The organism is Pigmentibacter sp. JX0631, from assembly GCF_029873255.1.
Lineage (GTDB): Bacteria > Bdellovibrionota_B > Oligoflexia > Silvanigrellales > Silvanigrellaceae > Silvanigrella.
Map to the genome: position 1 here is coordinate 1 of NZ_CP123622.1, position 115,343 is coordinate 115,343.

Consider the following 115,343-nt stretch of genomic DNA (forward strand, 5'->3'; position numbering starts at 1 on the left):
CAATTCTTTGACCCTTGACAAAAACACAAAAAGACCAAGGTTACAGTTAAGTGAAAGCAACTGGAAATTGCTTTTTAACTCTATTATTTTAGAACTCCAATCTAAACAAGGGAGTAAATATATGGCTTATCAATTTACACACCGAGCCCAATCAGCCATTAATGATGCGCATACAGTTGCTAAACAAAATGGCAACCCAGAATTAACTCCAGCCCATATTTTAAGCGCTATTTTTAATGAAAATGAAGAAATTGTGAAAATGCTTTGCCAAAATCTTGGATTAAAAGTAACTCAAATTTCATCAGAATTAAAAAAAATAGTTGATACACTCCCAAAAGTGTCTGGTGGTAGTGAGCCAACCAGTGGGCCATTTTTATCTTCTTATCTTGAAACGGCAGATAAAATTAGAAAAGAAATACAAGATGAATATATTTCGATTGAACATTTTGTCATAGCTGCGCCTACTTGTAAGCAGCCAACTGTGGCAAATTTATTCAATCGTTATAATCTTGATACCAACACTCTCCAGAAATCTATTTTAGCTATAAGAGGCAATAATAAAGTGACTGATCAATCTCCAGAAAACAAATTAGGTGTTTTAGAAAAATATGCTCGTGATCTTACAAAGTTAGCTGAGGAAAACAAACTTGATCCCGTCATCGGTAGAGATAGTGAAGTCCGTAGAGTAATCCAAATTTTATCGCGAAGGACGAAAAACAATCCTATTTTAATTGGCGAACCAGGAGTAGGAAAAACAGCAATTGCTGAGGGATTAGCGCAACGTATAATCCGCGGCGATGTACCTGAAACTTTGAAAAATAGAAAACTTCTGAGCCTCGATATCGCTGGCATGGTGGCTGGAGCTAAGTTCAGAGGAGAATTTGAAGAACGATTAAAAGCAGTTCTCAAGGCTGTTCAAGATGCTGCAGGAAAAATCATTCTTTTTATTGATGAAATTCACACCATGGTAAAAGCTGGTGGTGGTGAAGGTTCTATGGATGCTGGAAATATGTTAAAGCCTGCTTTAGCTAGAGGAGAATTACGCTGTATAGGCGCTACTACATTAGAAGAATACAGAATTATAGAAAAAGACACTGCTTTAGAACGCCGCTTTCAACCTGTAATCGTAAATCCACCTAGTGTTGAAGATACGATCACAATTTTGCGTGGATTGAAAGAAAGATATGAAATCCACCATGGAATACGTATTAAAGACAATGCTTTGATTGCAGCTGCAACTTTATCTGATCGCTATATTACTGATAGGTTTCTTCCAGATAAAGCAATTGATTTAATTGATGAAGCGTCCAGTAGATTAAAAATTCAATTAGATAGCGTACCTGAAAAAATTGACACCATCGAAAGAAAAATTGCTCAATATAAAATAGAATTAGTAGCCTTATCAAAAGAAACAGATTATCAGGCCATAGGCCGGAAAACCGATATTGAAAACCAATTGCGCGAACTTGAAAATGAAGCAAAATTAATGCGTAATAAATGGCAACTTGCCAAAGGCAGCGTTAATGAAATAAATAAATTAAAGAAAGATCTAGAACAAGCTAGAGTAAAAATGGAAGAGTACGAGCGCCGCACAGATTATGCTCGGGCCAGTGAAATAAAATTTGGTGAAATGCCAAAATTGCAAGAACGTCTACGTGCTTTAACCCAATCTTCATCACAATCACCAAATGAAGAAAAACATGATGAAAATTCAGTTTTCTTAAAAGAAGAAGTCGATGCTGAAGATATTGCAACAGTGGTTTCTACTTGGACAGGGATTCCTGTTAATAAATTATTCGCCGCTGAAAGACAAAGACTTTTAAAACTAGAAAACGAGCTTAGAGATAGTGTAGTTGGGCAAGATCATGCACTCCAAGCAGTTGCTAATGCTATTCGTTTAACCCGTAGCGGACTAAAAGATCCTAACAAACCAATGGGTTCATTTCTATTTTTAGGTCCAACAGGAGTAGGAAAAACAGAAACTGCAAAAGCCCTCGCAAAAAGTTTATTTGATACAGAAAAGTCTATGATACGGATAGATATGTCTGAATATATGGAACAACATTCTGTTTCTCGTTTGATAGGAGCTCCTCCTGGCTACGTTGGTTTTGAAGATGGAGGACAATTAACAGAAGCTGTGCGCAGAAAACCTTATACAGTTGTTCTTTTTGATGAAATTGAAAAAGCACATCCAAAAGTTCTGAATGTATTATTGCAAATGCTAGATGATGGTAGGTTAACCGACGGACAAGGTAGAACTATTAATTTCCAAAATTGTATCGTAATCATGACAAGTAACATTGGAGCGCACCGAATATTGGAAGCACCAGAAGATGCTCGAAACAGCGAACAACTAAAGAAACTTGTTATGGAAGAAGTCTTAACGCATATGCGTCCCGAGTTATTAAATAGAATAGATGAAACAGTTATATTTAATGCTTTAAGAGAAGATGTTATTGAAAAAATTGTCAGTATCCAAGTCTCTAAATTAGCTCAAAGATTAATGCAACAGCAACATATGGCACTTGAAGTAAACCCAGAAGTAATTTCATCTATTGCAACAGAAGGCTGGGACGTTAATTTTGGTGCACGTCCTTTAAAAAGAGCTTTGCAAGACTTGGTCGAAGTTCCCTTATCTATGGAGCTTTTAGAAGGCAAATTTAATGAAGGAGATACCATTATTGTAAAAGAAGATTCAAAAAAGAATATTTCTTTTAGCAAAAAATAAATTTATTTCCATATAATTGCATTTTTTATAAAAAAAGTCCTAGAAGAAATTTTTAGGACTTTTTTTTCTTCAAGCTCTCATATTTTTTTCTATATTAAAAAAAGAATAGTAACAGTTTTCGTTTCTTTAATAATGTAACAAAATAAAATTTTTCTATTCCTATAACTTTTTGTTTGTATTCTATTTCTTTTGCCTATATAATGTCAAAAACAATATTAGAGGTTGGACATGCAAAAAAATAAAGTTACTTTGTATTCATTGTCTTCTATTTTAATTCTATTTCTAATTAGTTGCGGAAAAAAAGATAACACTCATTCTGAAACTACAACTGAATATACTTATCCAGGTTTAGTTGTTTTGAAAGAAGAAAATAATAAGCATAATTATTTAAATGATTATGAAAATTATACACCACTATATTTGGAAAAAAATTCAGATAAAACAAAAAAATTAGCAAGTAATGTAATTAAAGAAATAAGTGGTTTAAGCTTTGCCAGCAATTACGTTTTAGTTGCAAAAACCAACAATGGACCAAAATTTTATGTTTATAATGAAAAACCAAGTAATGAAATGCTAAATAAACACTTAGAGTTACTTGTTAGTGATAAAGATTTTCAAAATAAAAACATAAAAAATGTAAAATCTACTTTAACAAATGCAACTGTTAATATTACTTTAGTCAGACGAAATATCCAATGTCCTATGCTTATGTTTTTTGATGAAGAAGAGTTAAAAGATTATTGCATAAATAATGCTTTTCTAGAATTAAATTATAAAGTAGATCTATCAGGCTCAAAAATTACAATGAAAGAAGATCCAAAAACTGGTCAATTAATTAAAACTGAAAATGCAAAATATTTAATGGTTTCTGTTTCACCAGATGAAGAAGGTGGAACAGGTTGGCACTTAGCGGATGACATTAATCAAGGATTTAATAGAAGCGAATTTTTAAGAAGTAAACGGGATTTTGTTGGCCCATATGCAAATAAATATAACTTTTGGGTAAATGAAATTACTTCAACAAATGATGTTAAATTAGTGAAAACATTTCCACAAAATACAAATCCAGGCTCAACAGTTACCCAAAGTCATGGAACAACAATCGGACTTTCAGGAAATATTGTTGGCGGCGTTATGAATCATAATCCCAATGCTAATGTTTCACTAGGAGCATCAATACAAATATCAAATTTAAGAAATGTTTCTTACAATACATATGAATACACCATAGAAAATATAAGCTATAATAATAAAGCAAAATGGATGTGGGATTCAAAAGTGAATGATAAAATTTGCGACTATTTAACCAGAAAAGATTTTAATACTTGCCATTTTACTGAAGCAGCTTGGCAAAAAAGTTGGTCTGCAAATAGGGGCAAGTTTTCAGCTATTAGTCATAAATCATTTACCCCTTCATTTCAAGCAGTTTTTAAAACAAGTAAACAAAATCAAGGAAATTCAATTTTTGAGTTAGGGACTAATGTCGAAGCAGGGGTTATATTAGGAAGGAAATTAAGCTTTGCTTTATTTCATTACATAAATATAAAAACAAATAATTTTACAACACCAAATATTACTGAACAAATTTCTGTCGATTGGAGTTCTCCTTATTTTGCTTCAGAATTAAATTTTCGCCTTCAAAATACAAAGGAGCTTTATTCTAGCAAGTGTTTGCTCGTAGATAATAATAAAAATGTTGTACACAGTGAATGCGTTAATAGTCGAGCACAAGTGTGGGGTTATGACAACGATGAAAAACAATTTAAAACAAGATTATTTAATGAAAGCTGTCTTAATTTAGACCAAATGGGGTATTTAACTGTAAATACATGTAATATTAATTTTAATCAAAAATGGGTACTAAATGATCAAGGTCATATTCAATTAAGTAGTGATAAAAGTAAAGTCATTGGACTTGATTCATTTAATAAAGTAAGAATAGTCGATATAAATTCTGATAAAAAAATACACCTAGAAGCTTATAGTGCTGTTTTATAATTCTCAGAATTTTTCATAAATAGCAGAGATTTTAGCACTTGTTCATTTAAAATATCGAAAGTATCTAATATTTTTAAATGCGTTTTAGCTTTATTTATTTGAAATATTTTTCTAATATCAAAATTATCAATTAAAATACTATCACATTGATTTAAACTTAGATAAGCTAAAATATTATTAAAAACCCTATTAACATGAGCATTTATTCCAGATTGTTTTGAACAAATTATAACTTCATTAATCATCTCTAAAAGATTGTCATTACAAAAATATTGTACATTTAAACCATCTAATTGATCTTGAAAAACTTTGTTTTCAAAACTATTTCCTGTAGAAATTATTGCCACCTTTTTTAATGAACTATTTTTTATAACATTAACGCTTTCAATAACTGAGAAATAAAAATCCAGTTTAGCATTTGAATTACTTAAAAATAGATCTTTAAAAACAAACATTTCACTAGAAGGTATAATTAAATGATAAACATTTATTAAACGAAAGTCATTTAAACATTTAATTATTTCTTTTCTTATTTCACTTTCTTCAAATTTTAAATAATTTTCAGCAACAGAATGCAAAATAATATTAATTTTATTTTTTAATCCTTCTTTACTTTTTTTCTTATTATAAAATTCAAAAAAATTTTCTAAATACTGCAATGAAAAATTAGAACCAGTTAGTGATAGTATTCCCAAATATAAGGTCTCTTCCATAAAAACTCCTAATTCAAATACCAACGAAAAGAAATTGGTAAAATCTGCAGTTGATAAACACTTGAACCAATATTTCCACCAACCATATCTACAGAATATGTATAAACAAAATTAACTGATGGAGTATATGCTAAGTGTTTATTAACAAAGGTCGCATATAGTAAATTAGTTAAAAAATTTATTCCATTTTTTTTAGAAGTGGTTGTTGTATATCCATTAACAGTTCCTTGATTTAAATAATAGTAATAAGATAGTCTAAACAAAATTTCTAAAGAACTTTCATCACTAAAATTTGGAAATAAATATAAATAAGGTCCTAGCAATAAATTATTTTCAACTGTTTCTTTTAAATTTGAGTTGTTCCCTAAAGTTTTTTGACTATAGTTGATGCTAGAGTATAAACCAAATTCTGCTTTAGAAAACTCCTTACCGATATACATCCCTCCTTCAGTTGAAGAATTAAAAGGGTTTATCAGAATATTTGGACGAAAATTTAAATGTTTAGTTTTAAAGCAAATTTCTAGCCCTGGTCGTGCAGTTAGTATTTGATTATTCATTCCTGATTTATTTGAATCTTCCGAATTAATAAAGCTATAATCATAAAAAAAAATATCTGTTTGGACAAAATTACAAGTTTCAGGCTTTTCATTAGATTCCGAGAATGCATTACTATTGAAGGATATAAAAAAAACTAAAAATATAAATTTTAACATAATTTGCCTATAAATATTATTTTACTCTCCAAAAAAAACTTAAATGTAGATTTTTTTAATTGTCTCATATATGAGTATATAAAAGCAATCCCATTTGCCATGGGATTTCTCAATAAAATTAGGTGCTAATTCCCAAAATGAAGGAGTCCATTTCTATGGAAACTATCCGAACTATTAAATCTCAGAATAAGAAATTTACTTTTTCCTTTGAAGAAATTGTTTCGGATTATCGACTTGCAGTAAGAAGCAGATATGCTAGTTTAACAGGCAGAAAAGAAGTATTAACTGGCAAAGCTAGTTTTGGAATATTTGGCGATGGCATAGAGCTTCCACAAATAGCAGCAAGTAAAGCTTTTGCTAAAGGAGATTTTAGAACAGGCTACTATAGAGATCAAACATTTGAAATGGCACTTGGGAATGTTTCTGTAACTCAATTTTTTTCACAACTTTATGCTGACCCTGATATTAGTAACGAACCACATTCTGGTGGACGACAAATGAACTCCCATTTTGGTATTCGTTTACTTGATGAAAACGGTTTCTTTAAAAATCAACTTGAAAATAAAAACTCTATCTCTGACATTTCTCCTACAGCAGGACAAATGAGTCGAATGCTTGGTTTAGCTTATGCGTCTAAACTTTATCGAAATGAAAAAGTATTGCATTCAGAAGGACATCATTACTCAAATCAAGGAAACGAAATTGTTTTTGGAACGATTGGTGATGCATCAACTTCAGAAGGAATTTTTTTCGAAACAATGAATGCTGCAGGAGTTTTACAAATTCCATTGTTAATGTCTGTATGGGATAATGGATTTGGAATTTCAGTTCCAAGACATTTACAAACAGTAAATAATTCTATCTCACAAGCTCTTTCAGGATTTCAAAATAGCCAAGACAACAAAGGCATCTCAATTTATCAAGTAGAAGCTTGGAATTATGTTGATCTCTGCGAAACATATCTTACAGCAGCTGAGCACGTTAGAAAAAATCATAAACCCGCATTAGTGCACGTAATAGAAGTAACCCAACCGCAAGGTCATTCAACAAGCGGAAGTCATGAAAGATATAAATCTAAAGAAAGATTAGATTGGGAAAAAGAATACTGCTGCATTAAAAAATTTAGGGAATGGATAATTGCCAAAAATATTTCAACAGAAAACGAGCTAAATTTAATTGATGAAGAAGAAAAAATATACGTTGAAAAATGCCGTTCTGAAGCATGGGAATTATTAATAAATCCAATAAAAAAAGAATTAAAATCAGCTTTGCATTATTTAAATTTAGTTTTAAGCAATACACAAAATTCTGAATCCATAAAACAGTGCATATATAATTTAGAAAATACTGTTTCTTTAAATAGAAGAGTCATTCATTCAAATTTATTTAAAGCTATTATCAATATACGCAATGAAGAATCTTCAGAAAAAAATCAACTTATCCAATTTTTTAACGAGTTTTCAAGAAAATATAATTATATTTATGAAAGCAAATTATACAGTGATTCTAAGCATTCTCCTTTAAATATCAAAAAAATTGATCCCATTTATTCTCCACAAGGAGAAACCGTTGATGGTAGAATTGTCCTGCAGAAATGTTTTGAACAACAATTTTTAAACAATCCTAAATTTTTTGTACTTGGCGAAGATGTAGGCAAATTAGGAGATGTTAACTTAGTATTTGAAGGATTAAATGCAAAATTTGGTGATTTAAGAGTAACTGATACCGGTATTCGAGAAGCCTCTATTCTAGGCCAGGGTATAGGAGCAGCTATCAGAGGTTTAAGACCATTAGTTGACATCCAGTATCTTGATTATTTTTTATATTGCCTACAAACAGCTTCAGACGATCTCTCTACTTTACTTTATAGAACAGCTGGTGGACAAAAATCACCCGTTATCATTCGCACAAAAGGGCACAGGCTCGAAGGAATTTGGCACACAGGTTCACCTATGGGGACTATTTTAAATTCAATTAGAGGAATGTATTTATGCGTTCCAAGAAATATGACTCAAGCAGCAGGAATGTATAATACTTTACTTCAATCTGATAATCCTGCTTTAGTAATCGAGGTACTAAACTCTTATCGTCTAAAAGAAAAAATTCCTGATAATATTGGTTCCTTTACTGTTCCTTTAGGTCATCCAGAAATCATAAAAAATGGAGAGCATATTACAATTGTAACCTATGGTGCTTGTTGTAAACTCGCAATGGAAGCTGCTAGTGATTTAGAAAAAATGAATATTTCTGTTGAAATTATCGATATTCAAACATTATTGCCTTTTGATTTAACAAATACAATTTTACATTCTATTAAGAAAACCAATGCTGTTTTATTTTTAGATGAAGATGTTCCAGGGGGAGCATCTGCATATATGATGCAACAGTCTATTGAACGAGATAAGGCTTTCCACTTTTTAGATTGCATGCCTAGAACATTATCTGCAAAAGATAATAGGGGAGCTTATGGGCGCGATGGCGATTTTTATTGCAAACCTCAAACCGAGCATATTATCGAAATTTGTTATCAAATTATGCAAGAAAGATCCCCCAAAAAATTCCATGATTTTTATAATCAAGAAGTAAGACGTCAAGGTGCAATATCAGCTGAAAATTCCTTAAAATTGACTCATAATACAACGCTAGATAATTTTTAAAGTATAAAAGTATAAAAATATAAATATGTAGGCTAAAAATCATAGTACTTAGTTATGGAACTCTGATTAAGTTTACATTATTTCCTTTAGAAGATAAGTTTATTTTGCTATTTTTTTTAAAAACTAAAATTTTTAAAATTTATAATAAAAAAATATTAGAAGGAAATACTCAGATGAAAAAAATTGCACTTGCTAAAGTAATTTCTACCTCGTTTTTAATAATTAGTAACACATCCTATGGTAACAATAATTTAATGAATCATAAAAATATGGATTCCAATTTATTTTTAGTTTCTAAAAACAGTGAAAATGGAAAAAATGGCGAAAATGGTAAAAATGGAAAAAATGGAAAAAACGGTAAAAATGGCGAAAATGGAAAAAACGGTGGAAACGGTGGAAATGGTGGAAACGGTGGAAATGGTGGAAATGGTGGAAATGGTGGAAACGGTGGAAATGGCGGAAATGGTGGAAATGGTGGAAATGGCGGAAATGGCGGAAATGGCGGAAATGGCGGAAATGGCGGAAATGGCGGAAATGGCGGAAATGGCGGAAATGGCGGATAATAAATTTATTAAGGGACATAGCACTAAGATATTCTGAATATGTTTCTATCCCCCATTTGAAGTTGTCACTTTTTATAATGGATAATTGAAAATACTTTAATAATAGTCTCAATAATTGGAAAAAGTATAATTATTTTAATAAAAATATAGTCCTAAATCTCTACTATGGTATAAAAACAAGAGCAAATTATTACAAAAAATAAAATAAGCGTATAAAAAATAGATAAAAAGATCTAGCAAATTTTTTATGTGAGTAACTTTTTTTTAAAGTCAATTCATCTTTCTTTTTTCTTCAAAGAAAATAATTTTTGATTTTTTATTTGACAATATATTTTATTTATACCCAAAATAAGAATCAAGCAATAAAAAAAACCGAGAGGCCAAATAATGTAGCCAATTGTAATTATTAAACTAAAAGCTATACCCCCTAAATCACTATTACTCATATTATTGAATAAAAAACCAGAGAAAATTATTGCGAAAAATAAAATTGGTATATAAATACTTAATTTAAAAATTGATAAAAAAGAAATAACAAATTTTTTAATATGAGTTACTTTCTTTATTTTAAAAGTCAATTCATCCTTCTTTTCTACTTCAAGAAAAATCAATTCTTTTTGCTTGTTTATTTCAGAAAATATTCTTTTTTTATAGCCAAAATAAGAATCTAGCAACCAAAAAAACAGCGGTAAGAATACAATTAATAATTTGTAATATAATGCATTTTTAGATATATTTTCTGATAATTCAATATATAATAAAATAATTTTAATAGAAAAAATTACTGCAATAAGTTTTATAAAAAAAGTATTTGTAACAATTAGTTTCATTATTTTAAGTGTTTTTCTAATCATTTTTAATAACCTATAATTTGTTAGAGAATAGTTAAGAAGTACTATCAACGCAAAATACTATCAACGCAAAATACTATCAACGCAAAATACTATCAACGCAAAATACTATCAACGCAAAATACTTTCCACATTTTTTAGAAAAAGATATGGAAAATGTAAAATAATTTTAATAATATTCTTTGTTGTATGAGGAGTAATTGGCACCCATTTTTCTAAATTTTACCTGGCAAATAAGACACACCTGATTTTTCTTCCGCAATTGGTTTATTAAGGATAATTTTTTTTCCAGCCGTTTTTCCATCGGAATAAAAATCAGAATAAACACTTCCACTACCTGATGATTTTGTGCTCAATTTTGGATATAATTTTTTAGTATAATTATTTAAATAAGTCATTTCTTCTTTAAGTAGCATTGGTAAATTAAATTCTTCACTTTCAATATTTTGCTTTATATTTTGTTCATTTTTCCTATTTTGTTTCTCTAATTTAGAATGAAAACCTTCAATCACCCCTTTTTGAAAAGATAATTTATATTTAGCAGATATATTTCCATTTTTTTGGTATTCAAGCCATAGCTTTTCAATTTTATCTTTTAAAAAATAAAAAACGTACTCTGCCATTTTTATGTTACTTTTCTTTCCAATTATTTCGACAGATTTATACGATTCTTGGTTTAAGTAGTCATACATTTCACCATAAATAATATTCACAAAAAAATGGTTTTGAATAAGAGCAAAAATAAATTGATAGGTACTGGGCACTACTTTTCTGTTAAAATTTATAAAAAAACTTTCATACAACTCATTATTTTTTTTCTGGATATTTTCAATATTATATTTTTGATATATTTCTTGCACTTTTTGCATAGCCAAATACGCTTCATGTTCATTTACAGATTGTGCTAAATTTAAAAGTTTTTCTACTTTTCTTAGCATCACTTGATCTTCTGAACTTAAATTAGGAAAATCTTCTTTTGCTGCTAAATCATCGAAATTTAACTTAGCTTTTCTAAACCTTGGAAGAACTGCAATTGTCTCACATGCTTGTTGAAAAAGTGAATCGTGCCCAGAATCTGACTGATATAGTTGAGTTACTATTTGGTGTGCCATTTCATGTTTTAATACTTGAATAACAACATTCCAAGGATATTCTGTAATTAATTTTCGCGACAACCGAATTGTTTTAAAAGTGGGGTTCCAACTCCCCCATTCAGATGTTAAATCTTCAATAGTTATCATTGGTTTTGTCAATTTAATTTTATATAAATAGCAAATGTAATCGTACTCTTTATAGAGTTGGAAAATAACTTTTGAAAACATTTCAGATAATAGAGACTCGAAATTCATATTTCCTCTAAATTTATTTAAGAAAAAAGCGATAATGATCTTCTTTAAAAAACTTAATCTTTAATAGGAGATAAAGTTGCCTTTGTCGTAACAGTTTTACTATCTTTAATTTTATCGGACAATTGTCCATCCGATATTTTTTGGGTAAAGATAGGAACAACGACTTCTTTAGTTATGCCACCTGACAATAAAAGATCAATCCGTGTTTTTGGAAGAATCAAATTTTGATCACCAACAAAATATGTTAGCGAAAAGTCACCATCAGGTAAATAAACTTCATCGGGTTTGAAATACATTAAATCAATAGATTTACCATATATACTGGGACTTTTTGCTTCAAAGCGCACAAAATCTGTTTTTGTATTTCCTGATGTATATTTTATTTCCCATTTTAATTTGACTCTACTTAATTTATCTATTCTAACAGAATCTTCAGATGTCACTAAATTCTTAAAAATGCCTTTAATTCCTTCAACTCCATATTCGTATTTTTGATCAAAAACTAAAAAGGGCATGTCAGGCATAACAGTCATTAATACAAATGGCATTCTATTCGCATGAATAGTAATTCGTGGTGGTAGTTTACATTTTTCATATTTTTCAGGACAGGTAGGAGAATTAATTTGCACCCCACGTGTCTTAACCTCAGTAATTTGATTTTCTGAAACATCTACATATTTTTCAATTTCTGTACCTTCCAGCGTTACTCTGTAGTTACCAGGAAATACAGGATAATCCGTATTTAATCTAAACAATACTTTTTCATTAATATATGCAAATATTGGTTGACCACCTGCTTTTAAGCGTTCTTCAATTGGAAAATAGCGAGGAGAAACGATTCGCATTACCCCTAGTTTTATATCAAAATTAGAAAAATCTTTTATTTGAATTATTTTATTGCTACCATTTACTTCTATCTGATATCTTCCACTTTGTAGCCAAATTGTTCCATTAACAGGAGAAGAAATAACAAATTTTTTTTCTTGTGTTGATAAATCTAATGGATAGGAAAAAAACTTACTAGAATCCGTATTTATTGGTGAAGACAATGTGAGTGGCCATAATTGCACTTTTTTTTCAGAATAAATGAGAGGATCTAAATTAAATTCAACATTTCTTCCTGAAATAGAAAGTACATTTTTCCCTGGTAAAATATCAAAATCACTTTTATTAATAAACCAATGTTCTTGTTTATTTAAAGGGTCAAGACAATAACTATTAAAAGTATTGCTTAAAGAATTTTCTAATTGATTATTATTTTTACTATTAAATACTAAACTAACTTTACTCATAACAATTTTTTGATCTTTTGTTCCGTCATGATTAAACTCATAAGAACTGCATTCATTTGCAAGAGCATATATTCCAACTGGCAATAAGGTTTTTGTATTTGTCGTAATTCGCATAAGTGGATAATATATTTTTTTATTATTACTATTATTAACTTTATAAATTGTTACGTTTTTATTAGGATTTCCTAAAAATACAAAATACCTTTTATCTTCAGAAGATGAATTTTTATTACATGAATTAATAATTAGTATTAAAAATAAAAAAACAAAAAATCTCAATTATCACACCTCAGCATAGTTTGTATTGAAAAATATTTATGCACTTTGAATTGCTTAAGCTTTCCTACAATAGCCACATCTTTACCTTTTTGCATACAAGGTAAATAAGCAGTTATATTTTCAGTTGTAACTTGAATATAACCTGTTTTGTCTTCCAATACAAACCAAAGACCTCCGGGACCTACATCAAATATTTTTCCACTTAAAATAACAGGAATATCATAATAAGTTTTTGGAGTTAAAATTAATAATTTTATATCAACAAGTCTTGTTTTTTTCTCGCAACTTCCAATTAATAAAAGGCTAATGATCAGCAGCAGCAGGTTGTTCATCTTCATTTTCTGTTTCCTCTTTTAGGTCAAATGTTAACTCTGCTACTATTTTATCTAAATCTATAATACCTCTAATTCTATCCCCTACCCTTGAAACTCCAGCTAATATTTTATATTCAGCAGGAAAGAAATTTTGTGGAATAGATTCTATTTCCGAAGGTTGTAGACGAACAAATTCAGTTATATCATCAACAATGACACCAAAACCACCATAATCACAATGCAAAATAATTACTCTTGTAGTAGAATCAGCTTTTCCTCTTTCAAATTTCAAAAATCTTCTTAAATTTAACACTGGCATAATTTCACCGCGTAAAGCAATGATACCCTCCATCATAAATTTAGCACCCGGAACAAAAGTTATTGTTGTTAACATAATAATTTCTCTTACCAATGACATAGGTAACAGAAATTCTTCTTTATGCAATTTAAAACCGATATATTGAACACCTGGTGTTTGTACTACTCCTTCATCGGTAACATCATTAATATATCCAGATGCAGTATCATCTTGATAAGGCAATTGCACTTGTTGACCGCCAGCAGCATCACCTGAAAAAGAAACAAATTTTTTAACTTGCAACTGCAGCACGATTTTGGTACCCCGATTTAGTTTGTGAGAAGTCGTCTATTATTTCACCAACATCCAATACTAAAGCTACTCTTCCATTTCCTAAAACACATCCTCCAGCAACTCCGCGCCGTTTTCCCATAAGTCTGCCTAAAGATTTAATAACAATTTCCTGTTGACCTTGAAGTTGATCAACTACTACTCCAACTCTTTTTTCACCCACTCCAACAACCACAAATATTATTCTTGGTTTAGAATGCCTCATTCTAAAAGAAAAACTTTGATTTGAATTGGATTGTTTTATTTCTACAGATTTTTCTTCATTTGGTTTATCATTATTTTCACCTTCATTATGATGTTTTATTCTTTGTATATCTGCAACGGAATACCACATTAAATCATTCATTGCATGCAGATCAAACACATCTGCAAGTTTGAGTAAAGGAAGTACTCTATCTCTTAATTTAACGAAATCTGCACTTCCCATTTTTTGCACTTCTTCTGGTCTAATGCGGATACTTTCAATTACATTTACTAGAGGAATAGCATAACTTTCACCTTTAGTTTCAACCATAAGACTTGGAATAATAGCTAAAGTTAAAGGTAATTTTATTGTTGTTGTGGTTCCTTTTCCAAGTTCACTATCTAATTCAATAATTCCTTTTAACTTCACAATACTCTTTTTAACGACGTCCATCCCAACGCCACGACCAGAAATATTTGTTACTTTTTCAGCAGTAGAAAATCCTGATTCAAAAATTAAAGAAAATATTTCTTTATTTGTCATATGATCAGCTTCTTTAATAATTCCTCTTTCTATTGCTTTATTTCTTATTTTATCAATTTGTAATCCTTTTCCATCATCTTGGATAGTTATTACTATCATATTTCCATCTTGACTAGCTTTTAAATGAATATTACCTTTCCTAGGTTTTCCTACTTGTTCTCTTACATCAGGCATTTCAACACCATGATCCACACTATTTCTAATTAAGTGAACAAGGGGATCTCCAATTTCTTCGACTAATGTTTTATCTAGTTCTGTTTCACCGCCAATTATATGTAGATCCATTTCTTTTCCTAGTTGTCTGCATAAATCACGAACAACTCTTGTAAATTTATAAAATGCGTTTCCAACTGGAACCATCCGAATTTTCATAATAATACTTTGAACTTCATTCATGTGTCTGCCAAAAAGCAAAACACTTTCACTCATCGAATGTCCTAATTCACTATTTCCATTTCCACGTAATTCTTCTTCTATTCGAGCAAAACGTGTTCTATCAATAACCAATTCACCAACTAAATTAACAAGACTATCAAGACGCTTTAAGTCAACACGGATTGTTCCACCAGCTTCATCAGCTTTTTTCTCTTCTGGTTTCTTTTTATCTTTGTCACCAGCAGGCTTTGCAGCTGCTGGCGCAGCAGGTGTGGCGGGGGCAGCTGGCGCGGCGGGTGCAGCAGGGGCAGCTGGCGTGGCGGGTGCAGCAGGTGCGGCCGGAGTTCCTCCCTCAGCTTTTTTGGCAGGAGCCCCACCGGTACCCAAAACCGCTAATCTTAATTTTGAAAGAGCATCGTTTATTGGCATTTCTGATGATTGATTTTTTTTAATGGACTCAAACATAATACGAATTCTATCTAAACCAAAAAATAAACCATCCATTAAAGCAGGAGAAACTTTTAAAGTTCCCTTGCGTATTCTATCAAATAAATTCTCCATTTTATGGGTTAATTTTTCAATTGCACGAAACCCGAACATTCCAGAAGTACCTTTAATAGTATGAGCACTTCTAAAAATACTTTCAACCGCATCTTTACTTTCGGGATTTCCTTCCAACTCAAGCATTGAATTACTTAAATTTTCAATGAGTTCATCAGCATTTGATAAGAAATCTTGCAACATTTCAGGATCAAGATCAGGTTTTTCAAAGCCATCTCCACCAGCAAGATTTTTGGTATCAAAATCTTCTTCTGGCTCCTCTTCTTCACCTCCTCCATGCCCACCACCTCCTGCAGCTGCAGGTGCAGGTGCAGCGGCTGGGGGAGCAGAAGAAGCTTCTTTAGCAGGTTCAGCAGCAGCAGGCGCATCACCTCCTCCCGCAAAAACAAGAGAATCCCAAGGAGGTCCTAATTTTTTTAAACAGCTAGGATCTTTTTTGTCTAAATCTACAACGTCTGCTTCAACAACTCCTTTCAAAGTTGCTGCTTCAAGTTCAGCTGCAAATACTATCAGAGCATGTTCACCTGATACCCGAAAAACTATAAAGTCACCAACTCGGGATATATTATCTGCATGTTTTCCTGATTTTAGCTCATCTATTGACTTATAACTGCCATCTTTAAGGTGGACAGCAAAGACCTTTTCAGTCCTAGTAGAAAATTTTTGAAAAGCAGCATTTTCTTCAGCGGAAAAAGCTCCGGCTTCTAAATTGCCTGTTGGCGCAGAACTGTTACCTGCTGGGGCACTGGAAGGAGCAGGAGTTCCGCCATTTTTCACAATATCAGATTTAGCATGAAACTCATGCACAAGCCTTTCCGCCTCCATCAACACATCAGGATCAATTGGCTTTGGATACGCTTTGTATACTTGTTCAAAAACATTTTGTGCATCTGAGACTAATTCAATTATTTCTTTTGTTAATTTAACCTTTTCAGAACGAACAAATTCAATATAATCTTCAACTGCATGCGCCATAGCAACCATCTCTAAAAGATTTGCCATTTGCGACAAACCTTTCAGAGTATGCAGTGTTCTAAATAATTCTTGACTTTCTTCGAGTGGGACATCTTCATTCGCAATTAAATGCTCTTGAAATCCTTGGCATAAGGTTGCCAAGCGTTCGTATAATTCGGTTGCTTCATTCTTCAACTCTTCAGCTAGGTTTGAATCAGATTGTTCCGGTGAACGAAGCTCAGGTATGCTTTTTAGGAAAAACACACTATCCCCCAAAAAAAGTACGTTAATTGTGATAAATGAGGTATGACTTACTAGGTATTTTAATCGCATTAACTGCGTCTGTATTTTTTTTAGAGTTAAGGATTTGGCGGTTTTTATGAATAGCAAACAAAAAAATAAATTAATTTTAGCAAGTGGATCACCAAGAAGAAAAGAAATGCTAACTGCAAGTGGATTAGAGTTTTTAGTAATTCCAGCTAATATAGATGAAATTCCAAAAACAAATGAATCAGGGAAAGACTATGTGAAGAGAAATGCATTTGAAAAAGCATTAGCAGTAACTAAACAAGTATCACCGAATGATATAATACTTAGTGCTGATACTATTGTTGTTACTAAAAATGATGTCATTTTAGAAAAACCACTATCAGAAGAACATGCAGAAAATATGCTCAAAATGTTATCAAATGAATCTCATTTAGTATATACAGGCTATACCCTAATGCAAAATGGAACAGAACTAATTTCTAGAGTTATTGAAACTATTGTAACATTTCGGAAAATATCAGCGGATGAAATTCAAGCTTATATTGCAAGTAAAGAACCTTTCGACAAAGCTGGCGGTTATGGTATTCAAGGTAAGGCAATGGGTTTTGTTACCAATGTCAATGGAAGCTACACAAATGTAATAGGTTTACCACTTGCAGAAGTTTTAGTCGATCTCACAAATTTTGCAGGTATAAAACCTTTTGCAATTAAGTAATTTGTGAGGAAATAATTAACATGAATAATTTCATTGAAAGTAATTTAAATAATTTCAAAACAAATCTGACTAATATTGCCACCAAATATAAAAGAAATATCGATGAAATTACTATTATAGCTGTCAGTAAATATCAAGATTGTAATAAAATAAATTCTGCTTATTCAAGTGGACAAATAAATTTTGGAGAAAATTATATCCAAGAGTGGCAAGAAAAAGTAAAATTTTTTCAAAACAGTTTACCAAATTTAAAATGGCACTTAATAGGAAATTTACAAAAAAATAAAGCAAAGTATTTAACCGATAAAGTTTTTTGTCTTCAATCATTAGACAGTATAGATCTGGCAAAAGAAATTGAGAAAAAAGGAAAATTTGAACAGAAATTAAAAGTTCTAATTCAACTCCAAATTGATAAAAATGATCAAAATAAATCAGGAATAACAATTGAACAAGCAAAATTATTACGTGATTATATTTGGAAAAGTTCTAAAATAAGTTTTGCAGGTTTCATGGGTATTGGCCCTCTCGATATAGAAATAAATAAAAGAAAAGAACTCTACTATTCATTTATTGACAATGCATACAATCTCTGGAAGGAAACAAACTCAATTAATACACAACCAATTTTATCTTTAGGAATGTCCTCTGATTATGAAACTGCAATTGAATGTGGGAGTAATATGTTAAGAATTGGTACTGCAATTTTTGGTGAAAGAAATAAAAACTAATTTTCATTGAAAATATATAATTAAATTTATTCTTTTTGAACTTTTTTGCCAAATTCTATCGAAACCCCTATAATTCCATCTAGCATTTGCAATTTTTGATTAGTTAACGAAGTTGTTTGTTGACCATATGTATAATTGATTTCTAAATAAAAATTAATAATATTGATTGACTTATTAAGATTTATTCCATATTCAAATAAATTCCATCTAGAAACTGCATATGTATTGGTATTCGTAGGATAAAAATGTAAAAACATAAGATGAGAATTTAAATTCAATTCATAAGGTAAATCAAGCATGGCATATAATCTTCCACCAAGACCATATTGTTGGACAGGATCAAGATATAAATTATATTGAGAAATATTATTACTAGAACCAATATTTGTTACTGCCGAACTTCTGGAATAAACAAAATATCTATTTTGACCTACAATGCCTAAATTAAAATAGTCTAAAAAATTGTAATTTAAACTTGCTTCAAAATTTCCAATATTTACTTTATTTGTCATTAAATTTATATTAGTAAAAGGTTTAAATGAAATTGATTGAATGCGTCCATTAATATTTGCGTAAAAATCATTTGTAAAATATTGTGACCATCCAAAATTTGCTCCGTATGCAACATGACTTATGAGAGTCGCATTGGAGTTGTTCAAGCGGTCATAAATATCAAGACGTTCATAAGTTTGCATCAAGCCCGCATAGAATTTTGAATGAATATCTAGAACTTTTTCTTCATTTATTTCTTTACTTTCGTCTTTATTTTCATTTTTATTTTCAGCTTCAAGCTTACTTTCATTTGTTATTTTAGAATGAAAATCGTTTAAATTTGACTTCTCTAAATTGTTTATAGTTTCAAAATTTTTCATACAAAATTCAATATTCTGTATTTTTATATAAATTACTTCATTTGGATATATTAAATTTCCTTTAGATTCATGATTTAATATTTGTGGATTAAGTTTGAGAGTTTCATTTAATGCAGTCTGTAGATCTAAATTATGAAAATGTTTGAGTTTTTTTAAAATTGAGAATAAAGTATCTTGCTTATTAACTACATATGAAATTATATTAGATTGGTTTTTTGCATTGTAATTCAAATTTTTAATTTTCAAAATTTCATTAGGGTAGATTAAATTTGGATCTTGAGAAGTTAATTTATTTAATCGTAACGTTTCTTTTAATGAACCATTTTCACCATAGACAGGATAATTTTTATAAGTTCTTAAAATATTAATTAAATTTTCATTTTTTTGTACTTTGTGTAAACAAATACTTTCTTTTGCATATATCTTAGAGTATATTAATAATATTAATATTATTTTTAATATTTTACTAATAATCATTTTTTTTCCATTTAATTACCAGATATTTATCGAAACTTATTAGAAATTATTTAGATGGGTTAAAATTACATAATTTAATTACTTTAAATTATAGTTATGTAGAATCTTCTTCAATTTTAGGAATAATTAGAATGCAAAATTTACCTAGAGTGTTTTTATATTTAGTTAAATATTTGAGAATACACCCTAATTATTTTTAAAAAGAAAAGAATCACTATGAATGTCTTGAGAATTTGCTCCTTGTAAAAAAACTAATTCTTTCGCAGCTTTTACAAAAGTTGAATCTCCACAAATATAAACTTTCCAATTTTCTAAATCCACATAATTTTCTTCAATAAAATTTAATACATTACTATTTTTTGCACTATTAAGGCAACAGGAAAATAAATTAAAATCATTATGAATCAATTTTAACTCATTAAGAAAATTATTTGCATATAATGATTTTTCATTAACACCACCTTGTACAAAATGTATTGCTTTCTGGTGATTTTGGAAAATAGCCTGCCTACATATACCTAGTAGTGGCGCTACTCCAGTACTAATTCCTAAAAAAAGCATAGGCTTATTTAGAGCATCGGAGGTAAAAAAACAACTCCCTAAAGCTTGTGAAATATAAATTTCATTTCCAACATTTAATTCATTAAATATCCAATTAGACATTTCACCAGTTAAAAAATGTTTAATATGTAATTCTATTTCATTTTTGTCATCACATAAATTTGCTATAGAGTAACTTCTCAAGCAGTTTGTATCTTTATAAATGTTTAAAAACTGTCCCGGATAAAAAGAATAATCTTTAGGTTTTTCTAACTTTAAAAGAATTACTTCATTATTTATTAATTTTTTCTGCAAAATTTTAGTTGAATACTTTTTGCTTTCTTCACCACACTTTTTAATCGAAATATCTTCTTCAGGAAAACAAAGACATGATAAAAATTTTTTTTGCAATTTATCGGCTTCTGACAAGCCAATTTGACTTTTTTGGGGCGGAGTTCCAGTATTAAATTCCAAGATACAACTTTGACATAAACCGCTTTTACAAAAATAATTAATATCTTCATTATTTTGAATTAATAAATCTAATACGCTTTGTTCCGGAGAAATCTGATAATTATTGCTATTAAATTTAACCATTGGCATGATAAATTTACCTTTCAAATACGCCCTAAAACAGCATCCCTTGCAGCTTCTGCTTTAGCCATGATGTCATTCATAATTTCTGAAGATAATTGAAGTTCTTCAAGGGTTTCTTTTAAGTGATTTGCAACCGCATTAAAATGCGAGTCATTTAAGCCTCTTTTAACCAAATGGGCATGCCCCAAAGTAAGATCTTTTCCAGAATACAAATTTGGTCCACCAAACAACAGAGTAAAAAAAGCTTTTTGTTTTTTTATCTGGAGATTCATATCAATATCAGTAAAAAAATGTTTAATGAGCGGATCTTTAAGGATTTTGCGATAGAAGATTTGGACCGCCTTTTCCATAGCCGCTTCACGACCCACTAGTTCATAGTAACTTGTCATAACATCTCCTTTTTACTAATGTTTCCTTTAAAAACAGGAATATTTTTAAAGCTGTATTTAAAATACATCTTTAAAAATATTCCGCAAGTGCCGAAGGAAATTTTGTCAAACAATATGACAATGCAATAAAAATTAGCATTAAATTTTCTAGATTTGTAATTAAACTATTATGTAACTATCAGTGACTATTAACAAATTAAAATATTTAAAGATAAAGTTTTCTATAAAAAATAGAAATTTTAATTTAATTATTTTAAAATATATCTGTAAATTTTCCTTACAAATTTTCAATAATAATTATTTAATTGACCAAATACTCTTTATAAATAATGACTAATATCTCCTATTTTTAATAATTAGGAGGACTATTTTTAAGGAGAATCTATGATTACTAAAATTTTCTTAGCTATTATTTTGTCTATATCATTACCCTCAATTGCATTATCTGAAGAAAAAAACTTAGATATTTACATGGATGGTAGTTACAAAATGCTTAAAGCAAAAAGTAATGACATAGATTTTTCTGGTGCAGGGATTGGAGCTGGTACTTTATATACTTTTCCAACCTCTACAAATATAAAACCCGTTATAGGGGCTTACTTTGATTACAATGCCACAGGGTCAAATTCCACATTTATTGTTTTTGATCACTTCAATTATGCAAGCGCAGTGCTTAATTTAGGCGCAAAATACAAAATAAATTCATTTTCCCTATTTCTTCTTAGCAACTTTGGCTATGCCTACTATAACGATTATGGATTAGACAATGCTTTTATGAATACTAACTTAATTACTTATGAAATAAAAGATCACTATTTTGTTGGAGGCTCTCTTCTAGGGAGCTATGCTTTTGGGGATGTTTTTAGTATGGGCCTAAAAACTACTGCCAACTATCATGTATTAAATAAAAAGCTAAAAATAGATGGGCCAATTCAATTTAACGACAACTCAAATGGGAAACAAACTTACTTAGAAACTGGTATTGGTCTAGTTCTGCTATGGTCAATATAGTATTAACAACATAAAATCTATTTCAAATTACTAAATTTTTTTTATTTGAAATTGCTATAGTTTTAGAATATAAAAGCACTCTTTCATTTATTGAAGGAGGGTTTTTGCAATTAACTTTACAAAGTGATTACACTTTAAGAGTATTAATATACATCTCTTATCATCAAGAAAAAATTGTAACTATTGATCAAATAGCTGATTTTTATGAAATTTCAGCTCACCATTTGACACGTATTATTCACAAATTAGGTGAACTAGGTTACATAACCACAATTCGAGGAAAAGGTGGCGGATTTCTTCTTGCCAAAAAACCTTCAGAAATTAATATTGGTGAATTAATAGAAAAAATAGAATCTCACTTCCATATCGTAGAATGTTTTGATCCATCCAAAAAAAGTTGCAAAATTTTAGGGGCCTGTTTCTTACGACCACTTTTAGCTGAAGCTACACAAAAATTTATTGAGACATTAAAACAAAAAACACTTGCTGATTTAGTAACAAACAATAATAAATTAAAAAGTATTATTACTAAATCTCAAGTTTGAGAAATATAATCACTAATAACTTGATGATTTAACATTTGATTGTAGTCAAACTTATCTATATTAACTCGTCTCAATAGACCTTTATCAAACTGACCAACTTCATTACAAATAGATAATAATTTAGATTTAGAATGAACGGAGAGCAAAATAGTAGCAGTTGAAAATTCTCGCAATAATATTTCGATAAGCCGTAGTTCAGATTCGTCAGTTAAAATAATATTATCAATTAACAAAATTCTGTTATTTTGCAATAGTGCCTTAGCTATTGAAAAGAAAATAGTTTCTCCCGCCCAAAGCATTTGCTTAGGAAGATCTTCAATTTTAGTATTCAAACCATTTCTTAATACAGCTATTGATTGCGCAACTCCCACTCTATTAAGTACTGACCAAATTTCTGAATCATCAAATAGCTCATCGGGATCTAAATTTTCTTTTAATGTTAAAAATGGGAATATTGAATTCATAGAGATATATGCAAACTTACTTCTAAGATCAAACGGATTCAGTTTTAAGATGTCCTCGTCATCAATGACGATTGATCCTGATTCAAAAGGAACAAATTGTAATATGCTAGCAAACAATGTTGAAATTTTATGTTGTCCTTTTTCTAAAATGAATCCAAATTTTGAACCACTTGGAATATACAAATCTAGATTAACAATAGGTTGTGGATAATCTTTTACAGCTATAACATTTAATTCCATAATTCTAATACTAGCTTTTTCTGGCCAGTAATTTGAAGTCGAAAATTTATTTCCCTCTAGTTCATGAAATCGACTAGCTGTAGCTACTAATTCTTCAAAATCTGGGATAGTTTGAAAGTAAGTAGTAATATCATTAGATATATTTATAAAAGCTTTAAAGACAAATAACATTGCTAGAAAAGATAATACGACTTTGTCAATGCTTACTCGTTTGATATTTAAAGAAAAATAAATAGCACTTAACATGGTAATAATTAACAGTGCAAAACAGATAAACTGAGAAAAAGAAAGAACAACTTTATCTTTTTCAGAATTTTTATGCAGTGATAAGTTTATTTTTTCGCTAATTTTTTTATAAATAAACTCCCTAAAATAAAAAGAATTATTGGTTTTCAAAGATCTAATATATATAAATAATATTTTTGATAAGTTTTTCTTTTCATTTTTTAATGCGAAATATGCTTTTAGAAATGCAGCTTTTTTGATCAACAAAAACATACTTGTAAATATACAGACTGAAAGCAAAGCTAGTAACGAGGTTAAGTTGCTTACTGAAAATAAAATTAATGCTGCTACGAAATAAGAGATTCTTACTATAATTGAAGAAAATGATTGAAATAAATTTTCTTTAACATTAGAAAATTTTTCCAAATATTTTGCGGTCACATTTTCAGAAAGCTTATGCTCTTTAATTAATACATCATAAACTTTTTTTTCTAAATCATTGCTAAATATCAAATTACTTTTCGCATTTTTGAGCTGATAGTAATAGAATAAAAACAAAGAAAAAACAGAACAAATTAAAAACAATGAAATTTGTACATTTCTGGAAATGTATTGATTAAGATTTAAAGAAAATAAAGTAAAAAATGCGGCACTTATTAAAATTTGAGAAGAAATTAAATAAATAATATTTAAATAGGTACTTGAAGAATTAAAATATGATTTTAAGAAAAACTTATTTGATGAAGCTAATTTACGAATGTAATTTATTTCTTGTGTCTTATCAAAGTAGCTAAAGTCATAAAATTCTTTCGGTAGGTCAGCTTTGTAATAATTAATTTTATCACCTATTTTTTGATAAACGCTTGTAAGACCAAATTGTCGAGCATCAGCAGCAGCATAGTGCAGTCTCGCATAATGTCCTGACTTTTCTAATAAATTTTTATGTGTACCAACTTCAACCAACATCCCTTCTTTTATAACCAGAATTTCATCGCAGAGAGCCGCAAACTCTAATTTGCTGGTTGCAATCAATCTACTTGAATTAGCTAATATTTTTTGAATTCCCTCGTGGAAAAAAATGGAGGCTTCATTTGAAGTTAAACCAATAAAAGGTTCATCAAAAATGTATAAATCAGCTTTTGCATATAGGGTTCTAGCTAAAGTTATTTTTCGTAAAAAATATTCTGGAAATTTATTTAGTAAAGAATCGAAAATAGTTTCATCACCATCATCTAAAGAATTGAAATCATTTTCTAGAGAACAAGCTCTTATAACATCTACGTATCTTCTACCTTCAAATTCTCTATCTAAAATTATATTTTCTCTAAAAGTACCATCAAAAAGTAAAGTTTCATGTGACAATACTTCCACATTATGCACGAGTTTTTTCTCGCCGCTGATAATATTTAAATCACCAGTACAAGCTGATAAAAAGGCTGACTTACCTGAATTTTTCTGCCCAATAACAGCTGATAAACTTCCCGGTTGTTGCTCATAGTTTATATTGTAAAGACATATATTGTTACCATCATTAAATGCTGCTTTATGAAACGATAGTTTTATTTGATTACTGTCCAATTTTCTGTTTTGTTGTTCACTATTATTAAATATTTTTTCATTTTTATCATATGAATCTTTATTTTCTAAATGTATAGGCATTGAAAATAAATGAAAACTTTTTTTGAAATCTTTAACCCTAGAAATAAATATTAATATATTTCCATAAAAATAATCAATTAATGAAAAAAATGTAATTAAAGTAGCTATTGTTAGAAATGAATACGTTTGATTAACTAATAAATATACTGCAAGACTAGGAATAGCTATTATAAATCCAGAAAAATACTGAATTAAACCTGCCGCAGAGAGACGAGTTAAAATACCTTTAACTAAATTAGTTGAATTTTCTTGGAATAAATTGACTTTTTTAATGAAGAAATTTTCTAAAGCTAACAAATGAACTCGGTTACCATAAATAAATATTTTTTGAATAATATTACTTCTAGCTTGAATAAAAAAAGCTACTTTTTTTAAAGCTCTGAGAATGATTATTTTATTAGAAATTTGAAAAGCAAATAAAATTAATAAAATTATAATTGGAATAATAAACAATTTTTGCATTATAGAATATATAAACAAAAAAGCTACAATCAATGCTGGTAAACTAAATGCATGAAAGAAAATGGCTGGAAGATCTTTAATTTTGTCTGAGAAAAAACGGCCTTCTTCATCACTAAATTTTTTTACTATGATCTTCTTTTGATCTTTCAACGAGTAGCAACAAATTTTTGCAAAAATGTCTAATGAATTGAATTCTATTTGCCTTTTCCAATGTGTAAATAATTTTTGCTTGATATAAAATGTTGCTATAAAAACCAGAAAATATCCAAATATTCCCAAAGAACTTAAAAGTAACTTTTTATTAAACTCAGCAAAAGCTGGAACTAAAAATAACTCAAAATAATTTTTTAAAACAAATGGTGCAAATAATGCCAAAGAAATTAGTGCAATTTGAAGGAATGCTGCATATATTAAATTTCGTTTAAAAATGAGAAAAAAAATCCACCATAAAGATCTTTGTCGACTCATAGCTTTTTGGAGAATTTTATCAACTGAGGATACTTTTGGAGAAATCACTTGTTTTACAAAGGTATGAAATTTTTTTTGGTACCAAAACATATTAGTGTTTTAACCTTTTCGTCATGAGCAAAAAAATAGTAATGAATGATTGTATCATGACAGTTATACCATTAGCTGGGCCTGACATCCACATATTTCCATTTTCAATAAAAAACTTTATTACAATAAAAAAATAAATAAAATAAAAAACACAAGAATAAATCATTGGTACCAATAGTGATCTCATAGATTCAACTTTTGTATTTATACCTATTTTATCTTTAGTCATAAATTTATGAAATGTCGATAACCAGAAACAAAAACCTGATTGACCCACAAATAATATTGCAAATAATAAGCAGTAAAAAGTATTACTCGCCCCGCCACCAAAGTAACCAAACCAAAGAAAGGGGAGAAAACAAAAAAATTGAAATGCACCTGCCAAAAACCAGCCATTTGCAATTCCTATTTTTTTAAAAAGCTCAATTAGAATTCCACGAAATTGCACTTCTAAGCCTATGGCATAAATACAAGTAAAAAAAATAATAGAAAGAGGATGAACTAAAAAGAGATGCAATATACTATAAACTGTGTTACCTGATAGAAATAAAACTTCATTGGATTCTTGATAAAATATTTGAGAAAAATTAATGCTAAACTGCAAACCGATAGCTGCAGTTAATAAGGGAACGATTATAGCCCAAAATAATTTTTTATTAAGCCTTGGCATTAATGCTAAATAATATAGCGGAATTTTAAAAAAGAGGGCAATCATTAAGGAAATAAAAAAGGGCAACCAAGTACTTAAAATTAATGCTATTAAAATAAACAATGGATTGCCAGAAGTAACTTTTCCAGATGCATAAAGTTGAATTGCCCAAGTAACAGTCAAAGCAGAAATTAAATATATAATTAATGATACTAAATATTTACTTTTTTCGTTTTTGAAGGGCTTGCTGATAGTCTTCGGTAAATTTTTCTGCACCTTTTTCTTTTAACTCCCGTAAAATAACTTTTTCTTCAGCTAGTTTAGCATCTTGCGCAATGGCTGCTTGGAAACAAGTCACAGCACTTGTGATATTACCAGATCGATAATAAGCCATTCCTAAGTTAAAATAAACATGAGATTTGTATTTGTCGAAGAATTGGAGAGCGTTTTCATAAAAAATAATTGCTTCATTTATTTTACCATTTTTAACTAAAGCAACACCACGATTATTAAAAAAACTTGCAAGTGTTTTACTTTCAAAATTTCCCTGAATTTTATCAAAAAATGATTTTGCTTGATCAAAATTTCCCACAGTAGAATTTGTTTTAATCATACCCTCTAGCGCAGCATTATTTGTATTATCTTTTTCTAAAACTTCTTGATATTTATTCTCAGCACCTTTTACATCATCAAGACCTAATAATGCATCTCCGAGCATTATTTTATGTGATAAATTATTTGGGCTTTTAGCTTCTAACTTTTCATAGATCATCGTTGCATCTTGAAAATTTCCTATTAAACACAAAGCTTTTCCTAAAGTGTTTAATGTTTTTAAATTTTCATTTAACTTATTTGCACTATTTTTTTCTAAATGTTGTTTAAGAAATTCTATAGCTTCTTGATATTTCTTATGTAGAATTCTAACTTCTCCTCCAAGATAGGTATATTTAGAATTTTTTGTAATTTCATTTTCTACTTCTTGATTAGAAAATAAAGAATCAATTGCTTGTAAATCAGACTCGTGAATTAAATGTTTTAAATTTTTAATTTTTGTTTGAATACTTTGTGAGTTAAAATATTCTGCCCTAATTTCTTCCATATTTCGCAAAAAATCTACCGCATTTACTACTTTTGGCATTGTATGATAAATTTCTAGTTCATTTAGAAGAAAATTATCATCTTGTGCAATTGCTGCAGAACAAACAACAAGTTCGATATGATCGTAGTTCACTTCATTTTTTATTTTTTGCGCAAAAACATCACCACTCATTTCCTTCATATCCCAATCAAACAAAATAACATGGATTTGCGCAGCTTCTTTACTGACAATATCTAATGCTTCAATTGGTGTTGCAGCATTTTTAACCTCAAAATTACCTGATTTTGTTAAAACTCCCATAAAAAATGTTCTTAAATCACTTTTTTCTTCAATGATAAGCACACAAAATTTATTATTTTTATCTGCATTTTCAGACTTTTGAGCCATACATCATCCTTAAATATTAGAATGAAATGATCCAAAACAAGTATCGGTTAAATTGTTTTAGTATCTATAAAAATGAAGAGGGATCTACATCAATTTTACAATGCCCTATCAATTCTTTGTCATTAAAAAAAGAATTAGGAAATAAATAAAAAGGATGAATTTCTTTAATAGAACTAATACATAACTGAATGCGATAAGAATTATTAATTTTTTCGATTACTGCAGGATAGGGGCCAGCTAGTCTTATAGAGTTCATAGCAAATTTTTGCTCCTGCCAAAACTGAATTAAAATTCCTTTTACTTTATTTGCAAGGTTATCAACTTTATCTTTATTTTTTCCATTAATTTCGATAAGAATTTGTCTTGAAAATGGGGGATGAAAACCATACTTTCTTAATGTCAATTCTCTGTTAAAAAATTCATCACTATTATTTGTAAGAGCAAAATCAATGATTGGATGACCTGTTATTAAAGATTGTAGAACCACTGTACCAGATTTTTCTCCCCTTGCTGCTCTGCCCATTGCTTGATTTAGCAATTGAAACGTCCTTTCACCTGAACGAAAGTCAGGGAGAAAAAGCGCATCTTCAACATGCAAAACAACAACTAAAGTTACTAATGGGAAATCATGTCCTTTAGCCAACATTTGGGTACCAACTAAACAATCTGTTTTATGTGTACGAAAATCTTCTAAAATCTGGTTTAATTTTGAATTACTTGTAAGAACATCTCTGTCTAAACGAGCAATTTTTAAATCAGGAATTTTTTCTTTTATTAATTCCTCAATTTGTTGAGTCCCTACTCCTTTAAAAATAAATTTATTTGCATGGCAAGTGGGGCAGTTATTTCTTATTTGTTCTTTAAAACCACAATAGTGACAAATTTCAATTTTACCTTTTTGATGTAAAGTTGTTGTTACTGAACATTTCGGGCATTTTAGTGGTGATGCACATTGGCTACAAACGGCAAAATTAACATAACCTCTTCTATTTAAAATTATAATACTTTGTTCATTAAGTTCTTTTTTACGATTTAAAAATTCATATACTTCAGGACAAATAACATCTTCAGAAAATGTTACTTGTGAAGATTTTAAAGCGGTCAAGGAATTCTTTTTATTTCTATCTAGTTGAAGATATTTTTTACTATCAATAATTACATGATCAACTTTTTGTTTCGAAAATTTTTGGGTTAATTTATAGTAGTAATATTTTTTAAGTGTAACATTATACATAGAATCTACTGAAGGGGTAGCAGAACCTAAAATACAGACAGCTTTTTCTTTTTTTGATCTAACTATGGCAAGATCTCGGGCATGATACGCAACGGAATCTTGTGATTTATAACTACTGTCATGCTCTTCATCAATAATTATTAAACCTAGATTTTGTATTGAGGAAAATATAGAAGTTCTAACACCCAATACAACTTTAGCCAATCCAAGATGAATTTTAAACCATTCAATTTCATATTCTAAATTTGTAAGTCCTGAATGAACTATTGCTAAATCTAGACCGAAAAGAGCTCTAAACCTTGAAGTCATTTGTGGTGTTAATGATATTTCAGGAACTAAAATTAATACTGTTTTTTGTTTAGATAAAATATATTGAGCATATTTTAAATAAATTTCTGTTTTTCCAGAACCAGTAACTCCATGTAATAAAACAACCCCTTCATTCAACGTAATTAAATTTTCGTATACTTCACTTTGCTCTTTATTCAAATGTATTTCATCTCTTTTAGGATATTGAATTTCTCCTTTTAATTTTTCCTTTTTTTGATTATAAATAAGAGTATATTCTTCTTTTTGAATACATTTAATATAGTTACTTATTCTTTTAAATAATATGTTATGTTTTGTAGTATTCCATAAAAATTGTGGCGCAATTAATGGAATAATTTTTTCAATTGGATGTAAATAATATTCAGATATCCAAAGTAGATAAGAAATATATTGTTTAGATAAATGCCTTGTATAAGGAACTTCTTGAATAATACTTTGACAAACAAAACTAGGTTCTTCGCAAAATTCTAGAAATATAGCGACATAAATTTTGATATTTTTCCCTGAACGCATTGGTACTAAACAAAATGTGCCTTCTATTATATCAAATAAATTTATTGGTATGGAGTAAGTTAGCAGCAGTCCCGTTGAGCCAACTACTCCAAATTTGCCAAATTTTATTTTGCCTAATTCAGATGCCATATTACCTGCCCTATTCATTCCTTCACTTAACACAAAACAGATCTCTTTCTTAATACCATCCTTTAAAAAAACAAGGATTAAATATTGAGCTAAATATTTCCAAGGTAAACTTAAAAATGCTAGTGTCTAAATTATTTTGATGATATACTTGTTGAAATTTAAAAGGACTTTTTTCCATGCTATTATCATATTTTAAAAACATTTTATTTTGTTTACTACTTTTATTTTGCACCATGAGTATAGCTGAAGAAGATAGATTAATAATCACGGGCAATAATTCCCGTGCTCCAAAAATTTATCTTGATGAAATGCAACATCCCAAAGGCTATTTAATTGAACTTATGAATATTATTACAAAAGAAATAAATTTAACTGCTGAATATAAATTACAAAATTGGCCTAAAGCAGTAGAAGATGCAAATCTTGGAAAATATGCTATAATTGGTTTTTCACGTTCAAATGAAAGACTTAAGATTTTTGATTTTTCAGAAGAACCACTTTACTATGATAAAATAGTAGTCGTTACTACAAAAAAAAATCCATTAAAATTTGAGACTTATGAAGACTTGAAAAATAAAAAAATAGCCGCTCTGCGTGGAGCAAATTATGGTTATATCTTTGAAAAAATGCTCAAAGAAAATGGTTTTAACTATGTAGAAACCTTTAGTATAGAAAGCCAATTAGAACTTCTTTTACAAGATAAAATAGATGGATTTTTAATTGGTCCTGGGGCTGAAGGTTTGAATAGTGCCATAATGGGTGCCAAAAATCCTGAAATTCAAAAAAGACGAAATGAGTTTAGGATCTTAAAAAAGCCTTTCAATCTAGACCCTAATTACATTGCAATCCTAAAATCACGGAATCAGAAACCACTTCTGAATAAAATTGATGAAGCACTAAAAAAATTAAAGGCTGAAGGAAAATTAAGTCACATATATGGAGACAAGTGAGATAAGCATATTCTAAAAAACTTGCTTACTTCTTCAAATTTTGCCATTTTCTTCTTAAACTGGGAATAAGAACTGTCTAACTAAGTTTGGATCCCATAAATTGGAGTTTCAATGGAAAAAATTCGCTATGCTTTTTTTGATTTTGATGGAACACTAATTTCGAAAGATTCTTTTTTAATCATCTTAAAAAAAATTATTTCAAATGAACCTTACCGGCTTTTTCTTTTATTATTATGGACGCCATTTTTATTAGCAACTGCAATTTTTAGACTGGATAAAACCTTTGCCAAGTCTGTCATACTTTGGAGCTTGACGGTTGGAAAAGATAAAAAACTTTGCGCACAATTTTTGCGAAATATTTTAGCCACAGAAAGCAATTCTCTTTTATTTACAGAAGTCATTCCTACATTTCAACAGTTAAAATCTCAAGGAATTGAAATTGTTATTGTCACAGCGTCAGGACAAACTTGGGTAAGAGGTATGCTACACGGTAAAGTACAAAATATTCGGCTTATCATTGGAAGTGAACTAACTTATTTTGCAGGCGGAGTTATTCTTAAATCGAAAAATTGTTATCAAGCAGAAAAGATAAAAAGAATAGAAAAAATACTAGGCACAAATATTGAATGGCACAGTGGATGGAGTGATCATATTGCAGATCTACCAATGCTTTCTCTTGCCAAAGAAAGACATATAATTTGCCCCAAAAAAAAGCATTTAAAGATTTTTGAAAAAAATTTAAATGGCAATTTTAAGCTGCATAATTGGAAAGCAAAGGAAAATATTTAAAAGTTTTGCATGGTATGATTCATTTTTTCTAAAGGAATTAAATTTATTTCACCCATATTTTGAAATCCTAAATTAGGTAATGAAAATTGGCTTAAAACACTATTTTTTGCAGTTAAAGTATAGATATTTTTATCACAAAATTCTTGAATAAGAAAATGAATTAATAAACTTGCCAAATTTTTCTTTCTAAATTCGGGAAATACTGCTAAATTAGAGATATAAGCATTATCAAATTCATTTAAAGTAATAGTAATTGTTGCGCATATTACACCATCAATATAAGCACAAAAATTTTTGTTTTTATATTTTCTATCTTTAAGGCTCAACATAGCACATAACTCTTTTTCGGTTTCCAAATCTATTTCAAATAAAACTGAAAGATATTTACAATATTCTGAACAATCTTTAATTTCTTTCACAGAAATTTTTTGTTTAATCAAAAAATCTTGGTTAAAACTATTCTTGCTTAAATAAAAAAAAGAACCATTGTAAATAGAGAATTCTTGGTATTTATTATCAAATGAAAGAAAATATCCCTGAATATTCTTTAACTTATAATAAGTATTTAATTTCAATATATCTTCATAAGAATAGTAAGTATTATTGTGAAAAGCAGTATTCCATAAAGGAACAGGAGTTGTTTGATAGTAACATGTAAATCGTTCAAGAACGTTTTCACTCGTTAAAACATCACTAAAAATATCCTGATATAAATTTACAGCAGTTAAAATATTATTTGTCATTTTTTTTCCTAAAATTTACCAGTGCAAAATATGATCATATTTTTCAAAAAGAATTGGAAAATCTGCTCGCGCTATTCCTTGTGGTCCAAATATCATTTCTTCCATTTCAAAACCACGTTCTAAAGCATCTTCATAGACATAAAAAATTAGAACACCTTTTTCCATAATTTTTCTTAAATCTTCATATATTTTTGCAGGTTGTGTTTGTACTTTAAAACCAAAAACAAGACCAGAAGAATCTTGTTTAGTTAATAAATAACTGATAGCGTTTCCCTTTAGTAATAGATCAATTGAACTTCCTGCATCTTTTAAGAAGTGTGAAATCCAGATAACAGTATCATCCTGTTCTTCAATAGTTCCTCGGTAAGCTGACTCAATAATTTGCAATATTTTTTTCATAAATGATACTTTCATTATCGAGTTGGGATAACTAAAACATTATCTGAATTCTCTATAAATTTTAACAGCTCACCAGGACCATTGCGTCTTAAATTTGGCGAAAATTCAAAAACACCTCTTTCATCTACGCAAAATCCACATTGAACCCAGTCTATTTTTGCTCCAGTTTCCTTAGATTTCTCAAAAATTGATGCAATCCATTGTTTAGTGGTTGGATGATCTTCTTCTTCTAAAGAGCGATTATGGATAGGATTTGCATGGGCTAGTTGTTTTTCAAATGCTAAAGAAACAGCTCCTTCATAAGCAAATACATTTACATGAATGCCTCTTGCAACTGCAAGATGTATTAATCTTAAGGCACTTGTCGAGCGAGCATTCTCAAACGGAGGATCCATTAATACGAAAGTCAATACAGAATTATTCATAGAAAATCTTTCTTACCTTATGAATGCCAGATAACCTTAGTTTTATTAACAAGATGATCTAGTATAACGTCCATAGATGAAATAACAATTTCTTTTCTTAAATTATTTCTATCTATTCCTCTTTCTTTAATCGAAAATTCATCTATAAAAATTGGAATATCTTTTTTAATAATATTTTCAATTGGATCATAAATATTAATATTATTTCGAAATGAAAAAACTGCATTTTGTAATATAAATAATTTTACTTCATTTTTTTTCTCTTTTAAATCAACTGCTAGTTGATAAGAATGATTAACTCTTAGTGATTCAAAATGATCTCGTGTTTCTATAAGCAAGTAGGAATTCATAACGATCCTATGTTTTTATTAATTTAAGAATGATCTTTAATCCATTTCAACATTTCGCGCAATGCTTCATCAGAAGCCATTTGATTATAAGAAGGTCTGTAATCAGCAAAAAAACCATGTTCTGCATCAGGGTAAACAATTATTTTTGAATTGCTAGTTCCTTTTTTTAATTCACTATTCATTTTTTCAATATGCTCAGGAAGAATTCTTGCGTCTTTACCTCCATATAAACCCAAAACGGGAACTTTTAATTTAGCTGCTATATCTATTGGAAATTCCTCCTGCGTTTTTTCAGCAGATAGTAAAGGTCCGTACCAAGCAATTGCAGCTTTTAATTCTGGATTATGCGCAGCATAAAGCCACGTTGCTTTTCCACCCCAACAAAAACCCGTAATATACATTTTATTAGCATCAATTTTTTTACTTTCTTTTACAAATTTAACGGTTGCATCAAGATCTGTATTGACTTGTTTGTTTGTTACCTTAGAAACTACTTTTGCTATTATTTCTGAAATTTCTTTAATATTATTTACCTCTCCTTGCCTAAAATATAAGGAAGGAGCAATTGCATAATAGCCTAATTTTGCAAACCGTCTGCAAAGATCTTTTATATATTCGTGCACTCCAAAAATTTCATGGCAAATAATAATTACTGGAAATGGTTTATTTCCTTTTGGAAAAGCCTGATATGCTGGAATTTTTATTTTGCCAACTGGAATTTTAACATCAGACACTTCAATTCCATTTTGATCTGTTTGAATAGCAGAATATGCCAATGGATAAACTGCTAGCGCATATCCTGATAATGCTAAAGATTTTAGAAGAAAATCACGTCTATTAAATTCCATTTTCTCGGAATTTTCAATTTTTGTCATGAAGATTTTCCTTAGATAAACAAATAAACAGATATACCAATTATATCTAAATGTTATCAAAGAGAGGTGAGCAAGTCAATTTTCTTTTTGCTAGGATTTTTAGGTAACATTATTGTAAAAACACTACCTACCCCTACTTCACTGCGAAGTGAAATAGATCCTCCGTGTGCTTGTACTACATGCTTAACAATTGCTAGACCTAAACCAGAACCACCGCCTAATCTATTATGAGATTTATCCACACGATAAAAGCGTTCAAATGCTCTAATTCTAGAATGATTTGGAATACCAATTCCTGTGTCTTCTAAAAATATAATATGATGTGTTTCATTTTTCCGCACACTTATTTTTACAAAACCACCTGGTCGATTATATTTCACAGCATTATCAACTAAGTTAACTAATACAGAATCAAAGCGTTGTGAATCAACATAAATATTATCAATTTCTGGATCAACATCAGAAAGAATTTCTACTTCTGCTTGCTTTGCTTTTGGCAAAATATTTTCTACCACTCGTCTGATTCCTTCATGAATATCATATGCTTTAATATCCAAAGTAAGCGAACCAGATTCTAGTCCAGTAACAATTAACATTTCATCAATTAATTTAGTTAAATTCAAAGAATTTCTGACTATCACAGATAAAAAATTTTGTGCCATTTCATGATTAATAAATTCGGGTAAATCTTGAATAATTTCTGCATAGCCGCGAATGGCTGAAATCGGTGTTTTTAATTCATGGCTTACATTTGCAAAAAATTCCCTTCTTAATTCTTCTCCTTTTTGAATGTCAGTCAAGTCAAATAAGAAAATCATAAACACTGGAATATTTTGTTCTGAATATAACACAACTATTTTTGCTCTGACTCTTCTAATTTCTGGTCCATCTAAATGCAATGATTCAATAATTTGCGCTTGGATCATGTTGTTACTTTTAATTTCATGAATCATTTTCTGAATCATAGCTGATAATTCAACACTTCTTAAAACTTCAAGCACATCTCTTTCAGAGACATCTGTATACCATCCAATCCATCTTCTGACCGTATTATTAACTTTTAGTATTTTTCCTTCATGGTTGACAATAACTACACCTTCTCCAATTGCCGCAAATATTTCATCTAGTCTTGATGTTTGTTCTCTAGCCTCTAAAATACTTCCCCGCATTCTTTTTGCCATATCTTGCACTGCACGTGCGATTCTTGAAAATTCATCATTTCCATCAATAGGTAAACTATCTATTCCAGCATCAAAACCACCATGGCGGGTTAATTGCAACAGAGAGTGGGTAGGTTTATCTACTAGAATATATAAAATAAAGTAACAGTATAATAGATAAATCGGAATAACAAAAATAACTGGGAGAAAGCGATATAAAATACTACCCAATAAAGTTCCAACAATAATACCAAGGAAAATTCTTTGTTTAACTGTGCTAGGATAAAAAACTGATAGTAGCGGTCTTAAATTGGCTTTAACTTTCGTAAAATGTGAATCAAAGCTCACATAATCCCCTTTAATGTAGATTCTATAATTAACGTAACCGGTCCTGCATTACAAAAAGATACATCCATATTTGCTGCAAATATACCAGTTAGTACTTTTTTTTCAGCTAATTTCTTTTTTGCTAATTCTACAAATTTTTGATACATAGGTTCAGCTATGTTAGGTTTAGCTGATAATGTAAAACTTGGCCTGTTACCTTTACGACAATCTCCAAATAGTGTGAATTGACTGACAATATAAAGACATCCATTTGTATCTAAAATTGATAAATTCATTTTGCCATGTTCGTCTTCAAAAATTCGCAAATTAATTATTTTATCTAAGAGTTTTTCAATTGCTGGATTGTATTTTTCCACAATAGATATCACAGCTTCTTCTGGAATAATATCTGGCGTTTCTTTAAAACCAATGCCAAGCAAAACCAGTAATCCGTTTTCCATATATCCTTGTGATTTTTTTTCGATAGTTACCTCGGCATTTTTAGCACGTTGTACAATAGCTCTTAGTATTAAATTTTCAGACATATATATCCTTCACTAAACTTTATAAAATGGGTAAGTAAAAAATATAAAATGTGTTATATTCACTCCAAAATGAACCAAAATTGCTGATTCAATTTTTTCTGACTTTTGAAATGCATAGCCGTAACCTATCCCAGCTAAAAAAGCAAAAACAATCATCAAAATACCACTTTTATAATGAAATAAACCAAATAATATTGCTGTCAAAAGCAAGGATAACAATGGTGCTGCTTTAGACATTTTAAAATTTTTTACAAATATATTATTTAAATTTTTTTGCAAAAATCCTCTAAAAATAACTTCTTCTGCAACACAAGTTAATAATAAGTTATTTGCAATAAACAAATACATATTTTCTGGTAATTTAAAATCATATTTAATAAAATTTGTTAAATAAGCAGGTAATAATAAAACAACAGTTAAAATAATATAAACAGGAATAAATTCCTTAAAAATTTTTTTCCAATTAGAAAAACTTCTTGAAATATTCAAAAGAAAAGCAGCTAAAATAATTCCGCAAACGCCTTTTTCAATATTAATACCCATCCAAAACGGAGCAGAAATTGGACTAAACCTCTCTCCACTAAAAATCGGTACTTGTTGCGAAGATTGCAAAAGAGTTGTGAAAGGTAATAAAGAAAAAAGAAGGATCAAAGCACTTAAAGGAAATCGAAAGAAAACATTTTTCGTATTTTTATAATAATAACAGCTTAGTGAAAAGAGAACTATTAATAATAAAGAAGGATAAGATATAAACCCTAAGAAAAATGTGAAAAAAGAAAAAGAGATTGCTATTACAATAGCAATCTCTTTTTTATTAAATATCCAAAGTGATAATGAAGCACTGCATATAACAGCCAATAACAGTTCTTTGGGAAACATAGTTTTCATCCCTAAATTACAAATTAAATTTCTTCTAATGCTAATTCATCATGAATAATAGTAACTAATTTATCAAGATCACTTTGCTCTATTACTAAACTTAAAAAGCCAACTTCATAACCACTTGGACCTAAATATATTCCACTTTCAAGCAATTTATGGTAAATTTTATTAAACATATTCATATTTGTTTGCTCAACTTCAGAAAAATTCTGTGGTGCTTTATTAGTACCGTAAAAGAAACAAAAAAACGAACCACTTCTTACGTAACAAACTTTTGTTTTTTCAATAAAATTAACTAATTTACTTTGTACTACTTGATCTAAATATTTTCCAAGTTGTTCTAGTTTATCAAAGGCATGTTGTTTTTCTAATTCACAGAGAGTATGATAACCAGCTATCATTGCTAAAGGATTTCCAGAAAGAGTTCCCGCTTGATAGGCATGACCTAAAGGGGAAACTACTTGCATAATTTGTTTTTTGCCACCATACGCAGCTGCAGGTAAACCTCCACCAATTATTTTTCCGAAAGTCCAAAGATCTGGAGTGACATTAAAATATTCCGCACTCCCTCCTTTTGCAATACGAAAACCAGTCATCACTTCATCAAAAATAAGAACTGTCCCATTTTTTTCAGTAATTTCTCGTAAGTATTCTAAGTAACCTGGTTTAGGTAACACCAGTCCCATATTCGCAGCTATAGGCTCTATTATAACAGCAGCAATATCAGATCCGTAATTAGCAAAGACCTCATCAATACTTTCTATGCTATTATAAATAGCGGTTAATGTATCCTGAGTGGTGCCTAAAGGAACACCAGCAGAGCTTGTATTTCCTAAAGTAGCAAGGCCACTGCCGGCTTTTACTAAAAACTGATCTGCATGACCATGATAACAGCCTTCAAATTTGACAAATTTATTTCGTCCTGTGAATGCTCTTGCAGCACGAACTGCGCTCATAGTTGCTTCAGTTCCACTGCTGACAAAACGCATCATCTCAATGCCAGTTACCCACGTTTGAATTTTCTCAGCAAGCTCTACTTCTAGCAATGAAGGAGCTCCAAAAGTAACAGCCTTTTCAATTTGATTTGTTAATGCTTCTACGACATTTGGATGAGAATATCCTAAAATTAGAGGTCCCCAAGATGAACAAAAATCAACATAACGATTTCCATCTACATCAAAAAGATATTTACCTTTGCCATGTGAAAAGACAATTGGAGTTCCCCCAACTGAACGAAAAGATCTTACTGGCGAATTCACTCCCCCAGGAAAAACATTCCTACTTCTTTCCATAACATCTTTTGATTTTTCAAGTTGCTGTTGATTTTTCATTTAGTTATACCTCTTTTTTAAGTTTTGAGTAGGCTAAGGCAGCAGCTATAAAGTCTCTAAATAAAGGATGTGGAGCAATAGGTCTACTTTTTAATTCTGGATGCGCTTGGCACGCTAAAAACCAAATGTGATTTTCTAATTCCATCATTTCAACTAAAGTACCATCTGGGCTTTCACCTGAAACTATAAATCCAGCTTCTTCAAATTTCTTTTTATAATCTAAATTAAATTCATATCTATGCCGGTGCCTTTCACTCACTTTGTCGAAATGATATGCATCAAATGCTTTAGTATTTCTTTTAACTAAGCAGTCATATGCACCTAAACGCATACTTCCACCTTTTTGACCAATCCCTTGTTGGCTTTCCATTAAATGAATTATTTTATTTTTTGCATTGACATCAAATTCTTCTGAAGTTGCATCAGTCATTTTTAATGCATTTCTAGCAAATTCTATACAAGCGAGTTGCATACCTAAACAGATTCCAAAAAATGGAATATTATTTTCTCTCGCAAATTGAATTGCAAGCATTTTTCCTTGAACACCTCTATCCCCAAATCCTCCGGGAACTAAAATAGCATGGAATTCTGATAACATTTCATGCGTATTTGTAGAATTTAATTGCTCTGAGTCGATACCTACTATTTTCACAGCAGATTCATTAGCAATACCAGCATGAGTTAAGGCTTCGTAAACAGATTTATATGAGTCACGTGTTCCCATATATTTTCCAACTACAGCAATTTTTAAATGGTGCTTTGGTCTTTCTATGCATTCAATTATTCTGTTCCACTCATCTAAATTAGGCTGAGCTGTCCAAATTCCTAAAAGTTCAACGATTCGTGAATCCATCCGTTGTTCATGATAAATTATTGGCATTTTATAAATACTATCAGCATCTAATGCCTCAAATACACTTTCCTTTGGGAGATTACAAAAAGTAGAAATTTTCATTCGCACATCAGGAGCCATAGGTTGATCCGCCCGACAGATTAAAATATCAGGTTGAATACCAATAGAACGCAATTCTTTAACGGAATGTTGTGTCGGTTTAGTTTTTAATTCACCAGCGGCTCTAATGTAAGGAACTAAAGTTACATGGATAAAAATAGAATTTTCTTTTCCAACATCATTTCTAAACTGGCGAATTGCTTCAAGAAATGGTAGGCTTTCAATATCACCAATGGTGCCACCAATTTCTACGATAGAGACATCCGCTCCCTCTGATGCGGTAACGATATTGGCTTTTATTTGGTCGGTTATGTGAGGAATCACCTGTACAGTACCGCCTAAATAGTCTCCACGTCGCTCTTTATTGATAACTGTGTCGTAGACTTGACCAGAAGTGAAGCTATTTCGTTTGGCTAGATTTGCTTTTGTAAATCTTTGATAATGTCCTAAGTCAAGATCTGTTTCGGCTCCATCATCCGTTACAAAGACCTCACCATGCTGGAAAGGGGACATGGTACCGGGATCTACATTGATGTAAGGGTCCATTTTAGTCATTGATACACGTAAACCACGTGTCTCAAGTAAGGCTCCTATGCTGGCAGCAGCAAGGCCTTTACCAATACTGGAGACGACTCCACCGGTAACGAATATATATTTAACAGGGTGTTGAGAGAACCGCTTATGGGTCTTACTATCGTGATATTGCATTAGACTTACTCCGTTCGACAATCTTGTTTCGACACGGGAACACAGGGTAACACTAACTTATGGTCAGGAGTCAAGATAACAATGAAGAATCTGCGCAATGATTTTAAAATGAGTGCAGAACAACAGTCCACTGATGGAATTGTTTCTCATATGTTAATGGGGTTTGTAGAGAGAAAGATCTCACCACAGACCATTGCTGATGTTTTGCGTGCTCAAATTTTTGAGTCCCATGTCCCTTCACACAGCTTAAATACTGCTACATGTAATGGCATTTTGGAAGCCGTCACACAAGCAAATTCAACTGAAGATTGTAGTGATCTTGTTTTTTTCCTTGCAACCCATCCAGAATTTCCAAATTTTTTAACATTTAAAGCCGCCACTGGTTCTTTAAGAGTTTTATTGCGATATTTGCAAAAAAACATGCAAAATGAAATGTTAAATGAAATAAAAGTAGATCAACTTATTGAACGTATATCTGAAAAAGTATTATCTTTTTTTCATGAAAGAAAAGAAGTTAATTCAGACGACAAAGCAAATTTAACCATTCTTATTAAAACCACAAACCCTACTCTCGCTAAATTAATGAGAAATTCTCCTCATTTTCAACAACTTCGATTCATGCTTATGTCACCCAATGACTATACTCATGAAACGAGTTTAGCCACTGTAAGACCAGAACCTCTAGAAATGGTTAATATTATTCTTAAGTCTTCTGACGATCATTTATTGCGAAATACAACTGCATATTACAAAACAAATCCTGCTCCAAATGGCACTTCAGGTAGAATTAAACACTTAAAAACAGTCCTTGATCTTTTTAAATTGAATAAGGCTTCAGAATTTAAAATTGGTTTCATTATTGAATGGATTTTTGAAAAAGCTTTAATGGAATCCGTATTAAATGAAGAACTAGAAGAATTGTACAAAAAATCATTAAAATTTGCGGCTGAAGAAAGCGGAACGCAAATTCAAATTATACGCGGTTTAATTCGTTCTATTCAAAAAGATTATTCCTTTATAGCTACACATCCATTCCAAAAAAATAGTGAATCAGAAATTAATTTATTAGATAAAGCACAAGCATTAACGCAACATTTATTTCCTATTTTAGTTAAATTTGCAGAAAAAGATAATAACTACGTTTCAAAATATATTGCAAATTGGGCAGTTGAAATGCCGCTCCAAAATGAAGAGTGTCGCTTCTTTAAACGCTCCCATTGGCGATGGATTAGATCACTTGCTGCCCATACTTGGGACGCAAGTCTGCGGGAACCACCAACCTGGGTTATCGATGGTGGCAGTAATTACTGTGCAACCATATTTCAAATTGCCCCTGCTTTATGGCTTCAAGAATATTCCTTTTCTTTACTAGAAAAAGTTTATCGGGAAACCTTGAATGAAAATTTTACCCCGCAAAAACCACATTATGACTATGTTGAATTTTTAGCACGTTCCATGCGAAAAAAATCTCCTTTTTTTGCTAGTCGTACCGAATCACTCTATGCGTTGCACCTTTTATCGCGGTTAACGAGAACAGAAGCAATGCAGTACGCTAATGCAGAGGCTAGGTTCCAAGCTCAAATCTCAAGTTCTTTTCAACAACATGAGATTTCCTCTGAATTCGCCTTATGGAAAGAGATCATTCTAAACCCAAACATTGAACATGATTTGGGAAATAACCCGGTTACAAGAGCACTTGCTATCTTGGCTAGACTTGCCAAAGAGACTTCAAAAAAGTAAACATGAAGAAGTCTTTCCAAGTGTGCTAAACAGATTTTCTAATAAAGTGGGTTCATATGTGTGGCTATGCTGGTGTTATGTTCAGTCAAGACAGTTCATTTGCTTCCATTCCAAATCATAAAGATATATTTTTTTCTTCTGCTAATAATGTAAAACATAGAGGTAACGAGCCGTTACGCAAAGCTGAATTTGAAAACATTTTACTTGCACATTATAGACTTGCTTTTCTTGATATAGCTTCTAATATTCAACCTATGCTTAGTAAAAATAAAAAATGGGTTATTGTTTTCAATGGTGAAATTTATAATCATAACTTGTTACGTAAAAAAATTACCGCAGAACAAGGTTATCATTTTTCAACAAAAAGTGACACCGAATCAATCTTAGAAGGATTTTTAAACTATGGTCTTGAAATAGAAAAATATCTTGATGGCGAATATAGTTTTGTCATTTGCAAAACCGACGGTTCAGAACTTATTGCAATGCGAGATCCCTTTGGAGTAAAGCCTTTATACTTTGGATTAGAAGATGTTCAAACCAATATTTTTTCTACAGCACAAGAGTCTTATTTGTTTAAAACAAAAACACTACACTTTTCTAGTGAAATAAAAGGACTATCTATTGAAAAAAAATGGCAAAGAGATGGCTTTTTAAGGCAAATCACTGGTTTGTATGAACCAATTAGAACACCTTATCAAAATATAATTCAATTACCTCCAAATTCATTTTTATATGCGAAAAAACAAAATGATTATTATGTCTGTAAAATTCAATTAAAGAAACAACCTGTACGCCCTATTCTTACAGATAGTGATTTAAATCAAGATGAAATGTTGCATGAATTTAGTAAAACTTTATATAAATCAGTTGAATATAGAATGCTCTCAGAGGTTGAATTAGGTGTTTATTTAAGCGGAGGAATTGATTCTAGAGCTGTTACTTATGAAATGATTAATTATCTACAACATAAAAAAATTAATCGTCCATTAAAATCTTTTACAATAAGTTTTGATAACGAGGAGTACAGTGAAGCAACAGAAGCACTTTCGTTCGCGCAAAAATATAGTGTTACTCCAAATATATTAAAAGTCAGTAATTTAAATTTAAGTTACGCATATAAACATGCTGTATATCATTCAGAGAATGTACAACCATATACTAATTGTGCGGCAAAATGGTGGCTTAGTAAATTTGCAGGGAAATATGTTAAAGGTGTTTTAACTGGAGATGGAGCTGATGAACTTTTAGGTGGTTATCCAAGTTTTAAATATGCAAGTTGGTGGAAATTTGCTTTAAGTAGTGTTCCTGGCGACAATGTTTTTGATAAAATAAAAAAATTAACATCTGGTGCAAGTCTGCGAGATGGAACCTTAATGAAAAAGTTAACACCAGAAAAAGATCCATGGCTGGTTGGTTCTAGCGTTGAAGGGACAGGCGAAGATTTTATGGAAAGTCTTATGCTTTGGGGAGTACCACATCCCTTATTTAGCCAAATTAAAACTATTGCTTCTGCTATTTTAGGAAATGATGAAGCTACTAAATGGCTTAGTGAACAAAAAGAATCCATTCGCTCATGGTATTCATTTGGTTATCAAAGTGATGATGAATTTTTAAGTAACCCAACTAATACTCTTGCTTTATGGCAAAACTATTTTTGTAAAACACATCTTCCCGTACAAATTTTAAATGTAGTTGGAGACAGAATGGAAATGGCTAATTCTGTCGAAGGTCGTACACCATTTTTGTCCCGAGAAATGGCAAAACTAGTTGCCAAATTAAAAGATAGTATGCTTATTAGAGGTTATGAAGATAAATCTATTTTACGCCGTTGTTATGCAAAAAAAATTGGGCAAAATTTTGCCATGGCTCCCAAAAAACAATTTGGATCACCATTTTTATTTAATGAAAATTTAATAAGAAATTATCAAGAATTAATAACAAATAAAGTAAAAGATACACAATTATTTGAAATTAAAAACACTTCTGGACTATTTGAATTTATGCGTTCTGATTTTTTAAAGAAAAAAGCAAGTCCACATCTTCTAACTCAAATTAGTTCTGCTTTTCAAGCGTTAATTTGTTTTACTATTTTAGATGATACTTTAATAAAAAATAATCCCCCTAAAAAAGAAGAAGATTACGAAGAAAAAGTATTAAATCAAAAAATAATTTAATTAGACTTTTTCTAGAGTAATTACTACAGTTGAACTAATAGAATTAAATTCACAATGTATTTTTGCTTTATGCATATCTAAAATAGGTTGAATTTTTTCCTCAATTAAAGCTTCAACGAATAATGACGCCCCCGGTGGCATGCAGGTCAAAATGATATCAACCATTTTTTTGCCAGTATCTTTAATGGCTATCATGCAATTTGATCCTTTTATTTCGCGCATAGGATAGACAATTTCATAGATGAGTAGGGAAAATACACTCAACATTTGCGGACTTCGACACATAACAGATATTTTTTCATTTGCTGGAAGTAAATAAATTTCTGTTACTGTTTTAGAAATTTTTTCTTTTGCAGCTCTTACCGATTGATTCAAAATATCATTTAAATCTTCCACTTTAAATGAAGCCGTTTCAATTTGTCTTGTTCTTGTTTCGTTAATTACTGGAACAAGGAACTTAACATATTTTTCTCTACCTTCCGTAAACTGAATTCCACACCCCGACTGTTCTCCCGCTTTCGCTTCTTTGCGAACCCAAGCCACCTTTCCTTTGCCCTCTAGAGATTCAAGGGAGGAAAACATCAAACGAAATTCAATAATATCGCCTACTTCTGGAAATTCTTCGGTTAAAGCAGCGAAAAATCCGCCAAAACTAATATTTGTCGAAAATGTTGAAATGACTTTTGGCGAAGAAGGTAATTTTATATTCACTTTTGATGTCAACTCTATCCGTTCATCTAATCTTTTTGTATATCCTTCTTTTCTTGAAAAAACTGCATCTTCTACTGAATAATACAAAGATTTAATTTGAAAAGGTTTTGTATACAACGCCCAAAGCCCCATAGCGATGGCAACATCTGGAGTGAGTTCACTTGCAGATTCTGTTAGAAGTATTGCAACAGGTGGTGTTTCTTTAATAAATTTTTCTTTCAATTTATCATAGAAATCGAAAAAATTCCCATCTATTTGAGTATGTTCAGCCACTAAGACATCGGGTTTTTCTGTTTGACAAATATTTTCCGCTTCTTTTAATGAAAAAGCTGAAAAAACATCATACCCTTGTTGCTTAAATTCAGAACAAATAGATAATGCTAATCCTTTATCTTGACTGATAGCCACAAATTTCACTAGTATCCTCCATTGCAAAACTTAAATATTTCGTTTTGCAAAACTCCTAACTTAACAAGGACAAATTATGGATTTCATCACTTCTTTGATGGATCAAAGCTCAGCTGTAGGTGCTGCCATTGCTTATCTATTTACTACATTTATTTCAGTATTTGTAATGGTCGACCCCTTTGCCGCTATACCAGTTTATCTTCTTTTAACAGAACGTTTCACCCCAACTGATGTCAAAAAAACCAGACGAAAAGCTGTTTTAGTCGCTTCTTCGATTCTATTGGTATTTGCCTTTACAGGAATGAGCGTTCTAAATATTTTTGGAATTTCTATTTCCGCTCTTCGTATTGCAGGAGGTATCCTACTGCTTAAATTTGCGCTTGAACATATGATGGGCTCTTCAGAAAAAATCAATCACGATGAAGAAGATGAAAGCAAACATAAAGATGACATTTCCATCGTACCTTTAGCAATGCCTCTGCTAGCTGGTCCAGGAGCTATTTCTACGGTTGTTGCTCAGGCAACCAATGCAAACAATATTTACTATTACTTTCTTCTCACGATAGCTATTATCCTTGTTATGTGGGTCAGTTCTTTAACCCTTAAATTTAGTCAGCATCTTTACAGAGTTTTAGGTAAAACTGGCTTAAATTTAATGGGTCGTATTATGGGTATTTTAATTGCCGCCCTCGCTATCCAATTTGTGATCACTGGTTTACGCGATTCCTTCCCTAATCTTTGGAAATAAAACTTTCTTTCCCTAAGTTATTTGAGAAAAAATTAGATGTATATTCCTATAGAAACTTTTCACTATAGGAAATCATATGACTTTTTTACAATATTTTTCGTCCCCTTGGATTTTTACTTCATTCATCTGTTTTTTTATTTACCTTTTATCCTTTTTTAAATACCCTATAAAGCATTCTTGGATATTTAAAGTAAGTAGCATTGTTGCCCTAGGACTCTTCAGTTTTAGCCATATTCATTTTAATTTTATTGAATTTATATACATATCGCTCTTTTTTTCTGCACTTGGTGATTTTTGGTTAGGTATTGATGAAAAAAAATTTTTTTTACATGGACTTATTAGTTTTTTACTAGCGCACGTTTGTAGCATAATATTTTTCTTTAGTTACTTTTCAAATATGCAATTTCAAGTTTTAGTAAATAAAATAATTATTTTTCTTCTTTTATTGTTTTCAATATTTTTTTACAAAATACTATCTAGAAGTTTAAATAAATTAAAAATTCCCGTTATAGTATATATTATAACTCTGATTCTCCTTAATATTTCAGCTATCCTTTCTACTTTTTCTAAAATTGAGCTTATTATAGGCGTACTTTTATTTACATTATCTGATTCTGTTTTAGCTTTTCAAAAGTTTAAATATAACTTTAAATTAGCTAACCAAATTATTTGGGTGAGTTACTATTTCGCACAATTCCTTATAATTTTTAGTTTAGTCTAAAGTTAATATAATTACTTTTAGAATAATTAATAACTTAAATAATTCATAATTAATTCTCCATAATAACATTGAAGTATAATAAAATTATAAAATATTTTTTATTCTTGTAAGATTTACTAGCTTTATTTATTTTATTTTTTATTATACAAATAAATTGGAATGATATGTCTTTTTTCTTGATTTTAATTTTACATTTTAATTATTTAATTTAATCTAAACTGCGTGGTTTAAAATGACAAATATACATGAAATTTACAATAATACAGATCTAGACATCAATTATCACAATTCTTACATAGAATTATTCGAACATAATTTTCATAATTATCAAAATAAAAACGCAATTATTTTTAAAAATATTCACATAACTTATGCAGAATTAAATGAAGCAAGCAATAAACTGGCAAATTATTTATTAAATTATTCAGTAAAACCAAACTCAAGAATAGGTATATATCTAGATGAATGTCCTGAAATGATTACATCTATCCTCAGTATTTTAAAATGTTCCGCAAGCTTTGTTCCTATGCCTGACATTTTTCCTGCTGAAAGAGTGAATGACATAGCAGAAAATGCGCAAATTAGATTACTTCTAACAAAAAGAAATTTAATTAAAATTGAAAATAAAAGTATTAATTATATATATTTAGATGAAATTAAATTAGATAAATACAGTTCTGAGAATATACCTCTTAAAACAAATTTAGAAGATTGTATCTATAATATTTATACTTCTGGTTCCACCGGAAAACCTAAAGGAGTAAGTCTTAGTAATAAAAATATATTAAACTTTAGTTATTATATTATAAACAAATATGAAATTACAAAAAATGACAACTTTTCAAAATTTGCAGGCTTTGGATTTGATGCATCGATTATTGAAATTATGCCTTCACTAGTTTCTGGAGCATGCCTCCATATTTTAGACAAAGAGACAAAAAACGATATATATAAATTAAATCAATATTTTGAAGAGAATAATATTACAATCTGCTTTCTTCCAACTCAATTCGCTGAATTATTTATGGAAGAAATAGATAATAAATCACTCCGTTGCTTGTATACTGGGGGAGAAAAATTAAAAAAAGCAAAACTAAGAAATTACAAAATATGCAATATTTATGGACCGACTGAAACTACAGTTGCTGCCACATTTTATGAAGTAATTGATGAAAATATAGAAAATATTCCAATTGGAAAACCAATTGATAACTATAAAGTTTATATAGTAAATAGTCAAAATAACCTTTGTGATGTTGGCGAAGAAGGAGAATTGTGGATTGCTGGTGAAGGGGTCGGTCTTGGTTATATTGATTTACCAAAGCTAAATAGCGAAAAATTCATAAAAAATCCTTTTCAATCAGGCAGTGAAAACAAAAAATACAATTTAGTATACAGAACAGGTGATTTAGCTAAATGGCTCAGTGATGGGAATATAGAGTATATTGGTAGAATAGATTTCCAAGTAAAAATTAGAGGATTTAGAATTGAACTTGGAGAAATTGAACAAAAATTAATTCACTATCCAAATATAAAAGAAACTACTGTATTGGCTTTAAAAGACAATATTGGTCAAGATTTTCTTTGTGCCTACTATACAGCTGAAGATAAAATTGAAAACGAAAACGACATAAATGACATTCTCAAGAAAACACTTCCAGAATATATGTTGCCTCGGTATTATGTTTGGTTAAAACAATTTCCTATTAATGCAAACGGAAAAGTAGATAGAAAAGCACTCCCTTTTCCAACAATTAGCCATAATAATTCAGAATCAATAATTCTGCCCACTACAGAACAAGAAAAAACTATTGTAAATATTGTGAAAGATATATTTAAACTTGAATTTGTTAGTTTATCGGCAAATTTTATAGCATTAGGAGGTAATTCACTTAAGGCGTTACTTCTCCTAGCAAAAATTAGAAATCAATACGATCTAAAAATAAATGACATATTGAATTCAAGTAACTTAAAAGAAATATCTGATAAATTAATTATAAAAACTCATAAAATTGAAATCATCAAACAAAATTCCAATGAATATCTTGCCACTTATTCTCAAAAAGGCATTTATTTTTCCTGGCAATTAGATAAATCATCTACGGTTTATAACACTTCTGTGTCCTTAGAAATTAAGGGTCTAATAGATCAGAAAAAATTAGAACAAACTATAAATACAATAATTCAAGAACAAAGAATATTAAGAACAAATTTTGTAATAAAAAACGAAAATGTGTATCAAATTAACAAAGAATATAAATATATTAACTTGGATGTAGAAAATATAACTGAACTGGAAATAGAATTTAAATTTCAAAATTTTATAAAACCTTTCGACCTAGAAAATGAAAATTTAATCCGTTTTAAATTATTTACTTGCGAAAAGAATGTAAATTATTTATTAATTGATATTCATCATATAATTAATGATGGATATTCTCAAAATCTTCTAGTAAATGAAATTTTTAACAGATATTCAGATCATAATTCCATTCTTAATAAAAATGACTACTTAGATTTTAGTGTTTATCAATCAGATATGAATAAAATTAAAGTAAAAGAATTTTGGCAAAAGCAAATTACAAATATTGAACAATCTGCATTACCTTTTGATTTTCCTGAAGTGTACTTTTCCCACAAAGGCAATACGATATCTAAAAATATTTCTTCCAATTTAACAGAAAATATTGAAAAATATTGCCAAACTCATAATATAACTGAGTACTGCCTTTATTTAGCAGCATTTATAGTTTTAAATTATAAAGTAGCGCGGAAAAATTTAATTACAGTAGGCGGATTTTTTGCGGGACGGTATCAAGAAAATACCCAAAATATGCTTGGGATGTTTGTTTCTACTTTACCAATTATTACAAGAATAAGTAATAATTTATCAATTACCGAATTTTTAAAAAATGTACAAAAAAATCTTAATGCAATTTTAGATAATCAAGATATATCCCTCGGAGAAATTATTGAAGAATCAAATTTGTCTAGTGAAAATGGAAGAAATCCATTTTTTTCAAATGCCTTTAATTTTGTTGAATTAAATAACTACGAAAATAAAGACTTAAAAATTAAAAATTTAAATTTATTTTTACCTGAGCAGTGTCACTTTGATCTTACTGCCTTATTATTTAAAATTGAAGGAACATATGAAATAAGATTTGAATACAATGTCGCAAGTTATAAAACTGAAAGTATAAATAGCTATATAACTTCATATTTAGAAATTTTATCTTCAATGCTAAATTCTGAAAATATTAAAGATATAAATTTTATCTCGCAAATTGAGAAAAATAAAATTCTTTCAGAATTTAATTTAACAAATAAAAATTTTGATTTTAAAAATAATTACATCGAACATTTTCATTCTGCAGTTGAAAAATATCCTAATAAAAATGCATTAGTTTATAAAGACACAAAACTTACTTATTCAGAGTTAAATTCAATTGCAAACAACATTGCAAAATATCTTAAAAGTAAAAATGTATCTTATAAAAATACAATATGCCTATATTTTAATGAATCAATAGAAATGATTGCCGCAATTATTGGAGTAATGAAAACTTCAGCTAATTTTATTCCAATTGCTGACACGTTTCCAAAAGAAAGAATTTATGAAATTTTTAATGATTCAAATGCAAAATTTATTCTAACAAACTCCGATTTATTTCAACTGAATTTTTCTTCTGAATTAAATACGCACAATATTGTTATCATTGATTGGAGAGAATATTTTCAAACTTATAATTTTGAAAATCCTATTATAGAAACAACACAAAACGACTGTTTATATAGTATCTATACCTCTGGTTCAACAGGGAAACCCAAAGGTGTTAGCATATCAAACTTAAACGTAGTAAATTTTTCTAAGCATTTAACATCATCTTATACTTTTACTTCTACGGATGAATTTACAAAAATTGCAGGTTATAGTTTTGATGCCTCAATTTTAGAAATCATGCCATGTTTTATAATTGGTGGATGTCTGCATATAATTCCAAAAGAAATAAAAACAAATATTGAAAAACTCAATAACTACTTCACCTCAAATAAAATAACAATTTCTTTTTTACCAACGCAATTTGCGGAATTATTTATGAAAGAGGTACAAAATACTTCTTTAAGATATCTAATATTAGGCGGCGATAGACTTAAAAAAGTAAAGCTTCATAATTACAAAGTATTGAATGGTTATGGCCCAACTGAAACAACTGTTGCATGTAGTATTTACGAAGTTACAGATGAGTTAATGAAACATATTCCTATTGGAAAACCTATTTCAAATTATAAAATTTATATAGCAGATGAAGATAATAATTTATGCCCCATCGGTGTACCCGGTGAACTGTATATAGCAGGACTTGGTGTTGCAATTGAATATATTAATTTACCAAAATTAAATGCAGAAAAATTTATTAAAAATCCATTCATTAGTTCGACTGACGAAAATTATGAGCGGTATCAACGCATTTACAAAAGTGGAGATCTCGCTAAATGGAATGATGATGGTAATATCGAATTTATAGGACGGATAGATTCACAAGTTAAAATAAGAGGCTATCGAATTGAGTTAAGCGAAATTGAGCAAAGACTTCTTGAACTTGAAAACATTTCAGAATGCGTTGTACTTCCGCTCCAAATGGAAAACGATCATACTTATTTATGCGCTTATTATGTTGGATCTAATGAAATAATTGAAAGCGAAATAAAAAAATATTTACTCCAATACTTACCCGAGTATATGGTTCCTGAATCTTATTACTACATGCCTGTATTTCCTATCAACCAAAGTGGTAAAATTGATAAAAAGAAATTACCTTTACCGACTATTCAAGTCGAAGAGCAAGTCACCTTACCGGAAACAGAAAATGAAAGAAAACTTTACACTGAATTTAAGAAAGTATTGCAAATAGAAAATTTTGGTATTGATTCTAATTTTTTTAGAATAGGTGGAAATTCATTAAAAGCCGTGCAAATTGTAACACATCTAGCAAAAGAATTTGACATTGAAGTTAGTGATATTTTTCATCATAAAACAATTAGAAATGTTGCAAAAAATATTAAGAAATCTAATTTAAAATATGAAATTAGAAAAACTAATTTGCAAAAATACCCTCTTCCAAATTCGCAAAAAGGAATTTATTTAGCTTCAATTATTGATCCCGAGTCAACAATTTATAACATTCCTTTAGCAATAGAAATAAATGGAAGATTAAATAAAGATAAATTAGGGGATGCAATTGATAAGCTGATTCAAAATAATAGAATTTTACGTTCATATTTTCTCATTGAAAATAATGATATTTTTTCAAAAATTGATGATAATTTCTTGTTGAAAAAAGATTTTCAAAAATCAAAAATACAAGAACTTGAACTTCTAATGCAAGAATTTATAAAACCTTTTCATTTAGAAAATACTCCTTTAATTAGAATTAAATTAGTTCAAATTGAAAGTAATCAATTTATTCTTTTTATAGATACACATCATATTATAAATGATGGATTTTCACAAAATTTAATTTTAAATGAAATTTTTGATTACTACTTTGAAAATAAAACTAATTTACATGAGAATAAAATAGATTATTTTGACTATGCAATATATAATCAAGAAAACGAATATTTAAAAAAGCAAAGTCTCTTAAATTGGAAAAATATTATTGATAAAATTGAAAAAAGCTATCTTCCATTTGATTACCCTGAAAAAATATTTAGTGATAATGGTGATATATTTAAAGTTAAAATTGAAAACTCTCTTTTTATGAGCATTAATGTGTTTTGTCAAAATAATTCTTTAACTTTATATTCCTTATCTTTAGCAACTTATTTTATTTTACTGTATAAAGTTACACGAAGAACAAATCTTACCATTGGGGGATTTTTCACCGGCAGACATTTACCAGAAATGCAAAATATGCTTGGAATGTTTGTATCTACTTTACCTATATACTTAGAAGTTGATTCTAATTTATCTAACCTTGAATTTTTACATAAAGTACAAGACTGTGTTTCTGATATTATGAAACAACAAAATATTTCAATTGATGAACTTGCACAACTATCAAATCTTAATGCAAGTGATGGAAGAAACAAATTTTTCAATAATGCCTTTAATTTTCTAGAAAAGATTAATACATGTTATAATGATTTAAGTGTAAATATTTTACCAATTAAAGGAAAGAATAAAGCTCACTTTGACCTCACAATTAATTGCATAAAAGACAAAAATGAAATAGAAATTTCTTTTGAATATAGTTTAGCCAGTTACAAAAAAGAATCCATTATAAAATATGCTGATTGTTATTTAAATATTTTACAAGATTTAGTGAATCAAGAAGGCTACATTAATAATATAAATTTCATTTCAAATTCTGATAAAGAATTAATTTTAGAAAGTTTTAATCCAAAATATATAAACAGAAATTATGACAACTTGTATATAGAAAGATTTAATGCAATTGCAAGTAAGTACCCAAATAATAGTGCCATAGTATTAAATGATAAAACCCTTCTATATTCTGAACTTAATAATTATTCAAATAGGGTTGCAAATTACTTAATTGCAAATGGAGTTACTAAACACGATAAAATTGTTTTATATGTTAGTGAATCTGTAGAAATGATTTCTTTAATTATTGCAATCTTAAAAACTGGCGCTAGTTTCATCCCTGTTGCGGATTCTTTCCCAGTTAATAGGGTAGAAGATATTCTTCAAGATTCTTCAGCAAAATATCTTCTTTCTAATTTAAAGAAAATAAATGAATTAAACTTTCAGGCACTTTCTGATTTAAAAGTAATAGATATTAGCACAATTAATTTGGAAGAATATAATTCAAAAAATATTCCATTAAAAAATCTACAAAGTGATTTTGCATATCATATATACACATCTGGTTCTACAGGAAAGCCTAAAGGTGTAAGTATAACACATAAAAATATCATTAATTTATGCGAGTATGTAATAAATTTATTAAAATTAAATTCCGAAGACAACTTTTCAAAATATGCAGGATTTAGTTTTGATGCTTCAATTATTGAAATTTTACCCGCATTAATTAGCGGAGCTTGCATTCATATTATAGATAAAAAATTAAAATTAGACCCGATTGAGTTAAACAATTACTTTGAAAAAAATAAAATTACTAATTGCTTTTTACCTACACAATTTGCTGAAATATTTATGCAGGAAACATCTAATAAATCATTAAATAACCTTATAACAGGTGGAGAAAAATTAAAGAAAATTTTGAAAAAGAATTATAAAATATTTAATCAGTATGGTCCATCTGAAACCACAGTTGTAGCAACCTCATTTTTGTTTGATGGAAACAACTACACAAATATCCCAATTGGGAAATCAATTGAAAATTTTGCTATTTATATCGCAGATCCCGATATGAACCTTTGTCCTATTGGAGTGAGTGGAGAATTATGTATTGCGGGTGATGGAGTTGGAAGTGGATATATTGGTCTACCTGAATTAAATCAACAAAAATTTATCGCTAACCCGTTTTCAAATAAACCTTATCAACAAGTTTTATATAAAACTGGAGATTTAGCACAATGGCTCCCTGATGGAAATATTGAATTTCACGGACGAATTGATTTTCAAGTAAAAATCAGAGGATTTAGAATTGAGCTTGGCGAAATTGAAACTCAGCTATCTTTAATACCAGAAATTAATGAATGTTTAGTATTACCTCTGCAAGATGAAAGTAAACAAGATTTTCTCTGTGCTTACTATACAGCAAAAGAAAAAATTGCAGATAAGCTTATTCAGCAGTTTCTTGCAAATAAATTACCAGAATATATGATTCCTGAAATATTTCATTGGATGAGTGAATTTCCAATTAATTCTAGTGGGAAAGTGGATAGAAAAAACTTCCCGAAACCAAGACGAAATATCGAAACAATTTACGTCGCTCCACGCAATGAAAAAGAAAAATTTATTGCCCAAGCCTTTAGTGAAATTCTTAATATAACCGAACCTAGTATTTACTGTAATTTTTTTCAGAATGGAGGAAATTCTCTTAAAGCAGTTCAGCTTGTTACTATTATTCAACAAAAATATGATGTAAAAATTAGTGATATTTTTCAGCATAAAGATATAGAAAACATCGCCTGTAATTTAAAAGAATTTGATACAGGCTTTAATATTGATTTTCGATTTAAAGAAATTAAAAAAATGTTGCAAGAACCTTTTACTGATACACAGCTTGAAGCAACAAAAGATCCGGAATTAAACTATCAAGTTAAATTGAATGAACTAACAGATTGGCAGCCTAAAAGTATTCGTTCTAAACAATGTGTGCTTATTTTAGGTGCGAGTGGTTTTCTTGGATGCCATATTTTACTTGAAGAATTAAGAAAAACTGAAAATATTATTTATGTTATTATTAGAAAAAAAGGACAAAACACAAATAATACATTTTTTGAATCTTTAAATCACTATGCTGGGCAAAATAAGTTAACTGCACTTGAGCAAGAACGTATTCATGTCTTACATGGTGATATTGCAACAAATAATTTTTCTTTAGCGAAGGATGAATATAAAGTTTTACAAAGCAAAATTCATCTTGTTATAAATTGTGCCGCTAATGTAAAACATTATGGTGAGTATAGCCAATTTTATCAAGATAATGTTCAAACTGTCATAAATATAATTGACTTTTGCGGTGAAAATATTAAACTCCACCATATTTCAACTTACTCCGTTTCTATGGTAGAAAATACTGAAGATAGTAATAGTGAATTTTCAGATTTCTTTACTGAATTTGATGTAAGAGATTCTAAATATTTAGATAATTACTATTTAAAAACAAAGGCTGAAGCAGAACAAATTATTGTGAATAAAAATAGTCTTAATGCAAATATATATCGTGTCGGAAATTTAGTTTTTAATACAGAGACAAATCTGCATCAAATTAATATAGATAGTAATGGCTTCTATCAAAAAGTAAAATGCTTATTAAATATTGATTCATTGTGCGAGCATCCTGCTGTTAATGTGGTCGAGTTGTCTCCTGTTAATAATACAGCTTCTGCAATAGTTTTACTTTCTCAGCAGGAAAACCTTAATAAAGAAATTTTTCATGTATATAATTCAAAAATGTATAAATTAACTGATATATTTTCTTTAAAACAAGATACTAAGCGACTAGATATAAATGGTGTTGAAGAATTTATCGATAAAATTGCATTATATTACAAACATAATTACACAAAAGAACTTTTAAATAATTTTTTACTACATATGGGATGGATAAATCTTACACACACTGGTCGCACTCCTATTGTAAAAAATGAAAAAACAAATCTTCTTCTTGATAAATTACAATTCCAATGGGATGAGATAAAAACTCAACATTTTGAAGATGTACTAGATAATGCTTATAAAAATAGAATTACAGAATTAACCAGACTGCAGCCATTTTTAAATTTAGAACGATCTACTCTTCACTTCATAAATAATTTTAGTAAACTACGTATTTTTGAAGAAAATGAAATTGTATTATCTCCTAATTCCAAAAATAAATCAGTATTTATTATTTTAGATGGTTTTGCTCAATTAAGTATTAAATCAAAAATGGGAGGCTGGATAAGTTCAATAGGTGTTTTATCCTCTGGTGACTTCATAGGCATTGAAAATTTATTTTCAGGCTTTTCAAGTAACTTAATTGTTGATACTATATTTAATGAATTGATCTTACTTGAAATATCAGAAAATGATTTTATATATTTAAAAAATAATAAGGATATTTTTGAAACCTTCTTTAAATATATTATAGAATCTATTAACAATAAAAATTTACTTATTTCGAATTTTGTATAGGAGAATTTATGCTACAAATTGAACACTCTCTTAATAATGACATGCAAAGTTTTAATTGCAGCGGCAGTCTAGATCTTGAAAGTTTTGAAAATTTTGATCAATACTTTTTTGGAAATTACAATAAAAATATTGAAAAAACAGTAATTAATTTAAAAAACGTGAATTACATCAGTAGTGTTGGATTAAGAAGTTTATTACGTTGTGCAAAACAAGTTTACTCTGATAAAAATAAAATATTTTTGAAAGTAGAAAATGAAATGGTAAAAAACATTATTACTTTATCTGGATTTTGCAAAATCCTTCCTTTCCTTGAGGATTAACTATGAAGTTTATAGTCCCAAAAAACAGAACTGAGATTTTAGCTTTTTTAAATAGTATAGAAAAAATTTTTGACATAGATAAAAATAAAATCGCTAATCTTAGATTTGTTTTGGAAGAACTACTTACCAACAGTCTAAAGCATTCTCAGAGTAATTTACAGCCACTTGAAATTTATATTGAATTTACTAATGAAAAATTTTCTATTGAATACAATGATTACTCTGAAATTTTTGATATTTTTTCTCACTACTCCGAAAATCAAAATTTGTGTACTGACATAGATGACATGCAAGAAGGAGGATTAGGAATATTTTTAATTTTTAATTTAATAAGAAACTATGAATTTCATTATGATCCTAAACAAATTAAAAACACTATGAAGTTTAACGTATGAAACCAGATTTCAAAAAAATAAACATCGATTTCGAAAGTTATTCAAAAAAGGTTATAATAAAGACCATTATTGTTTCAATCTTTTTAGTAATTTTTGCATTTGTTATTCTTTTTATTAAATTACTAAGTTTTAATGTTGCAATACAAAATGAAAATATCCAAAAAAACTCGCAAATTATAAATTATCAAATTGATTTTATATCTAAGCATGTTGTTTCGTTAAAAAACTCTTTTTTATCTTTTAAACATTTAGATAGTCACTATAGATACAATCCGCATTTTAGTCATAAAGATGCTTTTAATAGATATGTATATAATTCCCCTAATATAGGAACTTTTATTTCTTTATATTCACCAATGACATTTTTTCTGGATGAATTCTCAGCACTCGAACACTTATCTGTTATGATTAAAAATTTCCAAAAAATTGACTATGTTCTTTGGACTTATTACTACTCTAAAAATAAATTTGTCTATGTATACCCTTTTATAGAAAATCCATTAACTTATAAATTTTCTGAAAAATCATATAATGGTGATATTCTTGAAAACACCGTAACTACTAATAAACCATATATTTCTACAATATATGACGATTTAATCACAAAGAAGAAAGTATTTGCACTTACTGTTCCCATTTTTAAAGATAGAATATTTCAAGGAACATTTGCTCTAGATATAGATCTAGAGCAACTTTTTCAAAGTGTTTCAAACCTAAATGTAAATAATAAACATATCAATCTTTTTTTAGTAGATAGAAAAAATCAACACTATTCTCTAGATAAACAATACGATGATACTGATTGGTTTGTTTATTCAGAACACTCTAAAATAAAATTGGGATACAATTTTAAAAATTTTCATGTTTATAATACACAAAAAATTGTCGATGGAATTGTATTAGTCAGTACTTTTTCAATAATAGATATTTTAAAAAACTCTTTACTTGATCCCAATTTAATTTACTTTGTATTTGTTTTAATTTTATTTTATTTATTTATCTTTTTCTTTTACTATAGATATATAAAACCACAGCATGCTATTTTAATAGGTGTACTTGAATATTTAGATTCTCGAAAAGACACTAAAGAATCGAAGATGAATGCAATCACAAAAGAAGTGTATCGTGTTTTCAAGTATTTAGTGTCTGAATTTTCAGTAAAAATTAAAATTGATAATGATATAAGACATAGCAAAGAAACAATAGAATATTTTATTAAAAGCTCACACATAGAAAAAAACTTTGGCTATATGATTAATCCTGCTTTTAACTTTAGCGGCGATTATGTCAGAATTTTTGAACTTGAAAATGATTTAAAAATCTTTTTTGTTGCTGATGTTTCTGGGAAAGGTGTCGGCGCTATGATTTTAGTAAATCATATTGATATCTTTTTTAATTTCAATTTAAAATTAGTCCACAGTTTAGAAAGTTTTGAAAACATATTGAATGAATTCAATAAATATATGGTTGTAAAAAATATTAATTGCAACTTTATTTCTTTTAAAGCAATTGCTGTTTGCCAAAAGAGGAATGAAATATATATTATTAACGCTGGTGCTCCTAATTTATTTTATACTGATGAAAATAATCTTGTCCATGAAGTTAAAAGTACAGATTCATTTACTCCAATTGGAATAAATTCTAATGAAGAATATAAATTTTGTAGCTTGCAAGTAAAAAACAAAGTTAAGTTTTTGATTTCAACTACTGATGGAATATTAGAACAAAAAAACAAAACAGGAATATTTTACCAAAATAGTTTTCAAGATGCCTTACGCTTCAGCATGACAATGCAAAGCATTGACGAAATGATCAAATACATTTGGCAAGATTTTTTTACTTTCATTGAAAATTATGAAAATCAGTACGATGATTTTACCTTATTGATGATTCGACTGGAGGAGTGAGTTTTGAGTATCTTTCTTGTGCTACTTTTATTTTTTGCAGAATTTCTTCTCTAATATCTTCAGGATCTAGTATAAATATGCTATCCATTCTACCCAAAATCCATTGTATAAAATCTGAATCATAAGCAACCGAAAATCTAAAAATAATATAATTATCATTCACAATATATTTTAATTTTTCAATATAATTTTTTATTTTATCAGTATAATTATTAGGATCTATCAATATCGCTTTTAGATTAAAATACGCTCCATTTTCAATTAAATTTTTCAATTCAACTGCCCGCGCATTTATTGCTAGCATAGTAATATGTTTAATTTTAGTTTTATTATCAAGTCCAAAATGATTCCCCATCCGCTTCGAGATTAATTCATGAATATTGAAATCATTGTTATTATCATATGAAGTGTTAGAATTTTCTAGAATTTGAATTTGTTTTATTCTATCAAGTCGAAACATCAAATTATCTTCAAGATCAGAATTACTATTAATTAATTTGCCAAAAAAATAGGGGGCTTCTGTTATTCCTATTGCAACGGGTTGGACAATATGTAATTTTTCAATACTTTTACCATAACTAGTATAACAGAGCTGAAGTAACTTTTTTTGATTCATGGCTTGAATAATGGTGTTACTAAATTTAGAAATATTGCTGTTTGCAAATTTTTTAATCCCCTGTGACCAAAAGAAAATTTTTTTTACTTTATGCAATTCGATATTTGCAATTTTAGCAAGTTGAGAAAAAAGCTGTTCAAGTTGAGTATCTTTTAAAAAAAAGAAATTTTGAATCCCTATTAAAGATATAAGCAAATAAACAGCTTGAATTTCATTTACAACAAGTAAACTTTTTAAGGGAAACCAATTTCCTTTTTTATAATTAATAAAACCATTTTTTTTGAGAGTTTGAAGATCGCGTTGCAAGGTTTTTATTGAAAGCTTATAGCCTTCCATTTCTAATTTGAGTAAAAGATCTTTACAAGATATTTCATTACTAATATAAGAGAATGTTGTTAGAATTCTATTGACATAAACTGTATTTGATTCTTTTTTATCTGAGTGCTCTGACATATTATTCTTCCCTCTGCAAAAAAGTAAAATTAGTTACCTTAAAAGTCAAATTTTACAAACCTTATATTATAAGGCTTCAATAATTTAAACTATTTGACCTCTATTTCACAGGCTGTTATGTTTCGAAGTGAAATTATAAAAAAATGAATGGAGGTAAAATGATTGCAACAGACTTATTTAGTGAATTGGGAAGCAAGACTCATATTACTGAAAGTTTTAAAGTACATTCAAGTCGAAAATTAAAAGATTATTTAGAAAGTATAGATTTTTCTCAGACTGGAATAAGAACAGGGACAAAATTTTCGACTCACATTTACAATGGATTAATTTTTGCGTTTGACTTAATAGAAAACAATGAATTTTTAGATCAATATTCTAGCTACATTTTAATTGTTAGTTGGATAATGCATGATGCAAATAAAATGTTACCTGAACTAAAAGATACTCCATTAAGTAAAATAGTTGAAATGCCAGAATTTGAAGAATTATTTGAAAAACTAAATTTACACAAGTTTATCAATGAAATTACAGATGCTTATTTTAGTTATGAAAAAGCACTTGGAGTAGCTAAGAAAATAATTCCAAATACTAGCTATCGGAACACTAAACAAAATTCTTTATTATTTGACAGCAGTGAAGCTTATTTAAAACTTTCCAGATATTGTTCTATTTTAAGCGCTATAGATATTTCTGATTTAGCAGTGGATTCAACTGAGCAGCAAGAAATTTTATTGCAACATTTAGTAAATGGTTTTCAAACTAAGTTTTATTTAGAAAAAATTAATTTATCCTTAACTTCCAATTCAATTTCTGAATTGCTGACAACTGCAATAATTAAAACTATAAAAAACATAAAAGGAACTATTCTTTACTATAATTTCAATCAAATAGCATTTGTTTATGCAGAAAAAAATAAATTTAATTATGATCAATTTAGACAACTTGTATTAGATAATTACATTGAAGAAAGAACAAGTAAGTGTGGGAATATAAATACATTTTTTGATTCTAGCAAAGATGGAATTAAAGTTTCCGAAGAAGTTTTAAAATTGTTTGATGATAATTTAATTGTTGAGTCTTTATATTCTTGGATAAATAATAGAGAACCCAAAGCTCTTTCAATAAACTTGCAAGGCCGCATTGAAAAATATAAAACTGATAATTTAAGTTTTGAAGATATTGAATTGAGCAGCAATATAGATGAATTAAAAAAAGTTCAAATTATTTCTGCAGCTTTCAATATTCTGAAAGAATTAAATTTAAAGAAAAAGCCAATTGTTCTCATTGAAGAGGAATTAAAACAAAATCCCGAATTTGAGCTTGAAGAAATAAAAAAATTTCAACGAATAAGTACCTGGAATCACAATGGGAAAGGGTTTGATGACGTATATGAACTTCCCTATATTTTAGGAATACAATTTCGTGAGAAAGAAAAAGTTGCTAAAACAATTATGGCTACCGCATTAAAATTAGTAAGAAATACATTAACTATTGAAACAGGAAAAAATATAGTTGAAAATAGTTTGATTGAATTTATTAACAATTCATTTTCTTTTTCAACAGAGAAGAAACCTCTAAAAGCATTTGAAAAATATTTTAAAAATTATGAAAAAGAAGAACGAAGTTCATTTGGATCTTCTTTTACAGATACTTTTAAAATAGTTTCAAGCGAATTTCTTGGGGATATTAAGGTTACTCAATTTAGTAATAATAATCTTGCAGGCAAAAAAGGAGACCCTTTAAGAATGCAAGATAAAATATTTCAAGAAATAAACTTTATAAACAAAAATGTTCACAATAATTTTCGGTTTTCGTCAGAAAATTTAAATTTACACCTGTTCCCGAAGAATTCCATAACAAAGTACAAGTTTATTTCTTCGCAGTTGTGTTTTCTCATAGATGAAATTCATATTTTAGAAAATAAAAAATGTTTGAATATAAGAAATTTTGAAAATAATTTACAAGATAGTAAATTAAATCCTGATTTTTCTGGAATTTTTTGTAATGAAAGAATAAAAAATTCGTTGTATTCAGTGCAACCAATAACAAGTTTTAAAGATGAAGATAAAAATAATTTTTGGTTAAGAAGCATCGCTATCAGTATTGCTATTTCTCATAAAACTTACTATAAAGCAGTTCTTACCCCATTTCTCAGTGCACATTATGATGAAAAAAATGAATTTTGTATTTCTGGTTTGCCTGGTTTACTTAGCTACTTTATACCTTCAGAAATAACTACTGAAAATACTCCATATCTCTATGAATGGATTCAAAATTTATTTTTGACAGAAAAAAATATTCTTTCTTCGACAAAAAATAAAAAATATTTAATTACGAACATTTTAAAATCAGCGCAGAAGGGGGGGCTAAACTTAATTTATGAATTAAATATTCTTTATGCGAGATTTACTGAAAATAAGCAATCCTTTGTTTTAAATGACATTGCTTTACATATTCTTGATTTTAGAAATACATTTTATTCTTTACTTGCTAAATTCAACGAAAATTCAATAAATGGAGACGAAATGAAAAAAACAGAAATGTATTTACAAAATATGGCAAAAATAGCTGCTTCTAATTTTTTAGTTATTAATAAAGGAGAAAGTAGATATGGTCTTTCAAGATGTTTTGATGAAATATTGAAACAAATTAAAAAATCAGCAAAAGAACATTCTTTAAATACTTTACTTGCTGTTTCCCAAGATAAATGTTTTGAAGCCTTGGCAAGAGATAATATCTATAAAATAGGCAAAACAAAACGCGAAGCATTGCAAGAGTTTCATAAAGCATTTGAAGACATGGCTTTCGATTGTTACGAAAATAATTTGAACAGATTAAGACTCGATGAAAACTTACTGCGTAGTGCATTTTTAACTTATTTAAGAGTAGAAAGGGAAAAACTAAGAGAAGAAAAATTAAACGCATCGGATTCACAGTTAGTAAACAATGTTACTGAATCTCATTCAAAAGAAGTTCTATTTGAAAACACACTTTAATTTTCTGAAAGGGTACTAAACATGAATTTTTTAAAAAACTATGAACAATTTTTTTCCAACGAATATTCCAATTATCCAAGTAATAAATTTATAAGTCTGTTTGTTTTGCGCGAAACACAAAGTGAAGTGATTTTTAGAACAGAAGGTTCTGGTGAACCCATAGCAAAAGAAATTATAAGTTCTAAATGGGGAAGTTCTACTTATGCAGTCATGTCAAAAAGAAAAGCACTTGCCGCAGAAAGAAGAACCGGAAGAGAAGTATTAAGAAATCATTCATTATTAAAAGAAACAAATGAAGGCAAGCTTTGTGCATTAAACAGCCAAAGCTCCTGTGGAAAATGTTTAGATTGCAATATTTACGGTTTTGCTGTTGGCGATGCTGGGTGTATGAAAGCCAGAGTGTTATCTAGCGATGCTTTTTCAATTCTTTCCATCGATGAAATATCAGATTTTAGAACATTCAATGCCATTTATGAAAATGGGACAATGATACTTGATGGTGAGAATTCTCAATCATTAGGTTCTTCTGAATATATACGCCCTGGGGTGCATATCTTAGATCAAATTGTGTTGCACGATGTTTCTCAAACAGAATTTCTTTATGTCTTAATGAATGTATTAAATACCAATCGCTATGGGGCAATGAGTACTCGCATTGGAAAAATGCAAAATCACCTTTTGGGAGTTGCCTTTTCGGCACAAGAATTAGGAAGTAATTTACAATGGCTCCGTGAAATTCATGAGCAATTAAATTCTGAAAGCAGACATCCCTTAGCATTAAATGAAGTAACAGCACTTGCTACAGAAGGTCTTCCGATACTTGCTAAACAAGTTAATTCACAAGTCTCCTGGGTAAGGGGTGGTGATCTCAATAGCATGTTGAACGAATTTCAAACTCTCGCCAAAACAGAAAAACTTATTGAATTATTTAATGAACAGACAGAAAATTATGTCACGACATTTACCAAATCTGCAAGTGAAAATGGGAAAAAGAAACCAAAAAAAGGAGATAAATAGTGAATGAAAGAGTTTTTCACCTAAAAATGACTCTTCATGAACCCCTATTTCATGCAAGCTATGAATATAATACTGAGTATTTAACTGAGGCAGTAATCAGTAATTATGCTTTAGCTTTTGCATTTGGGATGGCCAAGAGTCAACGGCGAATTGAAGATGCGCCGATGCGTCCTAGATATAAAGAAGATTTAAATACTCTACTGGAAAAAAATATTTATTTTTTTCCAGCGGTTCCTTCAAGTTCTCAAGCAGTTAATTATCATCAAGAACGCTGGAATGTAATTGGGGAGGGGTTACGTTACCAAATGGGACAAGGGTGCATTGTTGACGACCTAGATTTTTTGGTTGGGGGCGTTAGGGCAAGAGCTGTAAATAAACCGCAACAAGGTTACATCCGTTACGTTTCCCGTGGAAGTTTATTTACTAGCTGGTGTGTTGTGAAAAATAACGAGCACATTTCTTTTCCAACTTGGATTAGATTAGGAAAAACAATGGCTAAAACGCATTGCGAAATTCAAGAAATACCCTGCATGAAGAAAAATGGTTCATTCTATTTTTCTGGTGGTTTGAATTCTGTTGATGTAGCAAATCATTCAAACATTGACTCCTATGACATTATAAATATACGCCCTGCACCTATTTTAAAAAATATCCGTGCACACGGTGAATATTTAGAAACGAAAGAAGCAAATATTCCAAATAATGTGTTTTGGAACTTTCCAACTTAATCGAGTTTGAGGCAAAAATGAATTTTTCTGTACCTGTTTCTTTATTAGCACATGCAGAACCTATTGCTCATCCTAATACTATTCCACTTGAGCTTAGAAGTATTCAAAACTTACTATGGCATCAGTTGCAAACATATTTAGAATTAGAAAATAATTATGTTGTGCTAAATTTAAGTGACACGGGTACAGGAAAAACATTAGCTGCTTATACTCATTTGTTACGCCAACCCTACCCTTCACGCACAGTAATTGTTGCCCCAACAAATGCTTTGGTTGCGCAACACGAAAGTGATGCAAAAGAATTTATAGAAAAAAATAACTTGCCCTATATAGTTATTGGTTTTGACGCTAAAAAAGCCAAAGCAATTAGAAGTAACATCCAAAAAACACGGCCAGATTTAGCAAAACGATGCCAAAGCAATGGGAGATTGTTGATCGAACTTTGGAAAGATCCTTCACTTATAGACGAATCTATTAGTAACACAACAAAACTTATCTTAATTACTAATCCTGATATTTTCCGCTTAGCTTCAAATTTTCAATATGGTTCGCATGAAGTTTCTTTGGGTGCTGAATTTATTGGAAGAATAGATTATTTAATCATTGATGAAACTCATGTCTATCATGCTTTGCAATTAACAAGCTTATTTTTCTCTCTGCTTTTATGGTCAGCTGGATTAGCTAAGAATGACAAACGTAGAATCCTACTTCTTAGTGCTACTCCTGAAAAAGATTTAAAATGGTTTATAAATGCCCTACATAAATTGGACGTCAAAATTGCTTGTATTGAACCACAGAGCGCTCCGCTTGATTTGCCAAGGGTCGTATCTTTAAGCCCCATTAATATTGAATTTAGAGAATTAAAAATAAATGAATGCTTTATAACTGCGAAAGAGCAACTCGAAATTTTAGAACATAAAAAAATGAAGAAAGATATGTTAATTTTGTCTGATTCATTAAATAGAATAAATAAAATAGCAAATAACTTAAAAACAGAACATAATTTAAATCCTAAAAAAATTACAGGTATGATATCACACTCGGAAAGATTAAAAGTAGTAACAAATGATTTAATTCTTGCTACCCCAACTGTAGACTTAGGATTTAACTTCCCAAAAAAAGAAAATAAACAATTTCAATCAATAGATACGATTTATTGTGAGGCACCTACCATTGATAGACTATGGCAAAGACTTGGAAGGGCTGGAAGAGTTCTTCCATATGAAATTAAAGATATCCCTTCACAAGCTTTTGCATATATTCCAAAGCAAGCATTAATAAAACTGAGAACATATATTGAAAGTAATAATATTAATTTTCCAATGGAAAGAAATAAATTTAAGCATTTATTTAAGGAAATTTGCTTATCAGAAATGGAAAAGCCTGGGATTGAAGAATTTTCTATTGACTTAAGATTGAAAATTTTAGGATGGGCCTTTGCCGGCTTTGCAAAGGGATTGAATCATGAACTTGAAATAAATGCCAAATTTAAAAAAATAGTTCAACAAATTGTCGAAATAATAACTGGTAAAAATATTCCAGCAGAAATTATTCTTTCCATTGGAAAGGCAATGGATGAATGCATGGAATTAAAAAAAGAATTTAAAGACTTTGCATTTCCAGATAATTTATCCTATTTTACAGATGAAAAGTGGTATTGCACTACAATAGCAGAAAATAATACTTATAAGACATTCAAATGGTTAAGTAGTTGCAACGAAATTATTGACGATAATAATAACTCAAATAATATTGTTAAAGCAATTAAAGAGCAAAAAATATTTGCAAATTTATTTAATCAAAAATTAAATGTACAAAAAATATATAGAAAAGTAATTGAAATTCTTTGGCGAGAAGCGTGTCTAAGCAACTCTTTATTAAGTTTTAGAGGCTCACAAGCCTTTGATAGCGAAATTTTAACCTTTGATGAAAATGGATTATTTTTGAATGAACCTGATTTCACAAACGATATCTCCATTTTAAGAATCCTAAAAAATTGTAATTACTCAGTGCATACTGTAGAAGAATTTAGAAAAAAATATCCTGAAGAAAATTCATCAGAACTTATTAGAAAAAAATATGTTACTGTTATACATTCCTTTCTAGAGGAAACTAGGAAATTAAAAATTTTCTTAATTTTAACAGAAATACAGAGAAATGAACTTGAAAGTGAACAAAATTTCAAAAAAATAAATGTAGTAATGTCAATTCTAATAAAAAATGATAGGTTTGATATAGATAAACTTTTAATTGAAGAGTTAAATAATGATTGCGCTAAGAATGGAATTTTATATTTTGCTCCATTAAAAAAATTATTTAAGAACTATGACTATGCAAAAAAAATGTGTGAGCATTACGGATACTTTCCCTCAGCATTTTTAGATTTCCAAGAAGGTAAAAATATTTCACTTAATACTGAAATTCCATGTTGGACAGGCTCCGAAACATTTATTGTCGAACAAATTTTTAATTATTACGGATAAAAGGTAACATTATGCCATTTCAAATTACTTTAAAAATAGAAACACTGCGAGAAAAAGTTGAACCCGATGAACTACAGGGTTGTATTTATTACTTAATAAAAAGAGGATCTCCTGAAATTTCTGAAAAACTGCATACGAAAAACAAAGTCCCACTATTTCAAGGCTATATTATAAATAATAATTTTGAAACAAATTTAGTTATCAGTATTCTTAGTGATGAATTCTTAATTCCTCTAATGCAAGGATGGTTAAAACAGCCTATTGAAAAAATAACCTTTGGAAGTCAGCAGTATGCAGTATATTCAATCAATCATAATATTACAGCATGGAACCAATTTTCTAATTTAAGTAAAAATTATTTTGCTGGAATTAAAATACATTTTTTAACTTTATTTCAAGTTAGACAACAATATTTCATTGAAAAAGATACTAGTATTCGAAGAATATTAATGACCCCTTCTCCAGAATTGATTCTTAATTTAGCAGCAAAAAAATGGAATGATTGTTTCGAAATGAATTTACATCAACATGATAAAGTTACGGCAGCAGAATTAACAAAAATGTTATCTGTCATAACAGAAAAAAGCATTGAAGGCCGAACATATTCCATACTGAGTAAAAGAGGATACGAAAGAGGCTTTAAGGGATCCTGTAGTTGGGAGTATACTTCTGAAACTTCATTAATTTATAACAAATATACGCAACTCTTAAAGTTCGCAGAATTTTCAGGAATTGGCAGTCGTATCACACGTGGTTTTGGTAAAATTGAATTAGAGTGGTTAACAGAAAAGGAATTACTCAATAATGATAAATCGATCCCCTATTTTAATTTCGGCATTGAATCAAATGGAATTTTGCAACCACAGAGCTTTTCTTATCCACGGATGTGGAGAAATGGAGAACAACGAGCACGTTTGGAAAGGAAAATTTATTCATCGAAACATTGATCAAGCAAAAAACTATAAAAGAAATAATGAAAATTTTTATTCAGCTGTTAAAGTTTATAGTGATGTATTAAATTTAGAAGGAGTCATTGATTTACTAGAATTTAATTATTCTGAATATATTATACATGAATATAAAAAAGGTTCTCCTAAAAATATTTCGACTGCTTGGGAAAATGATATTATTCAGGTAGAAGCTTTAATGTATTGTTTTAAAGAAATGAATTTCAACATTAATTACTCATATATTTATTATGCTGAAACTAAAAATAAAATTAAAGTTAATTGGGAGTTAAATTCCACCTCTAAAATTGAGAATAAAATAGCCGATTTAAGTAACATTATAATGGGAAAAAGAAGAACAACACCGGAATATTCAAAAAAATGTGATGGATGCTCTTTATATAATACTTGCTTACCTAAATCCAGTAACACTAACCTTTTCGATTATTGGAATACTAAAGATGATTAAATCAGATTTATTTATAACTGAAATTGAAAGTACAATTTTTCTTACAAATAGTAATATTTGCTGCGAAAATGAAGATGGTATAAAAAAACAAATGCCTCTTGAACAAATTTCAACTGTAATATTTCCTCAAGGTTCAAAAGTAACTGGAAGTTTATTACAGGAGTTAAATAAAAAACATATTCCAGCTGTTTTTTTAGACTGGAAAGGTCATTGTCAGGGAAGAATTGAACCTTTTATTTCTAAAAATTCTTTGCTCCGTAGAAAACAAGTTGAATTTGCATTAGATCATAAAAACCAAGAAAATCTTGCCAAAATTTTTGTGACTGCAAAAATAAAAAATAGCCGCACGTGGTTAATGCGCCATGCTAGAAATATTGATTTTGATAAAGAAAATCATTTATCATCAGCTATTAACGAACTAAAAAAAATAGAATTTAAACTTTCTTCAGCAGAAGACTTAGCAACTATTAGAGGATATGAAGGTCTTGCTGCAAAGGAATATTTTAACTGTTTTCCATTGTTACTTTCTAATACTTCATTTCAATGGAATGGGCGTAGTAGGCGTCCTCCAAAAGATGAAGTTAATTGTCTGCTTTCTTTAGGATATAGTTTGTTACTAAGTGATACTTTAAGCGCTTGTCACATTGTAGGATTAGATCCATACATTGGATTTTTACATGAAGAAAGAGCGGGTAGGCCTGAATGCGCTCTTGATTTAATGGAAGAATTTCGTTGCGCATATGTGGATGCTTTTATATTTTCATTAATTCATAAAAAAGTTATAACAGAAAATGATTTTATTATAAATTCAAAAACGCCAATCCTTGAATATCAATTAAAACCTGATGCACTTAAAGAATTTCTTTTAAAGTGGAAAGAATATAAACAGAGGGAAATTCAACATCCTTTCTTAAAAAGTAGCCATCATTGGGGACATTTTCCATTGTTGCAAGCAAGATTATTAGCCCGTTTTTTTCAGGGAACAATTGACAACTACCCAGCATTTTTATGGAGGTAATAATTTAATTCATGCGAGTGATTATTAGCTATGATATTGCAACTTCAACAGATGGTGGAACAAAAAGGTTGCGAGACATTTCTAAAACAATGAAACGCTTTGGTGTGCGGATTCAAAAAAGTGTTTTTGAAACACAACTTAATGCTGGTCAATTACAAGAAATGTATCAATTAGCTTTACAAATGATCGATCAAAAAGAGGACTCTGTTATCTTTTTTAAACTTGGTGAATGCTGCCAGCAAAAAACCATACACCTTGGGAAAGCGACCGATCCGTTAAGTGATGATAAGTTTATTTTTTGAATTTAATGCGAGAATAAGCCTTAATTACTTGTAAAAAAATTTATTTTTGCTATATTTTATAATGTTATTTGATAATTAAATAAGTTTTTTATTATTTTAAAACAATTAGGATTATCGCTATGGTATTTAATTGAAATTATTAGATTAAATTTCTTGTTAATTTTTAAAATTTGTTTTCTTATTCATAGCTCTTTGATGCTCGATCTTCAATTGGTAACTTACTATTTTGACTTATTTATTTTACTGTGCTATTCTATAATTATTATTCCCTAATTTGGGATCGAAACTTACTACTGCTGTGGAATATCCAGGCAAATCACATTCTATAATTATTATTCCCTAATTTGGGATCGAAACTATCAATAAACATAGATATAAATATTTTAAAACTATTCTATAATTATTATTCCCTAATTTGGGATCGAAACACTGATCCACCAATACTAGTTGCGATGAAAGCTATTCTATAATTATTATTCCCTAATTTGGGATCGAAACACAATCATATCGCATTCAATTATGTGTTTAGCGGATTCTATAATTATTATTCCCTAATTTGGGATCGAAACTCTCTACTTGAATCCGAAATATCAGCCATAATGGATTCTATAATTATTATTCCCTAATTTGGGATCGAAACTATTTGAATATTACAATGTTGGCTATAATTGGAAATTCTATAATTATTATTCCCTAATTTGGGATCGAAACTACTTGTCTTTGTTTTATATGCATATGTCTGGTATTCTATAATTATTATTCCCTAATTTGGGATCGAAACAAATTACCCTATAATTATTTTATACTCATATGAATTCTATAATTATTATTCCCTAATTTGGGATCGAAACTGAACAGAAAATACATATGCCAAATATGAATTAATTCTATAATTATTATTCCCTAATTTGGGATCGAAACGGAGTGATAGAGAGACCCTTCCCTTGCTCAAAAATTCTATAATTATTATTCCCTAATTTGGGATCGAAACTCTTTAAAATGTTTAAGAAGTGGCGCAACAATAATATTCTATAATTATTATTCCCTAATTTGGGATCGAAACATAATCCGAAAAAAAGTAACTTCTATAAAAATTATTCTATAATTATTATTCCCTAATTTGGGATCGAAACTTATGATTGAATAAAATTCCCAAATATTTTTTATTCTATAATTATTATTCCCTAATTTGGGATCGAAACGGTATTTTAAATAGTATCATTATTTTATATGTGATTCTATAATTATTATTCCCTAATTTGGGATCGAAACTTAAACCTCAGACCATGAAATAGTAATGTATTTTATTCTATAATTATTATTCCCTAATTTGGGATCGAAACCTTCTGTTAATGGCATAAAAACCTAACTTAATAAATTCTATAATTATTATTCCCTAATTTGGGATCGAAACACTTTGCGAGTCTAAAGTTTGGTTTTCTAAAAAATTCTATAATTATTATTCCCTAATTTGGGATCGAAACAATTTGTCGTTGTTGTCCAATGATAAATACTTTATTCTATAATTATTATTCCCTAATTTGGGATCGAAACGTTGCTTCTGAAGATACTGCAATAAATTTTTATATTCTATAATTATTATTCCCTAATTTGGGATCGAAACACTTGCATGACAATGAATGATCTTAAAGGCAGAATTCTATAATTATTATTCCCTAATTTGGGATCGAAACAATCCAAGCGGCCATTGAGGTCTTTAGAACTACATTCTATAATTATTATTCCCTAATTTGGGATCGAAACAAGATTGTTCGGCTTCAAGTACTTCTACCCTTTTAAATTCTATAATTATTATTCCCTAATTTGGGATCGAAACATGTCATTAAAACGATTTCGGGAATTAGCCCTCCATTCTATAATTATTATTCCCTAATTTGGGATCGAAACTTTATCTGACGAGTCCATGAACCCCCGTTATGCATTCTATAATTATTATTCCCTAATTTGGGATCGAAACAATAAATGTATATTTTAATGATCTCCACATGGATTCTATAATTATTATTCCCTAATTTGGGATCGAAACAAATCTCTATCTTCAGATATTAGATCGAGAGACATTCTATAATTATTATTCCCTAATTTGGGATCGAAACATTGAACGAAAATGTTATAGAAAAGTCTATAAAATTCTATAATTATTATTCCCTAATTTGGGATCGAAACAAGTTGGTAAATGAATGTGAAGCACATTCTTATCGCATTCTATAATTATTATTCCCTAATTTGGGATCGAAACCTATTGTTTTTCTTAACGCTTCATTAAATTCCATTCTATAATTATTATTCCCTAATTTGGGATCGAAACCAAGGAAATTATCATTGCGGAATACATGGGAAAGATTCTATAATTATTATTCCCTAATTTGGGATCGAAACTTTTCCGCCGTAATTAATCCGCTTGAATAATCTAATTCTATAATTATTATTCCCTAATTTGGGATCGAAACTCTAGTGTTGTGCGTGAAATGAATTGCGATTTTATTCTATAATTATTATTCCCTAATTTGGGATCGAAACATTAAAGTGCTTCCTGAGCCTCCGAAAAAATCATTCTATAATTATTATTCCCTAATTTGGGATCGAAACATTAAAACAAATGGCAGAAGCCCTTGCCGCACCATTCTATAATTATTATTCCCTAATTTGGGATCGAAACATGTCTTAAAAGTTGATTCAAATTCTATAATTATTATTCCCTAATTTGGGATCGAAACAATTTAAATGGGCTTGCATTTTGTGATCTTAAAATATTCTATAATTATTATTCCCTAATTTGGGATCGAAACTTCTTCGAATTGCAAAATAACTAAACATACATATTCTATAATTATTATTCCCTAATTTGGGATCGAAACTATATAAAAATAAAATTAGTGATTTAATTGATCATTCTATAATTATTATTCCCTAATTTGGGATCGAAACTTAACTGAGCGGGGGAAGAGGGCATTCTATATCATTCTATAATTATTATTCCCTAATTTGGGATCGAAACACTAATATATACTTTAAAAAGTACATTTAGTCTTATTCTATAATTATTATTCCCTAATTTGGGATCGAAACATTCAAACGCAAGATATTCTTATAAAATAAAACAAATTCTATAATTATTATTCCCTAATTTGGGATCGAAACAGTTTATCTATTTACAAAATAACGAACCAATGCATTCTATAATTATTATTCCCTAATTTGGGATCGAAACTGAACAGGAATAACACGTACTTCATCTTCAATATTCTATAATTATTATTCCCTAATTTGGGATCGAAACTGTCGTTACTGTTCTGACAAATGTAATGAATTATTCTATTCTATAATTATTATTCCCTAATTTGGGATCGAAACCATGGTAGATATGATTTTAAAGAAACAATTAACGATTCTATAATTATTATTCCCTAATTTGGGATCGAAACACGCCACCCTCGTATCGCTCCCAAGTGCTTATATATTCTATAATTATTATTCCCTAATTTGGGATCGAAACTTATTTAATCATTGATGAAACTCATGTCTATCAATTCTATAATTATTATTCCCTAATTTGGGATCGAAACGGGTATCCGCAGATTCGTTTAGTCTCACGCCTGCATTCTATAATTATTATTCCCTAATTTGGGATCGAAACTCTTAAAAGGTTTTGAAATACTTGGGTCACGTAATTCTATAATTATTATTCCCTAATTTGGGATCGAAACTCTTCAGCAAATCCAGTGACTAATATCCCAGATATTCTATAATTATTATTCCCTAATTTGGGATCGAAACAGGAACGAAGCCTTGCAAAGTGTAAATAGTTTTTATTCTATAATTATTATTCCCTAATTTGGGATCGAAACGATGTTATGAGGACTACATTTTTGTAAAAAAAAATTCTATAATTATTATTCCCTAATTTGGGATCGAAACTCTTGATCCTTTATAAGTGATATAACATCAGTAGATTCTATAATTATTATTCCCTAATTTGGGATCGAAACAATCATGAAAAATGCCCTTCAAAATTTTTCACCAATTCTATAATTATTATTCCCTAATTTGGGATCGAAACCATCCAAGCAAACTTAGACAATTGGATAAAATGGAATTCTATAATTATTATTCCCTAATTTGGGATCGAAACACTTCTGATCCATCCTCAACTGGATATGAAGTTATTCTATAATTATTATTCCCTAATTTGGGATCGAAACTATGAAAAACCTCAGCTCCGTGTAACCTTAAAGAATTCTATAATTATTATTCCCTAATTTGGGATCGAAACTTAAGATATGCTTTAACTTTATCTGAAAGTTCATATTCTATAATTATTATTCCCTAATTTGGGATCGAAACTACATCTCTTCATAGTATTCCAACATTCGTATATAAATTCTATAATTATTATTCCCTAATTTGGGATCGAAACATTTCATATTTATGAATAGTTGGAACTTCACCATTCTATAATTATTATTCCCTAATTTGGGATCGAAACATAAAGTGTAAAAATTATTCCCGTAACTAATTCATTCTATAATTATTATTCCCTAATTTGGGATCGAAACAAATGTAGATGATATTTCATTTTTTAAGTCATGATTCTATAATTATTATTCCCTAATTTGGGATCGAAACAAGAAAAGACTAAATTAAAATTTCTAAAGCTTAGTATTCTATAATTATTATTCCCTAATTTGGGATCGAAACTATTAAATCGAGCCATTCATCAAAATGAGCAAGATTCTATAATTATTATTCCCTAATTTGGGATCGAAACACAATGACATTACATGATATAAAAGATTATAATATTCTATAATTATTATTCCCTAATTTGGGATCGAAACCTAATTATTGATGATTGGGCTTTACAATCCATTTCAATTCTATAATTATTATTCCCTAATTTGGGATCGAAACTGTTTAATTGATATCGGATCATGCACGAGCGATAATTCTATAATTATTATTCCCTAATTTGGGATCGAAACAAGATTAAGCTTAACATTGTTAATAATCTCATTAGATTCTATAATTATTATTCCCTAATTTGGGATCGAAACTTTTTGTGAAAAAAAAGTAGTTCCTTCCCTCCTATTCTATAATTATTATTCCCTAATTTGGGATCGAAACAAAATTGGAGGAGCTTGGCCTTATATCGGAATATTCTATAATTATTATTCCCTAATTTGGGATCGAAACTAAAATGAGTGATGAAATAAAATGTAAGATGTTATTCTATAATTATTATTCCCTAATTTGGGATCGAAACTTGTTTGAAAAGCGGCATGCGTGCAGAATTTAATTCTATAATTATTATTCCCTAATTTGGGATCGAAACATCGTTCCTCGAATTTATACAGAAAGCGAGTACATTCTATAATTATTATTCCCTAATTTGGGATCGAAACCCTGTTGTTTTTTCCCTCTCATAAACATGGTGGTATTCTATAATTATTATTCCCTAATTTGGGATCGAAACTAAATGAATCCTGAGACCATGAAAAGAATCATATTCTATAATTATTATTCCCTAATTTGGGATCGAAACTGATTCTAAATATGGTATAATTGAATAATTTTAATTAATTCTATAATTATTATTCCCTAATTTGGGATCGAAACCTAAAAGGGAGCGAAAAGAGCATATGGATAGTATTCTATAATTATTATTCCCTAATTTGGGATCGAAACGAAAATGAAAAGTAATTTGCATCAGGTTGTTCAGATTCTATAATTATTATTCCCTAATTTGGGATCGAAACATGTTAAAATTAAATTTTAAAAGTATTAATGTATATTCTATAATTATTATTCCCTAATTTGGGATCGAAACTTCACACACCGATTAGGGGGTTTTCACACACCGATTATTCTATAATTATTATTCCCTAATTTGGGATCGAAACACTGATATGCAAAGTTTTAAAGATACTTTTTCCATTCTATAATTATTATTCCCTAATTTGGGATCGAAACTTTTTGTGGGAAGGATTTTATGGATGATTTTTTATTCTATAATTATTATTCCCTAATTTGGGATCGAAACGAAATTTCAAAGCGAGATAAAACAACGATAAGAATTCTATAATTATTATTCCCTAATTTGGGATCGAAACCACAAATCTTTATTAAGTTCTAAATTTTTTGTAATTCTATAATTATTATTCCCTAATTTGGGATCGAAACAAAATCAATTGGCAAATGCAAAAAATGAAATGGATTCTATAATTATTATTCCCTAATTTGGGATCGAAACAATTTGATCACAACTAATATCACCGTTATTGGAATTCTATAATTATTATTCCCTAATTTGGGATCGAAACAAATGTTATCAATTTTAAAAGGTACAGTATCAGAAATTCTATAATTATTATTCCCTAATTTGGGATCGAAACTGTGTGCGGAATTCTTTCGTTGATGAGAAATTTATTCTATAATTATTATTCCCTAATTTGGGATCGAAACTAGAAGTTTCTTTTGCTTCTTCTGTCCTAGCTTATTCTATAATTATTATTCCCTAATTTGGGATCGAAACATTGCCATGTAAATCCAAATATTCAAGGCTAGTGATTCTATAATTATTATTCCCTAATTTGGGATCGAAACTCAACTTTGGCCGCTATTCCGCTTTCTCAAATTACATTCTATAATTATTATTCCCTAATTTGGGATCGAAACTCAGTAGGGCAAAATATTGCGCCATTATTCATAATTCTATAATTATTATTCCCTAATTTGGGATCGAAACGCTGATCAAATGTCCAAGAGGGAATTTTTAATAATTCTATAATTATTATTCCCTAATTTGGGATCGAAACATTCTTATAATTGGGTTTAACTTGCTTAACGCACATTCTATAATTATTATTCCCTAATTTGGGATCGAAACAAAATAATCCTGACATAAGCTGTGAATTACCTTATTCTATAATTATTATTCCCTAATTTGGGATCGAAACTTCCAAAACTAACGTTACAAGACAACCTCGAAAAATTCTATAATTATTATTCCCTAATTTGGGATCGAAACACAAAGGATTCTTTTTACATAATCCTAATATAGATTCTATAATTATTATTCCCTAATTTGGGATCGAAACGTCATATCGACTTGATCCTTGCCTCGACGTACATTCTATAATTATTATTCCCTAATTTGGGATCGAAACACCATTTTTTGTATTAGTTAATTCTGTGTTATCAATTCTATAATTATTATTCCCTAATTTGGGATCGAAACCAAGTCGGCGCAATTAATCACGACGATAGCCTAATTCTATAATTATTATTCCCTAATTTGGGATCGAAACTAGAGTGGCCTAAAGAATTTGAAGCAATGGGAGGATTCTATAATTATTATTCCCTAATTTGGGATCGAAACACTAAAAGGAAAAATTAAAATATCTGAAGATTTTGATTCTATAATTATTATTCCCTAATTTGGGATCGAAACAGAATTACCCGAAGTTACACGAGCATGGTGCTTACATTCTATAATTATTATTCCCTAATTTGGGATCGAAACGCTCTTGGGCCAATTCGTTTTGATTCCACTTTATTCTATAATTATTATTCCCTAATTTGGGATCGAAACCTGGAAATAGGTACCCCCCTCTTATGAAAACGATTCTATAATTATTATTCCCTAATTTGGGATCGAAACCAATCAGCTTGGTCATCGTGTTTTGCTCTTGGATTCTATAATTATTATTCCCTAATTTGGGATCGAAACGCCTCCTCTGAATATGTTAAAAAATGAGAAAGTATTCTATAATTATTATTCCCTAATTTGGGATCGAAACAGAAAGCTTCAATTAAACAGATCTTGAGACTAATTCTATAATTATTATTCCCTAATTTGGGATCGAAACTGTGACAAGAGTTTTGTAAAAGAAGTAAAAAGTAAATTCTATAATTATTATTCCCTAATTTGGGATCGAAACTAGGAAAGTTTAAAGAAAAATCTGTGCATGCTATTCTATAATTATTATTCCCTAATTTGGGATCGAAACTAAATCAATTTTATAAATTAACGTTGCAAGCTATTCTATAATTATTATTCCCTAATTTGGGATCGAAACAGGTTAAATAATAAATATAAATCAGTTGATAATATTCTATAATTATTATTCCCTAATTTGGGATCGAAACGTCCATGCATTATCTGAACAATATTTTTGAATGATTCTATAATTATTATTCCCTAATTTGGGATCGAAACTGAAGGCTCAACAGCAAGCGCCGGAAGCTGTTAATTCTATAATTATTATTCCCTAATTTGGGATCGAAACATTTTTATAAATACTTCAGTAAAAATTTTAAATAATTCTATAATTATTATTCCCTAATTTGGGATCGAAACATATTAATAATCAAAATGATTTTAGAATGTTTCCGATTCTATAATTATTATTCCCTAATTTGGGATCGAAACATTTTTATAAATACTTCAGTAAAAATTTTAAATAATTCTATAATTATTATTCCCTAATTTGGGATCGAAACAATAAAAATATTAGCCCTAATCTAACTACATTCATTCTATAATTACTATTCCCTAATTTGGGATCGAAACTTACACGACTCAAGTATTACAGAAAATATTTCTATTCTATAATTATTATTCCCTAATTTGGGATCGAAACGATGATTCTCTAATACCAATCTATGAAGATTAGACTATTCTATAATTATTATTCCCTAATTTGGGATCGAAACTATATCTTAGAGAGTGTAGGACTTCCCCTTTTATTCTATAATTATTATTCCCTAATTTGGGATCGAAACTTTTCAAATTTATTCTTACCAAATAGTCTTGCAAATTCTATAATTATTATTCCCTAATTTGGGATCGAAACATTCAAAAATTTGGTAAAATGCAATCTAGTACTATTCTATAATTATTATTCCCTAATTTGGGATCGAAACATTTCAAGGTATGAATATTGCGAGATCTACAGAAATTCTATAATTATTATTCCCTAATTTGGGATCGAAACAGATCCAGAAATTGAAAAAGATCTTTTTGAGAAATTCTATAATTATTATTCCCTAATTTGGGATCGAAACATGCCATAATTTTGCCAGCGTTCAAGATCTTCTCATTCTATAATTATTATTCCCTAATTTGGGATCGAAACAGTCAGCAAATCGACCTCTGCAAGAGCTTTTTTATTCTATAATTATTATTCCCTAATTTGGGATCGAAACTTACAGCCTCAAAATAAATCACCTCATCCTCCATATCATAATTATTATTCCCTAATTTGGGATCGAAACACGTTGCTCGTATGATTTTACGTATGTCTCTAATATCATAATTATTATTCCCTAATTTGGGATCGAAACGCTTGTACAAGAGCAACACATACGCTTGACCTATATCATAATTATTATTCCCTAATTTGGGATCGAAACCCGCAAGTTATTCTTTGCTTGCTTGAGTATAGCATATCATAATTATTATTCCCTAATTTGGGATCGAAACATATCCTGATTTTCCAATTAGATATGAGAAGTATATCATAATTATTATTCCCTAATTTGGTATCGAAACGCATAAGCTTTTAATTCAGAACCTAATAAAGAAACAATATCATAATTATTATTCCCTAATTTTGGATCGAAACGTATAAAAGATGCAACGATTGAATTGTTAATTAAATATCATAATTATTATTCCCTAATTTGGGATCAAAACTAGATATCGGCTATTTTATTTTAGCTGAAAAAGAATATCATAATTATTATTCCCTAATTTGGGATCGAAACATATCATATAGACGTTGAACACCAAGCCAACTATATCATAATTATTATTCCCTAATTTGGGATCGAAACGCTTCAGTATTAGGAGAAGGAAAGCATAAAGTATATCATAATTATTATTCCCTAATTTGGTATCGAAACACTTGAATCAAGCAACTAAATTCGATGTATTACTATTATTCCCTAATTTTCGATAGAAACCATCTAAAAAAGTGGAGGTTTAAGGAATTAAAATGATTTCAAATATTGTAAAAATACTACGTAAAAATGCAGGTTTAACTCAAAAAGAAGCTGCTGAAATTTTGAAAATCGAACAAAGATCTTGGGAACGCTACGAAGCAGGAGATCGTATTCCTAGCATACAAAATTTAGAATTATTTTGTATAAAAAAAAATCAAGATTTTAATGAATATAGAAATAAAATTAATGATTATTTGAATTCAAAGAAAAAATCTTTGTAATTTAATATTTTTTTTTATTGATTAAAATTACTGTTTCCTGCATTTTTCAGCTAAATTTGTTTTAGAAAATTCTTTAAAAGTATTCCCTAACCCATGATAGATGTCTTCTTCTAAAATAAGAATCAGAATCATTAAAAAATCAGAAAACATAATTATTTTCAAAATAAGCCTAAGCTCAAAATAGTGAGAAGTTATTTAAGTCTTCTTGCGGAAGGAGGCTTTTTTATTCTTCATCAAATAATAAATCATCACTTGGTTTTTTAATTGAAATAATTTTTCCCATTAAATCAATTAAAATGTAACAAGAATTAGCGTCAATTTTAGCCTTGTCATCTTTTCGAATTCTATGGGCAGTTCTGAGCCCTTTAATGTATTGCCTTCTTCTTTTCCCTGTTGATGGGAATTCAATTTGATATTTTCCTTTAGAAAATAAAATATCTAGGAAATACCTCGCTGTTCTTCCGTTGCCGTCATTAAAAGGATGAATAGCAAAAAAATGAACTAAAAATTTAGAGCAAAGTATTTCTAAATGACTTTTATTATTAAAATCAGAATTTACAAACAACTTATCCCAGACACTTTTTAAATTTGAAGTAATTTCTTCTGATTTGACACCGAGAAAGGAATGTTTGTTCGCAATTCCATCTCCATCCACAGCAACATCTTCATGAAGAATTCTAAAACGTCCAAGTTTTTTCATTTTGACGTTTTTAAAAATCTCTTGATTGATATTTAAAATCAAATTCACAAACTCATTGCTATTTGTTGGGAATGAAAAGTAACCTTCTTTAATTTTCAATTTAATCTTGGAACAATTTGCGGTTATTGTCTTTTGTATATCTATTATAATTTCATAATCAATAGCATTTTAAAATCATCGGTTTCTAATTCTAATAGGCGTTCATCTATGAGCTGGCATAACTTTTTATCATAATTACATAAAAAATGATTAACCAAATTACTTAATGAATTGCATTTTTTACACAGTTTTTTCTTGTTCAAGATAACGAGCAACCTCACGAATATCTTCAAAAGCAACAATTGGTATATTATCTAATAAAAAGCTATTATAATCAAATAATCCCAAGGGTAAATAAGTTCTTTTTTCTGCATTATTAAATTTTTGTTTAAAAAAGTTTTTTATTAATTTTTTATCAATTAATTTATTATTAGTTTCTTCACGATATGTTAATTTCCATGGATTATCGAGTCCATTCACTGTTTCTTCGTGTGTTTCATCAACAAGACTTCTTGGTGAAAGTCTTCCATATACGCTTAAAATAACGGAAATAAGGTCTAATAATTTTGGAGAAAATAAAATCTCTTTATTCTGGATCTCTTGAAAAGCCTCGTGCGAAGTTTCAACTTTATAATAGGGAGCATTCAGGTTCTTTAGGGCATTGTAAACTTTTCTGTTAACAGGACCATATTTCCACGCTTCAAATTCAATCCCTTCCACTTCGCTATCTAAATCATAGGCTAAAGCCGCCCCGTAGCAATAATAGGCAAGTTTCTGAAGTTTCAGCGTAGTAAGATCATTTTTAGGATCTTTACTGTACTTTTTAGTAATTTCATAAACAAAACTAATATCTTTCATGGGGCATCACCTAATGGCTGTAGTATAGAGTTATTTCAGAAAAATAACTGACTAAACTGATTATATAGGAATTTATATATAAGTCATCAATTTCGCCAAAATAAATATTATCTTAATATTCTCATATAAATACATGATAAAACTCAATAAGTAGAGAAAAAACAGTACTTAAAGAATTCAATATCCCTAATAAAAATGCCAATAAACACTTAATCCTGCCTGCCATTCATGATTAAAAAAGTTATAATTGTAAAAAAGTTTATTTTGAAAATTAGTAAAGTATTGAATTGAAAAAGAGTTCTCAAGTAAGAAATGATCTCTCCAAGTACTATAAAGTACCGAATATCTTTTCATCCAGTTGACCTTACTTGATAAGAGGGAGGAATCGCTGGTTTTTAAAGTAACACCAGATAAAGCACCTAAAGAAACTTCAAATGCATTTGTATTTTGATACGAAAATTCTGCTTGTGGCAAGAAATAGAATTGAAAAGGTTCTGTTAATATTGCAGCACCTGCCCCACCCGAGAAAAAATATGTCGCACAGGAAGAATTGTAAGTATTTTTATCACAATCATAATCCTGCTTCATTCCAAGCCTTAAATTCCAAGCAACAGGATATAAAGGGGGATTTATTGAAGGAATAGAAACTATATTTACTAGATCTAATTTATTTACATAAATTTGTTTTGACACTGCTTCATAACGAAACGAACCTGAAAGCAATTCAATTTGTGCCTCTCTGGAATATCCTAAAGAAGGACTTTCTATACTATGCAAGACAGGATAAATTTCTAAATCAAATAAATTTCCTAAGTAGTATGAATGGGAATAAGAACCACCAATTCTACCTCCTGGTAATCCTTTTTCTGGTCTGTCTGAATGAGATGGGTCTATTTTTATTGAATCAGAAATAACCCCTAATTCTGCTCTAGATGTTAGCAATTGTTTTCTAAATATAGGATACTTTTTCGATTCTTCTGTCCCTGCTAAATTTTCTTTAAAATCTATATACTCAGTAATAGCATCTAGAACTTTAGCTGAACTTATTTTCGAGTTACTTTCTTTAGCAGAAAGTAATACTTTTTTTTGGTCTAAAATTTCATTGAATAATTTCTTTTCTTCCTTATTTAATGAAGTGTAGCGATAGCGAAATCTTTTTTCCGCAGAAGGTCTAAAAGTAACAGATTTAATTAAATTTGGATAACTATAAACTACTCTTAAAGTATCAGAAGGATTTACCCAAAGCCAAAATTTACTAGCAAAATTAAAATTGTCATTTGCAGTATCTAACAAAGCAAGTAAAATATAAGAACAATTTTCATCAATGTAATAATAATCTATTCGATTGTCACCAACTTCCCAAAGACTTAAGAGCATATTTATTGTTTGTTCTTTGGATAAATTTAATTCATATTCCCAAATATCTCGACTTTCTGAATTATTATATTCTTGTACTTTGATTGAATAAGGTAATAAACTAAATTTACCTTCAAACATTCCTGTTAGGCCCTTATAGGTATAGGCAAGAATATTACTTGTATCAGGGTTTGCAGCAAAATTTATTCCAGAGTCTGTTAAAGGATCACTTGAATTTTTAATCCGCAAAAAAGTATGTCCAAACATACTTGAAGGATTGTTAATATAAAATGAAGAAAAAACAAGGACAGCTCCATTTGGATTTACAAATTCGAGCCATTTTTCTAATTCATTACATTTTTGTACAGGAATAGTATAATTATTATCATCCAAGTGTGATTTTAACCACTTTAGCCTGCGTGGAAATTTACAGTGAGCTGAATTTTTACTTTCTGTATCGGATAAAAATGCCTTTATGGTTGCTTCTAATTCAGTTTGTAAATTTATTTTCCCATCTTCTGCAAGATAGAAATCTTTTCCATCCACTATTCCTTTTGCTGAAGAAAATAATTTATGTTGAAAGAAAAGAATTTTTCGCCATTCTGATGTTTCTGCAAGAGAAAGATTTCTTGATTTATCAATGAAATATTTCTCTGCAGATCGAACCTTTGCTTCATTCAAAGCAAAAAGGGATAGCGGTTGGAGTAAAGTTATAATAATAAAAAAAATCTTTATTCCAAATGACAAAACTAGCTATTTCCTAATTTACAAGAATGAGAAAGTTTTGCATCTTTTGACAATTCGGAATTTACTTTATTAACAATTTCTTCCGCATTACTTGTAGAAAAAATTGTACTATAGTTTGCTTGAGTGTAACTTCCAAAATCAGCAAATGAACTTGCTGGACAACCACTCACAGCAGCTAATCCATGTAATGAAGATCCATTTCCTTGAGCTGCTTCTTTTTGTAAAGTTGAAAGATTAGCTGTTACGTAATCTACTTGTTGAAGGTAAGTCATACTTTTTGCTACTCCAGATCCACAATTGGAGGTTCCAGAAGTAATACCAAAAGTTTGGTTACCAAAAGTTGCATTTGTAGTCCCAGCTAAAATTTGACTTGACTTTACATTGTCAGTAAAAATAACGGAACCAAGACCGCAACCTGCTATACCTGTGTCAGCTATTGCTGTTAAAGAAAGTGAATTTAATAAAATCACTGCACCAAAACCTAATAACTTTTTTGAAACAAATTTACTCATCAGCAACTCCGTTTGATTAAGGTTTTTAACAACTAACTCGTTTCTACAAAAATAATATATAAATTTCATAATGTTGCAAGCTGCTTTGGAATTTTTTTGAATGATAACAAATTGTTAGAAAAATAGCTGTTTACTTTATAGATTAAATTCTGCTACTAAATAAATCACTTTAAAAACCAGTTTGGGTTATATAATGAGATAAAACTAGTTTTAATACCCTCTAGGTTATTAAAACTTTAAAAATAACTATTTAGTACCTTTTCGGGTAATATAATGAGAAAAAACTAGTTTTAATACCCTTTAGGTTATTAAAAATTTTAAAATTTGATTTAGTACCCGTTTGGGACTATAGTGAATATGACCTATAAAAAGGAGGTCAAAACATTGCAGGCAAAAAAACGCAGAACAAACAGTGAGATAGAAAAAAAATCGAACCCAGTAGCTAAATTTGTTAGGGAAAAAAGAAAAATACTTGGATACAATCAAGATGAATTTGCAAAACGAATTGGTGTTGGTATTCGTTTTTTAAAAGAACTTGAACTTGGTAAAGAAACACTACGGATGGATAAAGTGAATCAAGTATTAATATTTTTAGGAACAAGATTAGAGCCTGTCCCTTATCGTGATGAGGATATCTTCTAAATGTCAAGAAAAGGAAAAGTGTATAATTTTACTGAATTTGCAGGAATTATAGAAGAAACTGATGAAGGAAAATATTTATTTAAATATGATGAAGCTTATTTAAATTCGGATAAACCTTACCCAATAAGTTTAACTCTACCACTACGAAAAGAAATTTATGAATCAAAAAATTTATTTCCATTCTTTGACGGTTTAATACCTGAAGGATGGCTACTGTCTCTATCGGTTAAACATTGGAAATTAAATCCAAGAGATCGTATGGGTTTATTACTATCAATTTGTGAAGATTGTATAGGAGCTGTTAAGGTTATTCCGTATGCAAAATAATAAAATAAAAAACTGTTTAGTATGTTTTAAAAAACTACCAAACGAAAACTCTTTCTATCATGAATACTGTTGTAAAAATCTTTTTAACTCTACAAAACCACCTGAAATATCATTGGAAAGAAAAGAAATTGAAAAACTAGCACTTGAAAATGTAAATAAAAAACTTGTAGTACCAGGTGTACAAAAAAAGCTTTCCATAGGAATAACAAGAGATAGTAAACACGCTAGCCAAAAATTAACTTTTGTAGGTGCTCTTTCTGGTCAATATATATTAAAACCACAGACTAATGAGTTTCAATTTATGCCTGAATTGGAGGCTCTAACAATGCAATTAGCTCAAATTTGTGGTATTAAAGTCGCTAATAATGGCCTTGTATATTTATCTGATAAAAGTCTAGCATATATAACAAAACGTTTCGATCGCCAAAATGAAAAGAAATTTCACTGTGAAGATTTATGTCAGCTTTCAGAGATGTTAACTGAGCAAAAATATAAAAGTACTGCTGAAAAAACAGCAAAAGTAATCAAAAAATTTGTTACCTTTCCTGGTGATGAACTACTAAAATATTTTGAAGTAACCCTATTTTCATTTATAATAGGAAATGCAGATATGCATTTGAAAAATTTTTCTTTAATGACAAATGAAAAAGGGATAGTACATTTATCACCAGCATATGATCTAATATCCACACGCTTGCTTATACCGATTCAAGATGACAATGAAGAACTTGTTTTAAGCGTTAATGGAAAAAAATCAAATATAAAAAGAAAAGATTTTGAATTTTTAGCTAATAATATAGGAATAAAAGAAAAAAGCTTTCACTTCATATTAAAAAATATTATTTCAGTTAAAGAAGAATTATTTATTCTAATAAATAATAGCTATATATCAAATGAAATGAAAAAAGAATATATAAAACTAATAGATGAAAGAATGAGTAGATTTATTTAAATTAAATCTACTCATTCTTTCATCTATTAGTTTATTTTCACTTTACTTTTTAATTGCAATAACTCCTAGAGCATCACCTTGATCAGATGATTGACCACTGACTAAATTATATGTCCCAGATTGCATAATTTCAAATCCATTTCGCTTACAAGCCTCAATTAAAGCAGGAAGATATTGAGGGTGTATCATAGGAAAATTAGTATGCGACATTATATTTCCAAGATAAGTTGGCCAAAAGTTATGCTGTGTATTTTTTGCAACAGATTTATCGTATTCTCTTTCTTTTTCTTGGAGAGAACTAAATAAAGAAACTGAATTTTGATCAAAACTTGAAGTATATGGAGCTGCCGAAATAGTTAATGCTTGAATATATAACATTCCTCCTTTTTTGAGTAAATTATAAATTCCAGCTAAGGTTTCTTCAGCTTGATCAGGAGTTAGATAATGTAACACGTGTGAAAGTAAGACAATATCAGCTGTTTCATTTAAATTTTCTTTAAATAATTCAGGTATTTTTCTATTCACAATGAACAAATTATTAATTTTATCTGCTGGAGCTCTTGCAACAACAGCCTGAAGTTGCTCGATTGAAAAATCAATAGCAAAGACTTGACTTGCATTATGCGACAACGCGCGTTGTGTATTTATCCCAAAACCAGAGCCTATATCAAAAACTTTTTTTCCTGCAACTCGCTGTAAAAAATCATTTATGTATGGTGTCGTAATTGATACTTCATCACCTGTATGATTTTTTGTCTGAATGAAACCTTCTTGATAGCTGCTAGGTAAAGGATAATATTCAGATACGTAATTCAATAGTTCAGATGGAATAAGTTTTCTTTGATGATTAATTTTTTTATCAAACTCTAGCTCTTTTTGTTTTAACGTATTACAGAAAACAATTTTACCTGCTTCACTTAATAGATGAAAATCTTCTACTTCATCGAAATTAATTTGCGGAAATTGAATTTTTCCCTTTTTGGGTTTACTTTCCTGAGCTACAGGGAGAATTTTTTTATATTGCGCAAAAGAAACTAATTGTGTAGTTAAATAATTAATGTTATCAAGAATAGTTGATTTATCCCAAGAAAATTCAAAAACATCTTGAGTACTTGCAACTCTGAAACATCTATCAGAAGTTATTCTTTGAATTTCATATTTATTTCCTAAATCAATAATTGATGGATAGATATGTGCTGCTGGAAAAGAATGAAATTCAGCATATGAAGAATTATAAGTAGCAATTGCAGCGATCAATAGTAATTTTTTTTTCATAAAAACTCCTTAATAAAATATAATTAAATTTTCAATTCATTTAATAGCCAGTTGTATGAAAAGGAATTCTATTTTTATCTACTTTTGCAATTAGGTAGTCATCGGCAACAGTTTTAATTGCTTCTTTTAAACTTATAATTTGAATACCAGTACCTTTTATATTCACGCTGTACTGTTCATTTGAAGAAGCTTCTGAAAGGTTGGCCATAGCTTCATTATATGAATCAATAGGATGTAATTTAGCAAAATCGATTGGAAACTTTTGTACCGAATCCTTCCGAATTTCATTTAATTTATAAACATAGTAGGTAATACCAACATAAGTTTCAGCTACTGTGTGATAGTCACTACGTTCATAATTAGGGACCAGAAGAAGTGTTCCGAGTAATTGAACTCCTTTCTTAAATGCTTGAAAATCTGATGGATTCCATAATAAAGATTGCAAGTGCGGTGAGTGATAATTGTTTGCTAATCCAACAAAAATACTTAATGCTAATGGGGCTGTTCCTGATACATTCGCTCTGACAGCTAGGCCAGCATTATGGGCACTAAATGTCCATGTATTTCCATATACTCCATCAATTTGACTTGTTTTATAAAAGTTATTTTTTGGTAATCTTTTTTTTGTCGGATTTTCAGCTTCTGAACTTTGCACACTAACGGAATCTGATAAGCATTTTTTCTTTTTTGTCGGATTTTCAGCTTCTGAACTGTGATCACAATCTGAATCAGGTAAGCGTTTTCTTTTCTTTTTAGAATTTTCATCTTCAGATTCATCTTCATCATCTGAAACCTCAGATAAATAACCATTGTAGTTTGAAGAAAAATAGGAATCAGGATCTAACGAAGTAGTATTATCTGGCGCACTTTCAATATTTTTATCAAATAATGCACCAATATAAGGAACACTCCATTGATAATTAAGATGATATAATGAATTTATAAAATCGGCTCGTATTTGTGTGGAAGGAGTAATTGGTTTCAGGGGAGGATTTGCCTCTTCAATCCAAGTACCATTTACCGATCGGTAAGCTAAAGCACAAGCAAGACTTTCCAGCCCAACGATTAAAAGACTTGGATTCATTTGGGTAGCATCGGCGTCTAAAAAATTTTTTAAATCGTCTATATTTTTCCAAGATGTTCTTGCAACAAAAGGATTAGCTTCTCTTATTCCATTCTTAAATTTTTTTTCATTTAACTTTAATCCACCTAAAATCCAGTTAAGAGTAACAGGATCATTAGGAATAAAAATCCTGAAATTTTTATGTAGCTCTTGTAAAGAAACTAGCAGTTCAGAAGAAGGATTACGCATTACTGCACGCAAAATTTTGTATGTTATGTCGCTTGTATCTTTTATAGAATCATAATTTGCCATTTGTGATCTGTAATCTGACAAATCAATTTCAATATTTTCTTTTTTATAATTAGGAATACTTTTGGCATTATTTATTTTTTTTTGCCCCAGATAATTTAGTAACGCAATAGAAGCTACTAACTTAGGATTACTAATTGTATGTTGATTTTCACAATCAGTATTTGTTTTACAACTGGAGGTTGTTGCATAAGCTGTCACACTTAAATTTGATAAAATTACACAACCAATAATTGTTGGATTAAAATATTTTTTTAACATAATGTTTCCTTATTAAGGTAATATTCAATTTAAAAATACATTGCAGAAAATAATTTTAATTAATTTTATATTTTTAAATTTATTTTAATAATTACGAAATTGTAACAAATAAAGCACTAATAGCTTCTTTTACAAGACAGTATGTATAAAATTTATTATTTTTTGTCAAATTTAATAAAAATAATAATTAATTTTTTTTTCATTTAAATTTTTTATTATTTTTAATTTTAATTTTAATTTAAGATAATTAAGAAAAATTTGCAGCTATAGAATATTATATTTGCTTGAATTATAATGAAAGTAATTTTTTTTATTAAAATGTTACTTATTAGGAATATATCCGATTGGCAATCCATTTTCTTCAACATTTACCATGTAGTAAGCTTTTTTATCTGATTCATATACCAGATAAGCATCTATTCCTGCTGGCTTTGTTTGTTCTTCCCATGGGCTTTCAATGGTAATTTCATCTTTAATACTAAACCCCACTTCAGACATTTTTATCATATTTACAGGATCTAATTTTATAATTCCAACCAAATTTGCATTATTCTCACTAAATATATACCCTATTTTACTATGCAATAAAAAATTTGTTAATTTTATATTTTTTTCCATAACATCAGGTATACTTACTTGCCGATACAAATTATTGAATTTATCTTTATCAATTACATAAAAGTCAAATTCACTACCGCGTAACTGTAAAGCAACTGCACTGCCAATGTTTTTCTTAAAGTAATCACTTGAATACTGAGTATTGTCAATTTTCCCTATATTTTTTAAAATCACTTCTGGTATCTCACTTTCAACACCAGTTGTTAATTTATATGCATAAATTGGTAAATTTTTAATAAATTGATGCACTGAATAATGTTTTGAATGAGCAATTTGTTCAACAAGACTTTCCTTACTTATCACGCCTTTTGCAAGTTGTTCATCAGTTATTGCAAAACAATTTATTGAAGATAATGCAATGAATAGTGTACTTAATTTTGAGAACATAGAATAAATCTCCTTTTTTCTTAGCAAATTATTAATTCTTAGTAATTTATTAAAGTAGTTAATTATCACCCCAAATTTCTACTATAAAATCACGACTAAATCCTTCTGGTAAAGATATATAAGCAGACTCTCTTTCCAAACATTTATCTTTATAATTCGTTAATAAAACGTCTAAATTTATAATATAATTATTTTTAATATTATTTAGAAAAACTAAATCATGCCAATATTGATATGAAAATTCAGACGTCCAAAACTCTGATGTAAACAGATCTTTATTTGAAGGACCATTAATTTTATCAGAATATTTATCACACATTAACGAAAATACCCCGGTATTTTGATCTAAAGAAGTATTGTCATAATTTTTAATTTTAAAGTAAATATTAGTAAAATCTAATCCATCCGAAATAAAATTACTGACAGGAAAATTAACCGAAGAACGATGCTTTTCTCCATACATGGGCTTTTTCTGAGAATTTATTTCCATAATTTTTTTTCCCATATATTGCTTTAGTAATTTTTCGTCGTATTTTGTAATATATTTTTTTTCTATAGATGTAATTCCCTTTTCAATACAATCTGACAAATTTTTATAGCATTCATTCGCAAAATTTTGATAAACATTTATATTTTTGTATGCTGAATCAATAATTTCATTTAAATTTTCAACAACATCAAATGCTAATCCTTTATTACCAAGAAGTAGTTTAGCAATTGCAATATTTTTTGTTTCTTTAGTTACTAAATTTTCTACCTGTAATTTTAACTGAGATAATTTATATTTTTCTTCAGAAGAATCATTAGTAGAAAAATTTAAATTATTTCCATTTGAATCTTTAATAATTAAATTATCATATTTAACTGTATTTATGCTTTCAACAACCCAACGTGAGAGATCTACATTTTGAATTTCTTTTACATAATCTTCAGAAATGTATTTATTTATTTTATCAAGTAAAAGATCGCATTCAGAAAATTGATCTAAAGTGCATGAGGATTTTTGTAGTCCAAGAATTTTATTTAATTGTATAGACTCTCCACCCATTTGAATTCCATGAATACTTAATATAGAGTTCTGTAACGCATGATTATCAATTTTATTTATATTTGCACTTAATTTAAATTTATTATCATCCATTACTGCATTTTGGACAACACCTATTTTTCCATCAAATTCACTATGGGCAAATTTATTTTTAAACTTTATTTTCACTGTAATCATTAATTTTGAAGAATATACTTGGCTTAAAGCAACTTCATCTCCACATAATCTATTAAATTCATAGTTTTTCCCTATTTTTCCATCACTGTTAAAAAATTTTAGGACATCTTTTTTAAATGTATATCCTCCTTCATTTTCTTTAACCTTAATTTCCCCAAGTTTAGTATAAGAATAATAAGTCATTGTTTTGCTTAAACGAGAAGTAGATGCTTCTTGAATGTATTGCAACTCTGGTGTAACAGTTACTTCTTTTGTCGGAATTGTAGAATTTAATTTTAAATTTAGATTTGAAGTTAACTGCTCTTTAGTTAAATTGTCCATTAAATTTATTACGGTTTCTTGTGTATTTTTAGGAAACTCTACCTTGAAGTTTTCAATACACTTTTGGGTATAGAATTTTCCCATTCTATTGTATCCATTTCCAATATTAGAATTTTCCCCTTCCGATATTGTTTTACTACTATCGTAATTCCTTAATTTTGAATTACTTTCAGCATCAATATTTTTCTCAATTTTTTCTTTCCCACAAGAATATAAGACAATTGAAGTAAAAAACAAATAAGAGCAAAGTTTATAATTTCGCATTATATCTCCTATAATTATTTCAATAAATATATTATTTTATAATTAGCATAGATTATTAAATTTTCTATTCAAATTTAATATTACTTTAATAATAATTTATTAATCATATGTAGTATAATAATTTTATTATTAATTTATTTAATTTCTGTTCATCTATAACTAAACAGAAGTAAAAAACTACTAGCGATAAATATCCGAGTCAAGCTTACCATTTATTAAATTTTTATATTTTAATTAATTCAAATAATTGTTTTATAATATTTTAAATAATATTTAATTTAATAATTTATATAAAATTTTTTATATAAATCAAATAATTAAAATTTATTTTATTCTTAGTTATACAAAATATTTTTTTTCCTACATTTAAATTAAGATTTTTTTTATATTAATTTGACACATGTTTTGACTTTTTTCTTGGTTTCGTTAAATTTTTACCAATATACTAAATAAATGTTAGAAATTTGGAGATTTATTTAGGGGAAGGAATGTTTTTATATATAAAAGTTATTTTATCTCTAATTGCTATGTTTCCATTAGGCCTATTTGCTAAAAACAAAGTACTCATAGTTGCAGACGCAGGATATGAACCATACTCATATGAAAAAGAAGGAAAACCTTCTGGGCTATACTATGAATTATTAAAAGTCATTTTTGCCAGAATGGCTGATTTTGAAATTGAAATACATACTATGCCATGGAAAAGGGCTTTGAACGAGCTTAAAATAAACAAGGCTTTTGCAATCTATCCTCCTTATGAAAGACCCATTGAACGACCTTGGATTCACTATTCTGACAAAATTCTTGAAGAACATATTTCACTTTTCTGTCGGAAAGATAATCCTTATGCTAAGAAGAAAAAATGGCCCGATGATTTTAAGGATATACTTGTCGCTAAAAACTCAGGTTTTATTATGGGTGATAATTTTGAAAAAGCTGTAAAAAGTGGATATATTAAAACCGATGAAGGGGCTTTAACAAGTCTCCAAAATTTGCAAAAAATTAAGAAGAAATATGCCGATTGTTACGTCAATGATGAACTTTCAATAAAAATAGCTTTATTCCAAAACTCTTTAAATGAAGATTTAACTGAGAATGAAAAAATTGTGAAAGTAATTGACTTAGTTACAGAACCTACTTTTTTAGGTTATGTAAAAAACAAATCCCTTTTTCCTTATGAAGAAAAATTTATCGCACAATTTAACTACCAACTAAAATTACTAAAAACCTCTGGTGAATTAGAAAAAATTTATAATAATTTTATAACTAATTCTTTAACAAAAAGAAAATAGTTTTCTGACACAATACATCCTTTCAATAAAAACTAAATTTGCATATCATTTTAGTAACAATTGCGAGGAGTGTATCAATGAAATCTAAATTTTTATTTCAATTTTTTTTTCTTAGTTATTCTTTATTTTATGGAAACGTTTCATTTGCTGAAGAAGTCATTCAATTTGAAACTGATGTTTGGTGTCCTTATACCTGCGATCCCAAAGTAATCGGCTTAAAAGGTTATGTTATAGATATTGCAGAAGAAATTTACAAAGAAAATAATATTAAATTTATATCTACCGTCGCCCCTTGGGCTCGAACATTAGTTAAAACAGAAAAAGGCGAGATTGATGCTTTGGGAGCTGCTTATAAAGAAGGTCGTGAAGATAAGTATCTTTTTCCAAAAGAAGATTTTGGAAAAAGTATCAATGGTTTTTTTGTCAATAAAAATAGCAATTGGATATTTAAAACACCCGAGTCGCTAAAAGATCTTATTTTAGGTTCTACTTTAGGTTACGTTTATGGTGGTCATATTGATTTACTCAGAAAAAATGTAAAAAAATTGGTAGAAACAGGTGGAGAAACAGCTTTTCAAAAAAATCTTGATAAATTAGTGCATAATGAACTTGATTCCGTCATAGAAGAAACAGCGGTCGCGAAATATACAATTAAAATGCTTGAATTAGGAAGTAAAATTAAAGAAGCAGGAACGATAGGACAGAAAACTGGAATTTATATTGCATTTACAAAAAACAAACCGACTTCCCAAAAATATGTAAAAATGCTTGAAGAGGGTATTGTTAAATACAGAAAAAATGGAAAGTTTGAACAAATTATGAAAAAATATGGCCTTAAAATGGAAAAATAAAATTATTGTTTTGCTTTTTCTGCCAAGAATTCTCTTCTACGCGCTAAGGCAACCGTTCTAGGCGGTAAATTCAGTTCATCTTTTCTTTTTGTAGCTAATTGACCACATGCTGCACTAACATCTTGCCCTCTACTATAACGAACAGGCGCAGGTATAGATCTATCAGCTAAATATTTTTGAAATACCCGCATTTGCTCAAAATCTGTAGCAACCATATTAATAGCACCCGGATGTGGATTCATTGGAATAAGATTTACCTTTGCTTTTAATCCATGCAGAAATTTAACTAATTTTTTTGCGTGTAACAAAGAATCATTTACACCTTGAATCATAACATATTCAAAAGTAATACCATGTCTTGTTTGGACTGGATAATTTAGCAAAACTTGCTTCATTTGTTCTAAGGAATATTTTTTATTTACAGGCATCATTTGCGAACGTTGTTCGTTATCTGCAGTATGTAATGAAATAGCTAAAGCAACAGGAAGTTCTTTCCCTAATTGTTCAATTTGCGGTAATAATCCTGAAGTCGAGACAGTTACTTTGTGTTTTGATAAACCAAATAATTTAGGATCGATTAATGCTTTACAAGCACCAACGACATTATCATAGTTATCTAAAGGCTCTCCCATCCCCATAAAAACAATATTAGTAACGGAGCGATTTAATATATTTCGCTCAATTAGTCTTTTATTTGCAAGAACAACCTGAACTAATATTTCACCACTAGTTAAATTACGTGTTAAACCCATTTTTCCAGTCTGACAAAAGGTACACGCCATTCTGCAACCTACTTGACTACTAACACACAAAGTAACTCTATTTTCAGAAGGCATAAGAACACATTCAGCAAATAAACCATCATGTAACTTTAGTAATATTTTTTCGCTTTCATCACTAGATGGTAAAATAGTATCAATGATTGGTAGACCCCAATCAAATTCACTTTGTAATTTTTCCCGAATTTGTTTAGGTAGATTTGTAAAATTCTCGGGAGTAAATGTATGTTTTATATAAAACCATTCTAAAACTTGTTTACCACGAAAAGATTTTTCACCATTTGATAAAAACCAATCGATCCAATCTTGTTCAGTTTGATGAATTGCATATTTTTTTGTGAGCATAATGACCTTATTGTAAAAACAAGCTGATATCTTGTGCAAATTTTTCAGGTTCTTCAATCAATATTAAATGCCCAACTTCAGAATAAGTAATAAGTTCAGCATTGCTAATGTTGTTACTTAAAAAGGTTGAATTTTCAAGAGGAATAATTTTATCTTCATCACCTGATACTACTAAAGTTTTAGATTTAATATTAGATAGTTGCACTACTCCATCAAAATTACTAGAAGAATAAAATTGAATTTCAGCATCTCTGCTATGTTCAAGAGATTCTTCTGCTTTTGCTTTAACCATAGTTTTACACATCATTTCAAATAAAAGTGGTGATGTGGTTAAAAATTTAGAACCAAAGTATTTTAGCATGTGTTTTTTTGTGGATTCTATATTTTCATAATGATTTATATAAGTTAAGCCTTTTGAAGGATCCATATGCTCTGGCCAAGTTCTTCCGTTTCCACCAGCAGTAGTACTAATCAGTAGCAAATTTTGAACTTCTGAGTTACTTGCTGCAAGAGTTTGCACTATCATTCCACCCATACTAATCCCAAGCGCCGAAAACCCTTTTAAGCCTAATTTTTGACAAAAGAAATAAGCTAAAACAGCAACATCTGCAGCCATTTGCGAAACAGTAAGCGAAGAACTATGGGATGGTTGAACAATAGTTTGCCCACAAAAGCGGTTGTCTAGAGCTACTGTAGCGGTATTAGGCAAACTTTTTTCTAGTTTTTTACGCAATGCACGAAAATCAAGCCTTGTTCGTTGGTAACCATTTACTAGAACAAGAATACTTTTAACTTCTTCTTTCGCAGGTTGGTAATCAAATGCTAATTTAGCACCTTCATACTCCAAAAACTGTATACCCTCTTGCAGATGGACGGGATTTTGCAATTCCGATAATTCTTTTGAAAGGGTTGAAAAATCCATTTTTCTCAAGATGTTCACCTATATAAACAAGTTACTAATTGAGTCTGAATTGTGAATTCTACGAATCGCTTTACCAAGAAGTTCGGATACACTTAAAACTTCTATTTTTCCACATTTAGCAGCATCTTCTGTTAACGGAATAGTATCGGTTATAAAGAGCTTCTCAATACAGCTATCCTTTAATCGTCCAATGGCTGGGCCTGACAAAACTCCATGCGTTGCTGCAGCATAAACTTTTAGAGCCCCATGATCACGTAATACTTTTGCAGCAGAAGTTAAAGAACCAGCTGTATCACAAATATCATCAAATAAAATAGCTGTTTTATCTTTTACATCACCAATTAAATTCATGACTTGGGAGTCACCAGGACGGTCTCTGCGTTTATCTACAATAGCTAAACCGCAGCCTAAAACCTTGGCTACAGCTCTTGCTCTTTCAACACCGCCCGCATCTGGAGAAACCATAATTGGATTTTCAATTTTCATTTTCGCAAAATGTTCTACAAACACAGGTTTACTATACAAATGATCTACTGGAAGGTTGAAAAATCCTTGAATAGCTCCTGTATGTAATTCAATAGTTAGGATTCTGTGTACTCCTGCACTTACTAAAAGATCAGCAACAAGTTTGGCCGTAATAGGAGTTCGCGGAGTACTTTTGCGTTCTTGCCTACTGTATCCGTAATAAGGCATAACAGCAGTGATACGCTGGGCACTTGCTCTTCTTAAGGCATCAATTAAAATAAGGAGTTCCATGATATTTTCGTTGGCAGGGCGGCAGGTAGGCTGAATAATAAAGACGTCACGACCTCTAACATTGCTTTCAATTTCAATTCGAGTTTCCCCGTCATTAAATTTACCAATAAGAGCGGTACCTAAGGGAACATCCAGATATTGGCAAATTTTATTTGCCAAATCACGATTGGCGTTTCCAGAAAAGATAAGAAGTTCGCTTTCCATAAATTTTAACCCACTAAATTAGAGAAAAAGTGTCCTCAAAGTCCCCTTTTCTCTATCGAGAAAAACCTATAAAAGCAACTTGAAAATAAAAAAGCGCTGCTCAGTTCTAGTGCAATTAGCAACCTTTGATTCCTCTTCCATAGAATCAAAACCCTTCCTTAGGCAAACAGAAGACTTTTATCTCTGAATCCAAAAGCGGTTTCTTTTCCTCCCATCCTTAGGAGTCAAGAGCACATGAGCTGGACAACGCTATGCATTGTTTCGTCTCATTTGCAATTATATAAACAAGGAAAATATGAATTTATGCCAAAGAATTGATAGGAAATTTAGTTTTTAAATAATCCATATAGTGTTTAATTGTTAATTTTTCACCTGTTGTTTTTTCAAGAATTTCTTGACTATCATACATTTTGCCATATTGGTACAAGTTATCAGTTAACCAAGCGCGTAATGGCAAAAACTGCCCTTGTCTAATATCTTGTGACAAATTAGGAAGAGCTTTTTTTGCAGCCGCAAAAAATTGCGCGCTCATAATATTGCCAAGTGTATAACCTTGAAATTGTCCGCCTATCATTCCTGCAAACCAATGCACATCTTGTAAACATCCTAAACTATTACTAGGAACAGTTACCCCTAAATTTTCTTTATAAAGTGCATTCCAAGCTTCAGGTAAATCTGCTACTTTTAATTTATTTTCTAACATATCTATTTCAAGTTGAAATCTTATTAGCACATGTAAATTATAGGTTAATTCATCTGCTTCTGTTCTGATAAAAGATCGTTCTACTTTATTAATTTGACTGTAAAATTCAGCTAAAGAAACAGACTTTAATTGTTCTGGAAAATATTCAACTAATGACGGATAAAAGAATTCCCAAAACTCATAACTTCTACCTACAATATTTTCCCAAAGTCTTGACTGACTTTCATGAACAGCACTAGATGTTCCTTCATATAAAGGTGAACCTTCTAGTTTTTTTGCTATGCCCATTTCATAAAAAGCATGTCCCATTTCATGAATAGTAGAAAATAAACTATCAGTAAAATTATGTTCATCATATCGGGTTGTAATACGTATGTCGCCATGACTTAGAGTAATCATAAAAGGATGAGCTGTCTTATCTAAACGACCGCGGTTAAAATCAAAATTTAATTTATTTAAAACCAAATGATTAAATTCTTCCTGACGAGTGACTGGAAAAGATTTTGTTAAAAAACTTTTTTGGCTTTGAGGAAGATCTAAAACAGATTTCACAAAAGGAACTAATTCTTTTTTTAACTCATTAAATACTTGTCTAATATTTTCAGTATTAAAACCATAATCAATTTCAGAAATAAGAGGATCTGCTATATGATCATAGCTAAAGAAACTAGAATATTCTTTGGATAATTCTAAAGTTTTTTCCAGATGAGGTTGGATTAATTTAAAATTATTAGTATCTTTTGCTTTTATCCAATTTTCATATGCAACTGTTTGATGTTCTATAAAATTTGCAACAAAACTTGCCGGAATTTTCGTAGCTCTGTTATAACTTCTTTCTATAACGGCAACATATTTTGATATATAAGAATTTGAACTTAATGCAGATGAATTATCTTTTAACTGCTTTATAAGATCACCGATATAAGGATTTGTAAATTTGTCGTGTATAATTTTTCCAATAGTAGCTAATTGTTTTCCTCTGGCTGCAAAACCGTCTTCTGGTAAGTAGGTACTTTGATCCCAGCTTAGTAATTTAGAAATTGAATTTAAATGCGAAACTTCTTCCATAATATCAGTTAATTTCTGAAAGTCTTGATCAAAGTTCATTTTGTATCCTTACTACTTTATTTTAACAATTACTTCACTGTTATCTTTTGCTAAGGTAATCAGTAATGTACTTCCATTTACTTGTCCTGTTTCTTTATTTTTTCCTTTAGCAATAATTTCTTGTGCAATTTTATTTTCAACTTCAGCCTCTAAAAGTCTTCTTAAAGGACGAGCACCATTAGTTGGACTAAAACCACGCTCAGAAAGAAATTTTTGTGCCTCTGGAGAAATATCTAATTTTAAACCTTGTTTACTAACTTTTAATGCTAATTTATCGATGTGTAACTTTAATATTTTTTCGATATCTTCTTGACTTAGTTTTTCAAAAACAATGATTTCATCTAAACGGTTTAAAAGTTCAGGTTTAAAAGTTTTTTTCAGTTCTCCTAATACTAAATCTGTTACTTCTTTATTTGTTAAGTCTTTATCCTGTCCCCCTAAACCAACAGAACGTTTATTTGCACTGATATATTCACTTCCTAAATTACTTGTAAATACAATCAAAGTATTTTCAAAACTTACTTTTTGCCCTTCTGCATCAGTTAAACGTCCATCATCTAAAATTTGTAAAAACAAATTAAATACATCGGGATGCGCTTTTTCAACCTCATCAAATAGTAATACGCTATAAGGCTGTCTTTTAACTTTTTCTGTTAATTGCCCACCTTCACCATACCCTACAAATCCAGGTGGAGAGCCAATTAATTTTGAAGTTTCATGTCTTTCCATAAATTCAGTCATATCAAAACGAATCAAACGTTGTTCATCATTAAGAACATATTCAGCTAAAGCTTTTGCGAGTTCAGTTTTTCCTACACCTGTAGGACCAAGAAAGAAAAAACTACCAATTGGAGCTTTTCTTTCGCGAAGACCAATCCTATTTCTGCGCAATGCATTTGCTACAGCTTGAATAGCTTGTTTTTGTCCAATTAAACGTTTTGCTAATTCGTCTTCGATATGCGCCAGTTTTTCGAGTTCTTCTGCTTGAAGTTTTTTTGCAGGAATTCCTGTTACCTTCGAAACAAGTTCTGCAATATCATCTGCAGTAACAACACGATCTTCTTGTTTCATTTCTGATTCCCATTGCTTTCGACGCTCAGAAATTTTATTTTCCAAATTTAATAATTCCATTTGTGTACTAGCAACCATAGCAAAATCTTGGCGATTAAAATAATCATTTCTTTCGATGTCTTTTTTTGCTTTTTCTTGCTCAAGCTTTTGAATATCTGGTGGAATGCTCACTACTTTAATTCGTTTTAATGCCCCTGCTTCATCTATTAAATCTATTGCTTTATCTGGTAAGCTTCTACTAAATATATATTTAGTACTTAATTCAACAGCAGCATTTAAACTTTCTGGACTATATTTAATTTGATGATGTTTTTCGTATTTTATTGCAATCGATTTTAAAATTTCTTTTGCCGCTTCAATAGAAGGTTCTTCAACTCTAATTGGCTGAAAACGCCTTTCTAAAGCTCTATCACTTTCAACATATTGTTTATATTCTTTAAAAGTAGTTGCTCCTACGCATTGGAGTTGTCCTGTTGCTAAAGAACTTTTTAATATATTTGAAGCATCAAGGGAACCAGCTGTTCTTCCTGCTCCAACAACAGTATGAATTTCATCAATAAATAAAATAATTTGACCTTCAAGAGCAATTATTTCTTCTTTTACTGCTTTTAATCGTTCCTCAAATTCACCATGCATTTTGCTTCCAGCTACCAAATCAGCCATTTCTAGACTGAGAACTCTTTTTCCAACTAGATGATCTGGAACTTCAAGATCCACAATTTTTTGTGCGAGTCCTTCTATAATAACGGTTTTTCCTACTCCTGGTTCGCCAATTAACACTGGATTATTCTTTTTTCTTCGAGATAAAACTTGAATTACACGCTCTATTTCATCTTCTCTAGAAGTAACAGGATCAAGTTCTCCTCTTCTAGCCATTGCAGTAATGTCTCTTGTATATTGAGTTAATGCGCTCTGTTTAGCTTCATCATCTCTATTTGTTACACGATGATTGCCGCGAACATTTAATAAAGCTTTTTTAGCTTCCTCATAAGATAATCCTGCTTTTAATAATATTTCTCTACTACTAATTCGTGTATCAAAAAAAGCAAGAAATAAGGTTCCAGTACTGATATAAGCATCACCAAAATTTTTTCTCTCCATATCTGCTCTTTCTAACAAAAAAGCAACTTCAGGAGATCCATACATTCCAGTAGGATCTCTCGTTTGAGAAAAATGTGTATCTTGTTTTTTTTGGAGTTGATTAATACTATCATAAATACCATTTATTATAGTTGTTTTAACTAAAACTTCATCTAGTTTACACTCATCAGCAATTTTCAAAGCAATGGAATCTTTTTGTTCTAAAACAGCAAATAAGAGGAATTCAGGAATGAGCATTTTTACTTGTGCATTTAATGCTTCAGTGATACCTGCTTGGAATATTTCATTTACTCTATGGGTAGAATTTTTCAAAAATTGTTGTGCCATATCCGATATCTCCATAAGGTTCTGAAAGATCAGAATACTATATAGAACATTTACGGATATTGCCTTTTGTCAACCTTTTGCCAGTTTTTTCGCTTTACGATTACGAATTTCATCTATAATTGTTTCGATGATTAAAATAGTAACACCTAAAGTAACCGCACAATCTGCAATATTAAATACTGGATAATCGTAATTCCATCCAAATAAATTCCAACTGAAATGAATCCAGTCTATAACATAATGTAACCAAACTCTATCAATAAAATTACCTGCTGCTCCAGAAAAAATAAGCGCAATTCCAAGGCGTGTTAAAATTAATTTAGATTTTGTTTTAAAAAAGAAAATTAAAATAACTACCATTGCTGCACTAGTAAGAACATAAAAGAAATAAGGACGAATGTTTTCGGGTAAATTTCCCATAAACCCCCATGCTGCACCAGTATTTCTTACATACGTAGTATCAAAGTGTAACCAATTTAAGCCACTTCCTATATGAAATATAGCATCAGAGGTTTGTGTATATTCTCGTATGTTAGTTAAAGAGGAATTGACTAAATAAGCTTTTTCAGACCATAATTTAGTTACCTGATCTAAAATAACCATCCCAAGAAATAAAAAAAGATACCCACATAATGAAAAAATTGTTTGCCGAGTAGAAAGCTGTTTTTCTTCTGAATTTGAATTAGACTTTTGCATTGAAGACCCTTTAATAAAAAACCAAACACGCATACAATTAAAGCATATTAGTTATGTTAGCAAGCTCTGATTGTGAAACCCAGAAGGAGCTGATATGAAAAACAGACTTAGCATCTTTTTTCTCCATTTGCTCTGCCAATAGTAGGTCTTATATGAAAGAATTTTTATTAACAGATATTTTACAAAAAATGATGAAACAAAAGCAAAATTTAATTTCATTGAACCCTAAATTACCTAATTTTTTTACTGACATATTTATTCCCTCGATTGATGTAAACACTTCGATCCCTTTTCTCCCTATCCGCTGTTTTCGAGATTTTAATATCCATACAGGAATAAACAGTGACTCAAACACTACATTTTACTCCAGCGGAAGTACTAACAATATTCAAGCGCGACATATTTTTACTCCTGAAAGATTAGAATTATATGCAAAAAATTCGTGCAATAATTTTTCAGATTTTTTATCTATGCATAATTTTAGCACAGAAACTCCAATTATAAGTTTAATTCCTCCCACAAATATTTGGACTAAAAGTTCTCTTGCAGCAATGATTGACATGTTCAGACGTAATGCTTTTTCAATTACTTACTGTGATGTTGAAACAAATTGCCAGCAATTAATAGATTTATTAATGCAAGAAAAATTTCTTGATAATATTCTTATCTTTGGCACAACATTTCACCATTTAATTGTTACAGAATATGTGAAAAAAAACAATATAGATAAAATATTTAAAGGTACACGTCTTGGAATAATCGATACAGGGGGAACAAAAGGACGTACGCAAAGTTTTTCATTAGATGAAACTATAAAATTTTTTCGAGATACATATGGTAATCCAGAAGATTTTTATTTTTTATCCGAATATGGAATGTGTGAGCTTGGATCACAAGCTTGGTCAATTAAAAAAATTCATGATGGCACTTTTAAATGCAATAATACTTTAACTCCAATAGCTATAGATTTAAAAAGACAAGTCGCATTAAGAGAAGGTGAATATGGATTTTTGGCATTTTTTGATTTGGTAAATATGGATTCATGGCCAACAATAATTACTGAAGATATTGCTTGTGTAGTTAATACTAGTGAAGGAATATTTCATCTTCAAAGTAGAGCACCAGACGCAACATTAAAAGGATGTAGTTTAAATGTAAAAGATTCTTTCTTTTTCTTAAATATCCAAAATGAAGAAGAGAAACTTGACAAAAATGTTGAAAAAATAACTTCAGCTAAAAACTTTTCATCTCCACAAGACATCCATAATTTTATCCAAAATTTAAATCCAAATATTTGGACGCCTCATGGATGGTCTGATTTAGCAGATTCATTACTAAGTTGGAATGAATTTAATTGCAACCAACCTGAAAAATTAAATGCAAAAAATATTTTAATAATCTGCTCATCAAATATACCAATTACATGGCTTTATCCAGCAAAAATTGCAACCATGTTGGGAGCCAAATCTATCCATATTAAATTACCATCAATTCGAAGTGAGGATATTTTTGCAAATAGTGTTAGAAATAAAATTGCAGATCTGGTTGAGAAACTTTCTCCATATTTTTATCCAGCAGAAATTTATTTAGAAAAAAATAAATCTATTTCTAAAGATTATAGTGACTTTGATTATGTAATTGTTTTTGGTTCAGATTCAACTATATCAACATTTAGTAAACTTTTAAATAATTCAAAAACAAAATTAATTCCACAAGGTGATGTAAAAAATAGTTTGATTGTTGATTTACACTACTCTCCATCTGACGTAGCAAAATTATGCAGCTTGTGGCATGGTAGGGGCTGTCTCACACCTATCTGTTTGTTCATGACTGATAGAAATAGTGAGCAAATTGAAGAGTGGGTTCATGAATTCCATTCAATTCTAGAAAATAATTTTTTTGAACGTTTTAAAGAAGAGGGAATAACACCAAAATATTTACATGATAATCAGTTACTTTATACAAGGGCAGTAATAAAGAATTTAGGTCTTGAAATTGAAAAATCTATTTTTTCAGGAAATTTTACACATGTATTTAATTTATCAACGGTTACTAAAGAAGAAATCATGCATAGTCGTTTAGATTTTTCTTTTGGGGGCTGTGGTTTTGTTTATGTTTTAAATTCTTCATTAAGTAATACATTTCCTCAACTTTCCCATGAAAAGATTACTCCTTCATTATGCGATAAGCATGGAGGAAAAACCTGGGAGGAATGGTTTAATTTGTAATGATTTATAAAGGCAAAGGACTTGTTTGTGAAAAAATCTGAATTTATTATTTCAACTAAAAAACTAGCAACTTTTTTTCCATCTTTAAATTCAGAGGAACTGGATTTATTATTACAAAGTTCTACTGAACTAAAAGTTAAACGTGAACAAACTATATTTGTTGCAGGTGAAAAAGCATATTCCATTTATTTTATTGTTTCAGGTTGTGTTAAATTCACAAATGAGTGTGAGAAAAATAAATCAATTATCAGCTCTCTTTCAAAAGATGGTGATTGTTTTGGAATTTTAGAGATGTTTTCTAAGTCACCATATTTTGAAAGAACTTGTACAGCAATAACAAATTGTGAAATTATTTCTACACCACATGTTGCTATCACAGGTATTGGTGAGAAAAATTGTTCTGTTTATCTTGATTTTTTGAGAAAGGTTTGCAGTCATACAGGCATGCTTTACAATAGGATTGAAGGAGTTCGCTATAAAACAGCTCGTCAAAGATTAGCTTCCTGTTTTTTAGAGATATATCCTTATTTTACTAAAAGAGACCCTTCTAATAAGGTTCATTTAACCCGCAGCGATTTTTCAGATCTATCTGACATGACACCTGAAACAGTTAGCAGGGTTTTTTCTGAAATCAAAAAACTTGGAGCAGTTTCAGGTAGCATCACAGATTTTGAGATATTAGATATAAATCTTCTAAAAGAAATAGCAGAAGAAAAAACTAACTAATTTTTTGCCTTCTTGACCAATATCCAAAACGTCCTCCACAAATACCATGCGGTTTTATACCTTTTAACTTCGTCCAAGTATGCGAACCTGAGTAAGTAACTAATCTACTTATACCGTTTACTTTGACTATGCCTGTGTACCAACTGATGAGAATTTCTTTTGATAGTTTTTTTAAATCTTTTCTTGTCTCAGGTATTTGATTTTGAAGATAAGTATGTAGCTCAAGGATTTTTCTTCTATTTTGTTTATTCGCTAAAATAAAATGCTCTAAATATTTTTTTCCAAGTTCTGCATCTAATTGTAAATCAGCAGTTAATTTTTCCGATATTTTCATAAATTTTTTGAACAATTCAATATCACTTTCTGACTCCATGATTAGCCTGGTCTCAATTTCGTCTAGAGAGGTCGGAAAATTCTTCACAAAATTTTTCATAAATTTCTTTTTTTTCAATTCTTTCATAGTAAACACCCTAAAATTTAGCCGTTAATTACCCTACTAAATGCAAAAAAGCGATTATTGATAAGAATTTATTGAATCCTCCTTTTTCAAACTTTCTCTAATAGATTTAAATATTAAAACATAGTTAACAAAAGTCAAAATTTAAAAATTTAATTATTTTTTGATTATTATTCACAATAATTAACTAAACTTAATAAATATTTATTAAATATTCATTAATCAATCAAGAGTTCTGCTAAACTAATTATATTTTTCTTAGTGTCTAGCTTGTCTTGCGTATATCAGAAAAATTCCAAAAAGTAAAAGATAATATTATTTTTTTTACTTTCTTTTTTTTATTTTTTATCTTTTATTATTTTTTTTAATTTTAAAGAAATTTTAAAATAGTAAATTAAATATTAAAATATTTTTTCGTAATTCATAAAAAATAGATTCCCAAAAAAATTATCTAATAAAATAAACAAAATTTATATTCGAATTAAAGATTAAGTAACCACCTTGTGTACCTTGAAATGTTACACTTAGAAATGAGCTGTCATTGAATTTAATATAACCATATGAACCATAAAGAGAAAGACCTACGCCAAAATCTCGAAATAATTTATATATAAATTTCAATTCAATTCCAGCATTTACATTATAATCGACTTTTACTGTTTGATATGAATTTAAATTGTAAAGATAAAAATGATTTTCAAACTGAGTATATGGTGAATAGTAAGCATTTCCCAACAAGTAAATATAAAACGGAGAAATTACTCGATATTTTATGCCGCTAACTAATCCTAATTGATATGAAGTAATATCAGATGTAATTCCATAATAATATGATTGTGTCAGAAAAGAAGTTCGTTCTATTTTTCCACTAGCACCAACTATTAAATCAAATTGTTTATCAACATTATAAACCGGGAAAGTTAAAGTAACTCTACCGTTACCGCCAGCATAAAAATCTTGGAGTAAGTAGTAACCCGTGAACCCACCATCTACAATAAGATCATTTGATTTTAGTAATGCAAAACAATAATTAGTAAAAAAATTGCAGTAAATAAGAATAAGAAGAATTCGCAAGAGCATTAATTATTTACATCCCCTAAAATATTTGATTCATTTCTAATTTAAACTATGCGATTTTTTTTAGCAAATCTTTTGTTTCAAACACTAGATATCTTCGAAAAAAAAACAAGTAAGATAAACTTACTTGTTTCTTAATCTTTTTTCAGAAGTATCTAGCTAATTAACTTCCCAGTCACAATTTTATTAATAGCAGCGGCCATATCTTGTAAATCAAATTCAAAGTTTGCAGTTCTAGCCTCTATTGCCGCTTTGGGCATACCATATACTACACATGAACTTTTACTCTCAGCTAAAACCATACCACCACGTGTCCGAACAGTTTTCCCACCATCAGCGCCATCACGCCCCATTCCAGTTAATATGATAGCTAGAAGTTCTTTTCCCATCACTTCAGCTGCAGATTGAAAAAGGACATCGGCAGAGGGTTTATGTAATAAATTTTTTGGCTCTTCGCTAAGGCCACAAAAAATTCTTGCCCCCATCTTTTTTACCAGCACATGTTTATCTCCAGGTGCAAAACAAATTTCGCCTGGACTTAAAGTATAATCTTCTTTTGCAACAGAAGTTTTATGTTTAGTTTGTTGCGCTATACGTTCTGCCAAAGAAGCTACGAAAGCTGCCGGCATATGTTGTACAACCACTATTGGTACAGGCATAACTGGTAAAGCACTAAACAATTTATGTAAAGCAGCTGGTCCGCCAGTAGATACGCCTAAAACAATAGCTTTAACGTTTTGATGTGGTAAAGAAGCAATTGGTACACTTTGCTTATATGTGTTTTCACCTTTTCGTTTTTGAGTAACATAGGCGTAAGCATTGTTAACTCTTTCCTTTAACATTTCTGGGGTAAAAGATTTCCCAATTTCTGTTTTAGGAATGTAGTCAAATGCGCCTTTTTCTAATGACTGAAGAGTAGCTGAAGCGGCTTGATTTGTTAAAGTTGAGCACATGATAATTGCTGCATCACATGTTTTTTGAAATAAAGGGAGTGCTTGCAATCCAGATTTCCCAGGCATTTCTATATCAAGAGTAATCACGTCCGGTTTTAATTTACCTGCTAATTCTAATCCTTCTTCAGCAGATTTTCCTATTCCAGCAACATGAAACCCAGCAGTTGTTAACATTTGCGAAAGCATTGCACAAACTGTAGGTGAATCATCAACAATAAGAACATTAATAGCCATAAAAGGACTCCAATTTATTATGAGGCTGCATCTAAATCATCAGATTCATTCATACCATTTGTTCTATCTGTTTCTTTTCTATCCATTAATTTCCGCCAAACACGATTTACTGTTGCAATAAGCGCATCACCATTAAATTTCACAACATATTCATCAGCTAAAGATTTCACAGCATCTTGATTTGCTCGTCCAGAAAGAGATGTATGCATTATCACAGGAATTGAACTTAATTTTGGATCTTTTTTAATTTCTTGGGTAAATGCATGTCCATCCATTCTTGGCATTTCCACGTCAGATACAACGACTTGCACTAAATCTGTTACATCTCGACCATCTTTTTTTGCCTGATCTAAAAGAGCTTGAAGCGTGAATAATCCTTCTTCTCCATCTGTTGCCGTAATGACTCTATACCCATGTTGAGTTAAGAAGAGCTCAACTTGCGTTCTTGCAGTTAAACTATCATCAACCACCAACACAGTTCTTGTTTCATCTGTGTTACCTTGAATTCTATTGTTTTGTTTATCTTCTGAGAATTTATTCAAGGCATAAGTTTCACCATTAATCTCAGCAACTATTTTTTCAAAGTCTAAAATAAGTAACATTAGGTCTCTCTCATTATCTGGACCTTTTGCTAATTTATGCATTCCAGTTACACAACCACCTTCACGTCCAATCAATCTGGTAGGAGGTAAAATTGCTTCCCAAGAGATTCGCCGGATGCGCATTGCTTGATGCACGACAAACCCAGTTACGAGACTGTTAAATTCACAGATAATGATATTATCTGTTGGTCTTAGTGCGTGATTCTGATAACCTAAATATTTAGCTAAGTTTACAATAGGAATAGCTTCTTCTCTCAGTTCTAGAAGACCTTCTATACATTCGTGGGAGTTTGGCATTTTGGTAAATTGGCTAATTTTATTTATCTCTCTTACCTTAGCAATATTTATTCCGTAAATACCTTCATACGCATTCGGATGTGACATATCTGCGCCGACAGGGTAGTCCTTCAATCTAAAGTCAACAAGCTCAAACTTGTTACTTCCTATTTGAAGCATTCTTTCTTCTTTTTTGCTTTTGGCGATGTAAATTGCCATTAGACTCTCCTATCTAGCCCATTCACAACTTGTCTCAAGCCGCTGCTTTATCTTCGGTATGACAAGCTGCATAATAAAGTTCTTTAGGCTCTAAAACTAAGACCACAGAACCATTACCCATTATACAAGCCCCAGTAAATACAGGGATATTCGCAAGGAAACCTCCTAAAGGTTTGATCATAATTTGTTCTTGCCAGTATAAAACATCAACTAAAATCCCTACTTTTAAGCCATCAATTTGCACAATCACAACAGGATTTGTTAAACCATCGTCTTTTTCTTTTTGATTTGATTGTGTATCAGAATTATCTTCATCATTTTGATTAAGGCGCTTCTTTTCTTGCTGAATAAATTTATCTAAAATAGACGCTCTTAAATTAACAACTTCATTTAGTCTTAAGAGAGGAATAACCTCCCCACGTAAGTTAATACTTGGTTGATTATTTAAGTTAACAACATCTTTTTTCTCTGCTCTTACTGTTTCAGTAATTACTTCTTGCGGAAGAGCATAAGTTTCACCATCAACTCCAATTAATAGAGCTTCAATTACTGCTAAACTCAATGGCAAAATAATTTTAAATTCGGTTCCTTGCCCTGGATTGGTATCAACAAATATGGAACCACTAGACTTTCTAATGTTGTTACGTACAACATCCATTCCAACACCACGGCCACTTACATCTGTAATTTCAGCTGCAGTTGAAAACCCACTATGGAAAATAAATTCAATAATATCTTTTTTACTAAGCATGTCAGCTTGTTCTTGAGTAACAATACCTAAGTTAACAGCTTTATTTTTAACTCTATCTAAATCTATCCCGTTACCATCATCTCTTACAACAATTTTTACGTTGTTTCCTTCGTATCCTGCTTTTAGCAATAAAGTACCAGTATCTGACTTTCCACGTTCTTTTCGTGTGTCTGAATTTTCAATGCCATGATCTATTGAGTTTCGTATTAAGTGCATAATAGGATCGGAAATTGCTTCACTTACTGTTTTATCTAACTCTGTTTCTTCACCTTCTATAACCAAATTTACTTTTTTGTTTAGTTTTTTTGCAACATCTCTTACAAGACGAGTGTATTTAGTAAAGACGCTTCCAACAGGAACCATTCGAGCGTTCATTACACTTTCTTGTAAGCGCGCAGATAGTCTTGTTACGTGACCTGTTCCTTCCTTAAATCCTTTAGTAATTTCATTCTCAGGAAGAACTTCTTCTAATCTATTTGCTAAGTGAACAAATAAGTTTTTAACAGTGATTAACTCACCTACTAAATTCATTAATTGATCTAGTTTTTCTTTCTTTAAACGGACAAAGTCATTTGCATCGTTACCACCATGCGCAGCATCTTGTTTAGCTGCGGCAGGAGCGCCTGGCTTTCCTGCTGCTGGGGTAGCTGGTTTTGCTGCCGCTGCTGGTGTTGCTGGAGTTGCTGCTGCTGGAGTTGCTGCTGCTGCCGCTGGTGCTGCTGGTTTTGCTGCTGCTGGTGCAGAGGCAGGAGCTGCACCTCCTGCTTTATTTCCGCCGGCCATACCATCCATTTCTATTTTTACGTTACTTGAACCAATTGCAAACTCAAAAATATCTTGTACGGTTTTAAATTCAGCCATAGAAACAAAATTAAACGTAAATTCAAAGTAACAACGTTCTGGCTCAATTTCTGTTAATGCAGGAATTCTAGATGCATTTGTAAATAGAGAAAAAGTACCAGATGAAATATCACGACAATTTAATACTAATGTTATTGGATCTATTCCTGTTAAGAAAAATTGATCCGCACCAGTAATTGAAATATGAAAAGGACATTCACCGGGTTTTATGTTTTCTTGAGTTGGAGGAGGTGCAACTTCACCTGCAGCAACTTTTTCTTGTAATTGTTCACCAGTAATTTCTTTAAAGTCACATAATTGTCTTACAATGTCTGAATTGTCAAAGGATGCTAAATTTTGTTTCTTTTGTGCTGCATCCATCATTTCTTTTAATCTATCAAAACAACGTAACAAAGCGGAAAATACTTCTTCGGTAGGGTCTAATTTACCTTCCCGCATACGATCCAAAAGGTCTTCAGCATGATGTGTTAGATCTGCAATTTCTCTTAATCCAAATACACCACTTGAGCCTTTTAAAGTATGTACTTCTCTAAATAAATTTTTAATTATTTCTAAATCACCAGGAGTTTTTTCAAGAACGAGAATACAGCTGTCAATATGCTCAAATACTTCTCGCATTTCTTGGAAGAATATTTCCTGCATTTGTTCTTCATTATAACTCACAGCTTAGCACCTCATCTCCTGATAAAAGTTAGCTACACTCCCTTATGCAGCTTTTGGAAAAGTATCAGCAGGCATTCCAAATAAATCCAGTAATGAATCAAATGTTTGCGTACTGACTTTTAATTTTAAATTTCCTTTACCATTTTTAATTAGCAATTTTAGAGATATTAATAATTGTAATACTGCGGCATCTATTGCCTCAACAGCGGATAAATCTAGAAAAAAATCTGCATCTTTTTTCGTTTCTTTATTATATGCTTCGAGTAATTTATTTTTCAATTCTGAAACTTTATATATTGTCAGTTTCCCTGAAAGTTTAAATGTATTATTTTCAAAAGTAAGAATCGTCATATACCCCTCAAATTATGCAGCATTTGATTTCTCATTTTGCGCACTAAACTCAGAATAAATCGCTCCACAATCAAGCCATAATATATTTCTATGTTTATGCGGTTTTATAATTCCTTTCAGAAACTTTGAGCGTTCCCCTGCAACAATGTCTGGTGTTGCTTGAACTGCTTCTTTTTCCACTTCAATAACTTCACTAACAGAATCAACAATAATTGCAGCTAAAACGTTTTTATCATCGAGAACAATAATTCTGCTTCTTTCAGAAATTGGTAAATTATCAAGCCCCATTATTTTGTGAAAATTGACAATTTGTAAGATATCTCCGCGTAAATTTGCAACACCTTCAACAAAATTTGGTGCTTTTGAAACTCTTGTTACCAATGGTACTTTCACAATCTCTTTAACTCGTTCTATTTCAATTACGAATTCTTCTTCATTTAATTTAAAACCAATTAATTTATATGTTTCAATTTTAGGAGTGATTCTTTTTCTTACACCAGAAGTATCATGCTTTAATTTATATAAAGCATCTAATTTAGCACCACCACCACTTTTTCCAGAAGCTCCAGCATCAGACATACAAACAACCTTTCAACGTTATCGTGCGAGTTTTTTAACAGCACCTACAAGCTGTTCAGGATTAAAGGGTTTAACTAGCCAACCACTAGCACCCGCTTTTTTTGCCCGTTCAACTTTATCGCCACTACTTTCAGTAGTGAGCATGATAATTGGAATAAACTTAAACTGCTCAATTTTCCGGATGGCCTCAATCATTTCAAGTCCGCCCATATTTGGCATGTTCACATCAGAAATAATCATGCTGATATCTGGTGTGCCTTGTAGTTTATTAATTCCGTCTTGACCGTCTTCAGCCTCTACAACTTCGAAACCTTCCTTAGACAAGGTAAAGCCCACCTGCTGCCGAATCGTGCGAGAGTCATCAACGATGAGTATTTTCTTGGCCATTACCATCCTCCCTGTTGCAGATTCGTTATCGTCATCTTTTTTTCTGAGTTAAGAGTTTTTATTCTTAAAATTACTGTGCAAAAAGTATGGCATCTCAACAAATTTTGTTGCAAGGTATTTTTTTTACTTCGAAGGAGCTCATCACTATGGCTAATGATAAAAAAGTCCATAATTTTACTGAAAAACTTTCAAGCGAACAGAAAGCCAAGTTGAAGGGTTTAGCTCATCATATTAAACCCGTAGTCCAAGTAGGTTCCCAAGGATTTTCCGAAAATGTATTGAAAGAAATAAATTTAGCTTTGGACAAACATGAATTAATTAAAGTGCAACTACCAAGTAACAGCGATGCCTCAACCAAAAAAAACGAACAAACTGAATTGGAAAATGTGCTTCAAAATTTCTCTCATGTTATAGGAAGGATTGGAAGAAGTGTCATCCTGTATAAGGAAAAGGACCCGAAAGATGCCAAAATAGTCCTAAAAAAACTTTAAGGAGTAAAAATGAGTCCCTATTTTAAAAAAGCTGTAAGTGCAAACAACATTAGTGCTGAAAAAGCTACGGAGGCTGTTCGTATTTTGCTCCAGTATATTGGGGAAGATCCTAACAGAGAAGGTCTAAAAGAAACCCCTGATCGTTTTTGTCGAGCACTTTTAGAAATGACTGAAGGCTATTCTATTCAACCTGAAGAAATATTATCAACAACCTTTGAAACCGACTCAGATGAAATGGTATTAGTGCGCAATATTGAATTTAACTCAATGTGTGAACATCACTTACTAAGTTTTTCTGGTGTGGCTCATATTGCTTATATTCCAAGTAACGGCAGAATTGTTGGCCTCTCAAAATTAGCTCGCATAGTAGATGTCTACGCCCAAAGACTACAAGTACAAGAAAGACTTACTCAACAAGTAGCTAATGCTATTAATAAATATTTAAAACCTCAAGGGGTTGCTGTCGTATTTGAAGGACAACACAGCTGTATGTGTGTTAGAGGAGTAAAAAAACAAAGCTCCCATATGATCACAAGTGCAATGCATGGTCAATTTCGTGATTCTCTAGCTTCCCGAAATGAATTTATGTCTTTAATTCAAAAATAATATTGATATTCTTGACTTTTTTCTCTTCCATTATTAACAACAAACAAGCTTTGTTTATTAAAAGAATTCTGGAGGAAAAAATATGCTCAATCAATTTAAAAAAATATTTGTGTTCGCATCACTTAGTTCCGGATTTCAATTCAATTCTTATTCAGCAATCGTTCCTCCAGGTACAAAACTTTCTTCCGTTCAGGTATTAAACAAGGACAATTCTAGCGAACCTTCCTCATTAGATCCCTCACACTGTAGGGATAATTTGGGAGCAAATATTATTTTTGATTTATTTGAAGGTTTAGTGATTGATGATGCGAATGGAGTAATTGTACCTGCTGGTGCCATTGATTGGAAAGTTAGTGCTGATGGATTAAAATACACTTTTTATCTT

At 29.7% G+C, this 115,343-nt stretch carries 85 protein-coding genes and 1 CRISPR repeat array (1 of these 86 running past the window's edge); of the genes, 36 read left to right on the forward strand and 49 right to left on the reverse strand.

Features of this window, described 5'->3' with window-relative positions:
• Positions 1–121: 121 nt before the first annotated feature.
• Both clpB and QEJ31_RS00010 read left to right on the forward strand, forming a co-directional pair.
• Positions 122–2,728, forward strand: a complete 2,607-nt coding sequence (gene clpB, locus QEJ31_RS00005) for an ATP-dependent chaperone ClpB (protein ID WP_280591611.1) — start codon at positions 122–124, stop codon at positions 2,726–2,728.
• A gap of 228 nt (positions 2,729–2,956) precedes the next feature.
• A complete protein-coding gene (locus tag QEJ31_RS00010; protein ID WP_280591613.1) occupies positions 2,957–4,726 on the forward strand; it encodes a leukocidin family pore-forming toxin in 1,770 nt (589 codons plus the stop codon).
• Here QEJ31_RS00010 and QEJ31_RS00015 read toward each other — a convergent pair.
• Positions 4,708–5,439: a hypothetical protein gene (locus QEJ31_RS00015; protein WP_280591615.1), complete on the reverse strand. Its 732-nt coding sequence runs from the start codon at positions 5,437–5,439 to the stop codon at positions 4,708–4,710. The genes QEJ31_RS00010 and QEJ31_RS00015 overlap by 19 nt on opposite strands.
• 8 nt (positions 5,440–5,447) lie before the next feature.
• A complete protein-coding gene (locus QEJ31_RS00020; protein ID WP_280591617.1) occupies positions 5,448–6,152 on the reverse strand; it encodes a hypothetical protein in 705 nt (234 codons plus the stop codon).
• Between the two features lie 155 nt (positions 6,153–6,307).
• On the opposite strand from QEJ31_RS00020, the gene QEJ31_RS00025 reads away from it, so the two are divergent.
• Positions 6,308–8,809, forward strand: a complete 2,502-nt coding sequence (locus QEJ31_RS00025; RefSeq protein ID WP_280591619.1) for an alpha-ketoacid dehydrogenase subunit alpha/beta — start codon at positions 6,308–6,310, stop codon at positions 8,807–8,809.
• A gap of 173 nt (positions 8,810–8,982) precedes the next feature.
• Positions 8,983–9,372, forward strand: a complete 390-nt coding sequence (locus QEJ31_RS00030) for a hypothetical protein (protein WP_280591621.1) — start codon at positions 8,983–8,985, stop codon at positions 9,370–9,372.
• Between the two features lie 275 nt (positions 9,373–9,647).
• On the opposite strand, the gene QEJ31_RS00035 is transcribed toward QEJ31_RS00030, so the two are convergent.
• From QEJ31_RS00035 to QEJ31_RS00060, 6 genes are all read right to left on the reverse strand, one after another.
• Entirely contained in the window at positions 9,648–10,226 is a 579-nt protein-coding gene (locus QEJ31_RS00035) for a hypothetical protein (protein ID WP_280591623.1), read from the reverse strand.
• Positions 10,227–10,438: 212 nt separating this feature from the next.
• Complete coding sequence (locus QEJ31_RS00040) at positions 10,439–11,572, reverse strand: DUF2786 domain-containing protein (RefSeq protein WP_280591625.1); 1,134 nt, start codon at positions 11,570–11,572, stop codon at positions 10,439–10,441.
• A gap of 53 nt (positions 11,573–11,625) precedes the next feature.
• The gene (locus QEJ31_RS00045) at positions 11,626–13,143 is read right to left on the reverse strand and encodes a hypothetical protein (RefSeq protein ID WP_280591627.1); all 1,518 of its coding nucleotides are present in this window, start codon (positions 13,141–13,143) and stop codon (positions 11,626–11,628) included.
• Positions 13,140–13,481, reverse strand: a complete 342-nt coding sequence (locus tag QEJ31_RS00050) for a hypothetical protein (protein WP_280591629.1) — start codon at positions 13,479–13,481, stop codon at positions 13,140–13,142. Before QEJ31_RS00050 ends, QEJ31_RS00045 begins: the two co-directional genes overlap by 4 nt.
• Complete coding sequence (locus QEJ31_RS00055; RefSeq protein WP_280591630.1) at positions 13,447–14,067, reverse strand: chemotaxis protein CheW; 621 nt, start codon at positions 14,065–14,067, stop codon at positions 13,447–13,449. The genes QEJ31_RS00050 and QEJ31_RS00055 overlap by 35 nt, the downstream gene beginning before the upstream one ends.
• The gene (locus QEJ31_RS00060) at positions 14,048–16,987 is read right to left on the reverse strand and encodes an Hpt domain-containing protein (RefSeq protein WP_280591631.1); all 2,940 of its coding nucleotides are present in this window, start codon (positions 16,985–16,987) and stop codon (positions 14,048–14,050) included. The genes QEJ31_RS00055 and QEJ31_RS00060 overlap by 20 nt, the downstream gene beginning before the upstream one ends.
• Before the next feature lie 115 nt (positions 16,988–17,102).
• Between QEJ31_RS00060 and QEJ31_RS00065 the strand changes: the two genes are divergently transcribed.
• Positions 17,103–17,708 carry a Maf family protein gene (locus tag QEJ31_RS00065; RefSeq protein ID WP_280591632.1) on the forward strand — a complete coding sequence of 202 codons (606 nt, stop codon included), beginning with the start codon at positions 17,103–17,105 and terminating at the stop codon, positions 17,706–17,708.
• A gap of 20 nt (positions 17,709–17,728) precedes the next feature.
• Positions 17,729–18,436 carry a YggS family pyridoxal phosphate-dependent enzyme gene (locus QEJ31_RS00070; protein WP_280591634.1) on the forward strand — a complete coding sequence of 236 codons (708 nt, stop codon included), beginning with the start codon at positions 17,729–17,731 and terminating at the stop codon, positions 18,434–18,436.
• A 26-nt stretch (positions 18,437–18,462) separates the two neighbouring features.
• Here the strand turns inward: QEJ31_RS00070 and QEJ31_RS00075 are convergent, their stop codons facing one another.
• From QEJ31_RS00075 to QEJ31_RS00085, 3 genes are all read right to left on the reverse strand, one after another.
• Complete coding sequence (locus tag QEJ31_RS00075; protein ID WP_280591636.1) at positions 18,463–19,785, reverse strand: LysM peptidoglycan-binding domain-containing protein; 1,323 nt, start codon at positions 19,783–19,785, stop codon at positions 18,463–18,465.
• A gap of 186 nt (positions 19,786–19,971) precedes the next feature.
• Entirely contained in the window at positions 19,972–20,928 is a 957-nt protein-coding gene (locus QEJ31_RS00080) for a 2Fe-2S iron-sulfur cluster binding domain-containing protein (protein WP_280591637.1), read from the reverse strand.
• A 14-nt stretch (positions 20,929–20,942) separates the two neighbouring features.
• Positions 20,943–21,311 (reverse strand): group 1 truncated hemoglobin, encoded by a 369-nt coding sequence (locus tag QEJ31_RS00085; protein ID WP_280591639.1) that lies wholly within the window; start codon positions 21,309–21,311, stop codon positions 20,943–20,945.
• A 384-nt stretch (positions 21,312–21,695) separates the two neighbouring features.
• Between QEJ31_RS00085 and QEJ31_RS00090 the strand changes: the two genes are divergently transcribed.
• Both QEJ31_RS00090 and QEJ31_RS00095 read left to right on the forward strand, forming a co-directional pair.
• Entirely contained in the window at positions 21,696–22,322 is a 627-nt protein-coding gene (locus QEJ31_RS00090; protein ID WP_280591641.1) for a hypothetical protein, read from the forward strand.
• A 104-nt stretch (positions 22,323–22,426) separates the two neighbouring features.
• Positions 22,427–22,867 carry an Rrf2 family transcriptional regulator gene (locus QEJ31_RS00095; protein ID WP_280591642.1) on the forward strand — a complete coding sequence of 147 codons (441 nt, stop codon included), beginning with the start codon at positions 22,427–22,429 and terminating at the stop codon, positions 22,865–22,867.
• Here the strand turns inward: QEJ31_RS00095 and QEJ31_RS00100 are convergent.
• The 4 genes from QEJ31_RS00100 to priA form a co-directional block, all read right to left on the reverse strand.
• Positions 22,858–26,475 carry an ATP-binding cassette domain-containing protein gene (locus tag QEJ31_RS00100; protein WP_280591643.1) on the reverse strand — a complete coding sequence of 1,206 codons (3,618 nt, stop codon included), beginning with the start codon at positions 26,473–26,475 and terminating at the stop codon, positions 22,858–22,860. The two genes, QEJ31_RS00095 and QEJ31_RS00100, sit on opposite strands and share 10 nt — an antisense overlap.
• 1 nt (position 26,476) lies before the next feature.
• Entirely contained in the window at positions 26,477–27,400 is a 924-nt protein-coding gene (locus QEJ31_RS00105; protein WP_280591645.1) for a hypothetical protein, read from the reverse strand.
• The gene (locus QEJ31_RS00110; protein WP_280591646.1) at positions 27,345–28,610 is read right to left on the reverse strand and encodes a response regulator; all 1,266 of its coding nucleotides are present in this window, start codon (positions 28,608–28,610) and stop codon (positions 27,345–27,347) included. The genes QEJ31_RS00105 and QEJ31_RS00110 overlap by 56 nt, the downstream gene beginning before the upstream one ends.
• Positions 28,611–28,674: 64 nt before the next feature.
• On the reverse strand, positions 28,675–30,849 hold the full coding sequence (priA, locus tag QEJ31_RS00115) for a primosomal protein N' (protein ID WP_280591648.1): 2,175 nt from the start codon (positions 30,847–30,849) through the stop codon (positions 28,675–28,677).
• Positions 30,850–30,992: 143 nt separating this feature from the next.
• On the opposite strand from priA, the gene QEJ31_RS00120 reads away from it, so the two are divergent.
• Entirely contained in the window at positions 30,993–31,766 is a 774-nt protein-coding gene (locus QEJ31_RS00120) for a transporter substrate-binding domain-containing protein (protein ID WP_280591649.1), read from the forward strand.
• A gap of 111 nt (positions 31,767–31,877) precedes the next feature.
• On the forward strand, positions 31,878–32,555 hold the full coding sequence (locus QEJ31_RS00125) for an HAD-IB family phosphatase (RefSeq protein ID WP_280591650.1): 678 nt from the start codon (positions 31,878–31,880) through the stop codon (positions 32,553–32,555).
• On the opposite strand, the gene QEJ31_RS00130 is transcribed toward QEJ31_RS00125, so the two are convergent.
• From QEJ31_RS00130 to QEJ31_RS00175, 10 genes are read right to left on the reverse strand one after another with little or no spacing between them, the layout of a single operon-like run.
• Positions 32,552–33,298: a GNAT family N-acetyltransferase gene (locus tag QEJ31_RS00130; protein WP_280591651.1), complete on the reverse strand. Its 747-nt coding sequence runs from the start codon at positions 33,296–33,298 to the stop codon at positions 32,552–32,554. The two genes, QEJ31_RS00125 and QEJ31_RS00130, sit on opposite strands and share 4 nt — an antisense overlap.
• Before the next feature lie 15 nt (positions 33,299–33,313).
• Complete coding sequence (locus QEJ31_RS00135) at positions 33,314–33,697, reverse strand: hypothetical protein (protein ID WP_280591653.1); 384 nt, start codon at positions 33,695–33,697, stop codon at positions 33,314–33,316.
• Positions 33,698–33,711: 14 nt separating this feature from the next.
• A complete protein-coding gene (locus QEJ31_RS00140; protein WP_280591655.1) occupies positions 33,712–34,122 on the reverse strand; it encodes a DsrE family protein in 411 nt (136 codons plus the stop codon).
• Between the two features lie 17 nt (positions 34,123–34,139).
• The gene (locus tag QEJ31_RS00145) at positions 34,140–34,472 is read right to left on the reverse strand and encodes a DsrE family protein (protein ID WP_280591657.1); all 333 of its coding nucleotides are present in this window, start codon (positions 34,470–34,472) and stop codon (positions 34,140–34,142) included.
• A 23-nt stretch (positions 34,473–34,495) separates the two neighbouring features.
• A complete protein-coding gene (locus QEJ31_RS00150; RefSeq protein WP_280591658.1) occupies positions 34,496–35,347 on the reverse strand; it encodes a dienelactone hydrolase family protein in 852 nt (283 codons plus the stop codon).
• A 56-nt stretch (positions 35,348–35,403) separates the two neighbouring features.
• Positions 35,404–36,855 carry an ATP-binding protein gene (locus QEJ31_RS00155; protein WP_280591660.1) on the reverse strand — a complete coding sequence of 484 codons (1,452 nt, stop codon included), beginning with the start codon at positions 36,853–36,855 and terminating at the stop codon, positions 35,404–35,406.
• The gene (gene dtd / locus QEJ31_RS00160) at positions 36,852–37,379 is read right to left on the reverse strand and encodes a D-aminoacyl-tRNA deacylase (RefSeq protein ID WP_280591662.1); all 528 of its coding nucleotides are present in this window, start codon (positions 37,377–37,379) and stop codon (positions 36,852–36,854) included. Before dtd ends, QEJ31_RS00155 begins: the two co-directional genes overlap by 4 nt.
• A 12-nt stretch (positions 37,380–37,391) precedes the next feature.
• Positions 37,392–38,258, reverse strand: a complete 867-nt coding sequence (locus tag QEJ31_RS00165; RefSeq protein WP_280591664.1) for a CPBP family intramembrane metalloprotease — start codon at positions 38,256–38,258, stop codon at positions 37,392–37,394.
• 23 nt (positions 38,259–38,281) lie between these two features.
• A complete protein-coding gene (gene hemL, locus QEJ31_RS00170; protein ID WP_280591665.1) occupies positions 38,282–39,592 on the reverse strand; it encodes a glutamate-1-semialdehyde 2,1-aminomutase in 1,311 nt (436 codons plus the stop codon).
• A gap of 4 nt (positions 39,593–39,596) precedes the next feature.
• Positions 39,597–41,252, reverse strand: a complete 1,656-nt coding sequence (locus QEJ31_RS00175; protein WP_280591666.1) for a CTP synthase — start codon at positions 41,250–41,252, stop codon at positions 39,597–39,599.
• An 81-nt stretch (positions 41,253–41,333) separates the two neighbouring features.
• Between QEJ31_RS00175 and QEJ31_RS00180 the strand changes: the two genes are divergently transcribed.
• Positions 41,334–42,992, forward strand: a complete 1,659-nt coding sequence (locus tag QEJ31_RS00180; protein ID WP_280591667.1) for a hypothetical protein — start codon at positions 41,334–41,336, stop codon at positions 42,990–42,992.
• A gap of 56 nt (positions 42,993–43,048) precedes the next feature.
• Entirely contained in the window at positions 43,049–45,166 is a 2,118-nt protein-coding gene (asnB, locus tag QEJ31_RS00185; RefSeq protein ID WP_280591668.1) for an asparagine synthase (glutamine-hydrolyzing), read from the forward strand.
• Here the strand turns inward: asnB and QEJ31_RS00190 are convergent, their stop codons facing one another.
• Positions 45,167–46,294, reverse strand: coding sequence for a PilZ domain-containing protein (locus QEJ31_RS00190; protein WP_280591669.1), 1,128 nt, complete (start codon positions 46,292–46,294; stop codon positions 45,167–45,169).
• A gap of 67 nt (positions 46,295–46,361) precedes the next feature.
• Between QEJ31_RS00190 and QEJ31_RS00195 the strand changes: the two genes are divergently transcribed.
• The 5 genes from QEJ31_RS00195 to QEJ31_RS00215 all read left to right on the forward strand — a co-directional run bounded on the left by QEJ31_RS00195 (position 46,362) and on the right by QEJ31_RS00215 (position 60,211).
• A complete protein-coding gene (locus QEJ31_RS00195; protein ID WP_280591670.1) occupies positions 46,362–47,033 on the forward strand; it encodes an NAAT family transporter in 672 nt (223 codons plus the stop codon).
• Between the two features lie 953 nt (positions 47,034–47,986).
• Positions 47,987–57,589, forward strand: coding sequence for a non-ribosomal peptide synthetase (locus QEJ31_RS00200; protein WP_280591671.1), 9,603 nt, complete (start codon positions 47,987–47,989; stop codon positions 57,587–57,589).
• Between the two features lie 8 nt (positions 57,590–57,597).
• Positions 57,598–57,909 carry an STAS domain-containing protein gene (locus QEJ31_RS00205; RefSeq protein ID WP_280591672.1) on the forward strand — a complete coding sequence of 104 codons (312 nt, stop codon included), beginning with the start codon at positions 57,598–57,600 and terminating at the stop codon, positions 57,907–57,909.
• A 2-nt stretch (positions 57,910–57,911) separates the two neighbouring features.
• Positions 57,912–58,304, forward strand: coding sequence for an ATP-binding protein (locus tag QEJ31_RS00210; protein ID WP_280591673.1), 393 nt, complete (start codon positions 57,912–57,914; stop codon positions 58,302–58,304).
• The gene (locus tag QEJ31_RS00215) at positions 58,301–60,211 is read left to right on the forward strand and encodes a SpoIIE family protein phosphatase (protein WP_280591674.1); all 1,911 of its coding nucleotides are present in this window, start codon (positions 58,301–58,303) and stop codon (positions 60,209–60,211) included. The genes QEJ31_RS00210 and QEJ31_RS00215 overlap by 4 nt, the downstream gene beginning before the upstream one ends.
• On the opposite strand, the gene QEJ31_RS00220 is transcribed toward QEJ31_RS00215, so the two are convergent.
• Positions 60,180–61,280, reverse strand: coding sequence for a WYL domain-containing protein (locus QEJ31_RS00220; protein WP_280591675.1), 1,101 nt, complete (start codon positions 61,278–61,280; stop codon positions 60,180–60,182). The two genes, QEJ31_RS00215 and QEJ31_RS00220, sit on opposite strands and share 32 nt — an antisense overlap.
• A 158-nt stretch (positions 61,281–61,438) precedes the next feature.
• Here QEJ31_RS00220 and QEJ31_RS00225 point away from each other — a divergent pair, with 158 nt between their 5' ends.
• The 9 genes from QEJ31_RS00225 (at position 61,439) to QEJ31_RS00265 (ending at position 81,487) form a co-directional block, all read left to right on the forward strand.
• Complete coding sequence (locus tag QEJ31_RS00225; protein ID WP_280591676.1) at positions 61,439–64,276, forward strand: hypothetical protein; 2,838 nt, start codon at positions 61,439–61,441, stop codon at positions 64,274–64,276.
• Positions 64,277–64,297: 21 nt separating this feature from the next.
• Positions 64,298–65,293: a type I-D CRISPR-associated protein Cas7/Csc2 gene (cas7d, locus tag QEJ31_RS00230; RefSeq protein ID WP_280591677.1), complete on the forward strand. Its 996-nt coding sequence runs from the start codon at positions 64,298–64,300 to the stop codon at positions 65,291–65,293.
• On the forward strand, positions 65,293–66,021 hold the full coding sequence (gene cas5d, locus QEJ31_RS00235; RefSeq protein ID WP_280591678.1) for a type I-D CRISPR-associated protein Cas5/Csc1: 729 nt from the start codon (positions 65,293–65,295) through the stop codon (positions 66,019–66,021). The genes cas7d and cas5d overlap by 1 nt, the downstream gene beginning before the upstream one ends.
• Before the next feature lie 17 nt (positions 66,022–66,038).
• Entirely contained in the window at positions 66,039–68,504 is a 2,466-nt protein-coding gene (gene cas3 / locus QEJ31_RS00240) for a type I-D CRISPR-associated helicase Cas3' (RefSeq protein ID WP_280591679.1), read from the forward strand.
• A gap of 11 nt (positions 68,505–68,515) precedes the next feature.
• Positions 68,516–69,451: a CRISPR system precrRNA processing endoribonuclease RAMP protein Cas6 gene (gene cas6, locus QEJ31_RS00245; protein ID WP_280591681.1), complete on the forward strand. Its 936-nt coding sequence runs from the start codon at positions 68,516–68,518 to the stop codon at positions 69,449–69,451.
• On the forward strand, positions 69,351–69,920 hold the full coding sequence (cas4, locus tag QEJ31_RS00250) for a CRISPR-associated protein Cas4 (protein ID WP_280591684.1): 570 nt from the start codon (positions 69,351–69,353) through the stop codon (positions 69,918–69,920). Before cas6 ends, cas4 begins: the two co-directional genes overlap by 101 nt.
• On the forward strand, positions 69,913–70,938 hold the full coding sequence (cas1, locus tag QEJ31_RS00255; RefSeq protein ID WP_280591685.1) for a CRISPR-associated endonuclease Cas1: 1,026 nt from the start codon (positions 69,913–69,915) through the stop codon (positions 70,936–70,938). Before cas4 ends, cas1 begins: the two co-directional genes overlap by 8 nt.
• An 11-nt stretch (positions 70,939–70,949) precedes the next feature.
• Positions 70,950–71,240 carry a CRISPR-associated endonuclease Cas2 gene (gene cas2, locus QEJ31_RS00260; protein WP_280591687.1) on the forward strand — a complete coding sequence of 97 codons (291 nt, stop codon included), beginning with the start codon at positions 70,950–70,952 and terminating at the stop codon, positions 71,238–71,240.
• A 250-nt stretch (positions 71,241–71,490) separates the two neighbouring features.
• A CRISPR array of direct repeats spans positions 71,491–81,227; the repeat unit is 37 nt; unit sequence ATTCTATAATTATTATTCCCTAATTTGGGATCGAAAC.
• A 32-nt stretch (positions 81,228–81,259) separates the two neighbouring features.
• On the forward strand, positions 81,260–81,487 hold the full coding sequence (locus tag QEJ31_RS00265) for a helix-turn-helix transcriptional regulator (protein ID WP_280591690.1): 228 nt from the start codon (positions 81,260–81,262) through the stop codon (positions 81,485–81,487).
• Between the two features lie 223 nt (positions 81,488–81,710).
• Here QEJ31_RS00265 and QEJ31_RS00270 read toward each other — a convergent pair whose 3' ends face one another.
• The 4 genes from QEJ31_RS00270 to QEJ31_RS00285 form a co-directional block, all read right to left on the reverse strand.
• Positions 81,711–82,286 (reverse strand): Fic family protein, encoded by a 576-nt coding sequence (locus QEJ31_RS00270; RefSeq protein WP_280591692.1) that lies wholly within the window; start codon positions 82,284–82,286, stop codon positions 81,711–81,713.
• Positions 82,287–82,466: 180 nt separating this feature from the next.
• Positions 82,467–83,084 carry a type II toxin-antitoxin system antitoxin SocA domain-containing protein gene (locus QEJ31_RS00275; RefSeq protein ID WP_280591693.1) on the reverse strand — a complete coding sequence of 206 codons (618 nt, stop codon included), beginning with the start codon at positions 83,082–83,084 and terminating at the stop codon, positions 82,467–82,469.
• A 186-nt stretch (positions 83,085–83,270) separates the two neighbouring features.
• Positions 83,271–85,187, reverse strand: coding sequence for a DUF4105 domain-containing protein (locus QEJ31_RS00280; protein WP_280591694.1), 1,917 nt, complete (start codon positions 85,185–85,187; stop codon positions 83,271–83,273).
• Positions 85,188–85,189: 2 nt separating this feature from the next.
• Complete coding sequence (locus QEJ31_RS00285; RefSeq protein WP_280591696.1) at positions 85,190–85,699, reverse strand: DUF3015 family protein; 510 nt, start codon at positions 85,697–85,699, stop codon at positions 85,190–85,192.
• A 384-nt stretch (positions 85,700–86,083) separates the two neighbouring features.
• Here QEJ31_RS00285 and QEJ31_RS00290 point away from each other — a divergent pair, with 384 nt between their 5' ends.
• Genes QEJ31_RS00290 through QEJ31_RS00300 form a run of 3 tightly spaced genes read left to right on the forward strand, consistent with a single transcriptional unit; the run spans position 86,084 to position 87,620 of the window.
• Positions 86,084–86,341, forward strand: coding sequence for a helix-turn-helix domain-containing protein (locus tag QEJ31_RS00290; RefSeq protein ID WP_280591699.1), 258 nt, complete (start codon positions 86,084–86,086; stop codon positions 86,339–86,341).
• Positions 86,342–86,668: a HipA N-terminal domain-containing protein gene (locus QEJ31_RS00295; protein WP_280591700.1), complete on the forward strand. Its 327-nt coding sequence runs from the start codon at positions 86,342–86,344 to the stop codon at positions 86,666–86,668.
• Positions 86,658–87,620, forward strand: a complete 963-nt coding sequence (locus tag QEJ31_RS00300; protein ID WP_280591701.1) for a HipA domain-containing protein — start codon at positions 86,658–86,660, stop codon at positions 87,618–87,620. Before QEJ31_RS00295 ends, QEJ31_RS00300 begins: the two co-directional genes overlap by 11 nt.
• 42 nt (positions 87,621–87,662) lie before the next feature.
• On the opposite strand, the gene QEJ31_RS00305 is transcribed toward QEJ31_RS00300, so the two are convergent.
• From QEJ31_RS00305 to QEJ31_RS00320, 4 genes are all read right to left on the reverse strand, one after another.
• A complete protein-coding gene (locus tag QEJ31_RS00305) occupies positions 87,663–88,895 on the reverse strand; it encodes a class I SAM-dependent methyltransferase (protein WP_280591703.1) in 1,233 nt (410 codons plus the stop codon).
• 40 nt (positions 88,896–88,935) lie between these two features.
• Positions 88,936–90,528: a hypothetical protein gene (locus QEJ31_RS00310; protein WP_280591704.1), complete on the reverse strand. Its 1,593-nt coding sequence runs from the start codon at positions 90,526–90,528 to the stop codon at positions 88,936–88,938.
• A 321-nt stretch (positions 90,529–90,849) separates the two neighbouring features.
• Complete coding sequence (locus tag QEJ31_RS00315; RefSeq protein ID WP_280591706.1) at positions 90,850–91,533, reverse strand: hypothetical protein; 684 nt, start codon at positions 91,531–91,533, stop codon at positions 90,850–90,852.
• 58 nt (positions 91,534–91,591) lie between these two features.
• Entirely contained in the window at positions 91,592–93,343 is a 1,752-nt protein-coding gene (locus tag QEJ31_RS00320; RefSeq protein ID WP_280591708.1) for a hypothetical protein, read from the reverse strand.
• 488 nt (positions 93,344–93,831) lie between these two features.
• Between QEJ31_RS00320 and QEJ31_RS00325 the strand changes: the two genes are divergently transcribed.
• Both QEJ31_RS00325 and QEJ31_RS00330 read left to right on the forward strand, forming a co-directional pair.
• Complete coding sequence (locus QEJ31_RS00325) at positions 93,832–94,635, forward strand: transporter substrate-binding domain-containing protein (RefSeq protein ID WP_280591711.1); 804 nt, start codon at positions 93,832–93,834, stop codon at positions 94,633–94,635.
• A 77-nt stretch (positions 94,636–94,712) separates the two neighbouring features.
• Entirely contained in the window at positions 94,713–95,486 is a 774-nt protein-coding gene (locus tag QEJ31_RS00330; RefSeq protein ID WP_280591714.1) for a transporter substrate-binding domain-containing protein, read from the forward strand.
• A gap of 2 nt (positions 95,487–95,488) precedes the next feature.
• Here the strand turns inward: QEJ31_RS00330 and rlmN are convergent, their stop codons facing one another.
• From rlmN to lspA, 6 genes are all read right to left on the reverse strand, one after another.
• Entirely contained in the window at positions 95,489–96,610 is a 1,122-nt protein-coding gene (gene rlmN / locus QEJ31_RS00335; RefSeq protein ID WP_280591716.1) for a 23S rRNA (adenine(2503)-C(2))-methyltransferase RlmN, read from the reverse strand.
• A 7-nt stretch (positions 96,611–96,617) separates the two neighbouring features.
• The gene (locus tag QEJ31_RS00340; RefSeq protein WP_280593262.1) at positions 96,618–97,532 is read right to left on the reverse strand and encodes an alpha/beta hydrolase; all 915 of its coding nucleotides are present in this window, start codon (positions 97,530–97,532) and stop codon (positions 96,618–96,620) included.
• Positions 97,533–97,550: 18 nt separating this feature from the next.
• Positions 97,551–98,492, reverse strand: a complete 942-nt coding sequence (locus QEJ31_RS00345; protein WP_280591717.1) for a ribose-phosphate pyrophosphokinase — start codon at positions 98,490–98,492, stop codon at positions 97,551–97,553.
• Between the two features lie 301 nt (positions 98,493–98,793).
• Entirely contained in the window at positions 98,794–100,302 is a 1,509-nt protein-coding gene (locus tag QEJ31_RS00350) for a carboxypeptidase M32 (RefSeq protein ID WP_280591719.1), read from the reverse strand.
• A 12-nt stretch (positions 100,303–100,314) separates the two neighbouring features.
• On the reverse strand, positions 100,315–102,801 hold the full coding sequence (locus QEJ31_RS00355; RefSeq protein WP_280591720.1) for an ATP-dependent Clp protease ATP-binding subunit: 2,487 nt from the start codon (positions 102,799–102,801) through the stop codon (positions 100,315–100,317).
• Positions 102,802–102,870: 69 nt separating this feature from the next.
• The gene (gene lspA, locus QEJ31_RS00360; RefSeq protein WP_280591721.1) at positions 102,871–103,497 is read right to left on the reverse strand and encodes a signal peptidase II; all 627 of its coding nucleotides are present in this window, start codon (positions 103,495–103,497) and stop codon (positions 102,871–102,873) included.
• 152 nt (positions 103,498–103,649) lie between these two features.
• Here lspA and QEJ31_RS00365 point away from each other — a divergent pair, with 152 nt between their 5' ends.
• Together QEJ31_RS00365 and QEJ31_RS00370 are read left to right on the forward strand one after the other, a co-directional pair.
• Complete coding sequence (locus tag QEJ31_RS00365) at positions 103,650–105,725, forward strand: hypothetical protein (protein WP_280591723.1); 2,076 nt, start codon at positions 103,650–103,652, stop codon at positions 105,723–105,725.
• Positions 105,726–105,752: 27 nt separating this feature from the next.
• Positions 105,753–106,451 (forward strand): Crp/Fnr family transcriptional regulator, encoded by a 699-nt coding sequence (locus tag QEJ31_RS00370; protein WP_280591724.1) that lies wholly within the window; start codon positions 105,753–105,755, stop codon positions 106,449–106,451.
• On the opposite strand, the gene QEJ31_RS00375 is transcribed toward QEJ31_RS00370, so the two are convergent.
• From QEJ31_RS00375 to QEJ31_RS00410, 8 genes are all read right to left on the reverse strand, one after another.
• Positions 106,444–106,911, reverse strand: coding sequence for a sugar dehydrogenase complex small subunit (locus tag QEJ31_RS00375; protein WP_280591726.1), 468 nt, complete (start codon positions 106,909–106,911; stop codon positions 106,444–106,446). The genes QEJ31_RS00370 and QEJ31_RS00375 overlap by 8 nt on opposite strands.
• 444 nt (positions 106,912–107,355) lie before the next feature.
• Positions 107,356–107,988, reverse strand: a complete 633-nt coding sequence (locus tag QEJ31_RS00380; RefSeq protein WP_280591728.1) for a hypothetical protein — start codon at positions 107,986–107,988, stop codon at positions 107,356–107,358.
• Between the two features lie 152 nt (positions 107,989–108,140).
• A complete protein-coding gene (cheB, locus tag QEJ31_RS00385; protein ID WP_280591730.1) occupies positions 108,141–109,172 on the reverse strand; it encodes a chemotaxis-specific protein-glutamate methyltransferase CheB in 1,032 nt (343 codons plus the stop codon).
• Between the two features lie 17 nt (positions 109,173–109,189).
• Positions 109,190–110,269, reverse strand: coding sequence for a chemotaxis protein (locus QEJ31_RS00390; RefSeq protein ID WP_280591731.1), 1,080 nt, complete (start codon positions 110,267–110,269; stop codon positions 109,190–109,192).
• A gap of 34 nt (positions 110,270–110,303) precedes the next feature.
• Entirely contained in the window at positions 110,304–112,544 is a 2,241-nt protein-coding gene (locus QEJ31_RS00395; RefSeq protein ID WP_280591733.1) for a chemotaxis protein CheA, read from the reverse strand.
• Between the two features lie 42 nt (positions 112,545–112,586).
• Complete coding sequence (locus QEJ31_RS00400) at positions 112,587–112,895, reverse strand: STAS domain-containing protein (protein ID WP_280591735.1); 309 nt, start codon at positions 112,893–112,895, stop codon at positions 112,587–112,589.
• Between the two features lie 12 nt (positions 112,896–112,907).
• Positions 112,908–113,474, reverse strand: coding sequence for a chemotaxis protein CheW (locus tag QEJ31_RS00405; protein WP_280591736.1), 567 nt, complete (start codon positions 113,472–113,474; stop codon positions 112,908–112,910).
• A gap of 18 nt (positions 113,475–113,492) precedes the next feature.
• Entirely contained in the window at positions 113,493–113,861 is a 369-nt protein-coding gene (locus tag QEJ31_RS00410; RefSeq protein ID WP_158999702.1) for a response regulator, read from the reverse strand.
• A gap of 146 nt (positions 113,862–114,007) precedes the next feature.
• Between QEJ31_RS00410 and QEJ31_RS00415 the strand changes: the two genes are divergently transcribed.
• The 3 genes from QEJ31_RS00415 to QEJ31_RS00425 all read left to right on the forward strand — a co-directional run.
• A complete protein-coding gene (locus QEJ31_RS00415) occupies positions 114,008–114,352 on the forward strand; it encodes a YhbY family RNA-binding protein (protein ID WP_280591740.1) in 345 nt (114 codons plus the stop codon).
• Between the two features lie 9 nt (positions 114,353–114,361).
• A complete protein-coding gene (gene folE / locus QEJ31_RS00420; RefSeq protein ID WP_280591742.1) occupies positions 114,362–114,958 on the forward strand; it encodes a GTP cyclohydrolase I FolE in 597 nt (198 codons plus the stop codon).
• Positions 114,959–115,040: 82 nt separating this feature from the next.
• A protein-coding gene (locus QEJ31_RS00425; protein WP_280591744.1) for a peptide ABC transporter substrate-binding protein crosses the window boundary here: on the forward strand, positions 115,041–115,343 show its 5' end (the start). 1,329 nt of this gene lie beyond the right edge of the window; 303 of the gene's 1,632 nt are visible here — the first part of the coding sequence; its start codon is at positions 115,041–115,043; the stop codon falls past the right edge of the window.

Coding starts and splice junctions, on each gene's coding strand:
- QEJ31_RS00340 (WP_280593262.1), bottom strand. CDS start 97,532: ATGGATTTTTCAACCCTTTCAAAAGAATTATCGGAATTGCAAAATCCC.
- QEJ31_RS00375 (WP_280591726.1), bottom strand. CDS start 106,911: ATGAAAGAATTGAAAAAAAAGAAATTTATGAAAAATTTTGTGAAGAAT.
- cheB (WP_280591730.1), bottom strand. CDS start 109,172: ATGGCTATTAATGTTCTTATTGTTGATGATTCACCTACAGTTTGTGCA.
- QEJ31_RS00035 (WP_280591623.1), bottom strand. CDS start 10,226: ATGATTAGAAAAACACTTAAAATAATGAAACTAATTGTTACAAATACT.
- QEJ31_RS00110 (WP_280591646.1), bottom strand. CDS start 28,610: ATGGCTCAAAAGTCTGAAAATGCAGATAAAAATAATAAATTTTGTGTG.
- QEJ31_RS00010 (WP_280591613.1), top strand. CDS start 2,957: ATGCAAAAAAATAAAGTTACTTTGTATTCATTGTCTTCTATTTTAATT.
- QEJ31_RS00070 (WP_280591634.1), top strand. CDS start 17,729: ATGAATAATTTCATTGAAAGTAATTTAAATAATTTCAAAACAAATCTG.
- cas7d (WP_280591677.1), top strand. CDS start 64,298: ATGAATTTTTTAAAAAACTATGAACAATTTTTTTCCAACGAATATTCC.
- QEJ31_RS00415 (WP_280591740.1), top strand. CDS start 114,008: ATGGCTAATGATAAAAAAGTCCATAATTTTACTGAAAAACTTTCAAGC.
- lspA (WP_280591721.1), bottom strand. CDS start 103,497: ATGCAAAAGTCTAATTCAAATTCAGAAGAAAAACAGCTTTCTACTCGG.
- QEJ31_RS00285 (WP_280591696.1), bottom strand. CDS start 85,699: ATGAGTAAATTTGTTTCAAAAAAGTTATTAGGTTTTGGTGCAGTGATT.
- QEJ31_RS00305 (WP_280591703.1), bottom strand. CDS start 88,895: ATGAAAAAAAAATTACTATTGATCGCTGCAATTGCTACTTATAATTCT.
- QEJ31_RS00300 (WP_280591701.1), top strand. CDS start 86,658: ATGCAAAATAATAAAATAAAAAACTGTTTAGTATGTTTTAAAAAACTA.
- QEJ31_RS00315 (WP_280591706.1), bottom strand. CDS start 91,533: ATGTTCTCAAAATTAAGTACACTATTCATTGCATTATCTTCAATAAAT.
- QEJ31_RS00100 (WP_280591643.1), bottom strand. CDS start 26,475: ATGTTTTGGTACCAAAAAAAATTTCATACCTTTGTAAAACAAGTGATT.
- QEJ31_RS00220 (WP_280591675.1), bottom strand. CDS start 61,280: ATGTCAGAGCACTCAGATAAAAAAGAATCAAATACAGTTTATGTCAAT.
- QEJ31_RS00355 (WP_280591720.1), bottom strand. CDS start 102,801: ATGGCACAACAATTTTTGAAAAATTCTACCCATAGAGTAAATGAAATA.
- clpB (WP_280591611.1), top strand. CDS start 122: ATGGCTTATCAATTTACACACCGAGCCCAATCAGCCATTAATGATGCG.
- QEJ31_RS00310 (WP_280591704.1), bottom strand. CDS start 90,528: ATGTTAAAAAAATATTTTAATCCAACAATTATTGGTTGTGTAATTTTA.
- QEJ31_RS00135 (WP_280591653.1), bottom strand. CDS start 33,697: ATGAAAAAAATATTGCAAATTATTGAGTCAGCTTACCGAGGAACTATT.
- QEJ31_RS00180 (WP_280591667.1), top strand. CDS start 41,334: ATGAAGAATCTGCGCAATGATTTTAAAATGAGTGCAGAACAACAGTCC.
- asnB (WP_280591668.1), top strand. CDS start 43,049: ATGTGTGGCTATGCTGGTGTTATGTTCAGTCAAGACAGTTCATTTGCT.
- QEJ31_RS00025 (WP_280591619.1), top strand. CDS start 6,308: ATGGAAACTATCCGAACTATTAAATCTCAGAATAAGAAATTTACTTTT.
- QEJ31_RS00350 (WP_280591719.1), bottom strand. CDS start 100,302: ATGAACTTTGATCAAGACTTTCAGAAATTAACTGATATTATGGAAGAA.
- QEJ31_RS00330 (WP_280591714.1), top strand. CDS start 94,713: ATGAAATCTAAATTTTTATTTCAATTTTTTTTTCTTAGTTATTCTTTA.
- QEJ31_RS00320 (WP_280591708.1), bottom strand. CDS start 93,343: ATGCGAAATTATAAACTTTGCTCTTATTTGTTTTTTACTTCAATTGTC.
- QEJ31_RS00175 (WP_280591666.1), bottom strand. CDS start 41,252: ATGCAATATCACGATAGTAAGACCCATAAGCGGTTCTCTCAACACCCT.
- QEJ31_RS00405 (WP_280591736.1), bottom strand. CDS start 113,474: ATGTCTGATGCTGGAGCTTCTGGAAAAAGTGGTGGTGGTGCTAAATTA.
- QEJ31_RS00085 (WP_280591639.1), bottom strand. CDS start 21,311: ATGACAAGTTACTATGAACTAGTGGGTCGTGAAGCGGCTATGGAAAAG.
- QEJ31_RS00195 (WP_280591670.1), top strand. CDS start 46,362: ATGGATTTCATCACTTCTTTGATGGATCAAAGCTCAGCTGTAGGTGCT.
- QEJ31_RS00145 (WP_280591657.1), bottom strand. CDS start 34,472: ATGAATTCCTACTTGCTTATAGAAACACGAGATCATTTTGAATCACTA.
- QEJ31_RS00380 (WP_280591728.1), bottom strand. CDS start 107,988: ATGCTCTTGCGAATTCTTCTTATTCTTATTTACTGCAATTTTTTTACT.
- QEJ31_RS00210 (WP_280591673.1), top strand. CDS start 57,912: ATGAAGTTTATAGTCCCAAAAAACAGAACTGAGATTTTAGCTTTTTTA.
- QEJ31_RS00410 (WP_158999702.1), bottom strand. CDS start 113,861: ATGGCCAAGAAAATACTCATCGTTGATGACTCTCGCACGATTCGGCAG.
- QEJ31_RS00200 (WP_280591671.1), top strand. CDS start 47,987: ATGACAAATATACATGAAATTTACAATAATACAGATCTAGACATCAAT.
- QEJ31_RS00390 (WP_280591731.1), bottom strand. CDS start 110,269: ATGGCAATTTACATCGCCAAAAGCAAAAAAGAAGAAAGAATGCTTCAA.
- QEJ31_RS00265 (WP_280591690.1), top strand. CDS start 81,260: ATGATTTCAAATATTGTAAAAATACTACGTAAAAATGCAGGTTTAACT.
- QEJ31_RS00400 (WP_280591735.1), bottom strand. CDS start 112,895: ATGACGATTCTTACTTTTGAAAATAATACATTTAAACTTTCAGGGAAA.
- QEJ31_RS00325 (WP_280591711.1), top strand. CDS start 93,832: ATGTTTTTATATATAAAAGTTATTTTATCTCTAATTGCTATGTTTCCA.
- QEJ31_RS00165 (WP_280591664.1), bottom strand. CDS start 38,258: ATGTTTCCCAAAGAACTGTTATTGGCTGTTATATGCAGTGCTTCATTA.
- QEJ31_RS00130 (WP_280591651.1), bottom strand. CDS start 33,298: ATGACAAATAATATTTTAACTGCTGTAAATTTATATCAGGATATTTTT.
- QEJ31_RS00050 (WP_280591629.1), bottom strand. CDS start 13,481: ATGAAGATGAACAACCTGCTGCTGCTGATCATTAGCCTTTTATTAATT.
- QEJ31_RS00040 (WP_280591625.1), bottom strand. CDS start 11,572: ATGAATTTCGAGTCTCTATTATCTGAAATGTTTTCAAAAGTTATTTTC.
- QEJ31_RS00205 (WP_280591672.1), top strand. CDS start 57,598: ATGCTACAAATTGAACACTCTCTTAATAATGACATGCAAAGTTTTAAT.
- rlmN (WP_280591716.1), bottom strand. CDS start 96,610: ATGCTCACAAAAAAATATGCAATTCATCAAACTGAACAAGATTGGATC.
- QEJ31_RS00090 (WP_280591641.1), top strand. CDS start 21,696: ATGATTACTAAAATTTTCTTAGCTATTATTTTGTCTATATCATTACCC.
- dtd (WP_280591662.1), bottom strand. CDS start 37,379: ATGTCTGAAAATTTAATACTAAGAGCTATTGTACAACGTGCTAAAAAT.
- QEJ31_RS00150 (WP_280591658.1), bottom strand. CDS start 35,347: ATGACAAAAATTGAAAATTCCGAGAAAATGGAATTTAATAGACGTGAT.
- folE (WP_280591742.1), top strand. CDS start 114,362: ATGAGTCCCTATTTTAAAAAAGCTGTAAGTGCAAACAACATTAGTGCT.
- QEJ31_RS00080 (WP_280591637.1), bottom strand. CDS start 20,928: ATGCCAATGGTTAAATTTAATAGCAATAATTATCAGATTTCTCCGGAA.
- QEJ31_RS00030 (WP_280591621.1), top strand. CDS start 8,983: ATGAAAAAAATTGCACTTGCTAAAGTAATTTCTACCTCGTTTTTAATA.
- QEJ31_RS00295 (WP_280591700.1), top strand. CDS start 86,342: ATGTCAAGAAAAGGAAAAGTGTATAATTTTACTGAATTTGCAGGAATT.
- QEJ31_RS00065 (WP_280591632.1), top strand. CDS start 17,103: ATGAATAGCAAACAAAAAAATAAATTAATTTTAGCAAGTGGATCACCA.
- QEJ31_RS00225 (WP_280591676.1), top strand. CDS start 61,439: ATGATTGCAACAGACTTATTTAGTGAATTGGGAAGCAAGACTCATATT.
- QEJ31_RS00125 (WP_280591650.1), top strand. CDS start 31,878: ATGGAAAAAATTCGCTATGCTTTTTTTGATTTTGATGGAACACTAATT.
- QEJ31_RS00365 (WP_280591723.1), top strand. CDS start 103,650: ATGAAAGAATTTTTATTAACAGATATTTTACAAAAAATGATGAAACAA.
- QEJ31_RS00075 (WP_280591636.1), bottom strand. CDS start 19,785: ATGATTATTAGTAAAATATTAAAAATAATATTAATATTATTAATATAC.
- hemL (WP_280591665.1), bottom strand. CDS start 39,592: ATGAAAAATCAACAGCAACTTGAAAAATCAAAAGATGTTATGGAAAGA.
- QEJ31_RS00275 (WP_280591693.1), bottom strand. CDS start 83,084: ATGAAAGATATTAGTTTTGTTTATGAAATTACTAAAAAGTACAGTAAA.
- QEJ31_RS00020 (WP_280591617.1), bottom strand. CDS start 6,152: ATGTTAAAATTTATATTTTTAGTTTTTTTTATATCCTTCAATAGTAAT.
- QEJ31_RS00015 (WP_280591615.1), bottom strand. CDS start 5,439: ATGGAAGAGACCTTATATTTGGGAATACTATCACTAACTGGTTCTAAT.
- cas3 (WP_280591679.1), top strand. CDS start 66,039: ATGAATTTTTCTGTACCTGTTTCTTTATTAGCACATGCAGAACCTATT.
- QEJ31_RS00215 (WP_280591674.1), top strand. CDS start 58,301: ATGAAACCAGATTTCAAAAAAATAAACATCGATTTCGAAAGTTATTCA.
- QEJ31_RS00140 (WP_280591655.1), bottom strand. CDS start 34,122: ATGAATAATTCTGTATTGACTTTCGTATTAATGGATCCTCCGTTTGAG.
- cas4 (WP_280591684.1), top strand. CDS start 69,351: ATGGAATTTTGCAACCACAGAGCTTTTCTTATCCACGGATGTGGAGAA.
- cas2 (WP_280591687.1), top strand. CDS start 70,950: ATGCGAGTGATTATTAGCTATGATATTGCAACTTCAACAGATGGTGGA.
- cas1 (WP_280591685.1), top strand. CDS start 69,913: ATGATTAAATCAGATTTATTTATAACTGAAATTGAAAGTACAATTTTT.
- cas6 (WP_280591681.1), top strand. CDS start 68,516: ATGCCATTTCAAATTACTTTAAAAATAGAAACACTGCGAGAAAAAGTT.
- QEJ31_RS00120 (WP_280591649.1), top strand. CDS start 30,993: ATGCTATTATCATATTTTAAAAACATTTTATTTTGTTTACTACTTTTA.
- QEJ31_RS00345 (WP_280591717.1), bottom strand. CDS start 98,492: ATGGAAAGCGAACTTCTTATCTTTTCTGGAAACGCCAATCGTGATTTG.